This window comes from Salinifilum ghardaiensis (assembly GCF_054491345.1).
This window is the reverse complement of record NZ_CM137101.1, coordinates 3,258,633-3,372,683: the sequence shown is the minus strand read 5'-3', so window position 1 is coordinate 3,372,683 and position 114,051 is coordinate 3,258,633. Positions and strand designations below refer to the sequence as shown.

General features: G+C 69.4%; 99 protein-coding genes, 1 tRNA gene and 2 pseudogenes (2 of these 102 running past the window's edge). 54 read left to right on the top strand and 48 right to left on the bottom strand.

All coding sequences use genetic code 11. The features are described from left to right. On the top strand, positions 1-176 hold the 3' end of the coding sequence (locus ACVGV0_RS15300) for a tryptophan dimethylallyltransferase family protein (RefSeq protein WP_459156363.1). Its footprint begins 979 nt before the window's first position; only the last 176 of its 1,155 coding nucleotides appear in the window; the start codon falls outside the window, past its left edge; its stop codon occupies positions 174-176. Between the two features lie 52 nt (positions 177-228). Next, entirely contained in the window at positions 229-1,602 is a 1,374-nt protein-coding gene (locus tag ACVGV0_RS15295; RefSeq protein ID WP_459156362.1) for a tryptophanase, read from the top strand. Between the two features lie 108 nt (positions 1,603-1,710). Here ACVGV0_RS15295 and ACVGV0_RS15290 read toward each other — a convergent pair whose 3' ends face one another. Genes ACVGV0_RS15290 through ACVGV0_RS15275 form a run of 4 tightly spaced genes read right to left on the bottom strand, consistent with a single transcriptional unit; the run spans position 1,711 to position 5,549 of the window. Continuing rightward, entirely contained in the window at positions 1,711-2,313 is a 603-nt protein-coding gene (locus tag ACVGV0_RS15290; RefSeq protein ID WP_459156361.1) for a GTP-binding protein, read from the bottom strand. Then, positions 2,294-2,653, bottom strand: a complete 360-nt coding sequence (locus ACVGV0_RS15285; protein ID WP_459156360.1) for a DUF742 domain-containing protein — start codon at positions 2,651-2,653, stop codon at positions 2,294-2,296. The genes ACVGV0_RS15290 and ACVGV0_RS15285 overlap by 20 nt, the downstream gene beginning before the upstream one ends. A gap of 2 nt (positions 2,654-2,655) precedes the next feature. After that, positions 2,656-3,078, bottom strand: coding sequence for a roadblock/LC7 domain-containing protein (locus ACVGV0_RS15280; protein ID WP_459156359.1), 423 nt, complete (start codon positions 3,076-3,078; stop codon positions 2,656-2,658). Further along, complete coding sequence (locus tag ACVGV0_RS15275) at positions 3,075-5,549, bottom strand: sensor histidine kinase (RefSeq protein WP_459156358.1); 2,475 nt, start codon at positions 5,547-5,549, stop codon at positions 3,075-3,077. Before ACVGV0_RS15275 ends, ACVGV0_RS15280 begins: the two co-directional genes overlap by 4 nt. Before the next feature lie 570 nt (positions 5,550-6,119). Here ACVGV0_RS15275 and ACVGV0_RS15270 point away from each other — a divergent pair. Next, complete coding sequence (locus tag ACVGV0_RS15270) at positions 6,120-6,692, top strand: DnaJ family domain-containing protein (protein WP_459156357.1); 573 nt, start codon at positions 6,120-6,122, stop codon at positions 6,690-6,692. Positions 6,693-7,140: 448 nt separating this feature from the next. Here ACVGV0_RS15270 and ACVGV0_RS15265 read toward each other — a convergent pair whose 3' ends face one another. From ACVGV0_RS15265 to ACVGV0_RS15255, 3 genes are read right to left on the bottom strand one after another with little or no spacing between them, the layout of a single operon-like run. Continuing rightward, positions 7,141-7,875 carry an SDR family NAD(P)-dependent oxidoreductase gene (locus tag ACVGV0_RS15265; protein WP_459156356.1) on the bottom strand — a complete coding sequence of 245 codons (735 nt, stop codon included), beginning with the start codon at positions 7,873-7,875 and terminating at the stop codon, positions 7,141-7,143. After that, complete coding sequence (locus tag ACVGV0_RS15260) at positions 7,872-8,084, bottom strand: hypothetical protein (RefSeq protein WP_459156355.1); 213 nt, start codon at positions 8,082-8,084, stop codon at positions 7,872-7,874. Before ACVGV0_RS15260 ends, ACVGV0_RS15265 begins: the two co-directional genes overlap by 4 nt. Further along, on the bottom strand, positions 8,081-8,233 hold the full coding sequence (locus tag ACVGV0_RS15255) for a hypothetical protein (protein ID WP_459156354.1): 153 nt from the start codon (positions 8,231-8,233) through the stop codon (positions 8,081-8,083). Before ACVGV0_RS15255 ends, ACVGV0_RS15260 begins: the two co-directional genes overlap by 4 nt. Before the next feature lie 695 nt (positions 8,234-8,928). On the opposite strand from ACVGV0_RS15255, the gene ACVGV0_RS15250 reads away from it, so the two are divergent. Continuing rightward, positions 8,929-10,401 carry an MFS transporter gene (locus tag ACVGV0_RS15250; protein WP_459156353.1) on the top strand — a complete coding sequence of 491 codons (1,473 nt, stop codon included), beginning with the start codon at positions 8,929-8,931 and terminating at the stop codon, positions 10,399-10,401. 438 nt (positions 10,402-10,839) lie between these two features. On the opposite strand, the gene ACVGV0_RS15245 is transcribed toward ACVGV0_RS15250, so the two are convergent. Next, positions 10,840-11,178 (bottom strand): P-II family nitrogen regulator, encoded by a 339-nt coding sequence (locus tag ACVGV0_RS15245; RefSeq protein WP_459156352.1) that lies wholly within the window; start codon positions 11,176-11,178, stop codon positions 10,840-10,842. Then, positions 11,175-12,503: an ammonium transporter gene (locus ACVGV0_RS15240; RefSeq protein WP_459156351.1), complete on the bottom strand. Its 1,329-nt coding sequence runs from the start codon at positions 12,501-12,503 to the stop codon at positions 11,175-11,177. The genes ACVGV0_RS15245 and ACVGV0_RS15240 overlap by 4 nt, the downstream gene beginning before the upstream one ends. Positions 12,504-13,018: 515 nt before the next feature. Here ACVGV0_RS15240 and ACVGV0_RS15235 point away from each other — a divergent pair. From ACVGV0_RS15235 to ACVGV0_RS15205, 7 genes are read left to right on the top strand one after another with little or no spacing between them, the layout of a single operon-like run. Next, positions 13,019-14,416, top strand: coding sequence for an MFS transporter (locus ACVGV0_RS15235; protein ID WP_459156350.1), 1,398 nt, complete (start codon positions 13,019-13,021; stop codon positions 14,414-14,416). Continuing rightward, positions 14,409-16,514, top strand: a complete 2,106-nt coding sequence (locus tag ACVGV0_RS15230; protein WP_459156349.1) for a molybdopterin oxidoreductase family protein — start codon at positions 14,409-14,411, stop codon at positions 16,512-16,514. The genes ACVGV0_RS15235 and ACVGV0_RS15230 overlap by 8 nt, the downstream gene beginning before the upstream one ends. Further along, complete coding sequence (locus ACVGV0_RS15225; RefSeq protein ID WP_459156348.1) at positions 16,511-17,932, top strand: FAD-dependent oxidoreductase; 1,422 nt, start codon at positions 16,511-16,513, stop codon at positions 17,930-17,932. Before ACVGV0_RS15230 ends, ACVGV0_RS15225 begins: the two co-directional genes overlap by 4 nt. Continuing rightward, entirely contained in the window at positions 17,929-20,445 is a 2,517-nt protein-coding gene (gene nirB / locus ACVGV0_RS15220; protein WP_459156347.1) for a nitrite reductase large subunit NirB, read from the top strand. The genes ACVGV0_RS15225 and nirB overlap by 4 nt, the downstream gene beginning before the upstream one ends. After that, complete coding sequence (nirD, locus tag ACVGV0_RS15215) at positions 20,442-20,765, top strand: nitrite reductase small subunit NirD (protein WP_459156346.1); 324 nt, start codon at positions 20,442-20,444, stop codon at positions 20,763-20,765. Before nirB ends, nirD begins: the two co-directional genes overlap by 4 nt. Beyond that, positions 20,762-20,932 carry a hypothetical protein gene (locus tag ACVGV0_RS15210; RefSeq protein WP_459156345.1) on the top strand — a complete coding sequence of 57 codons (171 nt, stop codon included), beginning with the start codon at positions 20,762-20,764 and terminating at the stop codon, positions 20,930-20,932. Before nirD ends, ACVGV0_RS15210 begins: the two co-directional genes overlap by 4 nt. Beyond that, complete coding sequence (locus ACVGV0_RS15205; protein WP_459156344.1) at positions 20,929-21,594, top strand: sirohydrochlorin chelatase; 666 nt, start codon at positions 20,929-20,931, stop codon at positions 21,592-21,594. Before ACVGV0_RS15210 ends, ACVGV0_RS15205 begins: the two co-directional genes overlap by 4 nt. 174 nt (positions 21,595-21,768) lie before the next feature. Here the strand turns inward: ACVGV0_RS15205 and ACVGV0_RS15200 are convergent, their stop codons facing one another. Both ACVGV0_RS15200 and ACVGV0_RS15195 read right to left on the bottom strand, forming a co-directional pair. Further along, on the bottom strand, positions 21,769-23,226 hold the full coding sequence (locus ACVGV0_RS15200; RefSeq protein WP_459156343.1) for a sugar porter family MFS transporter: 1,458 nt from the start codon (positions 23,224-23,226) through the stop codon (positions 21,769-21,771). Next, positions 23,223-24,512: an AGE family epimerase/isomerase gene (locus tag ACVGV0_RS15195; protein WP_459156342.1), complete on the bottom strand. Its 1,290-nt coding sequence runs from the start codon at positions 24,510-24,512 to the stop codon at positions 23,223-23,225. The genes ACVGV0_RS15200 and ACVGV0_RS15195 overlap by 4 nt, the downstream gene beginning before the upstream one ends. Positions 24,513-24,797: 285 nt before the next feature. Between ACVGV0_RS15195 and ACVGV0_RS15190 the strand changes: the two genes are divergently transcribed. After that, on the top strand, positions 24,798-25,838 hold the full coding sequence (locus ACVGV0_RS15190; RefSeq protein ID WP_459156341.1) for a LacI family DNA-binding transcriptional regulator: 1,041 nt from the start codon (positions 24,798-24,800) through the stop codon (positions 25,836-25,838). Positions 25,839-26,004: 166 nt separating this feature from the next. On the opposite strand, the gene ACVGV0_RS15185 is transcribed toward ACVGV0_RS15190, so the two are convergent. After that, positions 26,005-26,877 (bottom strand): IS5 family transposase, encoded by an 873-nt coding sequence (locus ACVGV0_RS15185; RefSeq protein ID WP_459156340.1) that lies wholly within the window; start codon positions 26,875-26,877, stop codon positions 26,005-26,007. A gap of 346 nt (positions 26,878-27,223) precedes the next feature. On the opposite strand from ACVGV0_RS15185, the gene ACVGV0_RS15180 reads away from it, so the two are divergent. Further along, positions 27,224-28,078, top strand: coding sequence for a hypothetical protein (locus ACVGV0_RS15180; RefSeq protein WP_459156339.1), 855 nt, complete (start codon positions 27,224-27,226; stop codon positions 28,076-28,078). Positions 28,079-28,818: 740 nt separating this feature from the next. Further along, the gene (locus ACVGV0_RS15175) at positions 28,819-30,078 is read left to right on the top strand and encodes an IS701 family transposase (protein ID WP_459156338.1); all 1,260 of its coding nucleotides are present in this window, start codon (positions 28,819-28,821) and stop codon (positions 30,076-30,078) included. 188 nt (positions 30,079-30,266) lie between these two features. Here ACVGV0_RS15175 and ACVGV0_RS15170 read toward each other — a convergent pair whose 3' ends face one another. The 3 genes from ACVGV0_RS15170 to ACVGV0_RS15160 form a co-directional block, all read right to left on the bottom strand. After that, entirely contained in the window at positions 30,267-30,692 is a 426-nt protein-coding gene (locus ACVGV0_RS15170) for a diiron oxygenase (RefSeq protein ID WP_459156337.1), read from the bottom strand. Positions 30,693-30,938: 246 nt separating this feature from the next. After that, positions 30,939-31,346, bottom strand: coding sequence for a hypothetical protein (locus ACVGV0_RS15165; RefSeq protein WP_459156336.1), 408 nt, complete (start codon positions 31,344-31,346; stop codon positions 30,939-30,941). Between the two features lie 245 nt (positions 31,347-31,591). Continuing rightward, on the bottom strand, positions 31,592-31,816 hold the full coding sequence (locus tag ACVGV0_RS15160; RefSeq protein WP_459156335.1) for a hypothetical protein: 225 nt from the start codon (positions 31,814-31,816) through the stop codon (positions 31,592-31,594). Between the two features lie 1,110 nt (positions 31,817-32,926). On the opposite strand from ACVGV0_RS15160, the gene ACVGV0_RS15155 reads away from it, so the two are divergent. Continuing rightward, positions 32,927-33,169, top strand: coding sequence for an AAA family ATPase (locus tag ACVGV0_RS15155; RefSeq protein ID WP_459156334.1), 243 nt, complete (start codon positions 32,927-32,929; stop codon positions 33,167-33,169). Positions 33,170-33,187: 18 nt separating this feature from the next. Here the strand turns inward: ACVGV0_RS15155 and ACVGV0_RS15150 are convergent, their stop codons facing one another. The 4 genes from ACVGV0_RS15150 to ACVGV0_RS15135 all read right to left on the bottom strand — a co-directional run bounded on the left by ACVGV0_RS15150 (position 33,188) and on the right by ACVGV0_RS15135 (position 37,671). Further along, positions 33,188-34,792 (bottom strand): succinic semialdehyde dehydrogenase, encoded by a 1,605-nt coding sequence (locus ACVGV0_RS15150; protein WP_459156333.1) that lies wholly within the window; start codon positions 34,790-34,792, stop codon positions 33,188-33,190. Positions 34,793-34,914: 122 nt separating this feature from the next. Then, positions 34,915-35,883, bottom strand: a complete 969-nt coding sequence (locus tag ACVGV0_RS15145) for an alpha/beta hydrolase (protein WP_459156332.1) — start codon at positions 35,881-35,883, stop codon at positions 34,915-34,917. A 119-nt stretch (positions 35,884-36,002) separates the two neighbouring features. Beyond that, positions 36,003-36,710, bottom strand: a complete 708-nt coding sequence (locus tag ACVGV0_RS15140; protein WP_459156331.1) for a type 1 glutamine amidotransferase domain-containing protein — start codon at positions 36,708-36,710, stop codon at positions 36,003-36,005. Between the two features lie 43 nt (positions 36,711-36,753). After that, positions 36,754-37,671 (bottom strand): acetoacetate decarboxylase family protein, encoded by a 918-nt coding sequence (locus ACVGV0_RS15135; RefSeq protein WP_459156330.1) that lies wholly within the window; start codon positions 37,669-37,671, stop codon positions 36,754-36,756. 681 nt (positions 37,672-38,352) lie between these two features. Between ACVGV0_RS15135 and ACVGV0_RS15130 the strand changes: the two are divergent. Further along, positions 38,353-38,478, top strand: a pseudogene (locus ACVGV0_RS15130) (oxidoreductase); the annotation flags it as partial. A gap of 1 nt (position 38,479) precedes the next feature. Further along, positions 38,480-38,740, top strand: coding sequence for a DUF6510 family protein (locus ACVGV0_RS15125; protein ID WP_459156329.1), 261 nt, complete (start codon positions 38,480-38,482; stop codon positions 38,738-38,740). 246 nt (positions 38,741-38,986) lie between these two features. Here the strand turns inward: ACVGV0_RS15125 and ACVGV0_RS15120 are convergent, their stop codons facing one another. Continuing rightward, entirely contained in the window at positions 38,987-39,586 is a 600-nt protein-coding gene (locus ACVGV0_RS15120; protein WP_459156328.1) for a TetR/AcrR family transcriptional regulator, read from the bottom strand. Positions 39,587-39,646: 60 nt separating this feature from the next. On the opposite strand from ACVGV0_RS15120, the gene ACVGV0_RS15115 reads away from it, so the two are divergent. Then, on the top strand, positions 39,647-40,888 hold the full coding sequence (locus ACVGV0_RS15115; RefSeq protein WP_459156327.1) for an NADH:flavin oxidoreductase/NADH oxidase family protein: 1,242 nt from the start codon (positions 39,647-39,649) through the stop codon (positions 40,886-40,888). A gap of 28 nt (positions 40,889-40,916) precedes the next feature. Beyond that, positions 40,917-42,122: a saccharopine dehydrogenase family protein gene (locus tag ACVGV0_RS15110; protein WP_459156326.1), complete on the top strand. Its 1,206-nt coding sequence runs from the start codon at positions 40,917-40,919 to the stop codon at positions 42,120-42,122. Between the two features lie 439 nt (positions 42,123-42,561). On the opposite strand, the gene ACVGV0_RS15105 is transcribed toward ACVGV0_RS15110, so the two are convergent. The 4 genes from ACVGV0_RS15105 to ACVGV0_RS15090 form a co-directional block, all read right to left on the bottom strand. Next, positions 42,562-43,377, bottom strand: coding sequence for an NAD-dependent epimerase/dehydratase family protein (locus ACVGV0_RS15105; protein WP_459156325.1), 816 nt, complete (start codon positions 43,375-43,377; stop codon positions 42,562-42,564). A gap of 4 nt (positions 43,378-43,381) precedes the next feature. Continuing rightward, positions 43,382-44,269, bottom strand: coding sequence for an IS3 family transposase (locus ACVGV0_RS15100; protein ID WP_459156324.1), 888 nt, complete (start codon positions 44,267-44,269; stop codon positions 43,382-43,384). Then, entirely contained in the window at positions 44,266-44,781 is a 516-nt protein-coding gene (locus ACVGV0_RS15095; protein ID WP_459156323.1) for a transposase, read from the bottom strand. Before ACVGV0_RS15095 ends, ACVGV0_RS15100 begins: the two co-directional genes overlap by 4 nt. A 1,116-nt stretch (positions 44,782-45,897) precedes the next feature. Then, positions 45,898-46,776, bottom strand: a complete 879-nt coding sequence (locus ACVGV0_RS15090) for a MurR/RpiR family transcriptional regulator (RefSeq protein ID WP_459156322.1) — start codon at positions 46,774-46,776, stop codon at positions 45,898-45,900. A 152-nt stretch (positions 46,777-46,928) separates the two neighbouring features. Between ACVGV0_RS15090 and ACVGV0_RS15085 the strand changes: the two genes are divergently transcribed. Then, on the top strand, positions 46,929-48,161 hold the full coding sequence (locus ACVGV0_RS15085; RefSeq protein ID WP_459156321.1) for a metal-dependent hydrolase family protein: 1,233 nt from the start codon (positions 46,929-46,931) through the stop codon (positions 48,159-48,161). A 70-nt stretch (positions 48,162-48,231) separates the two neighbouring features. Beyond that, positions 48,232-49,659: a sodium:solute symporter family protein gene (locus ACVGV0_RS15080; RefSeq protein ID WP_459156320.1), complete on the top strand. Its 1,428-nt coding sequence runs from the start codon at positions 48,232-48,234 to the stop codon at positions 49,657-49,659. 1,022 nt (positions 49,660-50,681) lie between these two features. Here ACVGV0_RS15080 and ACVGV0_RS15075 read toward each other — a convergent pair. Further along, positions 50,682-50,768, bottom strand: a tRNA-Leu gene (locus tag ACVGV0_RS15075). 125 nt (positions 50,769-50,893) lie between these two features. Between ACVGV0_RS15075 and ACVGV0_RS15070 the strand changes: the two are divergent. Then, a pseudogene (locus tag ACVGV0_RS15070) lies at positions 50,894-51,859 on the top strand (pyridoxamine 5'-phosphate oxidase family protein); the annotation flags it as partial. Continuing rightward, a complete protein-coding gene (locus ACVGV0_RS15065) occupies positions 51,753-52,031 on the top strand; it encodes a pyridoxine 5'-phosphate oxidase C-terminal domain-containing protein (protein WP_459156319.1) in 279 nt (92 codons plus the stop codon). The pseudogene ACVGV0_RS15070 and the gene ACVGV0_RS15065, both read left to right, overlap by 107 nt. A gap of 249 nt (positions 52,032-52,280) precedes the next feature. Here the strand turns inward: ACVGV0_RS15065 and ACVGV0_RS15060 are convergent, their stop codons facing one another. Beyond that, positions 52,281-52,901 (bottom strand): TetR/AcrR family transcriptional regulator, encoded by a 621-nt coding sequence (locus ACVGV0_RS15060; RefSeq protein ID WP_459156318.1) that lies wholly within the window; start codon positions 52,899-52,901, stop codon positions 52,281-52,283. A 432-nt stretch (positions 52,902-53,333) separates the two neighbouring features. Beyond that, the gene (locus tag ACVGV0_RS15055) at positions 53,334-55,193 is read right to left on the bottom strand and encodes a helix-turn-helix domain-containing protein (protein ID WP_459156317.1); all 1,860 of its coding nucleotides are present in this window, start codon (positions 55,191-55,193) and stop codon (positions 53,334-53,336) included. 296 nt (positions 55,194-55,489) lie between these two features. Here ACVGV0_RS15055 and ACVGV0_RS15050 point away from each other — a divergent pair, with 296 nt between their 5' ends. The 7 genes from ACVGV0_RS15050 to ACVGV0_RS15020 all read left to right on the top strand — a co-directional run bounded on the left by ACVGV0_RS15050 (position 55,490) and on the right by ACVGV0_RS15020 (position 62,617). Beyond that, positions 55,490-56,875 carry a protoporphyrinogen/coproporphyrinogen oxidase gene (locus ACVGV0_RS15050; protein WP_459156316.1) on the top strand — a complete coding sequence of 462 codons (1,386 nt, stop codon included), beginning with the start codon at positions 55,490-55,492 and terminating at the stop codon, positions 56,873-56,875. 101 nt (positions 56,876-56,976) lie between these two features. Next, a complete protein-coding gene (gene dapA, locus ACVGV0_RS15045) occupies positions 56,977-57,858 on the top strand; it encodes a 4-hydroxy-tetrahydrodipicolinate synthase (RefSeq protein WP_459156315.1) in 882 nt (293 codons plus the stop codon). Positions 57,859-58,192: 334 nt separating this feature from the next. Further along, complete coding sequence (locus ACVGV0_RS15040; protein ID WP_459160020.1) at positions 58,193-59,605, top strand: aldehyde dehydrogenase family protein; 1,413 nt, start codon at positions 58,193-58,195, stop codon at positions 59,603-59,605. A gap of 190 nt (positions 59,606-59,795) precedes the next feature. Further along, on the top strand, positions 59,796-61,262 hold the full coding sequence (locus tag ACVGV0_RS15035) for an alanine/glycine:cation symporter family protein (protein ID WP_459156314.1): 1,467 nt from the start codon (positions 59,796-59,798) through the stop codon (positions 61,260-61,262). 89 nt (positions 61,263-61,351) lie between these two features. Then, a complete protein-coding gene (locus ACVGV0_RS15030; RefSeq protein WP_459156313.1) occupies positions 61,352-61,831 on the top strand; it encodes a hypothetical protein in 480 nt (159 codons plus the stop codon). 65 nt (positions 61,832-61,896) lie between these two features. Continuing rightward, entirely contained in the window at positions 61,897-62,040 is a 144-nt protein-coding gene (locus ACVGV0_RS15025; RefSeq protein WP_459156312.1) for a hypothetical protein, read from the top strand. A gap of 160 nt (positions 62,041-62,200) precedes the next feature. Further along, positions 62,201-62,617 (top strand): hypothetical protein, encoded by a 417-nt coding sequence (locus tag ACVGV0_RS15020; RefSeq protein WP_459156311.1) that lies wholly within the window; start codon positions 62,201-62,203, stop codon positions 62,615-62,617. 404 nt (positions 62,618-63,021) lie between these two features. Here the strand turns inward: ACVGV0_RS15020 and merA are convergent, their stop codons facing one another. Together merA and ACVGV0_RS15010 are read right to left on the bottom strand one after the other, a co-directional pair. After that, on the bottom strand, positions 63,022-64,443 hold the full coding sequence (gene merA, locus ACVGV0_RS15015) for a mercury(II) reductase (RefSeq protein WP_459156310.1): 1,422 nt from the start codon (positions 64,441-64,443) through the stop codon (positions 63,022-63,024). A gap of 80 nt (positions 64,444-64,523) precedes the next feature. Continuing rightward, on the bottom strand, positions 64,524-65,399 hold the full coding sequence (locus tag ACVGV0_RS15010; RefSeq protein ID WP_459156309.1) for an alpha/beta fold hydrolase: 876 nt from the start codon (positions 65,397-65,399) through the stop codon (positions 64,524-64,526). 79 nt (positions 65,400-65,478) lie between these two features. Between ACVGV0_RS15010 and ACVGV0_RS15005 the strand changes: the two genes are divergently transcribed. The 3 genes from ACVGV0_RS15005 to ACVGV0_RS14995 all read left to right on the top strand — a co-directional run bounded on the left by ACVGV0_RS15005 (position 65,479) and on the right by ACVGV0_RS14995 (position 68,454). Next, positions 65,479-66,042, top strand: coding sequence for a CGNR zinc finger domain-containing protein (locus ACVGV0_RS15005; protein WP_459156308.1), 564 nt, complete (start codon positions 65,479-65,481; stop codon positions 66,040-66,042). Between the two features lie 306 nt (positions 66,043-66,348). Next, a complete protein-coding gene (locus tag ACVGV0_RS15000) occupies positions 66,349-67,800 on the top strand; it encodes an MFS transporter (RefSeq protein ID WP_459156307.1) in 1,452 nt (483 codons plus the stop codon). Between the two features lie 324 nt (positions 67,801-68,124). After that, positions 68,125-68,454, top strand: coding sequence for an FCD domain-containing protein (locus ACVGV0_RS14995; protein ID WP_459156306.1), 330 nt, complete (start codon positions 68,125-68,127; stop codon positions 68,452-68,454). Between the two features lie 505 nt (positions 68,455-68,959). Here the strand turns inward: ACVGV0_RS14995 and ACVGV0_RS14990 are convergent. Continuing rightward, a complete protein-coding gene (locus ACVGV0_RS14990) occupies positions 68,960-69,544 on the bottom strand; it encodes a TetR/AcrR family transcriptional regulator (protein ID WP_459156305.1) in 585 nt (194 codons plus the stop codon). Between the two features lie 83 nt (positions 69,545-69,627). Here ACVGV0_RS14990 and ACVGV0_RS14985 point away from each other — a divergent pair, with 83 nt between their 5' ends. Together ACVGV0_RS14985 and ACVGV0_RS14980 are read left to right on the top strand one after the other, a co-directional pair. Next, positions 69,628-69,762, top strand: a complete 135-nt coding sequence (locus ACVGV0_RS14985; RefSeq protein WP_459156304.1) for a hypothetical protein — start codon at positions 69,628-69,630, stop codon at positions 69,760-69,762. A gap of 266 nt (positions 69,763-70,028) precedes the next feature. Beyond that, on the top strand, positions 70,029-71,414 hold the full coding sequence (locus tag ACVGV0_RS14980; protein ID WP_459156303.1) for a BCCT family transporter: 1,386 nt from the start codon (positions 70,029-70,031) through the stop codon (positions 71,412-71,414). Positions 71,415-71,442: 28 nt separating this feature from the next. Here the strand turns inward: ACVGV0_RS14980 and ACVGV0_RS14975 are convergent, their stop codons facing one another. The 6 genes from ACVGV0_RS14975 to ACVGV0_RS14950 all read right to left on the bottom strand — a co-directional run bounded on the left by ACVGV0_RS14975 (position 71,443) and on the right by ACVGV0_RS14950 (position 80,966). Beyond that, positions 71,443-72,339: an IS3 family transposase gene (locus ACVGV0_RS14975; RefSeq protein ID WP_459156302.1), complete on the bottom strand. Its 897-nt coding sequence runs from the start codon at positions 72,337-72,339 to the stop codon at positions 71,443-71,445. Then, positions 72,336-72,638, bottom strand: coding sequence for a transposase (locus ACVGV0_RS14970; protein WP_459156301.1), 303 nt, complete (start codon positions 72,636-72,638; stop codon positions 72,336-72,338). The genes ACVGV0_RS14975 and ACVGV0_RS14970 overlap by 4 nt, the downstream gene beginning before the upstream one ends. A gap of 198 nt (positions 72,639-72,836) precedes the next feature. Further along, complete coding sequence (locus ACVGV0_RS14965) at positions 72,837-74,102, bottom strand: TIGR02679 family protein (protein ID WP_459156300.1); 1,266 nt, start codon at positions 74,100-74,102, stop codon at positions 72,837-72,839. Continuing rightward, complete coding sequence (locus ACVGV0_RS14960; RefSeq protein ID WP_459156299.1) at positions 74,099-78,217, bottom strand: TIGR02680 family protein; 4,119 nt, start codon at positions 78,215-78,217, stop codon at positions 74,099-74,101. The genes ACVGV0_RS14965 and ACVGV0_RS14960 overlap by 4 nt, the downstream gene beginning before the upstream one ends. Then, a complete protein-coding gene (locus ACVGV0_RS14955; protein ID WP_459156298.1) occupies positions 78,214-79,422 on the bottom strand; it encodes a TIGR02678 family protein in 1,209 nt (402 codons plus the stop codon). The genes ACVGV0_RS14960 and ACVGV0_RS14955 overlap by 4 nt, the downstream gene beginning before the upstream one ends. Beyond that, positions 79,419-80,966 carry a TIGR02677 family protein gene (locus ACVGV0_RS14950; protein ID WP_459156297.1) on the bottom strand — a complete coding sequence of 516 codons (1,548 nt, stop codon included), beginning with the start codon at positions 80,964-80,966 and terminating at the stop codon, positions 79,419-79,421. The genes ACVGV0_RS14955 and ACVGV0_RS14950 overlap by 4 nt, the downstream gene beginning before the upstream one ends. A 247-nt stretch (positions 80,967-81,213) precedes the next feature. On the opposite strand from ACVGV0_RS14950, the gene ACVGV0_RS14945 reads away from it, so the two are divergent. Next, a complete protein-coding gene (locus ACVGV0_RS14945) occupies positions 81,214-81,339 on the top strand; it encodes a hypothetical protein (RefSeq protein ID WP_459156296.1) in 126 nt (41 codons plus the stop codon). Positions 81,340-81,682: 343 nt separating this feature from the next. Here ACVGV0_RS14945 and ACVGV0_RS14940 read toward each other — a convergent pair whose 3' ends face one another. Further along, positions 81,683-82,876, bottom strand: coding sequence for an ROK family protein (locus tag ACVGV0_RS14940; RefSeq protein ID WP_459156295.1), 1,194 nt, complete (start codon positions 82,874-82,876; stop codon positions 81,683-81,685). 204 nt (positions 82,877-83,080) lie between these two features. Here ACVGV0_RS14940 and ACVGV0_RS14935 point away from each other — a divergent pair, with 204 nt between their 5' ends. The 7 genes from ACVGV0_RS14935 (at position 83,081) to ACVGV0_RS14905 (ending at position 89,374) form a co-directional block, all read left to right on the top strand. Then, a complete protein-coding gene (locus tag ACVGV0_RS14935) occupies positions 83,081-84,319 on the top strand; it encodes an MFS transporter (protein WP_459156294.1) in 1,239 nt (412 codons plus the stop codon). Positions 84,320-84,373: 54 nt separating this feature from the next. Next, on the top strand, positions 84,374-86,800 hold the full coding sequence (locus ACVGV0_RS14930) for a glycoside hydrolase family 3 protein (protein ID WP_459156293.1): 2,427 nt from the start codon (positions 84,374-84,376) through the stop codon (positions 86,798-86,800). A gap of 40 nt (positions 86,801-86,840) precedes the next feature. Further along, entirely contained in the window at positions 86,841-87,251 is a 411-nt protein-coding gene (locus ACVGV0_RS14925; RefSeq protein ID WP_459156292.1) for a pyridoxamine 5'-phosphate oxidase family protein, read from the top strand. Beyond that, the gene (locus tag ACVGV0_RS14920; protein ID WP_459156291.1) at positions 87,202-87,609 is read left to right on the top strand and encodes an alpha/beta hydrolase; all 408 of its coding nucleotides are present in this window, start codon (positions 87,202-87,204) and stop codon (positions 87,607-87,609) included. Before ACVGV0_RS14925 ends, ACVGV0_RS14920 begins: the two co-directional genes overlap by 50 nt. 2 nt (positions 87,610-87,611) lie before the next feature. Beyond that, positions 87,612-87,941 carry a hypothetical protein gene (locus ACVGV0_RS14915; RefSeq protein ID WP_459156290.1) on the top strand — a complete coding sequence of 110 codons (330 nt, stop codon included), beginning with the start codon at positions 87,612-87,614 and terminating at the stop codon, positions 87,939-87,941. A 476-nt stretch (positions 87,942-88,417) separates the two neighbouring features. Further along, positions 88,418-88,981 carry a hypothetical protein gene (locus tag ACVGV0_RS14910; protein ID WP_459156289.1) on the top strand — a complete coding sequence of 188 codons (564 nt, stop codon included), beginning with the start codon at positions 88,418-88,420 and terminating at the stop codon, positions 88,979-88,981. A 15-nt stretch (positions 88,982-88,996) separates the two neighbouring features. Further along, a complete protein-coding gene (locus ACVGV0_RS14905) occupies positions 88,997-89,374 on the top strand; it encodes a hypothetical protein (protein WP_459156288.1) in 378 nt (125 codons plus the stop codon). A gap of 5 nt (positions 89,375-89,379) precedes the next feature. On the opposite strand, the gene ACVGV0_RS14900 is transcribed toward ACVGV0_RS14905, so the two are convergent. The 6 genes from ACVGV0_RS14900 to ACVGV0_RS14875 form a co-directional block, all read right to left on the bottom strand. Beyond that, a protein-coding gene (locus tag ACVGV0_RS14900) for an IS5 family transposase (protein WP_459156287.1) occupies positions 89,380-90,179 on the bottom strand; the annotation gives its coding sequence in 2 pieces (ribosomal slippage) (positions 89,380-89,834 and positions 89,834-90,179; 801 coding nt in all). 248 nt (positions 90,180-90,427) lie between these two features. Beyond that, a complete protein-coding gene (locus tag ACVGV0_RS14895) occupies positions 90,428-91,945 on the bottom strand; it encodes a sodium:solute symporter family protein (protein WP_459156286.1) in 1,518 nt (505 codons plus the stop codon). After that, the gene (locus ACVGV0_RS14890) at positions 91,912-92,130 is read right to left on the bottom strand and encodes a DUF3311 domain-containing protein (protein WP_459156285.1); all 219 of its coding nucleotides are present in this window, start codon (positions 92,128-92,130) and stop codon (positions 91,912-91,914) included. The genes ACVGV0_RS14895 and ACVGV0_RS14890 overlap by 34 nt, the downstream gene beginning before the upstream one ends. A gap of 72 nt (positions 92,131-92,202) precedes the next feature. Beyond that, positions 92,203-93,492: an ArgE/DapE family deacylase gene (locus ACVGV0_RS14885; RefSeq protein ID WP_459156284.1), complete on the bottom strand. Its 1,290-nt coding sequence runs from the start codon at positions 93,490-93,492 to the stop codon at positions 92,203-92,205. A 54-nt stretch (positions 93,493-93,546) separates the two neighbouring features. Continuing rightward, a complete protein-coding gene (locus ACVGV0_RS14880) occupies positions 93,547-94,305 on the bottom strand; it encodes a FadR/GntR family transcriptional regulator (protein ID WP_459156283.1) in 759 nt (252 codons plus the stop codon). 70 nt (positions 94,306-94,375) lie between these two features. After that, on the bottom strand, positions 94,376-95,149 hold the full coding sequence (locus ACVGV0_RS14875) for an SDR family NAD(P)-dependent oxidoreductase (RefSeq protein ID WP_459156282.1): 774 nt from the start codon (positions 95,147-95,149) through the stop codon (positions 94,376-94,378). Between the two features lie 301 nt (positions 95,150-95,450). On the opposite strand from ACVGV0_RS14875, the gene ACVGV0_RS14870 reads away from it, so the two are divergent. Together ACVGV0_RS14870 and ACVGV0_RS14865 are read left to right on the top strand one after the other, a co-directional pair. Continuing rightward, on the top strand, positions 95,451-96,038 hold the full coding sequence (locus ACVGV0_RS14870; protein WP_459156281.1) for an O-methyltransferase: 588 nt from the start codon (positions 95,451-95,453) through the stop codon (positions 96,036-96,038). Beyond that, a complete protein-coding gene (locus ACVGV0_RS14865) occupies positions 96,039-96,395 on the top strand; it encodes a hypothetical protein (protein ID WP_459156280.1) in 357 nt (118 codons plus the stop codon). A 117-nt stretch (positions 96,396-96,512) separates the two neighbouring features. Here the strand turns inward: ACVGV0_RS14865 and ACVGV0_RS14860 are convergent, their stop codons facing one another. After that, the gene (locus ACVGV0_RS14860) at positions 96,513-98,123 is read right to left on the bottom strand and encodes an SLC13 family permease (protein WP_459156279.1); all 1,611 of its coding nucleotides are present in this window, start codon (positions 98,121-98,123) and stop codon (positions 96,513-96,515) included. A 187-nt stretch (positions 98,124-98,310) separates the two neighbouring features. On the opposite strand from ACVGV0_RS14860, the gene ACVGV0_RS14855 reads away from it, so the two are divergent. Beyond that, the gene (locus ACVGV0_RS14855) at positions 98,311-99,453 is read left to right on the top strand and encodes a CaiB/BaiF CoA transferase family protein (RefSeq protein WP_459156278.1); all 1,143 of its coding nucleotides are present in this window, start codon (positions 98,311-98,313) and stop codon (positions 99,451-99,453) included. Between the two features lie 83 nt (positions 99,454-99,536). Further along, positions 99,537-101,183 (top strand): fumarate hydratase, encoded by a 1,647-nt coding sequence (locus ACVGV0_RS14850; RefSeq protein ID WP_459156277.1) that lies wholly within the window; start codon positions 99,537-99,539, stop codon positions 101,181-101,183. A 49-nt stretch (positions 101,184-101,232) separates the two neighbouring features. Here the strand turns inward: ACVGV0_RS14850 and ACVGV0_RS14845 are convergent, their stop codons facing one another. From ACVGV0_RS14845 to ACVGV0_RS14830, 4 genes are all read right to left on the bottom strand, one after another. Beyond that, positions 101,233-101,913, bottom strand: a complete 681-nt coding sequence (locus ACVGV0_RS14845) for a GntR family transcriptional regulator (protein ID WP_459156276.1) — start codon at positions 101,911-101,913, stop codon at positions 101,233-101,235. Positions 101,914-101,968: 55 nt separating this feature from the next. Further along, complete coding sequence (locus ACVGV0_RS14840) at positions 101,969-102,727, bottom strand: GntR family transcriptional regulator (RefSeq protein WP_459156275.1); 759 nt, start codon at positions 102,725-102,727, stop codon at positions 101,969-101,971. A 77-nt stretch (positions 102,728-102,804) separates the two neighbouring features. Next, complete coding sequence (locus ACVGV0_RS14835; protein WP_459156274.1) at positions 102,805-103,971, bottom strand: acyl-CoA dehydrogenase family protein; 1,167 nt, start codon at positions 103,969-103,971, stop codon at positions 102,805-102,807. Positions 103,972-104,034: 63 nt separating this feature from the next. Then, entirely contained in the window at positions 104,035-105,246 is a 1,212-nt protein-coding gene (locus ACVGV0_RS14830; protein WP_459156273.1) for an MmgE/PrpD family protein, read from the bottom strand. 283 nt (positions 105,247-105,529) lie between these two features. Between ACVGV0_RS14830 and ACVGV0_RS14825 the strand changes: the two genes are divergently transcribed. The 7 genes from ACVGV0_RS14825 to ACVGV0_RS14795 form a co-directional block, all read left to right on the top strand. Continuing rightward, on the top strand, positions 105,530-106,384 hold the full coding sequence (locus ACVGV0_RS14825; protein WP_459156272.1) for an HTD2 family dehydratase: 855 nt from the start codon (positions 105,530-105,532) through the stop codon (positions 106,382-106,384). Between the two features lie 108 nt (positions 106,385-106,492). Further along, positions 106,493-107,383 carry a LysR substrate-binding domain-containing protein gene (locus ACVGV0_RS14820; RefSeq protein WP_459156271.1) on the top strand — a complete coding sequence of 297 codons (891 nt, stop codon included), beginning with the start codon at positions 106,493-106,495 and terminating at the stop codon, positions 107,381-107,383. Between the two features lie 311 nt (positions 107,384-107,694). Next, positions 107,695-109,023 carry an MFS transporter gene (locus tag ACVGV0_RS14815; protein ID WP_459156270.1) on the top strand — a complete coding sequence of 443 codons (1,329 nt, stop codon included), beginning with the start codon at positions 107,695-107,697 and terminating at the stop codon, positions 109,021-109,023. 88 nt (positions 109,024-109,111) lie between these two features. Next, positions 109,112-111,274: an acetate--CoA ligase family protein gene (locus ACVGV0_RS14810; RefSeq protein WP_459156269.1), complete on the top strand. Its 2,163-nt coding sequence runs from the start codon at positions 109,112-109,114 to the stop codon at positions 111,272-111,274. Next, positions 111,271-111,657, top strand: a complete 387-nt coding sequence (locus ACVGV0_RS14805) for a Zn-ribbon domain-containing OB-fold protein (protein WP_459156268.1) — start codon at positions 111,271-111,273, stop codon at positions 111,655-111,657. The genes ACVGV0_RS14810 and ACVGV0_RS14805 overlap by 4 nt, the downstream gene beginning before the upstream one ends. Before the next feature lie 594 nt (positions 111,658-112,251). Continuing rightward, positions 112,252-112,809, top strand: coding sequence for a thiolase C-terminal domain-containing protein (locus ACVGV0_RS14800; RefSeq protein WP_459156267.1), 558 nt, complete (start codon positions 112,252-112,254; stop codon positions 112,807-112,809). Positions 112,810-113,443: 634 nt separating this feature from the next. Next, positions 113,444-114,051 carry the start of a phytoene desaturase family protein gene (locus ACVGV0_RS14795; protein WP_459156266.1) on the top strand. It continues 1,066 nt past the right edge of the window, so 608 of the gene's 1,674 nt are visible here — the first part of the coding sequence; its start codon is at positions 113,444-113,446; its stop codon lies beyond the right edge, outside the window.

Here is a 114,051-nt window from a genome sequence, read left to right as displayed (position 1 = left end):
CCCTGCGCCCGCACGGCGTGGACGCCGCCGAGATCGACGACATCATCGGCGCCGTCACGACCCGGCCGCTGACCGACAACCGCGGGCTGCTCGCCCACGTCTCGCTGCGGATGAGCCCCGAGGACACCGGCACCACGCTCTACGTCTCCTCCGAGGCGTACGGCGGAACCCCGTGACCTCCTCCCCCGGAAAATACCCCGAACCCGACACAGCACCGAGGAGGCGGACGTGCCCCACCTGCGTCCCTACGTCTCCGCCGTGGTCCGGCCCATCCCGGTGACCACCCGGCAGGAGCGCATCGCCGAACTCGACCGCGCCGGGCACAACCCGTTCAACCTGCCCGCCGACAAGGTCAGCATCGACCTGCTGTCCGACTCCGGCACCGGCGCCATCTCCACCGAACAGCACGCCGCCTCCGCCCGCGCCGACGAGCGCTACGCGGGCGCCGAGTCGTACTACCGCTTCCTGGAGGCCGTCCGCGAGATCGTCCCGTACCCGCACGTCTTCCCCGTGCACCAGGGACGCGCCGCCGAGCGCGTCCTGTTCGGCGCGCTGCTGCGGCCGGGCTCGGTGAGCATCAGCAACACGCACTTCGACACCACCCGGGCCAACGTCGAGCTGCTCGGCGCCGAAGCCCGGGACCTGCCGTGCGCCGCGTCCGCGGACCTCGACAGCGACACCCCGTTCAAGGGCGACATCGACATCCCGCGGCTGCGCGCGGCCCTCGAAGGGCCGGACGCGCACCGCATCGGCCAGATCCTCGTCACCATCACCAACAACGGCGGCGGGGGGCAGCCGGTCTCGATGGCGAACCTGGAGCAGACCGCCGCGCTCGCGGCCGAGCACGGGGTCCCGTTCATCCTCGACGCGGCCCGGTTCGCCGAGAACGCCTGGCTGGTCACCCGGCGCGACCCCGCTTACGCCGGGCACGCGCCCGTCGACGTGGCGCGCCGCGCGTTCGAACTGGCCGACGGGTGCGTGGCCAGCCTGAAGAAGGACGGACTCGCCCCCGAGGGCGCCGTCATCGGGCTGCGCGACGAGGCCGCGGCCGACCGGTGCGAAGTGGACATCATCGCCACCGAGGGCTTCCGCACCTACGGCGGTCTCACCGGGCACACGCTCGAGATCCTCGCGCAGGGGCTGCGCGAGGTCGTCGAGCCCGACTACCTCGCCGACCGCGAGCGCGAGGCCGCCTTCCTCGCCGAGCAGGCCCAACTGGCCGGTGTGGACACCGTGCGGCCCGCCGGGCTGCACGGCATCTACCTCAACGCCGGGCGGTTGCTGCCGCACCTGCCGCCGCACCGCTTCCCCGGGCACGCCCTGGCCTGCCACCTCTACCGGGAAGGCGGAGTGCGCTGCGCCGAACTCGGATCGCTCTACCTCGGCGAGCTCGACGGGAACGCGGAACTGGCCGCACCGGCGCCGTTCGAGTTGGTGCGGCTGGCCCTGCCGCGGCGGGTCTACGACCACAGCCACCTCGAGTACGTGGCCGAGCTGCTCGCCGACGTCGCCAAGGACCCCGAGCAGGTGCCCGGCTACCGCTTCACGCACGCGCCGTCGACGCTGCGGCACTTCCGCTGCCGCACCGCGCCGCTCGCCTGACGGACCGGTGCGGCCGAGCAAGCATCCACCGATGTGAACGACCGCGGACGTGCGGAGAGGGGTCCGGCAGCTGGCCGAGCCCCTCCCCGTGCGTCCCCGCCGGTCCGCTCAGCCCGGGGCGGTGCTGGGCAGGCGGTTGATCGCGTGCTGGACCAGCGTCGTCAACGCGTCCTTGCACGAGCTCCGCTGCCGCGCGTCGCCCAGCAGCACCGGGGTCTCCGGCGACAGCGCCGCCGCCTCGCGGATCTCCTCGGGCTCGTAGTGGTGGCCGTCGTCGAAGCAGTTCACCAGCACGACGAACGGGACCCTGCGGCGCTCGAAGAAGTCGACCGAGGCGAAGCCGTCGTCGAGCTTGCGCGTGTCCATCAGCACCACGCCGCCGACGGCGCCGAGCACGAGGTCGTTCCACAGCGGCCAGAACCGGTTCTGCCCCGGGGCGCCGAACAGGTACAGCACCAGTTCGTCCGAGATCGTGATGCGCCCGAAGTCGAGCGCGACCGTGGTGGTGTCCTTGCGCTCCACCCCGGTGAGGTCGTCCACGCCGGTGCTGGCGACCGTCATCTCCTCCTCGGTGCTCAGCGGGGCGATCTCGCTGACAGCACCGACGAAGGTCGTCTTGCCCACGCCGAACCCGCCCGCGACGACGAACTTCAGCGGCAGCGGGGCCGCCGCGGTCGCGTCGGACTTCGGTTTAGAGCCTGCAAAGCCCATGGTAAACCTGCTCCAGGATCTGTCGGCTGACTTGGGTCCGAGGCGAGCGCACGGAAACGGCCCCGTGCTCGAGCAGATCGCCGCACAGCACGCGCACCACGCCCAGCGGACGGCCCATCATCGCCGCGACCTCGGCGACCGCGGCCGGCTTGCGGCACGACTCCAGGATCGCGCGGTGCTCCGGGGTCAGCTCCAGCCGCGGGGTCTGCGGAAACGGCTGCACCGTGACCACCTGGCTCGCGCGGTCCACCTGCGCCGTCTCGCCGGGGGTGCGCCCCCGCGTGATCAGGTACGGCCGGACGATCGGTCCGGCCTCCTCGTCGAACCACGCCTCGCCCATGGTCAGGTCCTCTCCGCGGCCGCGCCGGCCGCATCGCGCGGGGCCGCCGTGAGGAACGAGCCGACCTGCGTGATCAGGCGCCCCATCTGGTAGGCCACCTCCTCCACGTTCGGTTCCGCCGAGGTCAGCACCGCCAGGGAGGCGCCGTTGCCCGCAGCGGAGACGAACAGCAGGCCGTGCTCCATCTCGACGTGGTTCTGCCGCACCGTGCCCAGGTCGAAGTCCCGGCTCACGCCCTTGGCGATGCTGCGCAGGCTGGAAGCGGCAGCGGCGAGCTTGTCCGAGGTGTCCCGGTCCAAACCGGTGGACCGGGCGATGACGAGCCCGTCGTTCGACAGCACCACGGCGTTGTGCACGTCGTGCACCTCGGAGACGAAACCGTCCAGCAGCCAACTCAGCTTCGTCTCACCGTTGGTCTCGGTCATGCGTTCTCACCCTCGTCGTTCTGGTCGCGGGAACTGTGCTGGCTGGAAACGCCGCTGCGGAACGCGCGTCCGAACGACGCCAGCCGGCTCGGTTTGGCGATGGCGTCCTCGCTGCTCTCCTCCGGCTCGTCCCGCAGCCCCTCCACCAGGTGGCTCTGCGGCACGCGCCGCGGCAGCGGCGGCCGGTCATCGCCGGTCGCCCCGGTGCGCGCGGAGCTCCCGCGGTCCGAGGCCTCCGAGCTCGACGGAGGGGCAGCGGCGTCGCTCTCCGGGACCGGCAGCGAACCGCGGGTGGAGAACGACGTGCTCGGCACCGCGGGCCACTGCTCCGCGCCGGCGCCGTCGCCACCGCGCACCGCCTCGTCGGCCTGCGCGGCGCTCGGCCAGGCGTGCTCACCGGTACCCGGCTCCTGCTCGACCGGGTCCTGCTCGACCGGCTCCGCACCCGTCGGCGCCGCACCGGCCGGGGCGCGCCGCGGCAACGCCCCCACGTCGGGCAGGGCGGTCCGCTCGGTGTCCGCCTCGGGGCCCTCCGGCGCGGCCTCCTCGGCGGTCTGCGTCGGCACGGTCACCGCGGCGGTGGGCACGTCCTCGGAGTTGCGGGACTCGAGCAGGTGCTGGCCCAGCAGCACCGTCGCCCGCGTCCCGCCGTAGGCGGACACGCCGAACTCCACCGAGATCGACCGCCGCTCGGCCAACCGGGCCGCGGTGAACAGGCCCAGCTGCTCGGCGCGGTTGTTGTCCAGCACGAGCTGGTCGAACCGCGGTGCGCTGACCATCATCTCGTTGGCCCAGTTCCGCGAGCGCTCGTCCATGCCCAGGCCCTGGTCGGCCACGTCGATGGCCACGCCGCGGGCGACCAGCGAAGCGCTCAGGTGCACCTGGGTCTCCGGCGGGGAGAACGACGCCGCGTTGTCCACCAGCTCGGAGACCAGGTGGATCGTGTCGCCCACCGCGGAACCCGTGACCGAGGTGTCCGGCACGTGCCCGATCGTCACCCGGGTGTACTGGTCGATCTCCGAGACCGCGGCGCGCAGCACGTCGAGCAGGTTCACCGGCTTGGTCCAGCGCCGGCCCGGCTGCTGGTCACCGAGCACGAGCAGGTTCTCCACCTTCCGCCGCGCGCGGGTGGTGGAGTTGTCCAACTCGTACAGCCGGGCGAGCTGGCCGGAGTTCTCCTCGTAGCGCTCCAGGTCGTCGATCGTGCCGTGCATCGTGCGCAGCAGCTGCTGCACCCGGTAGGACATGCCGACGAACACGGCCCGCGCGCCGCGGCGCGCCTTCGTCTCGCGCACGGCGGCGGTGACCGCCTCCTCGTGGAACACCTGGATCGCCTCGGCGACCTGGCCGACCTCGTCGTCGCCGTACTGGCGCAGCCGGGTCAGCTCGGCGTTCGGATCGATCTGCTGCCCGTCCCGGATGCGGCGGACCAGGTCGGGCAGCCGCTTGGCCAGTTCCAGCGACTCGGTGCGCAGGTCCTGCAGGCGGGTCAGCAGCGCTTCGTCGACGACCGCGCGGTAGACGCGACGGGCGACGAGGAACGACGCCACGGCCACCGCGAGCGCGATGGTGCTGCCGATCGCCACGGCGCGCAGCGCTTCGTTGCCCTTCTCCACGGCCTGCTGGGAGACGCCGTCGGCCTGCACCCGCACCATGTCCGACAGCGCGCCCAGCACGGGGCCGGTCGCTTCGTCCCAGGCCTGCGCCTCGACCGGGGCGTCCGCGCCGCTGAACGCGCCGCCCTCGACGATGCTGTTCTCCATCTCGTGCAGCCGCTGCCACGCCGGATCGGCCCGCAGCTCGTCGAAGCGCTGGCGCGTCTCCGGTCGCATGTTCTCCACGGCGCTCTGCAGCTCGGCGCGGCTGGTGTTGATGTAGGAGACCAGCTGGCGGTACTGCTCCGCCGAGAGGTCGCCGGAGCGCAGCGCCAGGGAGACGGTCGAGGCCTCGCGCGCGGCGAGGTCGGAGGCGCGGAACAGCGCCGCCGCGGACTGCGCGCCCCGCAGCGTGTCCGTGTCCGGCACGATGCGCGCCTGGGTGTGGAACAGCTGCGAAGCGGTGTCGAACACGCCGTTGTAGTAGTCGTTGATCTCCTGCACCGAGGTGCTGCGGCTGGTGATGCCGGAGCGGACCCCGGGCAACCGGCCCAGGTCGTCGGTCAGCTGCTGCAGCGGTTCCCGCACCTGCTGCGGCGCCGATTCCAGCAGCGAGTCCGCCTCGCGCTGCATCCGCGCGGCGGCGGCGTCGGTGCGCTGCCGCGCCGCGTCCAGCTGCGCGGGGTCGGCGTTCGGCCGGCTGGCGAACTGCAAGCTCGCCTGCCGCTCCTGCTGCAACGCCTCCAACGTCGACACCGCGGGCAGGGACAGCTGCCGCACGCCCGCCCCGATCCGCTGGGTGTACAGCGCGTCGTAGGTGAACAGCGAGCACCCGATGGCCCAGAGCACGCCCACCACGATCCACGGGATGATCATCGTCCAGGTCAGACGTGACTTGATCGACCTGTCGCGCTGGTTCGACCGCTTCGAACGGCGCGAGGGGAGTGGGGAAGACTCGTCTTGGGTTGCCACTTCTCCGTACTTCCTTCGTTGCGTCCAGCGCCGCACAGGCGGGGACGTTCCGTACGCACACGTGCCGGCGCGACGCCGCTCCCGCGGCCAGCGCGGATCAGCGTCGACAGCGGGAGCGTCGCGCTGCGTGTCGCGTGCGCGGCGGTGCGCGTTACTCCCGGCCGGTGCGAGCCGGCCGGCGCCGCGCGGGAGCGGGCGCGTCATGTCCGAGTACTGCTGGAGGCCTCTCCTTTCCGCACTCGACCGGTTCCGTCTCGCACTCCCCGTCGTCCGCGGCGAACCCCGCCCGTGGACCCCACGATGCGTGGACTGTATCGGACCTGATCTTGCTCCGGGCACGCGCGTCGGGAACGGACACGAGTGGAGCAGCGGCACCGCCCCGCCGGGGGACGCACCGGGCGGCAGGTGGGCGCGCGGGCGCGGCAGGGCCCGCCGCAGCTGTACGCGAAGCCCGTGACCTGGAACCATGGCGGCATGACCGAGCGCAAGCCGCCGAACCTCGACTTCGAGTCGTGGATCGACCGCCAGATCCGGGAAGCGGCCGAACGCGGCGAGCTCGACGACCTCCCCGGCACCGGGCAGCCCCTGCGCGGGTTGCACAAGAACGGCGAGGCGTGGTGGATCAAGGAGCGCGTCCAGCGCGAGGGGATCTCCGCCGAGGAGCTGCTGCCGGCTCCGCTGCGGCTGCGCAAGGAGGTCGAGCGGCTGCCGGAGGCGGTCCGCGACCTGCCCGACGAGCAGGCCGTGCGCGAGGAGGTCGCCGCGCTCAACCGGCGCATCGCGGCGGAGCTCAGCGCGCCCACCGGGCCGCGGGTGCGGCTGGCCCCCGTCGACGCGGACGAGCTCGTGCGGCAGTGGCGCGAGCAGCACGCCCGCCCGGCGCGGTCCCGCCCGGAGGAACTCCGGGTCGAGGAGCCCCGGGCTGCGGAGCCCCGGCTGGAGGAGTCCAGTCCTGCGGAGCGCGCGGCCGCGGAGGACCGCGCGCCCTGGTGGCGGCGGGCGCTGCGGCTCGGCCCGCGCAGGACGGCGCCGCGCACCGGCCGCTGAACCGGCCGCGGGCGTTCCTGCCCTCCGATCGCGCCGTGCGGGTCACCGGGGCGGTGTGGGACGCCGACGGCGTCGTGGCCGGCCGGAACTGACCACACCGCTGACCGCGCGGACGCGAGCGCTCCGGCCGCCAGCAACGCGGAAGCCGTGCGGGCAGCGGAAGGCGACACCTCGCCGCGGCAGCCTCAGCCCAGGTCGACGGCAGCTACCTGCGGCCGGGGAGGGCCGCCCGTCGAGCTGCTGCTCGGCGGGCCAGATCCCAACCCGGATCCACCCGCCACCAGGCGGTCCTCACTCCGGAAGATCGCGAAATCCTGGAGGGAGTCAACCGATTTCGCATACCAGCCGGCACGGGTGCTGATACCGGTGTTGTTGGTACCGGCAGCGGCTACCCGGATCAGGGTCTCGCCGGGCCGGGGCACGGTGACGTCCGTGCGGGACTCGTGCTTCAGGGCAGGCTCAACTTGGCCGTGCGACCTCCGTCGACCGTGTAGACCTGCCCGGTGATGAAGCCGGCCTCGTCGGCGGCGAGGAAGGCCACGAGAGCGGCGACTTCCTCCGGCTTCCCCGTGCCGGCCACCGGGTGGATGCGGCCGATGTCGCGTCGGAAGGCGTCGGGGTCTGGCGTGCTGTCGATGAATTCCAGGTTCAGATCCGTGTCGATCCAACCGGGCGCGACTGCGTTGCAGCGGATGCCTTCGTGCCCGTGATCGACCGCCACGGCGCGAGTGAGCCCGTGAAGGCCGGCCTTCGCTGCGGAGTACGCCGCGTGGCCCGGGTTGGCGCCGATTCCCTCGATCGAACCGGTATTGACGATGCTGCCTCCGGTGGCGCGCAGATGCGGCAGCGAGGCGCGGATGAGCAGGAAGGGGGCCGTCAGGTTCACGGTGAGGTTGCGCTGCCAGTCCTCCGGGGACATGGCTTCGACCGCGGATTCCTGCATCATGCCCGCGTTGTTCACCAACACGTCCAGCTTCCCGGCGCGATCGATCACCTCCGCGATGATCCTGTCAGGACAGGTGGGGTCGGAGAAATCAGCCGAGATGCCGTCGAACTCCTCGTCGGGGCCGCGTTGCACCGTGTAGACGGTCGCCCCTTCCTGCCGCAGCCGTCGAGCGATGGCCTTCCCGATGCCCGACCGTCCACCCGTGACCACCGCTACCTCGTCCTCGAAGCGCCTCATGACACCGACTTCCCTCCGTTGATCTCGACGAGCGTGCCGCACGTGCAGCGCGCGGCGTCCGAAGCGAGGAACAGCACGACGTCTCCGATGCCTTCGGCGGACAGCGCGGCACGGGCAGCGCGCAGTGCGGCCTCCGCACCGCTTTCGGGTCCTCCGGCGAGCCAGTCGGAATAGGCCCGGTACCGGTGCTCCAGCGCGCCGACGATCACCTCCCCTCGCGGCTGGAGGAGTACTCGTAGAGCGTCCGCAGGGAGACATCGGCCTCCGCGCGCAGGTCTCCGACGCCCTGCTCGGCAAAACCGCGCTCGGCGAAGCTCCGCTCCAGGTCGCTCGCGATTCGCTCTCTCGTATCCGTCATCGCGGCGTGGGAGCAGAGCGATCGTTCTACCTCGGCAAGGCGTCGGCGGGATCGAGGGGCGGCGGCCCCGGCGGACGCGCCAGGGGCCCGTTGCGGCGCATCGTGATGTTCGCCCCGAGCCGCCAGCTCCGCCGGCGCCCGCGACGTTGCGGGTCGGGCGGGAGCCGGCGTTCCCGCGCTGCCCCGGGCGGGGTGGGCCGTCCCGGGCGGGGCGGGGCGGTGGAAGCAGCCCGTGGCGCCGGTGCGCGGCTGGGTGACCAGCTCGCGGAGCACGCGGAGGGTCTTGATCGGCACATCTGCGCGCTCGGGCTCGTCGCTCATTCCCGCATCGTCTCCTACCAGCGGAACACTTGCGTTTGTAATTTGAACGCATTGTTCGCAAAATCTTGGCGCAACGAGGGCGTCCCGTCAACATCCGCTTCAACGGGTCGAGAGTCTTGACTTGACCGCGCGGGCTCTGCCAAGGTTTCTGGTCATCACGTTCGAAATATGAACACATGCGGATGTTCGGTCTCCGCGACGACGTGCTCATCGCCGCGTGGCGGCAGCTCCCGAACCGTTCGGCCCGCGGTCGGTGCCGCAGTGCTCCACCCCGACGTGTCCGAGACCGTTTCCACCTCCGCGCCACGTTGATTCGCGTCCACCGTCAGAAACGAGGAACGATGTCCGATCCGAGCAGAAGTGACCGCCCCGGCGTGCCCCAGGGCAGACGCAGGCTCCGCGAAGAGGACTGCATCGTCCTCGACAAACCGAAGCTCATCCGGGCGCAGGTCGGTGCCGGGGTCGGCAACTTCATGGAGTGGTACGACGTCGGAGTCTACGGTTACCTCACCGTCACCATGGCCCAGGTGTTCACCGCGGGCATGGACGAGACGCTCGGCCTGCTCGTGACGCTGTTCGGGTTCGCCGTGTCGTTCCTGGTCCGCCCGCTCGGTGGCGTCATCCTGGGCCCGCTGGGCGACAAGATCGGTCGCCGCAAGGTCATGTTCTTCACCATTGCGCTCATGGCCGCCGCGACCACGTTGATCGGTCTCCTGCCGGGGTCGGGCGCGATCGGGGCTTGGGCCGTCGTGCTCCTCTACCTGCTGCGCATGGTGCAGGGCTTCTCCACCGGCGGTGAGTACTCCGGCGCGTCGACCTACATCGCGGAGTTCGCCCCGGACAAGAACCGCGGGTTCTGGACCTCGCTGCTCAACAGCGGATCGCAGCTCGGTTTCGCGGCAGGTGCCGGTGTGGTCGCGGCGACCAGCGGCATCGCCAGCCACTTCTGGGGCCCGGACGCCATGGTCAACGGCGGCTGGCGCGTTCCGTTCCTCGTCGCGTTCGTCCTCGGCATCATCGCGATCGCGCTGCGCAGCAGGGTCTCGGAGTCCCCGACCTTCGAAGCGGCCCAGGAGAAGACCGCGGAGCAGGCGGCCGACCCGATGTTCGTCCGCCACAAGCTGCCCGGAGTTCTCAAGCACTACTGGCCGCAGGTGTTGATCGGCATCGCCCTCATCGGTGCCGACGGCGCGTCGTCGTACACCCTGACCAGCTACATGCCCACGTACCTGGAAACCCAGGTCGGGATCGCCACGTTCCACACGGCGCTCGCCACCGTCGTCATCCTCGTGCTGCAGGCCTTGCTGCTGCCGGTGTTCGGGCGGATGTCGGACAAGCTCGGGCGCAGGCCGGTCTACCTCATGGCGGCCGTCGGCAACCTGCTCCTGCTGCTCCCCGCGTTCGCGCTGATGAACCTGGGGGCCACGTGGTCGCTCTACGTCGCGCTGGCGCTCGTGATGGTTCCGGGAGCGCTGTTCCTGTGCATGAACGCCGCCATCATGGCCGAGCTGTACCCGACCGCGTCGCGGTACTGCGCCGTCGGATTCGTGCAGAACATCGCGGTCTCGCTGTTCGGCGGCACCGTGCCGGCGGTCTCCCAGCTGCTCGTGCAGGTGACCGGCAACAGCTACGCGCCCGCCTTCTACGTCATGTTCTTCTCCCTCATCGCAGTGGTCGCCGCCCTGTTCATGCGGGAGTCCGCCGCGCGCCCGCTGCGCGGATCGGTCCCGGTGGTCGCCAGCGGCGAAGAAGCCCGGGAACTCGTCGACGGCCAGGACGCGGACGAACGCCTGGACACGTCGACCATGCTCCTGGCACCCCTGCCCACGGCGGACAACCGCTCCTGATCCCTCCGGCGCCGTGGCGAACACGCCCGACCCAGTTTCCCACCGCCGCCTTCGCGTGGAAGGGAGAGCGCATGAAGCTCTCCGAGCCTGCCGTCTACTCGCACCAGACCTACTGCGCGCTGAGCGTCGGGAACCGGACGAGGTCGCCGAGCAGGTCCAGGGGTGGTGCAACCCGGACTCGGGGGGTGGCGGCGAGTTCGGGAGTAGGTGCTGTCGTGCAGCAGTTGGCGCGTTCCGGCGTCGACGACGGGAAAGCCGATGCGTGGGTGGTTTCCGCTGCTGCAGCTCCGCCGGTTCCTCGCGTGATCGCGCCCTCGAACATCGCGGCGATCTCGGAAGCGGTGCACGAGGGGCGGGGCGCCGGACGGGACCTCGTCGACCGTCACCGGCCGGGGCATTCCGCGCTCCCGTCGTGGACGCGGAGTGCCCGGACCCTGATCAGACCGCGTCTTCGCCGGTCTCACCGGTGCGCACGCGCACGACGTGCTCCACGGGCGTGACCCAGATCTTGCCGTCGCCGACGTTGCCGGTGCGCACCGCCTCGGTGATCCTGTCCAGCGTGGTGTCCACCGCGTCGTCCGGGACGAGCACCTCGACCCGGAGCTTCGGCAGGAAGTCCACGGAGTGCTCGGTGCCGCGGTAGACCTCGCGGTGGCCCTTCTGCCGCCCGTAGCCGTTGGCCTGGCTGACCGTCATGCCGAGCACTCCGGTCCGCGCCAGCGCTTTCTCGAGTTCGTCCAGTGCGGACGGCTGCACGACGGCGGTGATCATCTTCATGCGGGGGCTCCTTCCCGTGCTCGGTCGCGCCGCCCGAGGGTCGAACGGCCGATGCGCTCCTCGGCGAAGTGGTACGCGGATTCCGCGTGTTCGGACTCGTCGATGCCGACGGCTTCCCGCTCCGGCGCGATGCGGAACCCGAGAACGGCCTCGACCGCCCACGCCAGGACGAGGCTGGCGGCGAACGAGTAGGCCAGCACCGCGGCGGCCCCGACGGCCTGGCGCCACAGCTGGTCGACGCCACCGCCGTAGAACAGTCCCGCGATGCCTTCGGGTGCGTTCGGCGAGGCGAAGAGCCCCACCAGCACGGTGCCGAGGAGGCCGCCCACCAGGTGGATGCCGACGACGTCGAGCGAGTCGTCGAGGCCGAGGCGGAACTTCCACGTGACCGCCCAGGCGCAAAGGACCCCGGTGAGCGCGCCGATCGCGATCGCCCCGAGCGGGGTCACGGAGTTCGCCGCGGGGGTGATGGCCACGAGCCCCGCCACGATGCCGGAGGCGGCGCCGAGCGTGGTGGCGTGGCCGTCCCGCAGGCGTTCCACCAGAAGCCAGCCGAGGATGGCCGCGCTGGTGGCGACGAGCGTGTTCACCACCGCGACCGCGGCCTCGGTGTTGGCCGCCAGCGCCGAGCCGGCGTTGAACCCGAACCAGCCGAACCAGAGCAGGGCAGCGCCGAGCACCACCAGCGGCAGGTTGTGCGGCTTGCCCGGATTCTCGGGCCAGCCGCGCCGCTTGCCGAGCACGAGGGCCAGCGCCAGCGCCGCCGCACCGGAGTTGATGTGCACGGCGGTCCCGCCGGCGAAGTCGATCGCGCCCAGCCGGTTCGCGATCCAGCCGCCGGGGGCGAGCACGTTGCCCGCCGCGTCGGTCACGTCGAACGCGAAGACCCAGTGCGCGACCGGGAAGTACACCACCGCGGCCCACAGTGCGGCGAACAGCAGCCACGGGCCGAACCGGGCCCGGTCCGCGATCGCCCCGGAGATGAGGGCCACGGTCAGGATCGCGAACATCGCCTGGAAGCCGGCGAAGGCGATCGTCGGCACCGTGCCTTCCAGCTCCCCGTCCTCGAGAAGCGCGCCGAGGCCAAAGAACTCGTCCGGGGCACCGAGCAGCCCGAGGCCGCCCACGTCCGGGCCGAAGGCCAGCGAATAGCCGAAGAGCACCCACAGCACGCCGATCACCGCGATGCTGCCGAAGCTCATCATGAGCATGTTCAGCACGCCGCGCGAGCGCACCATGCCGCCGTAGAAGAACGCGAGTCCGGGTGTCATCAGCAGCACCAGGGCCGCACTGATCAAAACCCACGCAGTGTCACCAGTGTCCACGGAACACCTCCCTGAAGTTGCTGTCGCACCGCAGTCTCGGAGGCCGGTGTTTCCGGGATGTGTCCGTTCGCAACACTTCTGCGTAAACGAACGCTCGTGTCTGTGACGAGTTCGTTTCCCCGGGAAAGACCTGGGGTTCGGCGCGATCAGCGGTCTCGTGAAGCCTCTGGCGCGACGCGCGCTCGCGAAGCGGCACGTGCCGTCGGCTCAGCAGTTTCGCGATCAACGCTTGGCTCGGTGCCCAGGACAGCTCCGCTCGGCGCGGTGCCGTTCCACCGCGTACCGCCCGTCCGGGGGCAATCGACTGTGCACAGCGTCTACCGCGCATCGGTGCGGGACGCGGGAGCGCATGCGCGCACCCGGACGGCCACGCGGCGACCCCGCCTGCGGGCGGAGCGCTCACCGCAGCGCCGGTCATGCCGTGAGCGATGTTTTTCGCCGCGTAACACGTAAGCAACGCCGCTGGAAACATCCCGTTCCTAGCGTCGTCGGCACGCCGAGGAAAGGAGACGCCGGTGGCGACTGACGCTGTGCGCGCGATCGGGCGCTGGCGCGAGGGCTGGGACCCCGAAGACCGCGCCTTCTGGGAGCGCACGGGACGCCGGGTGGCGCGGCGGAACCTCGTGCTGTCGATCTTCGCCGAGCACGTCGGCTTCTCGGTGTGGAACTTCTGGTCGGTGCTGGTGCTGTTCCTGTCACCGGACATCGGTTTCGACTTCACCGCCGGGGAGAAGTTCCTGCTCGGGGTGCTGCCGACGCTCGTGGGTGCGGTACTGCGGCTGCCCTACAGCGCGGCAGTGACGCGCTTCGGCGGTCGCACCTGGACGATCATCGCCTCGGCGCTGCTGCTGGTACCGACCCTCGCGGCGGCCGTGCTCGTGCACCACCCGGGCGCGCCGCTGTGGGTGTTCGTGCTCGTCGGTGCGACCAGCGGTGTCGGCGGGGCCACCTTCGCCTCCTCGATGACGAACATCGCCGCGTTCTACCCCCGGAGCGAGCAGGGTTGGGCGCTGGGGCTCAACGCGGGCGGCGGCAACATCGGCGTGGCGACGATGCAGCTGATCGGGCTGCTGATCATCGCCACCGCAGGGGATGCGCATCCGGCGTACGTGTGCGTGGTGTACCTGCCGCTGATCGTGCTGGCGGCGTTGGGTGCCGCACTGGGCATGGACGACATCGACGCCGTCCGAGCCCGGCCGGGTGCGCAGGTCGAAGCGGTGCGCGAGCGGCACACCTGGCTGCTGTCGCTGCTGTACGTCGGCACGTTCGGTTCGTTCATCGGATACAGCTTCGCCTTCGGGCTCGTGCTGCAGACCGAGTTCGGTTTCGGTGCGCTGCAGGCGGCCTCGTACACGTTCCTGGGCCCCCTGCTGGGATCGCTGTCGCGCCCGGTGGGCGGCCGGCTGGCCGACGTCATCGGCGGGGCGCGGCTGACGCTGGCGAACTTCCTCGGCATGGCGGCGGGCACGGCGGTGCTGCTGCACGCCTCCGCGGTGGCCTCGTTCCCGCTGTACCTGGCGGCGTTCATCGCGCTGTTCGTGCTCACCGGTGTGGGCAACGGGGCGGTGACCACGATGATCCCGGCGGTGTTCGCCGAGCAGGCTGCCTCCGCGGTGGCCGCGGGAGCGGATCCGGGCACGGCGCGGGAGCGCTCGCGCCGGGTTTCCGGCGCGGTCATCAGCATCACCGGTGCGCTCGGCGCGTTGGGCGGGGTGTTCATCAACCTGGCCTTCCGCGCCTCCTACGGCGGTCCGGCCGGTGACGGCGATACCGCGCTGCTGGTGTTTCTGGCCTTCTACGTCTGCTGCGCCCTGCTGATCTGGGCGGTGTACCTGCGGCGCTCGCGGGGGTTGTCGGACGCGTCGTGCACCGGAACGCCCGCGAACGCCACCTCGGAGGTGGAACATGTCTGAGCAGTCGTCGCTCGCTGCGGTCATGTCGGACGCGCCGACCGGTGAGGTGCACACGCACTGCCCGTACTGCGCGCTGCAATGCGGCACCTACCTGCACCGCGCGGCGGAGGGCGTCGCGGTGCGCCCATCGGAGTTCCCGGTCAACCAGGGTGGCCTGTGCCAGAAGGGGTGGACCGCTCCCGAACTGCTGGACACCGCCGACCGCCTGGAGCAGCCGCTGCTGCGCCGCGAGGGGCAGCTCGTGCCGGTGGACTGGGACACGGCGCTGGAGGTGATCGCCGAGCGGGTGACCGCACTGCGGGCCGCGCGCGGCGCAGACGCGGTGGCCGTGTTCGGCGGCGGCGGGTTGACCAATGAGAAGGCCTATCAGCTGGGCAAGTTCGCCCGTGTGGCGCTGGGTACTGCGCAGATCGACTACAACGGCCGGTTCTGCATGTCCTCGGCCGCGGCGGCCGGCACGGCGGCGTTCGGCGTGGACCGCGGGTTGCCGTTCCCCGTGACCGATTTCGACGGAGCCGACGTGGTGCTGCTGGCGGGGGCGAATCCGGGCGAGACGATGCCGCCGCTGATGCGCCACCTGACCGGCTCCCAGCTGGTGGTCATCGACCCGCGGCGCACGGCCACGGCCGAGCAGGCCGCGCTGCACCTGCAGCCAGCACCCGGCAGCGATCTGGCCCTGGCGATGGGGCTGCTGCACCTGGCGATCATCGACGGCCACGTGGATCGGGACTACGTGGCCGACCGCACCCGCGGTTTCGAGGAGGCCAGGCCGCAGGTGATGCACTGGTGGCCGCAGCGGGTGGAGCGCGTCACCGGCGTGCCGGTGGCGGACCAGCGCGCGGCGGTGCGGATGCTCGCCGAGGCGGGCAACGCTTACCTGCTCACCGGCCGTGGGGTGGAGCAGCACAGCACCGGCACCGACACCACGGCCGCGTTCATCAACCTGGCCCTGGTGCTGGGGTTGCCCGGCCGCGTGGGCAGCGGGTACGGCTGCCTGACCGGGCAGGGCAACGGCCAGGGTGGGCGGGAGCACGGGCAGAAGGCCGACCAGCTGCCCGGCTACCGGATGATCACCGATCCGGCCGCGCGGGAGCACCTGGCCGCCGTGTGGGGCGTGCCGACCGCGTCGCTGCCCGGGCCGGGCCGGTCCGGCTACGAGCTGTTCGACGCGCTCGGCCGCGACGACGGGCCGTCCGGGTTGTTCGTGTTCGGTTCCAACCCTGTGGTGTCGGCGCCGCGCTCGGCCCACGTGACCGAGCGGTTGGCCGCGTTGGACCTGCTGGTGGTGGCCGACTTCGTCCCTTCGGAGACGGCGCGCGTGGCCGACGTCGTGCTGCCGGTGTGCCAGTGGGCCGAGGAAGAAGGCACGATGACCAACCTCGAAGGGCGGGTGCTGCGGCGGCGCGCGCTGCACGCACCGCCGGGGGCGGTGCGCAGCGACCTGGCGGTGTTGCGGGAGTTGGCGGTGCGGCTGGGCCAGCCGGCCGAGCGGTTCCCGGACGAGCCGCGGGAGGTGTTCGCCGAGCTGCGGCGCGCTTCGGCGGGCGGCGCGGCCGACTACTCCGGCATCAGCTACGAGCGGATCGACGCGGGTGAGGCGCTGCACTGGCCCTGCCCGGGCGGGGAGCACCCGGGAACGCCGCGGATGTTCCTCGACGGGTTCGCGCACGCCGACGGGCGGGCCCGGTTCGCGGCGGTGGAGTACCGCGAACCGGCGGAGATCCCGGACGAGGAGTTCCCGCTGGCGGCGACGACCGGGCGGCTGCTGGCGCAGTACCAGTCGGGGGCGCAGACGCGGCGGGTGCCGGAGCTCAACGCGGCCGACGCCGCGGCGTCCGTGCAGGTGCACCCGGACACGGCGGCGCGATCCGGCGTGTCCGAGGGCGCGTGGGCGCGGGTGTCCTCGCGGCGCGGCAGCGCGGTGGTGCGCGTGCGGGTGGTGGCGAGCATGCGGCCGGACACGGTGTTCGTGCCGTTCCACTTCGCCGCCGAGGGGCGGGCGAACCTGCTGACCGGGGACGCGCTGGACCCGCGCAGCCGCATGCCCGAGTTCAAGATCAGCGCGGTGCGCCTGGAACCGGTGGAGGGCGCGGCATGAGCGGAATCGTGATCGTGGGCAACGGGCCGTGCGCGCACCAGCTGGTCACGCGGCTGCGCGAGCACGGTTACAGCGGTGGGGTCGTGGTGCTCGGCGCGGAGGACGCGCCGGCGTACAACCGGGTGCTGCTGCCGTCGGTGCTGGCCGGGTCGCTGCGTGCGCAGGACGCGGTGCTGCCCGACGTGGGCGCGCAGGTGCACCGCGGGGTGCGCGTGGCCGCGGTCGACACCGTGGGCAAGACCGTGTCCACCACCGACGGGCGGTGTTTCGACTACGACGCGCTGGTGCTGGCCACCGGGTCGGTCTCGCGGGAGGGCGCTCCCGGCGCCGCGGAGGGTCCCGGGGCTGTCGCGACGGCCGGCGCGGAGGCGACCGCGGAACCGCCGGTGTGGTCACCGCGCACGCTGGGCGACTGCGCGCGGCTGGACGGCGGCAACGGCCCGGTCGCGGTGCTCGGTGGCGGGGTGCTCGGCGTGGAGGTGGCCTGCGCGCTGCGGACCCGGGGGCGCGCGGTGACGTTGGTGCACCGCCGGGCCTGGCCGATGAACCGGCAGCTGGATGGTTCCTCCGGCGGGATGCTCGCCGCGCAGCTGCGCGAGCTCGGCGTGGACCTGCGGCTGGAGCGCACGGCGGTGGCCCGCCGCGCCGGCGGGGTGGAGCTGGACGACGGTGCGCACGTCGCGGCCGCGCACGTGCTGACCTGCGTCGGTGCGCGGCCGGCCGTGGAGCTGGCGGCGCGGGCGGGCCTGGCGGTGCGTGACGGCGTGGTCGTCAACGCCGCGGGGAGCACCTCGGATCCGCACGTCTTCGCGATCGGCGACTGCGCCGAACATCCGCAGTTGCCGGCCGGGCAGCTCAGCTCCGGCTGGGACCAGGCGGAGGCGGTGGCGCGGGCGTTGACTGGTGGCGAGCCGCACCGGCCGACGGCGGCGCGGGTGATGCGGCCGCGCACGCGGGACGTGGACGTGGCCGTGCTCGGCGATCCGGACGCGGCGCCGCAGGTGAGCACGGTGACGTTGTCTGACCCGGCGCGGTGGCGCTATGCCCGGTTGGCGCTGCGCGGCGACCGGTTGCTCGGGGCGGTGCTGTTCGGTCTGCCCGCGGCGATCGCCGCGCTGACCCAGCTGTACGAGCGAGGTGCTCCGGTGCCGCGCAGTCGGCTGTCGCTGCTGCTGGGACTGCCGGAACGCACCGGAACCGGCGGTGGGGAGCTGCCGGACGACGCCGTGGTGTGCCACTGCAACAACGTCACGAAGGAGTCCGTGCTCGCAGCCCGCGACGACGGGGCGCGGACGGTGCCGGAGTTCGCCCGGGCCACCCGGGCCACCACCGGCTGCGGGGGCTGCCTGCCGGTGATCGAACGCCTGTGCCGCACCGCGGACGACCGCACCGATCGAATCCAGGAGGACGCCACATGACCAGCACGCTGATCATCATCGGCCACGGCATGGTGGGCCACCGGCTCGTCGAGGAGATGCGGGCGCGCGACAACGCCGACGCGTGGCGCGTGCTCGTGTTCGCCGAAGAGGAGCGGCCAGCCTACGACCGAGTGGCACTGTCGTCGTACATCCAGGGCACGACCGCGGAAGAGCTGAGCCTCGGCAGCGGGGAGCTGTTCGCCGACCCGATGGTACAGCTGCACCTCGGCAACCCGGTGACCGGCATCGACCGCGATGCGCAGCAGGTGACCACCCGCGAGGGCGCGGTGTTCGCCTACGACGCGCTCGTGCTCGCCACGGGTTCGCGCCCGTTCGTGCCGCCGGTGCCGGGGCGGGAACTGGACGGCTGCTTCGTCTACCGCACCATCGAGGACCTCGACGCGATCCGGCAGGCGGCCGTGGCGGGGCGCCCCGGTGTGGTCGTCGGGGGTGGTCTGCTCGGGTTGGAGGCGGCGAACGCGCTGCGGCTGCTCGGCATGGACACGCACGTGGTGGAAATGGCGCCGCGGCTGATGCCGCTGCAGGTCGACGAGGGCGGCGGCCAGGTGCTCGACGGGCTGGTCACCGACCTGGGGTTGAGCACGCACTGCGGCGCGGCCACGCAGTCCATCGACGGCGGGTACGGCCGGGTCACCGCGGTGACGCTCGGCGACGGCACCGTGCTGGCCACCGACGTCGTGGTCTTCTCCGCCGGGGTGCGTCCGTGCGATGACCTGGCCGAGCCGACCGGGTTGGAACGCGGCGAGCGCGGGGGTTTCCTCGTCGACGAGCAGTGCCGCACCGCCGACGAGCGCATCTGGGCCGTCGGCGAGTGCGCCGCCGTGGCGGGTCAGTGCTACGGCCTGGTCGCGCCGGGTTACAGCATGGCCGAGGGTGTGGCCGAGCAGCTCGTCGCCGGTGGTGCAGGCACCTTCCCGGGCGCGGACCTGTCGACGAAGCTGAAGTTGCTGGGCGTGGACGTGGCCAGTTTCGGCGACGCGCACGGCCGGTCCGCGGGCGCGTTGGAGGTCGTCTACACCAACAACGCTGCCGGCACCTACGCCAAGCTCGTGCTCAGCGATGACGCGCAGACGCTGCTGGGCGGGGTGCTCGTCGGCGATGCCGCCGCCTACGGCACGCTGCGGCCGCTGGTGGGTCGCGAGCTGCCGGCACCGCCGGAGCAGCTGCTGCTGCCCGCCGGGGCCGAGGTCGGCGCCGGCGGGCTGCCCGGGGACGCCACGGTGTGCTCGTGCAACAACGTCTGCAAGGACGCCGTCGTCGGTGCGGTCCAGGAGGGCGCGACCGATGTGGGGGGCCTCAAGGCGCGGACGAAGGCGGGCACGAGCTGCGGTTCGTGCGTGCCGATGTTGACCAAGCTGCTCGGCGAGTGCGGCGTGGTCACCTCGAAGGCGCTGTGCGAGCACTTCGCCCAGTCGCGCGCGGAGCTGTTCGAGATCGTCCGCGCCACGACGATCACCTCGTTCTCCGAGCTCATCTCTCGCTACGGCAGCGGCAGCGGCTGCGCGATCTGCAAGCCGGCGGTGGCGTCGATCCTGGCCAGCCTCGGCACGGGGCACGTCCTCGACGGCGAGCAGGCCGCGCTGCAGGACACCAACGACCGGTTCCTGGCGAACATGCAGCGCAACGGAACGTACTCGGTGGTTCCGCGCGTGCCGGGCGGGGAGATCACCCCGGACAAGCTCATCGTGCTCGGCGAGGTCGCCCGGGACTTCGGGCTGTACACCAAGATCACCGGTGGGCAGCGGGTGGACCTGTTCGGCGCGCGGGTGGAGCAGCTGCCGCAGATCTGGCAGCGGCTGGTCGACGCGGGCTTCGAGTCCGGCCACGCCTACGGCAAGGCGCTGCGCACGGTGAAGTCCTGCGTCGGCAACGACTGGTGCCGCTACGGCGTGCAGGACTCGGTGAGCATGGCGATCCGCCTGGAGCTGCGCTACCGGGGGTTGCGCTCGCCGCACAAGATCAAGGCGGCGGTGTCCGGCTGCGCCCGCGAGTGCGCTGAGGCCAACAGCAAGGACTTCGGAGTGATCGCCACTGAGAACGGGTGGAACCTCTACGTCGGCGGCAACGGTGGGTTCGCCCCGCGGCACGCGCAGCTGCTGGCCGGTGATCTCGGCGACGACGAGTTGATCCGGCTCGTCGACCGGTTCCTCGTGTTCTACATCCGCTCGGCCGACCGGTTGCAGCGCACGTCGGCGTGGCTGGAGGAGCTGGACGGCGGCCTGGAGCACCTGCGGTCGGTGGTCGTGGACGACGCGCTGGGCATCTGCGCGGACCTGGAGGAGGCGATGCACCAGCACGTCGTCGATTACACCGACGAGTGGGCGGCGGTGCTGCGCGACCCGGACAAGCTGGCGCGGTTCGTGTCGTTCGTCAACGCACCGGAGACGCCCGATCCGACGATCAGTTTCACCGAGGAGCGGGGGCAGATCCGGCCGAATCCGGTGACGCTGCCGCAGCCGGCGGTCCGCGACCGCGAGGAGGTCCAGGCATGAGTTGGTTGCCCGTCTGCGACGTGACGCGCCTGCAGCCGGAGTGCGGCATGCCGGTGCTGGTCGGTGACCACCCGGTGGCGGTGTTCCGCACGCGCGAGGAGGAGTTGTTCGCCGTGAGCAACGTGGACCCGTTCTTCGGGGCGGGGGTGATCAGCCGCGGCATCGTCGGGGACCGCGAGGGCGAGCCGACGGTGGCCTCACCCCTGCTCAAACAGGTCTTCGCCCTGCGCACCGGGCAGTGCCTGGACGAGCCTGAGATGACGCTGCCGGTGTACCCGGTGCGGAACCGGCAGAACGTGGTGGAGATCGCCGTTCCATGACCGAACCGCTGGCGGGTTTCACGGTGGCCGTCGCGGCGGCGCGGGGCGGGTCGAGGATCTCGCCGCGCCGCGGGCGGCGCAGCGGCGCGGAGGTCGTGCGCGGTCCGGCGCTGCGGATCCTGCCGCTGAAACCGGAGACGGACGGGGCGCGAGGGGACGACGCGTGAGTTCGAGGGTACTGCTGGCCGCACACGGCACACGCGAGCCGGCCGGGCCGCGCGTCATCAACGCCATCGCTGCACGAGTCTCGGCGCGACTGGACGTGCCGGTGCACACCGCCTACGTCGACGTCATCGGTCCCACGATCGCCGACGTGCTGCGGGCCGATCCGGGACCGTTCGTGGTGGTGCCGGCGTTCTTGTCGTCCGGATACCACGTGCGCAGCGACGTTCCCGCAGGTATGGCCTCCTCGGCGAGGAACGACGTGCTGGTCAGCCCGGCACTGGGGCCGGCACCGGAGCTGGCGGTGGCGATGCGGGACCGTCTGCGCGAAGCGGGCTGGCGCCCCGGCGCAGAGGTGATGTTCTCCGCGGCCGGCTCGACCGACCCCAGGGCGTTGCAGGAGACTTGCGGAGCCGCCGGGATGCTCGGCCGCGCGTGCGGGCAAACCTTGTCAGCCACCTACGTCACCGCGGCCGAGCCGCGCACGGCCGCAGTGTGCCACCGCCCGGCGTTCATCGCGCCCTACCTGCTCGCTCCCGGGCTGTTCCACCGCGAACTGGCAAAGCTGCCGGTACGCGGAGTCGCCGCACCGATCGGAGCGCACCCGCGCGTCATCGACCTGGTAGTGCGGCGATACGAGGAAAGCTTCGCGTTGTCAGCCTCCTGACGCGGCTCAACGACCGCTGATGCGAACGGACGACCCGGGACCCACCACCGCTCGGACCGCTCCGTCGATGTGCGCGATCCTCGCTGGAGCCGCGGGGCAGTGGATCGAGGTTCGGGCAACCACACGATCGCTCCGATGTTTCTGCAGCCCCCGAAAACGCCGTTCGCGGTTCGGTCAGTCGTGGGAGGAGGGTTCACCCCCGGACTGACCGGAGTTCGGGTGGACGCCCGGGTGTTCCTGCACTCCGAGGACGCCCTTCAGCTTCTCCAACGGCACGCCCTTGGTTTCCGGCATCAGCACCAGCACCCAGATGAGCTGGACGACCATGCACGCGAAGAAGAAGGCGAAGGCCATCCCTCCACCGACCACCTCGGCCAGCAACGGGAAGATCCAGGAGATGGCGGCCGCGAACCCCCAGTGGGTCAGTGACCCGAACGCCTGCCCCCGGGCGCGGATCGAGGTCGGGAAGATCTCGGAGATGAAGACCCAGATGACCGCGCCCTGGCCGAAGGCGTGCGCGGCGACGAACAACATCACCATGACCACGACGAGCGTGCTGGCCGCGCCGGAGAACGCCTCGCCCTGGCTGAGGAAGGTCGCCGCGAGGACGCCGAGGGTGACCAGGTAACCGAACGACCCGACGAGCATCAACTTGCGCCGTCCGATCCGGTCGATCACGAGGAGCGCGAGCATCGTCGAGATCAGGTTGATCAGCCCGACACCGCCGCTGCTGAGGAACGAAGCGCTCTCGCCCATCCCGGCCGACGCGAAAATCGACGGGGCGTAGTAGAGCACCGCGTTGATCCCGGAGAGCTGGTTGAACGCCGCGATCGCGAACGCGAGCAGGATGATCTTGCGGTGCGGGCGGGCGAAGAACGTGGCACGCCGCTCCGCGTCGTCGCTCCCGAGCGCCTCGGTGATCTCCTCGCGAGCCAGCCGCGCCTCGTCCGGCTCCGAGGTGAGGGCGACGATCACGCGTTCGGCCTCTTCCGCGCGTCCCACCTTCATCAGCCAACGGGGGCTCTCCGGCACCAGGACGAGCAACAGCGCGAACGCGAGCGCGGGCAACGCCTCAACGCCGAACATCCACCGCCAGCCCGTCGCTTCGGGCGCCAGCTGAAGCACGACGTAGTTCGAGAGGTAGGCCAGCAGGATGCCGAGCACGATGTTGAACTGGAACAGTCCCACCATGCGGCCGCGGAGCTTGGGCGGCGCGATCTCGGCGTTGTAGATCGGGGCGACCGCGGCGGCCGCGCCCACCCCGATACCGCCGACGAAGCGCAGCACCATGAAGGACACCCAGTCGGGAGCGAGGGCGGAGCCGAGGGCCGACACCAGGTAGAGGATCCCGATCACGTAGAGGACCCGTTTGCGTCCGATCAGGTCGGCCGGCTTCCAGATCGCGGTCGCGGCGGCACCGGCGATGGTGCCGATCAGGGCCGTCGCGACGGTGAAGCCGAGCCCGGCCGCACTGAGGGAGAACACCCGCGTCAGCGCGTCGGTGGTGCCGGAGATCACGGCGGTGTCGAAGCCGAACAGCAGGCCGCCGAGAGCGGCGATGACGGCGCTGCGCAGCGCGAGCTGTCTCCCGGCAGGATTGCGTGCCGGGGTCGGTGCGGTGCGGTCCTTCATGCCGGGGAACCTTCCTCGGTCCGAGGCCGGGCAGTGGGTGCGGTCGTGGTTCGGCCTCGACTGCCGTCGGCCAGCGCCGCGGCGAACGAGGGGGCGATCGGGAGCTCGGGCAGGAGCGCTGCCTGGTAGGCGTGGTAGACATCGGGCTTGCCGGGCCACACCTCGGCGCTGGGGAGGTTGTCGGGGTCGAGCTCGTGCCGCCAGGAGCCGTGCTCGTGGTCGACCAGGTAGCGGTCGACGTAGTCCCACCAGCGGTCGGCGAGGTCGGCGTACCTCTCCTCGCCGGTGACCCGGCGCAGGGTCTCGGCCGTGTTGATCGCCTCGGCGAGAATCCAGTGCATGCGTTCCCGGACGATCGGGCGGCCCTGCCAGTCGGTGGTGTACACGAACCCGTCGGCACCGTCGGCCGCCCAGCCGTCGGCGACGGCGCGGTCAGTCAGCGCGATCGCGGCCTCGAGCAGACCGTTCGGTGCCGCCTGGCCGAGACTCGCGTTGACCGCGACGAGCAGCCTGGCCCATTCCAGCCCGTGGCCGACCGTGGCGCCGTACGGGCGGAAGGGGTCCGCCGGATGTTCGCGGTTGTGGTCGAGCATCGGTGTCCAGGAGGAGTCGAAGTGCTCGGGGATGCGCCAGTCGTTGGCCCGCGCCCAGTCGACGACGCGGGCGGCGATCCGGCCGGCGCGGCGGTGCCACACCGGATCGCCGAGGACGTCCCCGACGGCGAGGTAGGCCTCGACGGTGTGCATGTTGGCGTTGATGCCGCGGTAGTCGTCGAGCGTCGTCCAGGTGCGATCCCACTTCTCGACCGCCAGTCCCGCCTCGTCGTCCCAGAAGTGGCGCTCGTGCACGGCGGCGGCATCGCGGAGCAGGGCGTCGGCGCCGGGGATCCCCGCCGCTGCCGCGGAACTGGCGGCCAGGCACACGAACGCGTGGGGGTAGGCCTCCTTGGCGTCCTCGACCGGACCGTGCGGCCCCACCGCGGCGAACCAGCCGCCGTGCTCGTCGTCGGCCAGGGTGGTCGTGAGCGCACGCACGCCGTGGGCCGCCAACGCGGTGAGGGTGGTCCGGTCGGGTCCTCCGGGGGCCGGGGGTTCGTCGGCGAGCGCCCCGAGGCTCATCACGTGAGTCATCCGGCAGGTGATCCACAGTTCGACGGGGCGCTCCGCGAGGAGCTGACCGGCGTCGTCGAGCCAGCCGAAACCGAGCTCGTGACGGGCGCCCCGGGCGAACCGCAGGAGATCGGCGCGCTGCGCGGCGAGGTAGGCGCGGTCGCCGGGACTGGACATCTGTTCGCTCCTTCGTGGTGACCTGCCGGGGGCCTGTTTCGTCGTGGTTGACCCCGCGGTTGGCACGTCAACCTAGCAGCGATGTCATCGATGTCAATGGAACGTCTCGCATGCTTGCGGCGCTCGCCGCGTCGAAACCCGCTGGTAATCACCCCACGGGCCACCGGTGTGATCACGGTCGCGCGGGGAACCGGACGGCGTGTGTGACATCGATGGACATGGAGCGGGCGATGCGGGGTGCCCCGTCGTCCGGGGCTAGAGTCACGGCTGAGGAAGGAGGCGGACATGACAGCTGACCTCCCCCAACGGCAGGGGCACACCACGCTGCAGGATGTCGCCCGCCTGGCCGGGGTGAGCGCCAAGACGGTGGCGCGGGCGATCAACGCCGAGAACAACGTGCGCGCGGACACCCGTGAGCGCGTCTTCGCAGCGGCCGCAGCGTTGAACTTCCGGCCGAACCGGCTGGCGCGCGAGCTGCGTCAGGGCGCGCGCACCGGCGCCGTGGGACTGGTCATCGGCAACCTCGACAACCCCTTCTACTCCCAGCTCGCCGCAGGCGTCGATCACGCCCTCCGCGAGCACGACCTCGAGCTCATCATCGCCTCGACCGACGACGAACCGGAGCGGGAGAAGGTCGTTGTGCAGGCGATGCTCGAGCGCCGCGTCACCGCCCTGATGCTGGTTCCCTCGTCGACCGACCACAGCTACCTCGAGGGGGAACGACACCGCGGGCTGCCGATCATCTTCCTGGACCGACCACCGGTCACGGTGGTCGCCGACAGCGTGCTCTGGGACAACCGCACCGACGTCCGGAAGGCGGTGCACGAACTGACCGCACGTGGTCATAGGCGCATCGCTGCACTGGCGGACAGCCCCGAGCTCTTCACTGCCGCGGAGAGGACCTCCGCGTTCCGCGGTGCGCTGACCGAGGCCGGTATCGAGCCGGACGAAACGCTCGTCCTGGCGAACATCCACGACGTGGCTTCCGCCGCCTCCGCGACTGCCGACCTGCTCGCCCGCGACGACCCGCCGAGCGCCATCGTCGCCCTCAACAACCGGATCAGCGTCGGAGCGGTCAGCACGCTGCTGCGCGACGATCCGGCGTGCGCTTTCATCGGCTTCGACGACTTCGACCTCGGCGAGTCACTGGGCATCAGCGTGATCGCCAACGATCCCCGGGAGATGGGCTACCACGCCGGCCGGATCGCGCTGCGGCGGCTCGAGGACGGCACCGGTGCGCCCGAACGGGTCTCGTTGCCGACCCGGTTGATCCAACGCGGCTCGGGGGAACGTCCGGCGCCATCACCGACCCCCTCCACCAGCTGACCCAGTTCCGCTCCTGGTCCACCCGGCAGCAACCGAACGGACGAACGCGGCTATGCAGATCCATATCTATCCAATGGGACTTACCCCTCTTGATACCTACGAAACCATTCCAGTGCTGATGAACTTCCTTAAAATACATCGCAAGATCTAAGAAGCTGTTCCTGAACTAGCGAGCGAGGCGTTTGCTGAGGGTGTGGCTCGCCGTCCAGCGGACCATGGCTTCGTGGTGTTCAGGCCGGTGTTCGTAGTCACGCACGCAACGGCGATGCTGGTTGATCCAGGCCAGACTACGTTCCACGACCCACCGGCGGTGCAGTACGACGAACCCGACTTGACCTGCGAGTTTGGCGACGATGTCGATGGTGATTCCGAACAACGAGCGGGCCCTGTCGATGAGGGTTCCGGTGTAGCCGGAGTCGGCCCACAGGCGCCGCACGCTCGGGCAGAGGTAGCGCAGCCTGGCCAGAAGGTTGCGGGCGGCGGTGCGATCTTGGAGGTCGGCTCCGGTGACCAACACGCAGATCAGCAGACCGACGGTGTCGACGGCGATATGCCGTTTGCGGCCGTTGATCTTCTTGCCCGCGTCGAAGCCGCGGCTGCCGGATCCGACGGTCTCCGCAGCTTTGACCGAGGCAGAATCGATGATCCCGGCACTCGGCGCGGCCTGGCGGCCTTCGGTTAACCGGGCTCGGTCGCGCAGGGCGTCGAGGAGGTGTTGCGTCGCACCGTACTGTTCCCACGCCGCGAAGTGGTTGTACACAGTGGACCAGGGTGGAAAATCCGCTGGCAGGGCACGCCACTTGATGCCGTTGTCTACCACAGAGAAGATCGCGTCGACGATCTCACGGCGACAGTGTTTCGCGCGACGACCATCCTTGCCGGCCAGCCAACCCGGCGTCGGCAGCACAGGTTCGATCACATCCCACTGGGCGTCGGTCAATCCGACGGGTAACGCCGCGACCTGCACGAAGGGCGGTGCGTGGTGGCCAGCAGGCAGCACTGTCGACCCCGCGCGTGCGTGATCGACGGACTCGGGCACGATGACACCCGGGACTCCTCGGTAGGACGGCTGACTCAACACCACCCGACCTACCAGGAGTCCCTTCTCATCTCCGCAGCAGCCCCCACCGACCAAGATCAGTTCAGGAACAGCCTCTAAACCAGGAGAGGGTTGTCGGTCGTTAGGTCGGTCGGAACTTCGTTCCTCCCTCCCTCCCTCCAACCCTCTATGGGGGTCACATCGCCAAACTCCGCCCCCCTGAAGCTTCAAAAGTGACCAAGACCACTTTTCAGTCTCGTCTGTGTCCGCCTGAAGCTCCAACTTCTCATATGTCACGTGGTGACGTGTTTGATCGAAGTCTTCCGGTTTGTTACGTTAACCATCTGTGATCAAGAAACCGAGTACGACAAAGTCGAAGCTGTTGGCTCCGGTGTTGGCGGCTGTGACCGCCTCTGGGGGGTTGGTGGCAACTGGTGCGGCGTCTGCTGATACCACAGCGAGCGCGCCGGAAGATAACCCGGTTGTTCAGTATGCAAAGAACCATCCTCTCGACTACGTTGGGATGAGTCGCATCGCTCGCGAGATAGCCGGCGAACCGATGCAGTTCAGCGTGAACGGAATCGATCAACCAGTAAGTGCCCAGAAGGCAGAAGAGATTACGGAGCGACGTCACCAGAAACGTCTCCAGCTTAAGAAGTCCGCACGTGACGGTGCACAGGTGATGGATGTTCCGATTAATGCGTTCACCGTCACTAGCTCCCTGGCCCCTGCTGGGCACCCGCGGGATATCTTCCCTATTGGAACCTGGGATTTTCGCGACAACTATGTCAACGGGTCGGCTCCTGACGATATTGCGAGCTTGCAGGTGCCTCTAGGGAGCTGCCTGAATCTTCATCATGCAACGATCACGACGAAAGACTACCAAGGAACCGAGTACCCCCATGCCGCCTACATCCGTGATGCTGGAATCGACGGAAACGCTGTCGCTGGTATCCGGGACAATCCCACTCCGGACGGATTCGCGTTAAACAACGACAACGGGGTAATGGCGGCGACTGTAACCAAGAACGCCAACTGTGGTCCTACACGGGTGGACACCCAGTTCATCTATGAGCACAACCAGGATGGCGGAAACGTGGTAAGCGTCAACGTCGGCTGGGGGTTCCTGGGAATCAACTATGGTGGCGGGCCTAGTGCATTGCAGAAGAGTGCACGGGCGCCGCATGCCGTCATCCCGTGACGGACTGCGTCACAATCCTTACGGGGGGTGCTTCCGCTGGTCCGAGTAGTATAGGGTAGAACGTATGCTTAAGAGCGTACCAATCCTGCTGTGGATCGCCGGAGCCTTCATTGACATGCTGTCATGGTCCGACATTGGAGCGGGACAGAGATCCATTCATATGGCCGCGATCTTTATGGTCGGGGCTATTGTGACGGCGATCATGAGCGTCGGCAGTAAGGCGCCGAACTCGGAACGGGAATCATCCTCCTCCGCTGAGTGAGGGTGGCAGGCGTTGAGCAACGCTTGCCACCCCAGAGGCCGGCTCTATTGGAGCCGTCGGATGTCCCAGCTGCCTTGCGTAAGCGCGGTCGTGATCGACGGACTCGGGCACGATGACATCCGGGACTCCTCGGTAGGACGGCTGACTCAACACCACCCGACCTACCAGGAGTCCCTTCTCATCTCCGCAGCGGCCCCCACCGACCAAGATCAGTTCAGGAACAGCCTCTAAGTTGACAAGTTCCGTTCACGATGAAAACACAGATTCTGTGGCGTCGCATGGAGCGGTTGCCGCGCTCGCTGCAGGCACTTCTTGAAGTGGCACGCAGAACGACCTCCGAAGATGCGTTCACCGGTTGACGACAGTCCGGCGCGACACCTCCGCCACCCCCGGCCTCACCCCAGCGTCAACAACCTCCCGACCCGCAACACCTAGTAGGGCTTTGTTAAGTGTTGATCTTGTATGTGATGATCTTGGTGTGACTCCGGAGGAGATGCAGACGGTGGCCCCGCGTGTGGAGGCCTTCGCGGCCCAGATGCTCGCGGGAGTGCCGCGGCGAGATCAGCGGGTCAAGGGCGAGTTGTATCTGCGCGGGCTGCTGCTGGACGGGCAGCGCAAGTCGATGCAGCCCATGGCCGAGCGGCTCGGAGTGGATCACCAGAGGTTGCAGCAGTTCATCTCCTCGTCGACCTGGGACGACGGGCAGGTGCGGCGGCGGCTGGCCGGCTGGGCCGAGCAGTTCCTCGGCCCGCGCGCGTTCGTGGTCGATGACACCGGGTTCGTCAAGGACGGGCACGACTCTCCTGGCGTGACCCGGCAGTACTCGGGCACGCTGGGCAAGACGGCCAACTGCCAGATCGGGGTCAGCCTGCACGCCGCCACGGATTGGGCCTCGGCGGCGGTGAACTGGCGGCTGTTCCTGCCGGCCAGTTGGGACGATGCGGCTGCCGAGGATGCCGCCACGGCTGCAGCGATCCGCGGTCGGCGTAAGCGGGCCGGCATTGGCGAGCAGGTGCGGCATCGGGAGAAGTGGCGGCTGGCGCTGGACATGCTCGACGAAGCCACCGACACGTGGCAGTTGTCCGCGCATCCGGTGATTGCCGATAGCGGTTACGGCGATGCCACCGCCTTCCGGCTTGGGCTGGCCCAGCGGCGCCTGAACTATGTCGTCGCGGTCAAGGCCACCACCAGTGCCCAGCCGCATGACGCGGTGCCGGTGACACCGGAGTGGTCCGGTGCCGGGCGCCCGCCGCAGCCGGGCTATCCGAGCAAGCCGACGACTCTGCGCGAGCTCGCCGTGGCCGCCGGACGGGCCAGCCTGCATCACGTGACCTGGCGCCACGGCACGAAGAAAACCGCCAGCAACCGCACCGGCGCGATGCGCTCGCGGTTCCTGGCACTACGGGTGCGCCCGGCGAACCGCCAGATCCCCCGCGGTGCCGACGGCAGCCTGCCCGCCTGCTGGCTCATCGCTGAATGGCCCCCACACGAGCCCGAGCCCACCGACTACTGGCTGTCCAACCTGCCCACCGACACGCCTCTGCGTGAGCTGGTGCAACTCGCCAAGCTGCGCTGGCGTGTCGAACACGACTACCGCGAACTCAAAACCGGCCTCGGCCTCGACCACTTCGAAGGCCGCAACCTGCAAGGCTGGTATCGCCACGTCACCCTGGTCAGCCTCGCCCAAGCGATCTGCACCCAGCTGCGCTACGACCCACAAGCCCCTGCGCCGGCCTGACCCTGTACGCCGTCGTCCGCGAACTCCAGACCCTGCTGGCCGTCTGGACCGGCGCCTGCCCCACCTGCCACCAACCCCCTCCAGACAACTGGCAACCCCTTCACCAGCAACGAAGAAGAACTTAACAAAGCCCTACTAGAGCGTCGACATCGTTCGCCTCGGATGCCGCTATGTAGCGGTCTCTCGCGTCATTCACACGCCGAACATGCCCAACGGGCATGCGGCCGTCCACGTGCGACCCGGGAGCTCAGAGCATGTCGACACGCCGGTGCAGCGCCGGTTGGCCGCATGAGGAACCCCGCCTCGGCGAGGAACTCCACCAGGCCCCGCAGGAAGTGCGCAACGCCGACTTGCGGTGCTCGTTGCTCGCCACCGCCGCACGCGCGCTCGGGGGCCAACCCGGCGACCCGGTAGACGCCCGGGTTGACCGGGTTGCGCACGACGAGAGTGGCGATAGCTGCGATGACCGACGCTCTCGCGGCGCGCTTGACCCCGCCCGCGCCGTCCATGTGTTCGCGGATCTCCTGCCTGGCGAACCGCATGTGCCGGGATTCCTCGACGACGTGGACCTGCGACCTGGCGCGCACGATCTCGAGCACGTTCTCGCCGCGCACCACCCGGCGTCGAGTCCAGCACCAGACTCGGACGCTACCGCTGGTGCATCGAACGCCGCTTCTTCTCGCTGTTCACCCACCGCCGCCTGGCCGTGCGCTGGGAACGCAAAGCCAACAATTTCGCCACCCTCCCCACCGAGCAGCGACTCCACGGCCGGGCCCTCTACCGGTGCCGCTTCCCGAGCGAATACGCATTGGCGAACAAGATCGACCCCGCCCTCCGGGGCGTCGGTGGGCGCGCGACGTTCAGCGTTGCGCGTCGTCCTCGGCGGCGAGCAGGGGGCGCAGGTGCTCGGGCAGCGGTTCCCCGAGGTGGAGCTCCTGCTCGAGCCACCGGCACAGCTCGGTCAGGTCCGCGTCCTCGTGCAGCGGTCCGGCCAGGTGCGCGGGTCCGTTCGGTCGACGCGTCGCGTCGCACGGCTGCACGAGGACGAACGCCCCCGCAGCGGCGGTCTCGCGCTGGCAGCTCCCGGCCAGGGGGCAGCCGGCCCGCTCGCGCAGCAGTTCGAGCAGGCATCCGCTGCGCACGAGGACACCGTGCTGGGTACTGCGCACCGCCCTGCGCAGTGCGGTGCCGATGTCCGGTCCGCCCCGCGACGGCGGACAGTTCTCCTCGCCGCAGTAGGCCACCGTGAAACCGCTGGAGTCGTCCACACCTCGAGTGTAACGATAATGAGTATCGTTTTCATCAGTTGAGCGAGGCCAGCAGGTATGCGCGGTGGCCCGGTTCGATGCTCCAGCGCAAAAAGGCGAATCTGCATGCCGCATGGATGTTCCGCCGCCACCTAGCTGCGACGCCCTGTTCGAGAGAGCCGCTGAAGTATCCGCGAGCACGTGCGGTCCCGAGCAGTCCCACATGGACGCGAGCGAGCGCATGCTGCTTCGCCGACGCGGCACGCTCAGTCCTGCTTGACCGCGCTCAGCCCGAACAGCAGGGGAACCCGCGGGGTGTCCGGGGGTAGTCGCCACCAGCCGTCCTCGGCGCGCCGCATGGCGCTCCACCGCGGCCACGGCAGGGTCCCGGTCTCGCGCAGCGCCTCGACGCGCAGTCCGCTGCGCACGACCGCGTTGACCACTTCGGCGACCCCGTGCCGCCATTCGTACGCCGTGGTCGCGCCGCCCACGAGCACACCACCTCGTGGGTATGAGCACCCGCATGTTCGGTGGGGTCATCATGGCGCCCGGTGATGGCCGGGGTTTGGTCCTGCCGCCGCGCTCGTCCCCGTACCAGATCGTTGTCGTCCCGATCGAGGGGAACAGCTCGAACGGTGCCTGTCGGCGGCGCAAGACCTCAGCAGGTGGTTGCGGGAGTCCGGGGTGCGCGTGCACGTCGACGGCCGCCCCGGCTCTTGCCGAGGTGCAGGTTCAACCAGTGGGAGCTGCAGGGGTGCCCATGCGGCTCGAGCTCGGTCCCGTGACCTGGACACCGGTGTGGCGATGCCGGCCCGCCATCTGGACGGCGCCAAGGAGCAGCTCCCGCTGGAGTCCGTTCCGCAGACGCTACCCGGACTGCTGGACAACTACCACGAGTTCCTGCTCAAACTCGCCACCGAGTTCCAGGAGTCCCACATCGCGCCCGCCGGCTCGTCGGACGCTTTCGCCGCCACGGTTGCCGAGGGGTGGGCGGCTGCTCTCCACTGCGGTACACCCAGCTGCGAAGGCGCGATCAAGGAAGAAGCGGCGGCGACTCCGCGCTGCACCCGCAGGAGACGGAATCCTGCGTCCACTGCGGGGGTGTCTGAACCAGCTGACAGTCCCCGTGGACTCACTGTTCGTGTCGGAGGGGGAGTTGCGCGCTGACCACACGGCTCGAGCTGCCTGAGGCGAGCTGATCTCGTTTGCGGCGGGTGTCCCGAGCTGTCCTGGCGCGCGTGTTGGGACAGTGCGGCGGGTCGCGGGTTGAAGGCTAGTGGCCAGCAGCTATGTGGGTTTCGTGGCCGGTGGGACGGATGTTTTTGGTTGTCCCGTCCTGTCCCGATCTGGTCACTGGAGCTGGTTGAGGGCTGCCGATCGTCTGGGACGCGCTGGCCTGTCCCGGACGATCGGCTATTGGTCGGACGCGCCGTCTCGTGCGGCCTGGTGGGGTTGAGTCGCGAGGCGTCGTCGGCGCCGGTTCTTCCTGCGTGCCGAGACCGCGTTCGGCCTGATGAACACGGTCAGCGGTATGCACGGGTACTGGGAAGAAGCACCGCGACGATGTCGCACGCGAGGGCTTCCTGACGGTGTTCGCCTCGATGTTCCAAGACCGCGGGTTCTACGTCCTCGACGAGCCGGAAGCCGCTCTGTCGTTCGCGTCTTGCCTGCAACTGGTCGGCCTGATGCACGAGCTCGGCGAGCGCAGAGCGCAGGTGGTGTGCGCGACGCACTCGCCGATCCTGGCCGCGGCTCCCATGGGACTCGCCGCGGGAAGTGGGACGAGCTCGAGCTCGTTGACCACTGGGGGCGGCGCTACCTCAACAACCCGAACAGCTACCTGAGGCACATCAGCCGTTGTCTCAGCGAGAACCGATGCCCTTCAAGATCTTCATCGCGCTGGTCAGGACGGTGGACCAGGTTTCGTGGGCGACGCCGGAAGGCGGGGTGAAGCCTTGGAGGCGTTGGTGGGCGATGGTTTGGGGTTCGGTGTATTTGAGGAGGCCGTCGGCGCCGTGGCGGCGGCCGAGGCCGGAGTCGCCCATGCCGCCCATCGGGGCGTCGATGCTTCCCCACGCGGCGGCGAAGGCTTCGTTGATGTTGACGGTTCCGGCATGCAGGCGCGCTGCGACCGCACGTCCGCGGGCGCCGTTTTGGGTCCAGACGCTGGCGTTGAGCCCGTAGGGGGTGGCGTTGGCCTGCGCGGCGGCGTCGTCGGTGTCGCGGTAGGGGTAGATCGACACTACGGGCCCGAAGGTCTCGTGGTCGTAGAGCGTCATGTCGGGAGTGACACCGGTGAGGATCGTCGGCTCGTAGAACAGCGGCCCCAGGTCCGGCCGCGCTTTTCCGCCGGCTCGCACGGTGGCGCCCTTGGCTCTCGCGTCGTCGACGTGCGCGGTGACCGTGTCGAGCTGGGAGGGGTTGGTGAGGGATCCGACGTCGATGCTGTAGTCGTAGGCGGCACCGAGTCGGAGTGCGTTGGTGCGGGCGACGAATGCGGCGACGAAGTCGTCGTGCATGGTTTCGGGCACGTACAGGCGTTCGACGGAGACGCAGAGCTGGCCGGCCGAGGGGAAGCAGGCGATGATAGCGCCGTCGGCGGCGCGGGCGATGTCGGCGTCGTCGAGCACGACCATGGCGTTCTTGCCGCCGAGTTCCAGCGAGGAGCCGATCAGTCGTTCGCCCGCGTCGCGTGCGATCTGTCGTCCGCTGGCGGTGGACCCGGTGAACATCACGTAGTCGGTACCTGCCATGAGCGCCCCGCCGATGGAGCTGCCCCGGCCGACGACCATCTGCCACACGTCGACGGGCAGCCCGGCTTCGTGCATCAGGTCGAGCGCCCACAGTGCGGTGAGCGCGGTTTGGGTGTCGGGTTTCTGCACCACGGCGTTTCCTGCCATGAGTGCGGGGATGGTATCTCCGGCGGCCATGCTCAACGGGTAGTTCCACGGGGAAATGACGGAAACCACGCCCTTGGGGTGGCGCAGTTCCGTGGTGTGGGTCAACAGCGGGATGGCACCGCGGCGGCGCTTGGGCGACAGGTACCGTTCGGCGCTGCGCGCGTAGTAGCGCGCCGTGATCGCGATGTCGATGACCTCGAGGAACGCGTCGCGGCGCGTCTTGCCGCTCTCGGCCTGCATCAGGTCCAGGGCTTCGTCCTGCCGTTCGAGGACGAGGTCGTGGAAACGCAGCAGGATCTTCTTGCGCTCGCTGATGGGCGTGGCGGCCCATACCGCCTGCGCGCGGCGGGCCCGCGCGGACGCGGTCTCGACGTCCTGCGGTGTGGAGACGGGCAGGTCGGCCAGCGGGTCCCCGGTATAGGGGGCCCGGGTGGTGACCGTCTTGGCGTCTCCCGCGGCCGTGACCCGCGCGGCCAGGCGCTGCAGCGTCGGCGGTGTAATCGACGGAGGCAGCGACCCTGTCGAGGTGGAGGCGATGCCGGGGGTGCTAGTCGGTGCGGCATTCATGGTCAGGCTCCGTGCGCGGGGGCAATGGGGAATGGTGCACTGGTCGGGCCAGGGCTGGGATGGTGCGGTTCGGCGGTGCCCGCCAGTTCGGTGCGGGCACCGCCGGACCGGTTACCGGGTCCTTACTGCAGCGCTGTCTTCAGGGCGTCGATCGCCAGGTGGCGGGCGACGTTGGCGGCGCGGGTGTCGCGCAGGCTGTCCAGGAGCAGGAAGTCGTGGACCATCCCGGCGACCCGGACCGAGGTGACGTCCACACCGGCCTCGCGCATCCTGTTGGCGTACTGCTCTCCCTCGTCACGCAGAACATCGGCCTCATCGGTGATGACGAGCGTGGTGGGCAGACCCTTGAGATCGTCCAAGGACGCCTGCAGTGGTGAAGCGTGCTTCTCCGCGCGCTGGGCGGGGTCGGTGGTGTACTGGTCCCAGAACCACTTCATGCCGTCGCGCGTGAGGTAGTAGCCCTCGGCGAACTGGATGTAGGAGGGGGTGTCGAAGTCGGCGTTGGTGACCGGGTACAGCAAAACTTGGGCCTTGAGGTCGATACCACCGCGCTCCTTGTTCATCAGCGCGAACACCGCCGACATGCAGCCACCGACGGACTCACCGGTAACCGCGATGCGTGAGGTGTCCAGGCCGTGCTCGGCACCGTGCTGCAGCACCCACTGGCCCACTGCGTAGTTCTGCTCGACCTGGGTGGGATAGCCCTTTTCCGGCGCCCGGTCGTAGACCGGGAAAACACCCGCGGCACCGGCGCCGACCGCGAGCTCGCGGAAGAGCCGGTCATGGGTCTTGTCGTCGCCGAAGACCCAGCCGGCGCCGTGGATGTAGAACACCACGGGCAGCGGGCCCGACGCGCCCTTGGGGCGGATGATGCGGGTGGGAACGGTGCCCCAGTCCCCGGCGTCGACCTCGACCCAGGTCTCGTCGACCTCCGGGCGGGGCACCCCTTCGCCGCTTTGAAGGTCGAGCAGGATCTGCCGGCCCTGATCCGGGGGCAGCTCGTAGATGCGAGGGTGCGGATCGGTCGCCTTGGCCAGTTCCGTGGCTTCTGGTTCAAGGACTGGAGTGATGGGAGGCGGGATCTCGGGCATTGCTCTCTCCAACTCTGTGATGGCGTTCGGTGTCCGACCAGACAGGTCCGGTCCACGGCGACGCACGTGCCTCTTCGGGTGGGCGCGGGTCCTGCGCACACGGACCGTTTGGTGCTGGGCTACTCCTTTCCTGAGACGTCGGCGATGATGCGGTGTGCGAGGGCGGCTGAGGAGCCGGGGTTCTGTCCGGTGTAGACGTTGCGGTCGACCACGACCTTGGACTTCAGGGGAAGCCCAGCGGTGTAGTGCGCACCCGCCTGCTTGAGGCGGTCTTCGAGCAGCCACTTGGCTTTCCACGCGAACGGGTTGATCCGCTCTTCGGCGTTGGACAGTCCGGTCATGGTGTAGCCAGCGAACGGCCAGCTGCCATCGGGGTTCTCGGCGGCCAGGGAGGCGGCCGGGGCGTGGCAGAGCAGCGCGAGCGGACGGCCCGAGCGCAGCCGCTTGGTCAGCAGTGCACCGGAGACCTCGTCGACGGCGAGGTCCTCCATCGGACCGTGCCCGCCGGAGTAGAACACGACGTCGAAATCGTCGGAGTCCATATCGGACAGGTCGGTCGGGCTCTGCAGCACGGCAGCGAGCTGATCGAGTTCGGCACGCAGCCTTTTCGCTCTAGGTGGCAGGACGCCGCCTCTGACGCCGAGGCTGAGTTCATCGACGACTGGCTGCTTGCCGCTGGGCGTGGCCACGGTGACCTCCCAACCTGCCTCGGTGAACAGCCTGTGCGGCACGACGAACTCCTCCGCCCAGAACCCGGTCGGGTGCTCGGTGCCGTCCTTGAGAGTCCACACGCGGGCGGCGGAGAGAACCTGCAGAACTCTGGTCATCGGACGACTCCTCAGCGGGTGTGCGCGGATGCGGTCAGGGCGGTTAGGACTTGGTAGGCACCGAGTACGGCACGGGCATGTGCAGCGCGAGCTGGCCCTCGGTGATTACGTCGAGGCGGAGCGTCCGGATGGGTTTGAGCGAACGCAGGTCGTCTGTCATGCGGCCCCGGCCGAGCTGCAAGTCGATGTCGCGGGGAAAGGCGGTGCTGCCGGCCGACAGCGCGTTGGCCTGGCTCAACGTCGAGTGCCACGCCCCGTTGATCGATGTGTACGAGGTCAGGCTCGAAACACGCTCGCCGCTGGAATACCTGGTCTGGGACGGGGTGGGCGCGGAGAACGCCACATCGGTCTCGCCGGCATCGTTGGCCACGCGCGCGGTGGTGCGGCGGTTGTCGATGTCGACGTCGAGCTCGGTGACCCACTTGGGAAAGCCATACCCGTCGTGGCCGCGCACCTGGGCGATGTCGGTGTTGACCGGCAAGGACAGCACGTAGGAATCGAGCTGGTCGTTCTTCAACGCCGCGACCAGATCCACTAACCCGAGCTTGCCGTGACGTGCCGGCCGCACGGCGACCCCGACGGCGGCTTCGGTGTAGAAGTCGATGTCGCACACGTCGTAGCGGAAGAAGATCACCGACATCAGGCCGAGTCCGGGCGCGACTTCCAGCGGCGCCAACTCCCGGGGTAGGCGGGAGCGGATCGCGCGGGAGCGGGCGAGCATCGTGATCCGGGTCGAGGACATGCGGTAGTAGAAGTTCGGCGTGAAGGTCGGGCCGATCGGCGACTCGACCTTCGTCTTGGGCAGTTCCCGGAAGAAGTCCACGCCACTGACACGGGGATCGCGAGCGACCTCGTCCAGATCGGTGTTCATCCGGTACCGGTCGAACAGGCCGTCCTGGGGAACCCTAACCGTGCGGCCGGCTAGGTCGACTTCGACCATGGCCTGGTGTGTCGTGGACATTGGGAGCAACTCCCTCGCTGGCGATGTTAACGGTGCTTACGCAGGCTAGGCGAGAATGTAAGCACTGTCAACACTAGTGTCGCCGCACCTGCTCTCGCGTGCAATGTGGCGACGTCGCGACGTGGTCTTGCGGGGGGTGGTTGTGCCAGAGAGGGGTGCGATCGCATCGAACGGGTGGTCGCGCACCTGTCGAATGCGGTGCCCCGCTCGGCTTGGCCGTAACGGTAAGCCAAGGTGCGCTCGCTTGCGAGGCGGCTGGATGCCGCAACTCGTCGAATCCCGTGTGCCGGGTTGAGTCAGACCGATTCGCTCATGTAGTGATCACGGCTTCTCGGTGCCACAATCCGATGGACCAGCACAGTGTTGGGGAGTCATGGCACAGAGCGTCGGCGGCCGAGAGAAATGGGCATCGTCACCCCTGGGTTCCACGGGCGCCCTTCCGGCGGCGATGCGCGGGTGCCGCCTGGCCAGTACCGCACCGACGACTTCCCAGTGCTCTCGGCCGGCCCAACACCGCGCGTTTCCCTAGATGAGTGGCAACTATCGATCACCAGCGAGACGGGAGCGGCGCATCGGTGGTCGTGGCCGGAATTTGTGGGCCTTCCAGCGAGACACTGACTGTGGATATTCACTGCGTCACCAAGTGGTCGAAGCTGGACACCAGATGGCGCGGTGTGTCCATTCGAACCGACCTGTTTCGTGTGCGGCCCCACCGGTTTCGTGGAGACGGTCGCCGACATCCTGCTCGCGCTCGGACACGATCCGCACCGGATCCGCACCGAACGCTTCGGTCCGAGTGGAGGCTGACATGACCGATCAGTACGAGGACGGCAACGCCATGGCCGGCCTGCTCCGGGAGATCTTCGCAGTCGATCTCCCCGCGACCCTCGGCCGATGCGTCCATTGTGGCCTCAGCAATCCGGTGGCCGCCTTGCGTGTCTACTCCCGATCCCCTGGCCTGGTTGCCCGCTGTCCCGGCTGCGGCGCGGTCGTGCTCCGGCTGGTGCGCACACCGGATTCGGTGTGGCTCGACCTCAAGGGGACGGTTTCTCTGCAGATACCGACATGAACGCCAGACGCCGCAGGTCACTCCCGGTCTCATCCACCCCCTGAAGGTCTCGGCGCCTCTCGCTGACTTGTCAACGGTATCGCTGCTGACGTTCGGAATGGAAGGTCATATCGGCGCGGTGTCACGGTGTCGCTGCCGAAGTGGGGTGCGGATGAGAGGGGGCCTGGCCCAGAACGTGTGAGGCACTGCGGTACGTCTATGTCAGTGGCACCAACAATTGTGCCGGTGGGCCGTGCATGGCTCAGCTCAGGTGCGGCGTGGTTTCTTGGGTTTGCCCTGGACCGTGGTGATGGCCAGGAATGCCGAGCGCACTCGATCAGCGATTTCCTCGGGGGAGTCAGCCGAGAGTTTGCCGTCGAGGTGCAGGAAGGCGAGGCCGTGGGCCAGGCTCCAGCCGGCGCAGGCAAGCGCGGTGGTGTCCGACTCGGGCGCGACGTTGGCGAGGGCCTGCCCGAGGAGTTCGTGCAGCGCGTCGGCGGCCTGCACTCGCTCGTCGTCGGAATCGTCGCACGGATTTCCGAACATCAGCCGGAACAGCGCCGGCCGACGCATGGCGAAGTCGACGTAGGTGACGCCGAATTCCGCGAGATCGCTGAGCGAGGTGGGCAGGTCGCGACCGTCGGTCAGGTCGTGCTTCAAGTCACTGAAGCCCTGGACCGCCAGGGCGGCCTCCAGGGCGTCGCGGTCCGGAAAGTGGCGGTAGGGGGCGGTGGGGGAGACGCCGGCGTTGCGGGCGATGGCGCGCAGCGAGAAGGTCTCGCCGTTCTCGAGCATGCGCATGGCCGTGGTCAGCAGCGCCGCGCGCAGGTCACCGTGGTGGTAGCTGCCCTTCTCCGATGTTGACACTGCTTACTTTCCTCTCTAGGCTCGCGTGAACACTGTAAACATACCGCATTATCCGGAGGAATGATGTCGTCCACCCTCTTCACGTCCATGACGCTGCCGGGTGGGGCGGTCATCCCGAACCGGTTGGCCAAGGCCTCGATGGAGGAGAACATGGCCGTCGCGGGGCAACTGCCCGGCGAGGAGCTCATCCGGCTCTACCAGCGGTGGAGTCAGTGCGGTGCGGGGCTGCTGATCACCGGCAACGTGATGGTCCACGCCCAGGCGCTGACCGGGCCGGGCGGTGTCGTCCTCGATGAGTCCTCGCCGTTGGAGCCGTTCGAGCGTTGGGCCGGGGCTGCCCGGAGTGGCGGTGCGAAGGTGTGGATGCAGATCAACCATCCCGGGCGCCAGGTCATGGCGAACATGCCTGGTGTTGCGTGGGGTCCGTCGGCGATCCGGGTGGACATCGGCAGGAACAGCAAGCGGCTGGCGCAGCCGGCGGCGATGTCGTCGGTGCAGATCGAGGAGACGGTCGCGCGGTTCGCCACGACCGCGCGGCGGGCCGAAGCCGCCGGTTTCGACGGGGTGGAGGTCCATGCGGCGCATGGCTACTTGTTGTCGCAGTTCCTCTCGCCGCTGTCTAATCAGCGCACCGATGAGTGGGGCGGCAGCCTGGAGAATCGCGCCCGGTTCCTGCTCGAGTGCGTCCGCGCGATCAACGCAGAGGTGTCCGAAGGGTTCGCGGTCGCGGTCAAGCTCAACTCGGCCGACTTCCAGCGGGGCGGTTTCGATGCCGACGACGCGAAGAAGGTCATCGAGCTGCTCGCCCCGCTCGGCGTCGACCTGGTCGAGCTGTCCGGAGGCAGCTACGAGAGCCCGGCCATGACCGGGCAGGCCGCTGACGAGCGCACCCGCGCGCGGGAGGCCTACTTCCTCACACTCGCGGAGGAGCTCGCGCAGAGCAGTCCGCTGCCGCTGATGCTCACCGGCGGCGTCGTCCGGCAGTCCGTCGCCGAGGAGGTCCTCGCCGGCGGTATCGACCTGGTCGGGATGGGCACCGCGCTGGCCGTCGACCCGGACCTGGCGAACACGTGGCGCACCGATGGCGAAGCCAGCGTCGAGCTCCCGCCGGTCCGGTTGAAGAACAAGGCCGTCGCCTCGGCTGCCAGCCTGGCGCGGGTGCGCTACCAGCTCCGCCGACTCGGGCAAGGCCGCACCACCCGGCCGGGTATCAACCCGATCCTCGCCTATCTTCGCGAGGCACCGCTCCGGCGTGCCGCCCTGCGCCGCTACCGCACCTGGCTGCAGACCCGACTCACCTGATCCGCCGCCCCGACCACAGGAGAAGATCATGTCCGACGAAACAGCCGACCGCTCCTTCGATCTCGTTCTCTTCGGCGCCACCGGATTCGCCGGCGGTCTCACCGTCGACTACCTGGCGCGTCACCTCCCACCCGGGGCGCGTTGGGCGCTGGCCGGTCGCAACGCGGCCAAGCTCCGAGCAGCGCGGGACCGGCTTGCCGAAGCGCATCCCGCCGGCGCGCACGCCGAGATCCTCGTGGCCGACGCGACGGACGGGGACACGCTCCGCGAAGTCGCTGCGTCAACCCGCGTGGTGGTGACGACGGTCGGGCCCTACCTGGAGCACGGCGAATCACTCGTGGCCGCGTGCGCAGCCGCCGGCACCGACTACCTCGACCTCACCGGAGAACCCGAGTTCGTCGACCGGATGTACCTGGCCCACCACCCCACGGCCGCGCGCACCGGTGCCCGCATCGTCCACGCCTGCGGCTTCGACTCCGTCCCCCACGACCTGGGCGCCCTGTTCACCCGCAAGCAACTGCCCGACGACGTCCCGGTGACCATCCGCGGCGTGGTCCGCAGCAACGCCATGATCTCCGGCGGCACCTTCCACTCCGCACTCGAACAGTTCGCGCGGGCCAGGCAGATGCGCCAGGCGATGAAGCAGCGCAACAACATCGAGCCGCGACCCGAAGGCCGCCGCGCACGGGCGAAGTCGGGCAAGCCCCACCGCGACCGGAACCTCGGTCTCTGGCTGCTGCCCCTGCCGACCATCGACCCGTTCATCGTCCAGCGATCCGCCGCGGCGCGCGCCGACTACGGCCCGGACTTCACCTACACCCACTACGCGGGCGTCAAGAACCCGGCCACAATAATCGGGGCTTTGGTGGGGGCCACCGTGCTGATCGCAGCAGCACAGGTGGCGCCGCTGCGTCGACTCATCGCCTCCCGCCTGCCGCGAGGAGAGGGTCCGTCGCAGCAGCGACGTGCACGCTCGTGGTTCACCGTCGACTTCATCGGAGAGGTCGGTGGTCGCACGGTGCGCACCCAGGTTCGCGGCGGCGACCCCGGCTACACCGAGACCGCGAAAATGCTCGCCGAAGCAGCCATGAGCCTGGCCTACGACACCAACCCGCGCACCGCCGGTCAGGTCACCACCGCCACCGCCATGGGCGAAAACCTCACCCAACGACTCATCAACGCCGGAATCTCGTTCGCCGTCCTCGATCCGGCCACGACACCAGAGCCGAAGTAAGAGACCCACGTCGGGTTCCACCGGAACGTCCCAGCACCGAATCACCTCGACATCGACAAGAGCGTCGTGGGCAACCGCACGGCACGCGGGGACTGCCAGCACTCCCGAAACCGCCGTACCGCCGAGCACGTGCCCGGCGGTACGGCGTGATCCTCCGGTGCTCCTTCGAAACCTCGGTTCAGCGGAGGCGGGCGCATTGGAGGTTGCAAAGGCACGTGACCGCTCGGCGAGCCAGCTCAACTTGAGGCAGTCTCGGTGTTTTCGCGTCAGCTCCGACTCACGCTCCCGTACCGTCTGGGCTGTTGGTGCGGGCCTGCGGACCACAACCAAGGATCGGCCTCCGCAGAACGCAGGTGGAGGACTCGGACTTCTCATCGCCGCACATCTCGGCGTGAGCGAGGCGGGAGTGGTCATCGATCACGGTATGCGCAAGGGCTCGTTAGCCCTGCTCGGCGCGCTCGTCGTCAGCCTCCGCGCGGATGATCCCGAGTCCGGCTCGATAGGTGGTCACGTTGAAGTCCGGGAAGGCCGCCTTGAACTTCGTGGAGTCGAAGCGGCTGTCTTGCTCGTAGCGCGGCAGCAGCTCCTTGATCTCCCGAACCTGTTCGGAGAAGAGTCCGGCAGCGCTCAGCGCCCACCTTGGAATAACGCTGTACCCGTCGTCGCGGTCGAAGACCTCTGCCACCATATCGACGAACTCCCGGTAGGTCGGTCGGTTGTCGTCGACGGGGAGGTGCCAGGTCTGCCCGTACGCGTTCGGCGCGTTGCCCAATGCCGCCAGTGCGCGGCTCGCGTCAGGTGTCCAGATGAGCGTGCGCAGTCGGTCGTCGCGAACCGGGACACGGGGTTTCTTGCCGTTCTTGATGTTCTCGATGATGAGGGTGTTGGTGAAGCTCTGCGTGCGCCCGGGACCGTAGAACTCTGGGGCGCGGCCGATGAGCACCTGGATGTCGCCCCGTGTCATCTCGTCGAGGACCATCGAGACCATCGTCGCGCGGACCCTGCCCTTGCGTCCGACCGGAGCGAAGGGGGTCTCCTCGGTCTGGACGCGATCGTCTTGCGGGTACATGTACGTGTTGTCGAAGTAAGCGAACTTCGCGCCTACGGCCCGGCTCGCGTCCAGGGCGTTTCGGAGCATCGCGGGGAACTGCTCCTCCCAGAGCTTGGTTTTCGGGGGTAGTCCGGCTGTGAAGTAGACGATCTCGCTGCCCTCGACTGCGGTCCTCGTCTGAAGTGTTCCCGCTTGAGCGGACACTTGATTATGCCGCAGTCAGCGTGAGCTTGGCAAATTCGTCTTCCTGTTCCTCGGGTGTGCGGTAGTTATTGGTGGAATGCGGCCGGTGGCGGTTGTAGTAGCCCTCGATGAACTGGAACACCGCGACGCGCAGGTCGCTGACGCTGGCCCAGTGATGCCCGTGGATGAGTTCCTTTTTCAGGGGCGCGAAAAAGGACTCGGCGACGCTGTTGTCGAAACAGACACCGGTGGCTCCTACGGACGGGCGGATACCGTTGGAACGACAGAAGCCCCGAAAGAAGCGGCTCGTGTATTGGCACCCGCGGTCCGAGTGAAAAATAGTGTCATCGGGGTTGCGTCGTGCTATCGCGTCGCCGAGTGCGTCGGTGACCAGTTCGGCCCGCAGATGGGTGTCCAGACGCCAACCGACAATTTTGCGAGAGTAGCAGTCCAGCACCGTAGCCAGATACGCCCACCCCTGGTCGGTATTCAGGTACGTGATGTCACCCATCCATTTTTCATCGGGGGCGGTGGCGGTGAAGTCGCGCTGGACAAGATCGGTCAACGCGGACTGCTCTTCCTGCTGCGAGGACCGTACCCGGCGACGGCGTGAGTGCCGACACTGCAGGCCAGCGGCCTGCATCAGCCTGTGCACCCGCTTGTGCGAGACCGTCTCGCCCAGCCTGGCAAGCTGGTCACGCACGCGTCGGATACCCAGTCGATGCCGATGGCGTTGCATGATGGAGCAGATCTTTTCCGTCAAGGTGTCATCGCGACGCTGCTGGGCCGTGGGCTCTTTATCGAGCCATTCGTAATAGCCTTGACGACGCACATTCAGCATGGCGCACATGAACGTCACCGTGTACTGCGGCGGATCTTTCTCGCGTTCGGCAGCGATGAATGCGTACTTCACTTCGGGTGACTCGCGAAGTACTCCGCCGCACGCCGTAAAAAATCGCGCTCCATGCGCACCGTGTGGTAGTCGTTGCGGAGTTGCTCCAATTCGGCGCGTTCCGATGTCGTCAACGGTTTGTCGTCGTCGGCCGCACTCTGACGGGCCTTGTTGGTCCAGTTCGCCAACGTTCCCTCGTTGATTCCGAGATCGCGTGCTACTTCCGCAATCGGCTTGCCCGATTCACGGACCAACGCTACCGCATGGTTGCGATACTCGGCGGTGTACCTCCGGCGTGACGCCGCCATCATCCACCTCTTTACAGACAGTCGATCACTACTCTCGGCTGTCCGCCAAAGCGGGAACGGTCCAGTCTGCTCAGCGTCGAGTAGGTCGGCGGGGACCAGGTTGTCCGTGACGTTGACTTTGCGCGGACTGCGACTCACGAGCCTCAGGTCCTTCGCGTGCTGGCGGTTCAGCTCCCGAGTCAACTCGACCGCGATTTGGCCGTTCGCTCCCAGAATGGTCTGCATGGTCCCTCGTCTTCCGAGCGTTCCTGTCAGTCACGAGCATGGTGGACAGGGCTTCCTTCAGCAGAAGATGTTTACAGTAATTACATCACGGTAGTAGGGGAAGTGAGCGGTGTCAACATTGACGAGGGAAACTGACGCGGGGACAAGAGGCCTGCTTCAGCACGCGGGCGACCCGTCCCCTTGGCATCGCCGCCGTCGAGTTCCACTGGCGCACCGGGTGCTCGGCGTGCTGAATAATGTCTGTGCTGGTCAGGTGGTGTTTGTCTAGCGTGCGAAGCCGTGTTGCGGTACTGCTTCGCACGCCGGGCTCACACGTACTTGGCACTGGATTCGGGGCATGACTTCGACAGCAAGATCGTGGTGAAGGTGAACGCGCCTGCGCTGCTGCGCACGGAGTTGGCGCGTCCTTGCTGGGTCGGTGAGCCGATCGCGAGAGGTGCCAACACCGATCCCTATCCGCGTGCGGAGGGGCGCTAGTGGCCTTCCGGTGTCGCCGGAGATGAGGTGGGCTGATCTTCCGGGTAGTCCACTACGGACCCGGCCCCACCCTTGAACGCGCGGCGGAGCAATGCGTGGCGACCGCACGCGCGGCGCAGGGACTTGCCGCCGAACAGGGCTATGGTCCCACGGTGGCGTGAATTTCCCCTCATGCCAGGGAAGGCGGTCGAGGGGTGGGGCGTTGCGACCTTCGCGAATCGCGTTTCCCCGTGGCGCTCGCTGAGCTCGATGCGCACCGTGTTAGCAGCTCGGGATGAGTCCCGGCCGGTCCACATCTGTGGGGCGGCGGGTCTCGAGTATTGGTCCTGGTGCACACCATGGTCGCGGTCGACTACCTCGAAGAAGCTGCACACGCCTTTGCTCGCTGCGGCGAGACCGTTTTCGGCGGCCTGGGCGGGAGTGCGACGGTGGTCGTCACCTGCATCGGTCGGACGAAGGGACGACCCGGCAGGTTGTTTCCCTGCTGGCGCCAGTCGCGGGTGTGGATCAGGCGGCGATGGCCTCGTGCGATGCGCTGACGAGGCTTGCGTTGGTGCCGGGCAGGGGAGCGGTGATCGGGTTATCTGTCCGGCGGTTCCCACTCGTCGAAGATCGCGGCTCTGCCGCAGGACCAGTTCATCATTCTTGTCGTTCTGGGCGGCTTCGGATGGGTTGGTCCTCCATGAGGTCGAGGCGGTGCCAGGCTTCCTCGCACTCGGCCAGGGCGGCACGGACCCCCTCGGTATCCGCGGCGGCGATCTCGGCGGCGATGGCGTGGGCGGTGGTCAGTGCCGCTGCCATCGACGGGAAGAGCGAGGCCCCTTCGCTGGGGACGATCACGACGTGGTCGCCGGCCGACGCCAGCGGCGTGGAGCGCTGGTCGGTGATGACGCAGATCGTGACGCCGCGGTCTTTCGCGAGCTGCGTGGCGGCCAGGATCTCGCGCGGGAGACGCCAGACGTTCACGACCAGGAGGCAATCTCCTGGCTGGAGCTTGAGGATCTGATTCACGCGGATCGTTCCACCGGTGCCGTCGCAGGTGATGTCGATTCCCATGAAACTGGCCATGTGGGCGAGAACGATTCCGGGCGCGAGGAAACTGCCGGAAGCGATGATCAAGGTTCGTCCCGATCGGCGAATCGTGTCGGCAACCGTGCGGATGGTGTCGACGTCGACCGTCCGGGCAGCGAGGGCGATGTTGTCGGCGTCTTGCTGGAAGGCCGACTGCACCGGGTCACCCGCGGAATCCGCGTGCTCGGTGAGCACTTCGCTCGCACCGAGGCTCCCGAGGTAGCGGTTGCGGAGCTCGAGCTGGAGATGCGACCAACCGCTGAATCCCAGCCCCTGAGCGGTTCGCGTGACCGTCGAGATGTTCACGCCTGCCCGGTCGGCGAGGTCGCGCGCGGTGGCGTACGACGCGAACCGGGGCTGTGAGTTGAGCACCTGGACCACCCGCGACGCCTGTGCCCCCAGCGGGTTCTGGCGAACGAACTCATCGATCCAGGTCTCAACGGACATCTGTGGTTCTCCCGTGCGGTTCCGAGCGTGAAAGACCCAGCATGACGCAACCGATCTGCGTGCAACAAGTATTGCGTATGCATCATTGTGCACCTTACTGTTGCGTCGATCGTGTGGTGCCCACCACACGTGCTCGACAGCGGGAGTGGTAGATGACCAGGTTGTTGCTCACCGATGCGCATGTCCTCGACCCCGATACGGGGAGGCTTTCCGACCTCTCATGGATCGAGGTGACCGACGGTCGGATCGCGGAGGTCGGCACCGGACGGCCCCCTTCGGCACCGGACGACGTGCCCGTCCTGCCGCTCGCCGGGGCCACGGTCTTGCCCGGGCTGATCGATGCGCACGTGCACGCCATGTTGACCTCGGCCGATGCGCACGCGGTGGCCGGATGGCACGCCTCATACAGGACCGCGCGTGCCACCTCTGCCCTGGCCGCGATGCTCGAGCGCGGGTTCACCACCGTGCGCGACACCGGCGGCGCCGACCACGGTCTGGCGCAGGCGGTGGAGGAGGGGGTGATCACCGGCCCCCGGATCGTGTACGGCGGCAGCGCGATCAGCCAGACCGGTGGGCACGGCGACTTTCGAACCCGCGATGAGGACTCCGTCCCCTGCTGCCAGTCCAAGGTCGGCGGCCGAATCGCCGACGGCGTCAGCGAGGTGCGGCGCGCTGCTCGCGACGAGCTGCGCAAGGGCGCGAGCCACATCAAGATCATGCTCTCGGGCGGGGTGGCCTCTCCCACCGACGAGGTGAGCGCCGTGCAGTACTCCGAGGAGGAGATCCGGGCCTTCGTGGAGGAAGCGACGAACACCAACCGATACGTCACCGGGCACGCCTACCACGCACGGGCGATCGAACGGGGCTTGAGGAACGGCGTGCGGTGTATCGAGCACGGCAACCTGCTGGAGGACTCCAGCATCGAACTGTTCCTGGAGCACGATGCGTGGCTGGTGCCGACCCTGATCACCTACGACCGACTCGCCGCTGACGGACCGAAGTACGGCCTGCCGGCGAACTCCCATCGCAAGGTGTACGAGGTGCTCGATGCCGGGCTCGCTGCGCTGGAGAAGGCACATCGAGCCGGGGTCAACCTGGCCTACGGCACCGATCTGCTCGGCGGGATGGGCGTCTACCAACTCCATGAGTTCCGGGTGCGCGGTCAGGTGCAGCCCGCCGCCGACGTGATCCGCGCGGCGACCGTCAACGCAGCCCGTCTGCTCGGCCTTGAGGGCGACATCGGCGTGGTCGCCCCGGGCGCCCGTGCGGACCTGCTCGTCGTCGACGGTAACCCTCTGGAGGACCTGGAAGTGCTCGTCAACGCGGAGGAACGTCACCGCTGCGTCGTCCAGGGCGGTCGGATCGTCGCGGACCGACGCCACTGATCTCGAACCGGATCCACGCTCAGCGACATCGATTCCTCGGGTCCGTTCGACCCGAGCACTTGGAGGGGCAGTGCAGACCGTTCACCTGGTCGTTCTCGTCGTCTACCTCGCCGTGATGCTCCTGATCGGCGCCTACTTCTCGCGATCGAGCCGGGTCAGCACCGGCGACGACTTCATCTTCGCCGGACGCGCGCTCCCGCGGCCGGTGCTCGTCGGGACGCTGCTGGCCACCTGGGTCGGATCCGGGACGATCGTCGGCGGGGCAAACTTCGCCTACAACTACGGGCCGCTCGCGTCGATGCTGTTCTCGGCCGGTACCCCCGTCGGCATCGTGGTTCTCTACTTCGCCGCCGCGAAGATCCGCGCACTGTCGAAGTACACAGTGCCGGAACTGCTGGAAGCCCGGTACGGGATCGGTGTGCGGATGCTGGGTGCGTTGGTCATTCTGCTCGCCTACGTCGGCATCACGGCCTACCAGTTCATCGGTGGTGGGCACATCATCAGCCTGCTCACGCCACTGTCGCAGGCGCAGGCCACCCTGCTGGTGGCAGGCGTCGTCACCTTCCTCGCCGTTGGTGGTGGACTCCTCAGCGTGGCGTGGACCGACGCGGCTTCGGCGCTTCTGATCGTGGTGTCCTTGCTGGTCAGCGTTCCCATCGTGATCTCCCAGATCGGCTCTCCGGTCGACTACTGGAACCAGCTCTCGGCGCCGTCGCAATCGCTGACCGGCGGTCTTTCCACGATGCAACTGCTCGGGTACTTCCTGCCGCTGCTGCTGCTGATCCTGGCAGACCAGAACCTCTACCAGCGGTTAACCGCGGCCCGCGACCAGGGCACGGCGCGGAGCTCGACGGCAGGCTTCTTCATCGGTGCGTTCGTCGTCATGATCCCTGTCGGGATCCTGGCCTCGGCCGCCTCGATCCTGCTGCCGGACCTGGAATCGGGGGACACCGCGGTTCTGTCCCTCGCCTCCGAGGGTTTCATCCCGACGGTGATCGGCGGGATGGTTCTGGCCGGTGCCCTGGCGTTCATCATCACCACCGGCACGTCCTTCATGCTCTCCGTCGCCGGCAATGTGGTCTACGACTTCTACGTCCGGCACGTATCCCGAGAGGTCTCGGAGAAGGCGCGGCTGAAGCTCCACCGACTGGCCGTTGTCGGCATTGCAGTGCTGGCCTACTTGCTGGGGAAGTTCTTCCCGAGCGTGTTGGAACTGCAGATGCACTCGTACACGATCTACGGTGTTGCCATCACACCGGCGGTCTTGGCCGTGCTCTTCTGGCAGCGGGTGACCAAGGTCGGGGCGTTGGCGAGCATGGTCGTCGGGACGAGCGCAGTGCTGATCTGGGAGTTCGTGCTGGACAAGCCGAACGACTGGAACTCGGTGCTCATCGCGCTCCCGCTGTCGGTGCTCGCGCTCGTGCTCGGGAGCCTCGCGAGCAAGCCGCTCGAGACCGAGCAGCGGCGGATCGACGAAGCGGAGAACACTGAACCGTAGAGCACGACATGCGACTGCGCCTTCGAGAGCGGCATCGTCGATCGGCGCCGCGTTGACCCGGTTGAGGAGGAATGTGGGTTCGTCGAAGAGGCCGAAGGGCAGTGGCGCGGGGGCTGGCCTGTCGTGCGGTGTCATCGGCGGGAGGGCGAACTTCCGGTGCGGTGGTGGCGGTGAGGAAGAGCCGTTGCCGACGGTGATCCGCTCGGTGTTGAACGCCGGTGCGTCGGAAGCGTTCGACCGCGCGCCGGTCAGGTTGAGTTGTCCTGAGATGTACGCGCTGACCAGGTTCAGACGATTGCCGCGGATGCTGCGGAGCTGCAGGTCGTGCTCGCACTGGGTAGTCGGCGGTTTCGAGCGCGGGAACGTGCTGTTCGACAGGTCGAGGTGGGGCAGGTGGGCTCGGGTGAGGATGATCGGTTCGTCGCTCGTGCAATCGCGGAGCGCTAACGGCCTCTCCGCGTGCACGTCACCCCCAAGTCCAGTTCGCCGACGATGTGAGCTTCGCGCAGCCGCACGCCTCGCGGGGCTGATGCGCTGTTGCGGGGTCCGAGGATCGCGGTGTTCGCTGCTTCTGGCACTCGTGTCCGGTGCACGGTTCGGTGCCGAAGAGCAATCGAGGGTGGTGGCGGCGGAAGTTGGAGGGCGTGGTGCGGCGGGATCGGGATACCGACGCGGCGTTGATGGCAGCTGGTTGGTCGGTGGTCAGGGTGTGGGAGCATGAGGACGCCGAGGCCGCGGCGGACCGGTTCGAGCGGATGGCGCGTGAGCGGGAGCGGCCGCGTTGAGGTGGGCGCCGGCCGAGGCCGTCTCCAGCCGGGGCTCCGAAACGACGGGACGCTTTCGATCGGCGTCGAGAGCACATGTTCTGCGTTGTGGCCACGAACGTGTGGTTAGTGCGCAAGTCGCCTCGCGATTTGAACCCCCACAGCGAGAACCGCAGCTCAGCTAGTGGAGGGGAGAACCGCCGATCAGCGCTCAATGAAGAAATCCTAGGTCAAAAGCTTGACCTAGGATTTTCGCTGTGTCGGAGGGGGGACTTGAACCCCCACGCCCTGTCAATAGGGCACTAGCACCTCAAGCTAGCGCGTCTGCCTTTCCGCCACTCCGACGCCTCGGGGCTTTGCCGCCCGCCCCGCTGTGTTGTGCATACAGATTAACCCATGGTCGGCTGGGGCGTGCACACCCCCCTCCCTTCCTCGGCTCGCCAGTCGCAGCGATGCTGTGACCTGCGCAAATGCAGCGCTTCGCTGCGGCCGGGAGGTGCGCTCGGGGGCGGATCCTCAGCTCGGGGCTTGAGGTGGCCCAGTTCCCGCTCCGCCCTCGCGGTGATCGGGCGCCTGAACCTCCGCGGGCCGGCCCGCCACTTCCGGACACGGAGAGTGGTCGGGAGCGCCGGCCGGCGAGGATCCGCTGCACCGAACCCGCAGCCCGGCGTCTCCGCCGCCGTGGCCGGGGGAGGGGTCCTTCGAACTCCCGAATCCGTCCCCGGCGTCGGGGGATGCCGGTACCGTTGATCAACGCGGGCGGCGCACGGGCGGCGGCACCGACCGGCGCGGGGTGGTGCGAGCAGGGCCGGGCGTTGCTCCGCCGGGCTGGGCCGGGCGATCGGGGCCTGCGCAGCTCCTCGGAACCGCCGGCTCGCTGCCGGATCCGGACCCCGGTCCCGACCGGGCGATCAACTGAACCACATGGCTGGAACATCCACGCGCGATCGGGAGGGACGGCAGGCATGACGGCGCAGGAGCAGACCCTCGGCGGTGACACCGCTCTGGTGCTGCCCGAGTTCGACACCCCACCGCAGGACCCGCACCCGCTGATGCGCGACTGGCTGGACTCCGCAGTCACCCACGAGGTGCGCGAGCCGTACGCGGCGGTGCTGGCCACCGCTGACAGCTCGGGCAGGGCGTCGAGCCGCGTGCTGCTGGTGAAGGAGCTCGACGAACGGGGACTGCTCTTCACCGGCTCCCGGGGCAGCCGCAAGGGACGGGACCTGGCCGTGACGCCCTGGGCTTCGCTGACCTTCCACTGGCGTGAGACGCTCCAGCAGCTCACCGCGCAGGGGCCGGTGGAGGCCCTCACCGACGAGGAGTCCGATGAGCTGTTCGCCCGGCGACCGCTCGTCGCCCGGGCGACCACGGCGGCCTCCCGGCAGAGCCGTCCCCTCGACGACGCCACCGCGCTCAAAGCCCGGGCGGAGGGACTCGCCGGCACGGGCGGTCCGATCAGCCGCCCCGAGGAGTGGACCGGTTACCGGCTGCGTTCCGCAGGCCGTCGAGTTCTGGCACGGCAGCCCCGACCGGCTGCACCGGCGGTTGCGCTACGACCGCACCCCCGGCACCGCTGCCTGGACCCACCAGCGGCTCCAGCCGTGACGGTGTTCCGCTTCCTCCGCCGCGGGAGACCCTCCGCACGGGACGTGCGTCGGGACCGGGAAACGATCGCGGAGGAAGTGGGGCGCGTCGGTGGCCGGTGCGGCGGGCCGGGCACCGCGCGGTGCGGCCCTCGTCGCCACGGGCTCAGGGTTGCCGGCGGGGGCAGCGCGGCGGAGTTGCCGCGGTCGATCGCGCGGCGCAGCTCGCCGCCGAGCGGGGTGCGCTTCCGCGCGCTGGCCCCGAGCGCGGTCACCCGGCGAGGTGCGCGGCGGCGTCGAAGATCGCGCGCGCGTGGAGTTCGAAGAGCCGGACGAGGTCGACGGAGTCCCCGCCGACCTCCTTGGCGATGAACAGCCCGTCGACCGCGGCCACGGCGTAGGTGGTCAGCAGCTGGACGGCGTGCTCGTCCAGCGAGGGTTCGACTTCGCGCACGATGTCGGCGAAGTGCCGGTGCGCGGTGCCGCGGAGCTGGAGGAACACGGTGCGGGCGCTGGGGTCCTCGGGGTGCCGTTCCAGGGCCAGCATCAAGCCGAGCCGCAGGAAGTCGGGTGTTTCGAGCAGCGCCCCGGCGACGTCGCGAGCTAGCTCGACCACGCGGTCCTTCGACGTGTCGGCCACCTCGTCGGGCAGGGTGACGGTGGCCAGCCAGGTGTGGAAGCTGCGTTCGATGACGGCCGCGATCAGCTCGTCCTTGTCCTTGAAGTGCCGGTAGATCGAACTGACCGGGAGTCCGCACCTGGCGCTGACCGCGGCGATGCTGGTGCCCTCGTAGCCGCGTTCGCCGGCGACCGCGGCGGCGGCGTCGAGGACCTCGCGGCGGGATTCCTCGCCGTCGGCGCGGCGTTGGCGCGCGGCGCGCTGCTCGGTCATCACTTCACCTCCGTCACCTGCCCCATGCTGCATCGATCGCTGCGGCGCGTGCTCGTCGATGATGGTCCGGTCGACCGGCGCGCGCCCCGGTGCTGAGGCCCCGGTGCGACCTCGGTTCCCGGGTGTTCTCGTCGATGACGACGGGGTCCGGCCGAGCTCCACGCGAAACGGGAGGGGTTTGGACGCAGCGGGGCAGTGCGCGGTCGTTGGCGCGGTACCAGCAGGACGGCCGCGCGACGGGGGTGATCGGCCGGAACGTGGCCAAGCGGGCTCGGATCCGCCGCCAGGGCTCGTCGGACCCCCGGCCCGACGCGGCGCAGCGCTGACCCGAGGCGAGCACCCGCCCTCCGGTGCGGTGCCCGTTGCGCCGTCGCGGCGTCGAGGTGTGCGGCAGCGGCTCCGGAGGGCTGGTCCCCGAGGTGACCGGTGTGCTCAGTGGACGCCCCGCGGATCGTCGCGGCGGAGGGGAGGCTTGCCGGCGAGGGTGACCCAGAGGTTGGGGTCGAAGTGGTCTTGCGGCAGCTGGGCGACCATGTAGCGGACGCTGCGCTCGATCTTCACCCGCCAGCGCCGGGCGGCTTCGGCGCCGTCGGCGTTGTGCACCGCCTCGTAGATCCCCGCGTCCTCGCGCGCGATGAGGTCGACCACTTCGGCCCAGTCCAGCTGCAGCGCGGAGTTGAACATCCGGAGGCGCATCGTGAGCCGTTCGAAGATCGTGCCCGCCTGGGGCAGCCGGGTCGTCCGCGCCACCACGTCCTGGAACTTGAGGTCGGCTTCGCCGATCTGGGCGTGGTCCTCGTCCCGGGCGACGGACTGGACCTGCGCCAGGGCGGTGCGGACCGGACGCAGCTCGGAGCGGGGGCGCATGGCGATGCGGCGCATCAGCAAACTCCCCACCGAGGCGCGCAGCGCGTACAGGTCGATGATGTTCTCGGCGCTCACGTGGGGAGCGGCGGCTCCGCGGTTGGGGAGCAGTTCGAGCATGCCCTCCTCGGCGAGGACCCGCAGGGCCTCGCGCACCGGCCCGCGGGAGACGCCCAGCCTGGCCGCCAAGGGGGCTTCCTTGACGCGCTCACCCGGTTTGAACCTCCCGCCCGCGAGTTCCTCGCGGACGAGCGCGGCCACGCGGTCGGCGATCCGCGGGGGTGACGAGCCCGAGGCCGCGGATGGCTCGGCGGCTTCGCGGCCGTCCCGGTCGGAGTCACTGGTTTGCACAGCATTCAGCTGATCTGAGTCATAAATGAGGCCGTGGTAGTCCTGGTCGCCGCTCCAGAGGGAGCGCGGGCTCTTGGTCCACGTGAACGGCCGTGCCGGTGGGGTCGAGGTGCTGCACCAGGCTCGGAGGTCCTCCCGCAGCCCCGCCAGCGATGCGCTGAAGCCGAGTACGTGCTCATCGCTGGGCAGCGGGTTGCGCGCCAGGAGGGCGTCGACCTCGCCGAGCCAGGAGCCCTCCGGGGGCACGACGTGCTGGTGGAGTCGCGGGTGCTCCTGCAACCAGTCCGCCAGCGCGTCCTGATCTGCAGCAGTGAACCCGTCGACGAGCAGGTGGACCGCCATGCTGGCCGGCACGCTGCGTTGCAGGCGTTCGAGGAACGCCCGCAACGAGGTGAACCGCTGGGAACCGCCGGCCTCCGCGTCGCTGCCGACCTGCGCGAACGCGTTCGCCACCGCGAGGACCTCGCGGGCCTCCCCGGTGCGGCGCTGCATCGAGGCGGTCGACTCCGCCGTCCCGCCCTCCGGGGAGGGCGCTGCGTCCTCGTCGGCCGCGACGGCCAGGACCCGCGTCGGCGGGGCGAGGAACAGTCCGACCACATCGCGGATGCGGTTCGGCAGCGGGGCGCGGTCGGCCCCGCCCCCCGGGGAGGGGCGCGCCTGCTTCGCGCCGAGCCGGTAGGTGCGCCAGATGCGGCTCACCGTGGCCTGGCTGGCCCCGACCGCGGTGGCCATGGAGCGCGTCGACCACCGGCGCCCGGAGGGGGCCGGTTCGAGGAGGCGGACCAGCACCTCGTTGACGAGGGTCTCGTCGAAACGCGGCGGACGGCCGGGGCGGCGCCGCTCGGCGAGGCCCTCCAGGCCTTCGGCGAGGTACCGCGAGCGCCACCGGCGCACCGCGTCCAGGGACACGCCGAGCTGCTCGGACACGGCCTTGCTGGTGCCCTGCTGCTCGCAGGCCAGCACGATGCGGGCGCGCAGCGCCAGGGCCTGCGAGCACTTGCGACTGCGGGTCCAGCTCAGGAGCGCGGCACGTTCGTCCTCGCTGAGGACCACCGCGTCGGGCGGGCGTCCTGCCATGCCGAGCAAGAATACGACGACTTGTGACTCAGTGCCAGCCTGATGCCGGGACGGGATGCACGAGCGTTGTTGGCGAACGGCCTTCTTCCCATACTTCGTGGCAATCCGGCGGTCACCCCGTCGATGCCCGCACAACACCGTGAATTCGCACCCGACCAACCAGGCCCCGCCTGCCCGACAACGCAGCAGCAGTGCGTCCGCCATCGCGCGAGGTCCGCAGACCGTCGCGTCCGGTGATCGGTGCCTCGCCCTGGTGCGGCGGGGCGTTCGCAGGATTTCCAGGAAGGCTGTTTTCGATGAAAGACGTCGTCGTCGTAGGTGGCGGAATCGCCGGGCTGTCGGCCGCGTGGCGACTGCGGAACTGGAACTCGCTCCTGCTCGAATCAGAAGGGCGGGTCGGCGGACGCATCCGCTCGGAACGCCGTGGACCGTACTGGCTCAACTGGGGCGGGCACGTCTTCGCCGGCGGCGATTCGGCGACCGCCCGGCTGCTCGGCGAAACCGGTACCGATGCCGTGGAAGTGCCGGGGTCGCTGGCCGGGTTGGCGATGAACGGCAAACTGCTGCTGAACAGCCGGGTGGAGAGCTATCCGTTCCGGATCCCGATGACGTGGTCGGCCCGCCTCGGCGTGCTCAAGACGGGGATCAAAGTCGCTCTGGCCGTCGCCCGCTACTCGCGGGTGGTCCGGCCGCGGACCGGTGAGGACGCGGCGGCCCGGCAGCAGCGGATCTACGAATTCCTCAACGATCGCAGTTTCTCCGATTTCATCGGGGAACTGCCCGAAGACGCCGAGGCTCTGTTCAAACCGACCGTGACCCGCTCCTCCGCGGACATCGCCGAGATCTCCGCCGGAGCCGGGGTCGGTTACTTCAGCTTGGTGTGGAACATCGGCGGTGGCCTTTCGCAGAACATCCTCGGCGGGCCCGCCACGCTCACCGAAGGCATCGCCGCGGCCCTGTCCGACCGCGTCGAGTTGAACTCGGCCGTCGACGAGATCGTGCACAAGCAGGATTCGGTCGTCGTCCGCTACCGGCAGGACGGGGTCGACAAGGAAGTCGAGGCGAAGAGCGTCGTGCTGGCCACCCCCGCGACCGTCGGGCACCGGATCGCGGTCGACCTCGACCCCGACGTGCGCGAGGCGCTGTCGAAGGTGGTCTACGGGCCGTACGTGAGCGCGGCGTTCCTCACCGGCGAGACCGAACGCCAGGTCTGGGACGACGCGTACGGCATCGCCACGCCGAAGCGCTCGTTCAACATCGCGTTGAACATGTCCAACGTCGCGCGGGCGGGAGAGGTGGAACGACGGCCCGGCAGCAGCATCATGACCTTCTCACCGGGCAGTCTGGCGCGCGAGCTCCTCGAACGCGACGACGACGAGATCCTCAAGACCTACCTCGACGACCTCGACGAGGTGCTCCCCGGCTCCGCCGGCAAGGTCGTCGAGGCACAAGTGCAGCGCTGGCCCACCGGCGCGCCCTACTGCTTCCCCGGCCGCGGAAAGCTGCAACCGGCGTTGTCCCGGCGCAGCAGCCGCGTGTTCCTCGCCGGCGACTACCTCGGGACGTTCTACTCGGAAACAGCGGTCCAGACAGGGCTTTCCGCGGCCCGGGAGATCCAGAGCCTGCTGGCCACCGAACGGCAGGGCGGCCGCACCGAGCCCCCGCCCGTGCCCGCCGAGTAGTGCCCGTCGAGCAGTCCTCCGCCCGAATTCGAAACCCAGACACCACCGTCCGACACCGGTCGATCGGTTCGGACCGCACCGCATCCCGAGGGGAGATCCTGATGAATCCGGAATTGAGCGGTGTTCTCACCGCGCTGGCCACACCGTTCACGAACGATGAGCAGATCGACGTGGGCAACGTGCGGCGCCTGGTCGACCGCACCATCGACGGCGGCGTCGACGGTGTCGTCGCCTGCGGTTCCACCGGGGAGTTCGCCGCGATGAGCGGCGCGGAACGGCGCCTGGTCGTGGAGACGGTGGTCGAGCAGGCGGCCGGGCGCGTGCCGGTCGTCGCGCAGACGGGCGCAGTGAGCACGGCGGAGGCGATCGAGCTGTCGCGGCACGCGCAGGACGTCGGCACCTCGGTCCTGATGCTGGTCACGCCGTACTACGAACCGCTCACGCTCGACGAAACCCGCCGCTACCTGCGCACGGTGGCCGAGAGCGTCGACCTGCCGGTCATGCTCTACAACCTCCCCGGTGCGACCGGTGTCAACCTCACGCCCGAGGTGGTCGGGCAGCTCGCCCGCGAGGTCGACAACATCCGCTACATCAAGGACACCAGCGCCGACATGACGCAGGTGGGGCAGCTCATCCACCACCACGGCGACGTCATCTCGACCTTCGTCGGCTGGGACAGCTTCCTGCTCTCCGCGCTCACCGAGGGCGCGGCCGGCGTCATGGCCGGTACGGCGAACGCGATCCCGGCCGAGCTGGTCTCCATCCACCGGGCGGTTCGCGCCGGGGAATTCGACCGCGCCCGCGCCGAGTGGTCCCGGATCTACCCGTTGATGGACGCGATGATGTCCGCCCCGTTCATCCCCGCCGTCAAGACCGCGTTGAACGCAACCGGATTCCCCGCCGGAAAACCCCGCAGCCCGTTGCTCGAAACCGATCCCGCGCCGGCCGAGACCATCTCGTCGCTGATCGCGAAGTTGGACTGACCGTCCGCACGACCACCCGCACCGCGGAAAAACCGCGGCGCGAACGCCCGGGCGGATCCGCGCACCGATCCGGCCCGTACCCGGAAAGCGAACTGCGGGCGCAGCACCGGTGCAGCGCAGCCGCAACCGCGCAGCACCGGTGGTCCTGCGCCGGTGCATCCCGCCGAATCAACGCTTCCACCCGAACCGCACGGGCCTGCTCCTGAAATGACGCAACGATGGAGGAAGCATTCCCATGAGCACCTCAGCTGAATCCACGACCGCCGCTGTCCGCCGAGCCACCGATGCGCAATCGTGGTCGGCGAGCGCGGATCTTCCCCCGTCCCGGCTTTTCGTGGGCGGGGAGTTCGTGGAGGCCTCGTCGGACCGCGTGATCGAGGTGGTTGATCCGTGTTCGGAGGAGGTGTTGTGCGGTGTGCCTGCGGGCACGGCCTCCGATGTGGATCGGGCGGTGGCCGCGGCGGTGGCGGCCCAGCCGGCGTGGGCCGCGCGGGTGGCCAAGGACCGTTCGGACCTGCTGCACGCGATCGCCGACCGGGTGGGCGAGCACACCGACCTGCTCGTGCACCTCGAGGCCGCCAACACCGGCAAACCGCTGCAGGTCGCCCGCGATGACCTCGCCGGCACCCTCGACTCCTTCCGCTTCATGGCCGGCGCGGCGCGCGCGACCACGTCCATGGCCGGTGGGGACTACGTCGACGACCATATGTCGGTGATCCAGCGCGAACCGCTCGGCGTCGTCGGCGTGGTCACCCCGTGGAACTACCCGCTGATGATGGCCGCCTGGAAGATCGCCCCGATCCTCGCCGCCGGCAACACCTGCGTGGTCAAACCCTCCGAGCACACCCCGCTGACGACGCTGAAGTTCGCCGAACTCGTCGCCGACCTGCTCCCGGCCGGGGTGCTCAACGTCGTCACCGGCTACGGCGACGTGGTCGGCAACCGGCTGTCCGAACACCCACAGGTGGACATGATCGCGCTGACCGGCTCGATGGGCAGCGGTCGGGCGGTGGCCCGCAACGCCGCCGACGGGCTCAAGCGCGTGCACCTCGAACTCGGCGGCAAGGCCCCCGTGGTGGTCTGCGCCGACGCCGACCTCGCCGCCGCGGCCTCGACCATGCGCGCGGCCGGATACTGGAACTCCGGGCAGGAATGCGGCGCCGGCTGCCGCGTGCTCGTGCACGAATCCGTGGCCGAGTCGTTCACCGACCACCTCGTCCGCGAGGTCAGCACCCTGACCGTCGGCGAACCCCACGCCGGTACCGGGGTCGAACTCGGCCCCGTGGTCTCGCAGGAGCACTACCAGCGCGTGCTCGGCTACCTCGACCGCGCCCACCAGGACGGCGCCCGCCCGGTCATCGGCGGCGGCCCGCTCGACGGGCCGGGCTACTTCATCGCTCCGACGGTGCTGGTCGACGTCCCCGACGGCGCCGAGATCACCCGCGAGGAAGTCTTCGGCCCCGTCGTCACCATCGAAACCTTCCACACCGAAGACGAAGCCCTCCGCCGCGCCAACGACGTGCCCTACGGGCTGGCCGCCTCCGTCTGGACCAACGACGCCCGCCGCAGCCACGACCTCGCCGCCCGCATCGACGCCGGCACCGTCTGGGTCAACTCCCACCTGGCCCTGGCCAGCGAACTGCCCTGGGGCGGCTTCAAAAGCTCCGGCTACGGCCGCGACCTATCCATCTACGCCCTCGACGACTACTCCCGCACCAAACACATCATGCACAACCACACGCGCTGAGCCCAGACCGGTAGCGGCGAACGCCGCCCTCGTCGCGGGCTCGTACATCGCGAGCCGCTCGACGGATCGATGACCACCGACCAGCCGGCCCGGCACCGAGCTGCCGTCGACCTCCGCGGCACGAGCACCGACGCGCGTCGTCGAGCTGCCGCTGCACCGCCGCCCGCACCGCACCGCTGGAGATCTCGATATGGAAATGCTGTCCACCATCAGCGGGTGGATCTGGAACCCGATGGCATACTTCGCCCTGGGGATGGGCGTGTTCTTCACACTGCTCACCAAAGGGGTCCAGTTCCGCCGCCTTCCGGAGATGATCAAGCAGCTCCGGTCGAGCGAGTCCGGCGACGGAGGGCTGTCCTCGTTCCAGACCCTGGCGTTGACCATGTCGAGCCGGGTCGGCGTCGGCAGCATCGCGGGCGTTGCCACGGCCGTGGCCTCCGGCGGCCCCGGTGCCATCATGTGGATGGCGATCACCGCCCTGCTGGGATCCACCTGCGCCTACGGCGAGGCCGTGCTGGCCCAGGTCTACAAACGCCGGATCCGGGGCGAGATCCGCGGCGGCATGCCGTACTACATCAAGCACGGCCTGCGCGCACCCCGGCTGGCCGTGGTCATGGCGGTGACGACGCTGATCGGCTACGGGTTCGTCTTCCCCGGCATCCAGTCGAACAACATCGCCTCCAGCGCCCAGGAGGCCTTCGGCGTCGACGGGTGGATGACGGGACTCCTCGTCACCGGGACGCTCGCGCTCGTCATCGTGGGCGGCACCCGCCGGATCGTGCACGTGGCCCAGGCGATCGTCCCCTTCATGTCCCTGGGCTACATCCTCACCGCGGCCGTGATCATCGCCCTGAACCTGGAGAAGGTGCCGCAGGCGTTCATGCTCATCGTGTCCAGCGCGATGGGCACCAACCAACTGTTCGGCGGCATGGTCGGTTACGCGGTGGCCTGGGGCGTGCGCCGGGCGATGTTCGCCGCTGTGCCCGGCCTGGGCGAGGGGACCTTCGCCGCTGCCGCCGCGCGCGTCACGCACCCGGGCAAGCAGGGGCTCATCCAGGCGTGCAGCATCTACATCGACATCCTGATGATCTGCATGGCGACCGGCCTGACGATCGTCATCACCGGCGCGTACCACGTGAAGGACGCCGCTGACGGCTTCATCGTGAACAACGTCCCGGGCGCGGTCGCCGGTCCGAACTTCGTGCAGGCCGCGATCGACACCAGCCTACCGGGGTGGGGGTCGTTCTTCGTCGCCGTGGCGGTGCTGCTGTTCGCCTTCACGTCGCAGGTGTTCTTCTTCTACGTCGCCTCCACCAACCTGGTGTTCCTGCTCGGCGAGCGGCGCAACCAGCTGCTCGAGTCCGTGCTGAAGGCCGGCGCGCTGGCGATCTCCTTCATCGGCACCGTGATCAACGCCGACGCCATCTGGGATGCCGGGGACATCGGCTACGGCCTCATCGGCTGGATGAACATGATCAGCGTCCTCCTGCTGACCCCGGTGGTCCGCAAGGTGATCAAGGACTATGACCACCAGCGGCGGACCGGTCTCGACCCCGTGTTCGACCCGCACCGGCTCGGCATCCGCGGAGCGGACTACTGGGAGAGCGAGGGCGCCGAAGCGGCGAAGGCCTCCGGCTCCGGGAAACCGGAGGCGTGACACCGACTCCGCCGAACCCGGGACGCACCGCTCGATCACTACGCTCGACTGTCCGCTGCAGCGGGAGCGCTCCACCACCTAGTAGGAAGGTGGACATCACCACCACTGCGGAATCGACCATCTCCGATGAAGTCTGGAACGCCTTCGTCGAGTCCTACGAAGCGGACTTCAACGTGCTGCATGCCCTGCTGAACGACAAGGAGAGCTTTGCCGCGCTCAACACGGCCCGTCCCGACGAAGCTCCGGAACCGTTCGGTTCGCTGTCCAACGTCGACGACGATCTGGACTACGCGTTGACGAAGCTGCATGCAGCGACCGCGAAACCGCTGCCGCATCCCGAGCACCCGGGCGCGAAGCTCGCCAAGGATGCCGGCGCCAAGATCCACGGGACCGTGGTGCACATGGACAGTCAAGTCCAGAACGACGCGGACAAGATCAAGAGCTGCAAAAACCTCGACGAGGCCTCCGCCCAGTGGCTCAAGGACTGCAACGAGAAGGAAGAAGCGACAGACAAGGCGCTGGTGGCGTCCAACCACGCGTTCTGGGACCCCTCAAGGAACGCGGCCTGAAGCACCCGCACGAGAGGCGGGTCCTGCAGCAGATCGCCCAGGCCTACGTCGCTGTCGTCAATGAAGTGACGAACTTCCTGAAGACGGCAATCACGTGGCTGATCCAGAAGATCGAGTGGATCTGGGACAGGATCAAGGAAGCGGCCGGCTGGGTCTGGGACAAGCTCAAGGCCGCAGCGAAGGTCGTTGCCCACTTCTTCGGGTTGTGACCCCCGCGCGGAGATAGGTCAGAATTCGAAACCACTACGTGTGATCACCACCACTACGTGTGATCACCAGCCCTGCTGGTCAACGCGCATAGTAGGCATCACGTTTCCAGTGGCTCAGAGCGGCAACCCCGGGCCACCCATGTTTCGGAGGCCGGGGTTGATGCAGGGTTTGGTGACAGCTTCTTTCGTCGTCAGACCGGCAGCGGGGGTCGTGATTGTCTCGTACTCAACCGGGTTCAACCTGGGCAATGCTCGAAACCTGTGGATCGGCTGGGAAGGGGCGTACCTTCCCGATGATCGGATGAAGGTTCCAAGCAAGGCCGACGTTGCCGCGTCGGTCGGGAAGGTGCCACCCATGCTCGGCGTAGTCCCTGATCCGGCAGAAGGTGATGACCGTCCGGCGGGTGGTTCGTCGTTGCTCGATGAGATCGCCCGGGAGGGTGCTCGGCGGAGGCTGGCCGAGGCGCTGCAGGCCGAGGTCGATGCCTCTCCACAGCAGAGCACTCGGGCGAGCGTGATGAGCACGGGCATCACCTGGTGGTGCGCAACGGCTCGCACCAGCCGCGGGAGGTCATGACCAGCTCCGGCGCAGTTGAGGTCACGGCCCTGCGGGTCAACGACAAGCGCATCGACCCCGCTGCGGGCAGCGTCAGCGGTTCGCCTCGGCGATCCTGCCGCCGTGGCCCGCAAGTCCCCCAAGATCAGCGAGGTGCTGCTGCTGTATCTGCATGGATCGTCGTCGGGGGATGTCGTGCACGCTGGGGTGAGTTCCTCGGCTCGGCGAAGGGCCTGTCGTCGACGGTGGTCACGAAGCCGAAATCCGCTCCACCGGCGCGAAGAAGGCCCTGGCCGAGATCTACAACGCCGGGGACGAACGCCACGCTCGTGAGGCCGTGACCGCCTTCGAAACCGCCTGAAGATCTCGATCCACAGGTCTTGACAATAGCTCCACGCGCACGGGCGGTTGTCGTGCTTGCGCAGTCACTCTCGCGCAACCGTCTGCGCCTGCGCAGTGATCCGCAGCGACTCGGCCATCGTGAGGAACGGGGCCCACGTGCCGGCCAGTCCCTCGACGGTGAAGCCCGTCGAGAGCAGGTACGTAGCCGCGGTGATGACCTCCCCCGCTTCGGCGCCGACCATGTGCACGCCCAGGATCCGCCCCGCTTCGGGCTCGGACACCAACTTCAGCAGGCCACTGGTGCGCTGATTGACCATTGCGCGGGGCACGAAGGCCAGTGGCAACTCGCGCGTCTCGTACGGCTGGCCTGCGGCCTCCGCTTCGTGCGGCGTCAGGCCGACCGATGCGACGGCGGGCGAGGTGAAGGTCACGCGGGGTACAGCGGTGTAGTCCAGCGCCTGGGGGCTGTCACCGAAGATGTTGGACGCGGCCGCGAGGCCCTGGGCGCCGGCCACGTAGACGAACTGCCGCTGGCCGGTGACGTCTCCCGCTGCCCAGATCCGCGGATGGGCGGTGCGCAGGTGCTCGTCAACGGGGATCTCGCCCCGCGGGCCCACTTCCACGTCGACAGCTGTGAGGTTCAGTCCGTCGGTGACCGGGCGTCGTCCGGTAGCGATCAGGATCTTCTCCGCAGGAACCTTTGTCGCGCCGCCGTCGGCCGTCAGCCTCGCGAGGACCCCTGTCCCGGTCGGCTGCACGTCGGTCAGCGTCGTGCTGGTCAGGAACTCGATCCCTTCCTCGGCCAGCGCCTGCTGCAGGGCCGCGGAGATGGACGGGTCCTCGAACGGGGCGATGCGCGGGGCCAGTTCCACGACGGTGGTTCTGGCTCCCAGGCGGGCGAACAACTGGGCTTGCTCCAGACCGATCGCATTCCCGCCGATCACGAGCAGGGACTCGGGAACCCGGTCCAGTGACATGGCGCTTGCGGAGGTCAGGCAGTCGACGTCGCCGAGGCCGGGGATGTCCGGGATCAGCGGCTGGGCACCGGTGCCGATGAGGACGTGCTCGGCAGACAGCTCTGTCTGCTCACCGTCCTGTCCGGTGACGATCAGCGCGGGGCGTTCCTGCCCGGAGGGGGAGAACGACGCCGTGCCGCGCAGGAGCACGATCCCTGCCTGCTCGGTTCCTTTGACGTGATCCTCCTCGCGCCGTTCGCGGAGGAACTCGTCCTTGGCTTCGACCAGTAGCGACAGGTCCGCAGGTCCGGCTGACGTGGGGATACCGGGAAAGCCGCTGTTCCGGGCCGTTTCCCGCGCCTCAGCCGCGGCGAGCAGGCCCTTCGACGGGATGCATCCGACGTTGAGGCAGGTGCCTCCGGGATCGGCTCGCTCCACCATGACGACCGACTTGCCGCGCCGTCGCGCCTCCGTCGCTGCGGCTTTGGCCGCTGATCCGGCTCCGATGACCGCCAGGTCGTAGGTCTGGGTGTGACTGTTGCTGTGCATCACGGTCTCCGAGGAAGAGGTGGTGGTCAGGCCGGGCTGTCGGCCTGGTGAGGAGTGGTCCGCCGAGCGGCTGGACGCGACTACCGCCAGGTGCGCTCGAGGAAGTCGGCGATGAGCGGCGCGATCTGCCCCAGGTGGTCTTCGAGGGCGAAGTGGCCGGTGTCGAAGAGGTGGAGTTCGGCCTCGGGCAGGTCGCGCAGGTAGGCCCGGCCACCGGGTTCGGGGAAGAACGGGTCGTTGCTGCCCCAGGTGATGAGCGTGGGCGGGGCGTGCTTGCGCAGCCAGGCCTGCCAGCGGTCGTAGCGCTCGATGTTGGAGTGGTAGTCGAAGAGCAGCGCCAGCTGTGCTTGCTGGCGCTCCGGTTTGTCGAGGAAGTACTGGTCCAGGATCCAGCCGTCCGGGGCGATGCGTTCGGGCTCGGCTACGCCGGTCTCGTACTGGCCGCGGGTGGTGGCCAGGGTGAGCAGGTCCCGGAGGGTGTCCTCGGCACCGGGGGTGTCGGGGTGTTGGGTGAGCACGTCGCGGGCGAACTCGGAGAGCCCGTCCTCGTAGGCGTTGCCGTTCTGCACGACCAATCCCGTGATCCACTCGGGATGGCGTTCGGCGAGGCGAAAACCGGTGGGGGCGCCGTAGTCGAAGACGTACATGACGAACCGGTCCAGTCCGAGCCGCTGGACGAAGCCTTCGGTGACGTCGGCAAGCCGGTCGAAGGAGAAGGTGAAGTCGTCCGGGGTCTCGGTGTGGCCGAATCCGGGCAGGTCCGGGGCGATCATCCGGTAGCGACTGCCGAGGACGTCGATGAGGCGGCGGAACTGGTGCGAGGCCGACGGGAAGCCGTGCAGGAGCAGCAGCACGGGTGCCTCCGCCCTGTCGGGCAGTGACTCGCGGTAGAAGACGCGGACACCGCCGACGTCGACGTGCCGGTGAGCGGTGCGCGTGATCTGATCGAGCGTCATGCTAATCCCTTCTTCGGTATTTGATGCATTAGTACGTGACGCAGTGCTAATGCGTCAAGCGTTGAGGTAGCATTAGCCCATGAGTGATGGAGCCCCGCTCGTCGGCGAGCCGCTGGCGTTGGACCTGGTCAACACCCGTCCGGTCACGGGTGACCTGCTCACCACGCTCGACGAGCTGCGTGCCTGGCTCAGGCTTCAAGGTGATCGGTTCCCGGAGGTGCGCGAGGTGCTCGCGCAGCTCGCCGAGGAGGACGTGGCGGAGGTCCGAGCGATCCGCGAACACGCGGCCGACGCTCTCGCCCGCGTGCGCCGGGGCGAACGTCCTGCCGAGGCCGACCTCGCAGCGCTCAACCACGCTCAAGGCGCCGCGCCCCTCCTCAGCGAACTGAGCTGGAACGGGTCGACCACCACTGCCACGCGGCGGCGCATCGGTGCCCCCGGAACGCGCCTCGTGGGCTGGCTCGCCGAAGCCGCGGCCGATCTGCTGTCCGATCCAGCGGTTACCACGATCCGCGAGTGCGCGGCCGACGACTGCGTGCTGCTCTTTCTGCCAGCTCACTCGCGGCGGCGCTGGTGCTCAGCCGCCCGTTGCGGCAACCGGGCCCGCGTCGCCCGGCACTACCAGCGCCACAAGACCGGATAGCCGAAACCTCCGGGGGGTAGTCCGTTCCACCCGGGCGTGCGGGCGATCGACGACCTGTCGCTGCCGGCGGCACGCAGACGCGCGCCTCCCTCTGCCGCATGCTGCGGGGCTATCAGGATCTTCCGGCCAGGAGCCATCAAACACGGTGGCGGGTTTCCCGGTCGCTTCCTGTCCTGCGGCTGAGTGTCGCCGTCGCCAACCGTGCTCCTCGCCTCGCCGCATTGACGCGGACATCGTTTGCAGGTACCCCTACCCCCTAGGGGTATTATCCCAAATCAGACGTCCCGGAGAGACGAAGGAGACGGTGTGACAACGAGGACAACGCCGCGAGGCGGGCTGGTCCCGCTGCTGGTGATCGCCACCGCGCAGTTGATACTGGTGTTGGACGACTCGATCGTGAACATCGCGCTGCCGAGCATCCAGCAGGCGCTGGGCGTGGATGCGGTGCACCTGCCCTGGATCGTCAACGCCTACATCCTCGCCTTCGGCGCCCTGCTGCTGCTCGGTGGCCGAATCGGGGACCTGTGGGGACAGCGCCGCACCCTGCAGGTGGGCATCGCGATCTTCGTGCTCGCCTCCCTGGCCGGCGGTTTGGGCCAGAACACGATGATGCTCATCGCCGCCCGCGCGGTGCAGGGCCTGGGGGCGGCGCTGTCCTCGCCGAACGCCCTGGCGCTGATCGCCACGACCTTCGCCGAGCGCAAGGCCCGGGATACCGCGTTGTCGCTCTACGGAGCGATGTCCGGGCTCGGCATCGTGGTCGGTCTGCTGCTCGGCGGCATGCTGACCAGCACCCTCGGCTGGCGCTGGGTGTTCTTCATCAACGTCCCGATCGGGCTGCTCGTGCTGCTCGGCAGCCGCACCCTCATCGCCGCCGAGCGCAACCGGGGCCAACTCGGCATCGGCGGCGCGGTCCTCGGCACGGGCGGGATGATCGCCCTCATCTACGCCATCACGCGCTTCGGCGAGGACGGGTTCACCGACCCGCTCGCCCTCACGCTGGTCGGTGTGGCGGCCGCGCTCCTCGCCGTGTTCATCGCCACCCAAGCCCGCAGCCGCAGCCCGCTGATCCCGCTGAGCCTGTTCCGGAACCGCAACCGCACCGGCGCCTACGCCAGCGTGTTGCTGCTGGCCATCGGACCCATGGGCACGCTCTACATCATCACCCTCTACATGCAGAAGGTGCAGCAGTTCACCCCGATGCAGACCGGTGCGGCATGGTTGCCGTTCGCCGCCGGACTCGTGCTCGGCACCGCAAGCGCCCCGAAGCTGCTGCTGCGGATCGCCCCGCGCGTCGTCGCCGGAGCCGGCGCGCTGCTCAGCGCCCTGGCCGCATTCTGGTTCTCCTCCATCGCCGTCGACACGAGCTACTGGCCGCACCTGGCACCGGCCATGTTCCTGCTCGGGCTCGGATTCGGACTCGGCATCCTGGCGCTGATCCAAGCGGCGGTCTACCGCGTCGACGAGGACAAGGCCGGCATCGCCTCGGCCCTGTTCAACTCCGCCCAGCAGATCGGCGTCGCCCTCGGGCTGGCCGTGCTCGCCGGCATCGCCGCCACGATCACCGCCAGCCCCGGGAACACCGGCCTTCCCGTCGGGGCGGCCCTGGTCACCGGATACAGCACCGCGATGACCGTCGCCGCCGGCGTGCTCGTCGCGGCCGGGGTCCTGGCCCTGACCATGCTCAGCGCACAACCGAGCACCCAGCCCGAACCACACGACGCCGCCACGGACGAACCTGCCGAATCGAGAACCTGACCGAACACAACCCCCGCCAACGAACGGGGAGCCCGCACAGGCCGACGCGGGCTCCCCGTCCTGCGGCTCAGCGCAGCCACGGGAACCAACGTTCACCCGTCCGTGTCGCTCGGGCAGCCCTGTTGTCGCAGAAATGAACGTTCACGAGACACGCCCGCTCGTCCAGCGTTTCCGCAGTTCACTTCTGTCGCGCAATCCGTGTGCGCGCCGAGGTCGCACTGTCGGGGTTCGCGGTACGACCTCGCTCATGCGGATCGGCTGCGGACGGTTCCCCACCCGCGATCAACACCCCGAGGCCCAGTACGACGCGCTCGCCGCGGCGGGATGCGACGAGATCTTCGTCGACAAGCCCCCGGCACGCTGGCCCGGTGCCCCGAGCTCGTCACCGGGGCCGACAGCACCCGGCTCAGCGCCCGCTACCAGACGTTGATGAACCAGCTGGCCTACCACCGCCTGGTCTCGGCGTCGCTGACGCGTCCCGGGCGGCTCGGCGACTCGTTGTCCGAACACCGGCGCGTCCTCGAACTCGTCCGCGAGAAGGACGGTTTCGGCGCGGAATTCGCCATGCGCGACCACATTCGGTCCGGCGAACGGGCGACGATGTCCGCCGAGGACCCGATCACCGGTGGTGACCCACCCGGGGAGGAGTTGTAGCGATGCGGTTTTCCATCTTCCACGACGTCGGAGCACCACTTCGGGCACGAGGGTTTCGAGCTGGTCCCGAACCCGGTGCTGATGGGCACCGACATCGCGGCCCGCACGTCGCGGATCGGGCAGGCCGCGAACATCGTGACGTCGGTGGCGCCAACAGCGGCCGAGACCGGGCCAGCGACGGCGGTCCTGGCCGACCTGGGCATGACGAAGTCCGCATGGACGGCAAAGCCCGGGATTCGATGTCGCCGCGCGAGGTGTTCACGTGATCGCACAGTGGTGATCGACGTCGTCGACGTCGGTGCACCCTGCTGGATGCAGGTGGTTCCGGGAAGCGCTCCGTGGCACCGCGTCCGAAGCCCCTGCCTCCTCCGCTGATCGAGGCGAGCCCGTCCTCGGGCTGCGCGCAGCCTTCCAGCCGTTTCCGCGCGGCACGGTGCGGGGCCGGCCCAGGTGGTGCGTACCGGGCGGTCGTGGCACGCGGGACCGCGGAACACCGGCGCGCTTGTCAAGACGTTTGCAGGGACTGCGCGAGCAGGTCCCGGGCCGTCTCCCGCGCCTCGGTGAGCAGTTCCTCGCCGTGGATCCCGTGGTGCGCGAAAGCCCCTTCCAACAGCAGGAAGAGATGACGGGCGAGACGTTCCGGTTTGTGCACTGTTGGGCCGTCCTCGGCGATGAGCTCGCCGAGTCGGTCCTCGATGGACTGCTTGTGGTAGCGGATGATGGCGTGCGCCGGGTGTTCGACGGACAGCTCGGCTGCGGCGTTGAGGAACGCGCAGCCGCGCGTGATGGTGCGGGCGTCCTCGGCGTAGACGTCGAAGAAGGTCAGGGCGCGCGGTGCTTCGGCGACGGCGAGGCGCTCCTCCAGGCCGCGCCACCACCCCGAGTGGCGGTTCTGCAGGTACCTGGCCACGAGGGCGTCCTTGGAGCCGAAGTTGTTGTAGAGGGTGCGCTTGGTCACGCCTGACTCGGCGGCGATCGTGTCCACGCCCACCGCGTTGATGCCGCGGGCGTAGAACAGCTCGGAAGCGGCTTCGAGGATCCGCCGCGCCCCGGGGGTCAACTCGTGAATGTTCGCTGCCTCATACTCCACGCAGAACACCTTGACTTTCACAGGTCTGTGTAAATAGTCTACGCTCGTATTGCACAGATCGGTATAGGAGGTGGGTCGGGCACGTGCGCGGAACGCTTCGCGAGGTGGCGCTGGCAGCCGAGGTCGGCGAGCGGCACGTCGCGGCCTGCCGGTTCATGCACGTGTTCCGCGCTGCTGTGCTCACCACGAGCGGCTGGCGCTCCTCGAGTCTGATCTGAATACGAGCCAGGACGGCAGTCTACGTGTGCCGCCCCCTGCGCGATGAGGCGCTGGGAGGGCACGACCGCGCTGACGCGTGATCCGCGCGTTCCAGCCCGCCGGGCCGTGCCCCGCTCGGGGCGGGAACTGCTGGCCGGTGAGGAGGCTGCTGCCCCGTTCGCGGTGCGCGCAGCCGCACCGGCCTTCGCGCATTCCGCGGGAACCCACCGCGCCGAACGGTCGCGCACGACTGCCGCCGCACTGCACCCGGAGATTAGGAGTATTTGTGGCTTCTCGCGCAGAAGCAGAACCGAGGTCGAACTTCGCGGCGAGAACGTGGGGGAGCCTCGCCAAACCGGTGTTCGTACCGGCCGTGCTGATCATCGTCACCGCGCTGGCCTTCGCCACCTGGTACGGAGCCGCCTACGGCGACGATGCCGAGACCGCCTTCACGGACCTGCGCGACGCCATCGGCGAAACGGTCGGGTGGTGGTACATCCTCGTCGTCACGACGCTGCTGGTCTTCGCCTTCTGGGTGGCGCTGTCCAGAGCGGGCACCATCCGGCTCGGTCGGGATGACGAGAGGCCGGAGTTCTCGCTGTTCTCCTGGTTCGCCATGCTGTTCTCCGCCGGCATGGGCATCGGCATGGTCTTCTGGGGCGTGGCCGAGCCCCTGAACCACATGACGTCCCCGCCGGAGATCGCCGATGTCGAAGCCGGAACGGCGGAAGCCGGACGCGCCGCCATCGGACAAGCCCTGTTCCACTGGGGCCTGCACGCTTGGGGCATCTACGTCGTCGTCGGCCTCGGACTGGCCTACATGTCCTTCCGCCGCGGCCGCCCCCTGTCGGTCCGCTGGTTGCTCGAACCGATCTTCGGGCGCAGGCTCATCGAGTCCTGGGTCGGTCACGCCATCGACGTCTTCGCCATCGTCGGCACCATCTTCGGCGTCGCCACCTCGCTGGGGCAGGGAGTCCTGCAGATCCAGGCCGGCCTGGCCCACCTGGGGTGGTTCGAACCCTCCGGAACTCTCCTCGTGGGGTTGGTCGTGCTGATCACCGCGGCGGGAACCATCTCCGTGATCACCGGCCTGCACAAGGGGCTGCGCTGGCTCTCCAACGCCAACCTCGGGCTGGCGACCGTGCTGGCGATCTGCGTGCTGCTGATCGGCCCGACGGTCTTCCTGCTCCAGTCGGTGGTGCAGAACACCGGCGAGTACGTGCAGGCGATCCCGCAGCTCATGTTCGTCACCGGGGCGGGGGCCGACGACGGGTGGACGCTGAGCTGGACCCTGTTCAACCAGGGGTGGTTCCTCAGCTGGGCGCCGTTCGTGGGCATGTTCATCGCCCGTATCTCCCGCGGCCGCACCATCCGGGAGTTCATCCTGGGCGTCGTGCTGGCGCCGACGGTTGTCGCGATCCTGTGGTTCACCGTCTTCGGCAGCACCGGGATCCTCTACCAGCTGACCAGCGGATCCATGGTCGGTGCGGACGGTTCCATCGGCACCGACACCTCGCTGTTCGTGCTCTTCGAGAACCTCCCCGTGAGCGGGGGAGCAGTCACCGCGCTGTCCGTGGTCGCCATCCTGGTGATCACGCTGTTCTTCGTCACATCCGCCGACTCCTGCGCGCTGGTGGTCGACGTCCTCTCGCACGGGGGACGCACCGAGTGAGGTTCCCCCGGGAGGCCGGACAGGTTAGTTATGCGGCCATGGGTTGTGGGTGGTCATGGTGCCATTCCCAGCGCTCGGGGCTGGCATAGCCCAGAGCCGAGTGCAGTCTCTTGCGGTTGTACCAGGTCTGGATCCAGGTGAAGATCGCTCGGCGTGCCTGGGCGCGGGTGGTGAACCGGTGGTGGTGCACGAGTTCTCGTTTCAAGGCTCCGAAAAAGGACTCCATGACCGCGTTGTCCCAGCAGATGCCGGTGCGCCCCAACGAACGACGGATACCCAGCTTGGCGCAACGCTGGGCAAACCGGGTGCTGGTGTACTGACATCCCCTGTCACTGTGGAAGATCACCCCAGCCGCGTCACCGCCGCGGGTAGCGACTGCGGTGTCCAGGCAGTCGGTGACCAGTTCGGTGCGCAGGTGCTCAGCCATCGCATAGCCCAGCACCCGGCGGGATCCAACGTCGAGCACGGCGGCCAGGTAGAGCCATCCCTCGTCGGTGGGGATGTAGGTGATGTCGCCGGCCCAGCGCTGATCTGGCATCCCGGGTGTGAAGTCTCGCCTGAGCAGGTCCGGGGCGGGTTCCGGTTGGTCCGCGGGAACTGTGGTGCGCACCCGTTTGCGCGGGTTCAGGCCGACGATGTCGTGGGTGCGCATGAGTCGCTCGATGCGCTTGTGGTTGACCACCCGGCCTTGGTGACGCAGCTGGGCATGCACCCGGGGTGAGCCGTAGGTGCCGTCGGAGTCGGCGTGCACTGTTCGGATCTCGCCAACCAGGTCGGCCTCGGCCTGCTGGGCCGCCGTTGGCTCGCTGTTGTGGCGTCGCCGCCAATCGTAGTAGGCCGAGGTCGAGACCCCGGCGGCCTGGCAGGCCGCCGCTACTGGGAAGCCGTCGGCCTTCTGGGAGTCGACAAAGTGGTAGCGGGTCACTCGGTCGACTCCCTGACCCAGAAGGCCGTGGCTCGTTTGAGCAGGTCACGCTCCATGCGCAGCTTCGCGTTTTCCTGCTCCAGCTCCTTCAATCGAGCCCGTTCCTCGGTGCTCAAGCCCTCCTGCTGGCCGTGATCGATGCGGGCCTGCTTGACCCAGTTGCCTAGGGTCGAGTCGTAGATGCCCAGGTCCCGGGCCGCTTCGGCCACCGACTTGCCGCCGGTCAGCACCAGCTCCACCGCATCTCGCTTGAACTCCGCTGAGAACTTCCGGCGAGTTCGTCGTTGCCCTTCGGTCACACGGACACTCTCCAATCAACACGAGTGTCCGGTCCAGCGGGGAAACTTCAGTGCAGATCCGGTACGTCCGCGGCGCTGCGGACCCGGCTCATGACGGGAAGGCCAATCCAGGCATTGCTCATCAGCCCCGGGTGAAGGGTCGAGTTCCTCCGTATTGCGGAGATCGGCGGGCGAAGCTGCGGCGGAGCGCTGGGCCTCTCAGAGGCCTTCGGAGTGCCGGGCGGGAAGTGGCAGGTCGCCGATCAAATCATCGAGGACGTGTTCCTCTTCCACAGCCTGGCCGACCTGCTGCATCCGGGCGCTGAGCTCGTCGTCCCAGTCGGCCTTCGCGGGCTTGCCGGCGAGTTCGTGTGAGGAGTGCTCGGCCACGGCGGCCTCGTACGCCGCGGTGTCGAAGCGCCACGGGGTCACGGGCAACCGGTCGAACATGACGTTGCCGATGCGTAGGCCGCCCCAGTCGAAGTCGCCGTGGTAGCGCAATGGCGCTGCCGAGGAGGTGAGCTGACGCAGCAGGTGCATCACGGCGGCGCCGGGCTGCCCGCTGGTGCAGACCAGGGGAGCCGAGGCCGGGCCGAGGCGCTCGGCGGCGGCGGAGACCACGACGGGGTTCTCGCAGACCGAGATCTGCTGTCCCCCCACCGTCCACGGGGGAGCGTCGCGGACCAGTTGGCGCAGTGTCAGCACAGCTGGTTGGCCAGCTGCTCGCAATGCCGTCAGCGCCTGTCCGGTGGCAGTTGTGGCATCACCGGGTAGGCCGAGCGTCAGCACCGTCGTGGACAGCTCGTCGCGCAGGAGACCCACGGCCGCCCACACTTCGCGGCGCCACTGCGCCCCGGAACCGTCGGGGAGCTCGGCCATGGCGCGGGCTGCGCCGAGTGCGAGCGTGGAGAGCGGACGGTTGTCGTCGAGCGCGTGCGCGCTTCCGGTGATCCGGGCGGCGAAGTGCCCCAAGGGTTCGGCGGGGGTGGGGAGCGCGCTGATCACTGCGGCGAGGTCGGCGAGCAGGGGTGCGGCCTGCTCGAAGGTTCCGGTGAGCCTGCGGACGAGTCCGCTGGAGTGTAGGTGCTCGTGCCAGTCGGCGAGTTCCTCCCTGCCGTCCACGGCTTCCCGCAGCGGGGCGAAGGCGCGCTGCCATCCGCGTTCTTCGCGTTCGGCTGCTGCTGATCGCACGGTGACCGGCCCGGTCAGTGCGGTGACGGCGGCGTGCAGCCCGCCGGGGCAGGCACCGGACTGCCGGAGGACCTCGTCGACGGCCGCCAGCGGGACGGTGAGCGTGGTGCCCGGACGGGGGCGGCGGCCGAGCAGCCGTTGCACGGCCGCTCGTTGCGCGGAGCTCGCCCCGGTGAGGGTGACCGACGTGGTGAGGGGCTGGCCGCGCTCGATGCGCCGCCGCGCCCGCTGGACGAGCCACGCGAGGTCGCCCCCGCCGAGCAGACGGGTCAACCGTTCGTGGTCGACGCTCATGCCCACAGTCCTTCTTGCCCGGTGGGAGGCTGCTGGGCTTCCGGCGCGGGCCTGCTGGGGCGTTCGAGGCGGACGCGCTCGCTGCCGTTCCACTCCCAGTGGGTGACCAGCACGGCGTCGACCCCCTCGGTTCGGGACAGTTGGGCGATGGCCAGTCCGGGCACCTCGGGGTAGCAGCCCCATTCGCGTTCGCTGGTCATGACCACGTCGAGGTCGAAGGCGGCCAGCAGTCCGAGGTATTTGGCTCGCGCGTTGTCGTCGACCCCGGCGAACGCTTCGTCGAGGGTGACCAGTCGCGGCGCGTGCGGGTTGCCTGCCGAGGCGTAGTGCGAGGAGGCCGCGGCGAACAGCGGCACGCTGGCGGCCAGGGCCCGTTCGCCGCCGGAGGCGGGTCCGGTCGCCGACTTCCACTGCCCGTTCTGGTGGCGTTCGATGACGAAGTGGTGCCAGCGGCGGTAGTCGAGTGCCGTGGTGAGCTGTTCCAGCCAGGTGCCTGCCGCGTCCCGCGCGCGGACGTCGGCGATGCGTTCCTGCAGGAAGTTGCCGACGGTGGCTCTGTCGTCCTCGGACCACGCGTCGGGGTTCTGGCGCAGGAGCCGTTCGCGGGCCGCGTGCAGACCGGTGGGTCCGTCCGGGCGGGGGCGCCAGACGAGGCGCAACCGCATCCCGGTGCTGGTCGGGCGGGCGGCCAGCTCCTCGTTCATGCGCGCGACCTGGTCCTCGGCTGCGGAGATGAGCTCCTGCATCGTGCTGGCCACCTCGTTGACCAGGTGGTTTTCCAGGATCTCGCGCTCGCGCTCATCGAGCAGCCGCTCCCGGTCGGTGACCTCGGCCTCCAGGGCGTCGACGAGATCCGGCACGGAGGTGCGGCGCCCGTGGAACTCCACCTCGACGACGATGCCGTCGTCGAGCAGGTCGGCCGTGGCGCGGTTGCCCTGACGGGTCAGCGTCTCGGTGAGCGTCTTGTGCTCCTCGGTGACCTTGCGCTGCGCGCGGTCCCAGGTGTGGTCGTCCTCGGCGACGTCGGAGAGCTCGTCGTTGACCTTGCGCGCCAGCCGCACGGCCGGGTCCGGAGCCCAGGCGGTTGCGGGGTCCGGCACGTCGAGCCCGGGCAGCGCGACGGCCAGCAGCCCGGTGCGGGCGAACCGCCGAAACGACTCGGTGGCGGTGGTTCGCTGCTCGGTGGCCTCGGCGAGATCGGCGCGGAGCTGCTCGCGGCGGCCTTGGGCGTTGCCGCGCGCGTCGATGGCGTTTTCCACCGCGCGGTCGGCTTCGGCCCGCTGGTGGGTGTTGGCGCTCAGCGAGGATGTGACCTCGGCGAGTTGCCGTTCGAGCTCCTCGACGGCGGCGCCGACGGTGCTGCGCAGCGTCTGGTGGTGTTCGGTGGCGGCCGCGGCGGCCTGTTCCGCCTCGTTCGCGCGCTCGACCAGGTCGCTCTGATCCGCTTCGGCCTGGGCGAGTTCGGTCGCGGTTTCCTCGGACCGCCGGTCGGCGTCGCCGACCGCCTGCCACGCCGGCCACAGTCTCTCCAGGCAAGCGCGGTATTCCTGCAGCGCCGCCGCCACCTCGTCCAGGGCGGTGCGTTCGGCCGGTAGCGCGGCGTCGTGCGCACCGGTGGTGAGCGCGGACCGTGCGTTCTGGGCCTGCTCGTTCGCGGTGGCAAGGACGCGGGCGGCCTCGGACTGGCGGTGTGTGAGGCGCTCGCGTTCGGCGACCAGCGAGCTCACCCGCATGTGAGCGTCGCGCAGCGCCGCGTCGTCGGGCAGGTTCGCCACCTCGGCGGTGAGGGTCGAGGTTCGCTCGGCGAGCCGTGCGCGGGCGTCGGCCAGCTCGGCGAGCTGCGAGTCGAGCGTGGTCAGTTCGGTGCGGAGGTCGGCCAGCCGGGCGCGGCGAGCGACCTCGCGGGTGCTGCGCCCGATGTAAGTCGCGACCGGCTTACTCCAGCGGCCCTCCAGCGCGCCGACCCCGAACCGGCCGTGCCGGCTGATCCAGGTCGTCGACTCGACGTCGGGCTCGTTGTCGGCGAGGCCGATGGCGGCGAGCACCTCGGCGACGGTCTGCTCGGACACGGTGGCGGCACGGGGATCGTCGCGATCGACGGCCGGCCGCAGCACCGTGGCCAGCGACGTGCGCGCCGGTGTTCCGGGACGCACCACGACGTCCTCGGTGTCCGCGGCGAGGACCTCACCTCTCGGGGTGACCCAGGCGTCGAGGATCCCGGCGGCCTCCAGGGCGGCTTCGATATCGGCTCGATCGTCAGCAGTGGTCTCGTCGGCGAAGTCCACCAACCGCCACAGCGGTGCGCCGTCGCGGTCGGCCCGCGCGGTGTGGCCCCTGGTGTGGGGAGCCGGTGGGGTGGTGTCCTCGCCGCGCTCGAGCCGGTCGATCTCGTCGGTCAGCTCGGTGCGGTGCTGCTGGCAGGTGTGTTCCCGGGTCTGCAGCTCGGCGTCGGCCCGGGTGAGCTCGCCGGTCGCGGTGTGGCCGGCCGCGCTCACGGCGGCCGCGGCGGGGTTCGCGCCGTTGAGGGTTTCCACCCACAGCTCGAGCTCGGCGATCGTGCTCGCCGGGTCCGGCAGCCGCAGCTCGGCGGCGTCGTCGAGATGCGCGCGCACGGCGGTGACCAGGTCGACGCCGCGCTGCTGGACCGCGCTGTCGGCGGATTCCTCGCGCTCGTCGAGGTCACCTGCTTCCGCGTCGAGTTCGGAGGCCTTGCGCTGGGCGTCGTTGAGTGCTCGATCGGCGTTGTCGACGTCGGTGATCAGTCCGGTGACGTGCCGGATCGCGCGCTGCTGGCGGGCGCGGAGCTGTTCGGCCGCGTGGCGGACGGCGGCCAGCTCTGGTTGGCCGTCCAACGGTGTGTCGACGTGCTCGGCGTGGTCGTCCGCGACGCGGGCCGCCGAGGCGAGTTCGGTCGCGGATTGCCGGACGGTGGTCAGTTCCTCGTGCGCGTTCCCCAGCCGGGACTCGGCCGCGGCGTGCTGTTCCCGGCGGGTGGTCAGTCGATCCCTGCCCTTGTCGCGCTCGCCCGCCAGGCGCTGGGCCTCGTCGGTGCGCCGCCGGACTTCCTGGGATGCTCGCTCGAGTTCCTGAGCGCTGCGCATTTCCGGGCTGGCGCGCAGCGCCTCCTCCTTGGCCTGCAACTGGGTGCGCTCAGCGGTCAGCTCCTGCACGCGCGCCTTCGCCGCCTCCAGTTGCTCTTCCGCGGCGGTGTGGTCGGCTTCGGCGCTGCCGAGCTCGCGGTTGGTGCGTTCGTATGTGGCCTGCGCGTCCCTGGGGTGCCTGGCGCGTCGGCGCGCGGCGATGCGGGCGTAGCGGCGGTAGTGGGTGAGGAAGGAGGTCGCGGCCTCGCGCGCCTCGGTCATCGACCGCAGCGAGTCGCGGTCCTCCTCGAGGCTGCGGAACGCTTCGGCGACGTCGGCGATGACCGCCTGGTCGAGCGGGGGGAGGGCCTCGGTCAGCGCGTTGGACAGCGTCTTCTCGTCGGGACGTTTGGACAGGTGCGGCTGGCGCAGCTGGACCAGCAGGTCGACCAGGGCCCCGTAGCGCTGCGCGCCGAACCCGAACAGGGCCTCGTCGACGGCCCGCCGGTAGTCCCGTGCCCGGTCGTAGGTGGTGCCGCGATCGGCGAGGGCGTCGGTGAGCCGGTCCTTGCTCAGGGCCGTGCCGGTGGCGTCGACCAGGTCCAGCTCGTCGCCGACGCGCTGGTCGGTGACGAAGAACCAGTGGCGGCTGATGCCCCGCCCGGTGACGGCTTTCATCCCGCATCCCAGGGTGCGGATGTCGACGCGGCCGTGCTCGTCGAGGCGGCCGAACTCCAGCCAGCTGTAGCCGAGCCGTTCCGGGTGGGGGTGGGCGCCACCGAGCAGCAGGTTCCAGTCCATCCGCTTCTTGGGATCCGCGTCGGGTTCGACCCGATGCGGCGAGAGGTCGCCGTCGAGCAGGAACGGCAGGGTCAGCGCGAGCACCTTGGACTTGCCGGTTCCGTTGTTGCCGCGCAGCAGCAGGCGGCCGTCGTGGAACCAGAACTCCTCGGAGTCGTAGTAGAACAGGTCGATCAGTCCGGCGCGCAGCGGTTGCCACCGGGTCAGCTGGGGGTCCGGGAGTTCTCGGGTCACGGGCGTTCCTGTGGGGTGTGGACGGTCGGTTCAGCCAGCGCGTAGCGGGCCAGCGCGGGCAGGGCGGTCACGGAGTCGGGGCCGCGGGAGACCAGTCGCAGCGCTTCCAGGCGGTTCAGTGCGGCGGTGGTCAGCCCCACCTCGGCACCCGGCTCGGCGGTGTCGCGTCGCCAGTACGACCGGTGCGCGTCGGCCTGCTCGCGGATGTGCCGGTGCAGCTCTTCCAGCGGGACCGTCGACTCCGTGCTGCGGGCGAGGTGTTCGGCGAGCAGCAGCGTGGCGTGACCTTCGGTTCCGGTCTCGGGCATGCGCACGTCGGTGAGGTCGTCGAAGGGGTCGACCATCGCGATGCCCTCGGCGCGGGTCTCGGCGACCAGACCGGTCAGTTCGGTGATGCGCGTGGTGATCGCCGCGCGTTGACCGGCCAGGTACGCGCGTTGGGCCTCGTCGAGCTCGTCGTAGTACAGCACCGGTTCGTCGAGCAACCGGCGGGTCAGGTGGTGCCGGATCCGCTGGTTGCGCAGTTCGTCGGTGGTGGCCGGCATTTCGGCGGTCAGCGCCGTGATCCGGTCCTCGAAGGTCTCGGGCGCCTCGGCGACGGTCGAGGGCCCCCGAGGGGTGGACAGCAGCCCGGCGAGCACGCGCCGGTGCACGTCGTAGAGCACGTCGCCGGTGTCCTTGACGAACGCTTCCTCGTCCCCGGCGACGCGGTTGAGAACGCCGAGATCGAGCAGCAGCCGCACCACCGCGACCAGGTCGCTGCGTTCGTCACGTCCCTCGAGGGTGAAGGTCATCCCTGCCGCGACCAGGTCCGGATCGGTGGCCCCGAGGACGACCTGTTCGGCGAGGCGGCCGAGGGTGATCTGCGCCTCGGCGCGGTCCAGGGTCGCCAGGGCCAGGCAGGTCAGCACGTAGCGGCGTCGGGTGAAGGGAGTTTTCGACCGCACCTCCCGGGCGGGATAGGTCGGGTCTTCGGTGGTGGCGGAGTACTTGACCAGCCGAGCCAGGTCCGCCTCGACGATCAGTCGCCAGCCGGTGTTTCGGTCGAACCACTCGCGCAGCGTGGCCGCGTGCCGGCGGATCAGGACGAACGCCTCGGCCTCGGGGCCGCTGGCCCGTACCAGCGGCCGCCGCAGGAGAGCGCGCGCGGCGCGTCGCAGCTCGCCCGCGCGCGAGGAGGCGAGCACATCATCAACGGCACTCATGCGTTGCGCTCCTCTGGTTCGTCGGGCGCGGTCAGATCGGTGATCTCGACCAGCAGGTCCGGACCGCGGAACACGCCGTGCGGGGTGTGGACTTCGGCCTGTCCGGCCCCTTCCACTACGCTCAGCCGGATCGCCATGCTGCCGTCCGAGGTGCCGGTGCGCACCGTGTCGGCGCCCGGGGTGCGTGCGGCCAGCGCGTCACCGAGCAGCCCGAGGAACAGCTGGAACGCACCGGGTTCCAACGTTCCGATGTCGGACAGCCGGGTCGGGTGACGGGTGGCCAGGGCGGCGCGCGCGGCCGCGGTCTCGGCGGCTTCCTTGGCGGCGAGATCGGCCAGGTAGCGGCGTTGCTCGGACCGGTCGAGCACCCGGTTGGGCCTGCCACGTCGCTCGTAGCTGCCGGTCTTGCGCAGCCGTGGACTGATCGACAGCGGGGGAGCACTCGCCCACGGCGTGCTGGGAGCGACGGTGCCGTCCTGGTCCGGGTCGGCGGTGAGGTGCCGCGCGGACGAGAGCCCGAACGCCGAGCGCCACAGGCGGTGCAGCGACGGCTCCTCGGGGGCGTGGGCGAACCAGCGCGCCAGCGTCCGGAAGTCCGCCGTTCGGTCCGACCGCCCGGCGCGGCGCTCGTTGAGCGCGGCCACCACCTGCAACAACTGGGGGATCGCTGCGCGGGCCTGGGAGCGCAGCAGTTTCGCCTGGCTCGGGTGGTGTTGATCGCTGACGAACCACGCTCGGAAACCCTGCCACCGCTCCTGCCAGAGCACGCGACCGCGTTCGAAGGCTTCCCGACGCGGGTCGAACTCCTCGGTGCCGTCCGCGGCGGCGCCGGGGGCGGCGTCTTCGGCCTCGCGCCGCGCGGCGATCTCCAGCAGTCGACTCACACCGGCGCGTTCCAGGGAGTCGACGAGCTCGGCGATCTCCGCGCCCGTGCTGACGAGATCCTTGATGAACCGTTCGAGGTAATCGATCAGCCGGTCCTTGTAGGCGCGGAACGTGTCGGCGTCGGCGTCGTGCAGGTCGATCGTGCGCTGCAGCGATCCCATGAACGCCTGCGCGTTGTCGGCGAGGTCGCTGAACCGGCCGACGAGGCTGTCCAGCAGCAGGTGCACCTTCGCCGGGTCGGCGTCCACCTCGCCGGCGAGGGCGAGCAGTGCGCGCAGCTGGGTGGCGATGTCGGTCAGCGCCACCGCCTGCAGCGCTCCGCGTCGCCCGAGCGCCTCGTCGTAGGTCGTCAGCGCCTGCTCGGTGGCCTCGCCGTGCCGGGTGAGCTGGTACAGGAACCGCGCGCGGTGGAAGTCCTCAACGGTGGTGACCCGGCTGGTGTCCGGATCGGCGCGGAGGTTGCCCCACTCCACGAGTCGGGAGAGCGCGTCAGCGACCACGGACACCTCGGGACCGTCGTCGAGCTCCTCGTGAACGTCCTCGGGCCGCAGGTGCACGGTGAACCTGCGCTTGGCCTTCAGGAACGTCCCCATGATGCGCCGGTACAGCGCTGCGTTGGGTGAGGTGAGGTGGGCGAACGTCCCGAAATCCTGGTCCACCGTGGCCACCCCCTTTTCCGGTGAGGTCGCCGCCGAGGTTACGACACGCCACTGTCAGTCCCGTTGCTCAGGTTGGGTCGTGGCCGTCGTTTGACGTGTTCCTCGTCGTTCACAGCGGGGAGCACGTCAACCGTGCGCTCAGACCGCGCGTCCGCGGTGGATGAGGTGCAGGAGCGTCGACGACGATCAGTCGAGGGGTCATGAGGCGAACAAAGATCGGTTCGGTCGATTCCTTACTATGGGGGTGGTGGACGGTCCACGTTATCGGTTCGGCCGGGATCGGATTCCCAGCGCGTTGCAGGGCATGCAGAAGAGCGTCGAACGCATCGCTGCGCTGCTTTGGCATGTCGAGGACGGTTGTGCCTCCGCATGACGTGGAGGGCCGCTGCTTCGTGGAAGTCTGGCCGAACCACCCCGTGAACGTGCAGTCAGGGTCCCTGTTCAGGCGCCGCCTGCGCGTCATCGATCAGCGGGCCTTTTCCGCTCGGGGGAGCCCGCGGGGATGACGGTCCGGACGGCGTCGTCGACCCTGGTCGCGAGGCTGGGGCTGGTGCGGGGTCTGCGGCGGAACTTCCAGGTCTGAGCTGGGTGCCGTTCGCCCCGTCGCCGGGTCCGCGTAGTCGGGCGCGGGGATGTTGACGGCCTTCTGATTCGCCGATGGCCGCCGCCCGGTCAGCGACGTTGGCACCGCGTGAGGGGCGATGGGGCGAGGCGTGTCACCGGTCGGCGAGCAGTGCGCTCAGGCCGTCGCCGTTGAAGACCCGCTCGAGGGCGAGGGTGATTCCTCCGGCGAGTCCGGCGCGGTCGCCGAGAGCGCTGGTGGTGATGGTGAGCTTGCGGGTGAACAGGGCAGCGGCGCGGTCGTAGACGGCGGCTCGTACGCCGGAGAGGACCTCGTCGTGCAGCTGGGCGAGCTGACCGCCCAGCACGAGGGTGCGGGGGTTGTGGAACTGGACGAGCATGGCGGCGGCCTCGCCGACGTGGGTGGCTGCGCGGTGGATCCGGTGGAGCGCGGTGGGATCGCCGACCGCTGCGCGTTCGACGAGTTGGTGCGAGTCGTGCCGCAGGTCCTCGGACGCCGGGGGAGCGGTGTCGAGGTCGTTGAGCACGGCTCGGTAGGAGGCGACGGAGCCGAGGCAGCCGGTGTGGCCGCATGCGCACAGGGTGTCGCTGTCGTTGGTGATGCGGATGTGGTTGATGTCGCCGGCCGCGCCGTCCGCGCCGCGCAGCACAGCGCCGTCGGAGGTGACGATGCCGGCCCCGATGCCCGCGCCGATCTTGATGAACAGCAGCGGCGGCTGTGCTGTGTCGTGGGTGGCTTCGCCGAGCGCCATGAGGTTGACGTCGTTGTCCACCGTCGCGGGAACCGCCAGGGCTTCTTCGAGGTGGGTGGCGACGGGGGATCCGTCCCAGCCGGACATGGTCGCCGAACGGAGCGTGACCGGTGAGCGGACGGTGCATCCGTCGGGGGTGACGGGGGCGGGAAGGCCCACGACGACGTGCCGGAGCGGGCGGTCCGGGGCGCACCGGGCGTGCAGCGCCCGGATGTGCTCGGTGAGCTCGCCCAGCGCCCGCTGCGGGCCGGCTTCGACGTGCACGGGCGCTGCGTCGTGTGCGATGACGTGTCCGGTGAGGTCGACGACGGCCAGTTGGGCGCCCGTGCCGTCGACGTCGGCGACGGCGATCGTGCCCGCTCGCGGACTGATCCGCAGGACGCGCGGCGGGCGCCCGCGGACCGTTTCCCCGCCGACCTCCTCGGATACCAGGCCGCGGGCGACGAGGTGGTCGACCTGCTGACCCACGGTCGAGCGGGCCAAGCTGGTTCGCCGGGCGATCTCGGCCCGGCTGGTCGCTTCGCCGCTGCGCACCAGAGCGAGGACTTTGCGCAGCGCCACAGCATCTTTATGCACCCATTCAAACTAATTTCGGCATCTTGTGCCGGTCAATGGACTAATTCAGGCTTTCTCCCATCGCTCGCAGCGGAGGCAACGACCGCGCTGACCTCGGCCCGACCACCGGCGCGAGTCGCGAGAGCTGCGTCGATGGGTTGTCAGCTTCCGAGTTCGAGGGAGAACTCCGTGTCCAGAGATATCGCCGCGCCGCCAGCGAGGTCGATGATCCCTCCGCCCGCGCAGAAGGCCAGCGGTCTCGTGGTGGCCACGATGGCGCTGGCGCGATTGGGCTTGATGACCGGTCTGAGCGCGCCGTTGATCGCCGGTCTGGCGTTGAAGGCGCAGACCCTGGTCGCCCCGGACCAGGCGGTGGCCGTGGTCGGCATCGTGAGCACCTCCGGAGCGATCGGCGCGCTGATCTTCGACCCCGTCTTCGGGCGGATCAGCGACCGCACCACCGGCCGCTTCGGGCGCCGTCGTCCGTGGCTGGTGGCCGGCTCGATCGGACTGCTGCTGGGTCTGCTGGTGATCGCCGCGGCGCCGAACGTGTGGGTGCTGGCGCTCGGTTGGCTGTTCGGTCAGATCACGGGCAATGCCGCGGTCGCGGCGCACACGGCCTCCCTCGCCGACCAGCTGCCCACGAGCCAGCGCGGCAAGGTGGGCGGCTTGATCGGCATCGCCCAGCAGGCGGCTACCCTCGGTGCTGCCTACGCCGGGCAGTTCCTCGGCCAGGACATGCTCCTGCTGTTCCTCGTGCCGGGCGCCGTCAGCCTGGCCCTGGTCCTGCTGTTCGTCCTCGTGCTACCCGATCAGCCGCTGCTGGAGCGCCCGCGCTCCGCGGACAACCTGCGCGCTGTGCTGAAGACCTTCTGGGTGAGCCCGCGCCGCCACCCTGATTTCGCGTTCGCGTGGACGTCCCGGTTCCTGATCGTGCTGGCTGCATGGATGTTCCTCACGTTCCGGCTGCTGTACCTGCAGCACGAGATGGGCATGCCGGCCCAGGAAGCGGCGGGCGTGATGGCCACCGGTGTGCTGATCTACACCGCCGCGCTGATGACCAGCGGCCAGATCGCGGGGTGGATCTCGGACCGGATCTCGCGCCGGAAGGCGTTCATCGGTGCCTCCGCGCTGATCTTCGGGATCGGCACCTGGATGCTCACGCACGCCGATTCGGTGACGGGCTTCTACCTGGCCGAGGTCGTGCTGGGCGTGGGCTTCGGCGTCTACGTGGCGATCGATCTCGCGCTGGTGCTCGACGTGCTGCCGAACCCGGACGATGCGGGCAAGGACCTCGGCGTGTTCAACATCGCCATGTCCCTGCCGCAGACGCTCGCACCGGGGCTGGCCGCCGCGCTGATCAGCGCAGGAGCCGGCCAGAACTACGACCTGATGCTGACCGTCGCCGCCGTGATCGCGGTGCTCGGCGCGTTGGCCATCCTCCCCGTGCGCTCCGTCCGCTGAGTCGCGGGCGCGCGGGCGAGTTCCACCCCCTGAACACCCAACTGAAAGGACATCATGACCGGGTACGACGGTGAGGACCTGCCGAGCCTGATCGACGAGGCGATCGGTTCCTTGGGCCTCGGGCAGAAGGTGCGCCTGCTGACGGGAGCGGCGTTGTTCGCGCTGCCGGTCGAACCCGCCATCGGGCTGGCCGAGGTGCGGGTCTCGGACGGCCCCACCGGACTGCGCGGTGCGGAGTTCGCCGGCGGCCGCAAGTCCAGCTTGCTGCCCAACGCCACGCTGCTGGCCCAGCACTGGGACGTGCGCGTGGCCGAGCGCGCGGGGGAGCTGCTGGCCGAGGAGGCCAACGCGCACGGCGCGCACGTGGTGCTCGGGCCGACCATCAACCTGCACCGCAGCCCGCTCGGCGGGCGGCTTTTCGAGGCGTTCAGCGAAGACCCCCTGCTCAGCGGGGCTCTGGCCACCGGGTACGTGCGCGCGCTGCAGGAGCGGGGAATCGGCACCACGCCGAAGCACTTCCTGGCCAACGAGTCCGAAACCGAGCGGTTCACCGTCGACTGCGGGATCGATGAGCGCGCGCTGCGCGAACTGTACCTGCTGCCCTTCGAGATGGTCGTGGCCGACGCGCACCCGTGGTCGGTCATGGCCGCCTACAACCTCGTCAACGGCACCCCCGCGACCGAGCACGGCGAACTGGTCAACGAGGTGCTCAAGGGGGAGTGGGGCTACGACGGATTGGTGATGTCCGACTGGTTCGCCGCGAACTCCACGGTGGACAGCGCGAACGGCGGCTTGGACCTGGTGATGCCCGGTCCCGAGGGGCCGTGGGGCGAGGAACTCGTGTCAGCGGTGCAGGCCGGCGAGGTCGCCGAGGAGACCGTTGACGAACACCTCCGGCGGCTGCTGCGGTTCGCCGCGCGCGTCGGCTGCTTCCCGAGCGAGTCGGCGAGTTCGAGCGCCGGCGACGATCCGGGCAGCACCGCGCGCCGGGAGGAGCTGCGCCGGCTGGCGGCAGGAGGAATGGCGGTCCTGGTCAACCGCGAGAACACGCTCCCGCTGGCAGGATCAGGTGAGCGGGTAGCGGTCATCGGTCGCCACGCCGTCGACACCGTCGCCCAGGGCGGTGGTTCCGCGCAGGTCCGCCCACCGCACGTGGTCAGCATCGCCGACGGCCTGACCGGTGCTCTCGGCGCGGATCGGGTGTCCGTCGTGGAGGGAGTCGAGGTCCGCAACAAACCCGTCGCTGCCGATCCCGGCGCCTTGCGCGACCCGGAGACCGGTGAGAACGGCATCCGGGTCACGGCCCGCGATTCCTCCGGCGACGTGCTGGAGTCCCGGCACGTCGCCGGGACCGAGATCGGGGTGGTCGAAGGCGGTTGGCTCGATGCCGCCGCGAGCATCGAGCTGTCCGCGGACGTCGTGCTCCCCGCGCCCGCCCGCACGCAGGTCGGCGTGCTCGGACCCGGCGAGTGGGAGCTGGCAGCGCCCGGACTCGGTGAGCAGGTGCGGTTGGAGCGGGCGGCCGGTCCGGGAGGCGGGGTGCATCGTCCGCCGGCCCGGGCGTTCGAGACCGATCTGCGCCCGGGTGCGCGGATCACCGCCACCACCGAGGCGGACGCGGGAATGCGGATCATCGGACTCGTCGCGCACCCGGCACCGCGACCGTTGGCCGATGCCATCAGCGCGGCCCGCGACGCGGCCCGCGAGGCCGACGTGGCCGTGGTCGTCGTCGGTTTCACCCAGGAGCAGGAGACCGAGGGCGTGGACAAGACCACGCTGGCCCTGCCCGGCGAGCAGAACGCGCAGGTGGCAGCAGCGGCCGCGGTGGCGGAGCGGACCGTCGTCGTGGTCAACGCCGCGACCCCCGTGCTGATGCCCTGGCTCGAGGACGTCGATGCCGTGCTGTGGGCCGGGCTGCCCGGTCAGGAAGCCGGCGACGCTGTCGCCGCCGCGCTGCTGGGCGAGGTGGAACCGTCCGGTCGACTCGTCACCACGTTCCCCGCCGCCGACGGCGACGGACCCGCTTGGAACACCACACCCATCGACGGCGTGCTGACCTACGCCGAAGGAACCGCGCTCGGATACCGCGGCTGGGACTCCGCAGCAGGGCCGAGTCCGCTCTTCTGGTTCGGCCACGGTCTCGGCTACGGAACCTGGCGCTACGAGCGGGCCGAACCGGTGACCGAGCACAGCATCGTCCGCGGTGTGCGGGTGGACGTCACCAACACCGGTACCCGCGCCTCGCGCGAAGTCGTCCAGGTCTACGCGCGCCCCGCGGAATCGGGTGAACCGGTCCGCCTCATCGGCTGGGCCGGCGCCCAGGTACCACCCGGCAGAACCGCGAGCGTCGAAGTGCCCTGTGACGAGCGCGCCCAACGCCGCTGGGACGCCGGAACGCGGACGTGGCGTCCGCTCCCGAACGCCGAGGTGCTGATCGCCCGAGGTCTCGGCGACGTCCGGCTCACGTGCCCCGCCACGTGACCCTCGAACAGCCAGGCCGAGCCGAAACGGGAGGAGCGGAATGCTCACCGAACACCAGCGGGCCCTCGTCCGAGGGGCCAACCCCGCCGTCATCAGCACCATCACCCCGGAGGGCAGGTCGATGACCCTTCCCACCTGGCACCTGCTCGACGGCGATGACCTGCTGCTGAGCATCGACGCGGAGAACCCGCGAGGGGATCGCCTCGCACACCTGCGCAACGAACCCCGATTCACCCTCACCGTGATGGAACGAGCCGACTGGACGCGGTCGGTGACTCTTTTCGCTACCGCGATCGAGATGTTCGCCGATCACGACCTGCGACTGGTCGACAGCATGGCCCGCGTGCACGGCCACCCCCGGTTCCAGCGGCGCAGCCCGCGCACCGCCGTTCGCGCTCGCATTGACGACGTCCTCACCGCGAACATCGCACCGCCTGGAACGAGCTCCTGAGCCGGGATCGGGTCTGTCAGAAAAACCGACACTCCCCCACGCGGATAACATCGCATTCGTGGGCGGTCCTGGTGTCGGTGTTGACCATGCGAGTCAGCTCGACGTTCCCAACGAACATGTGTGGGTCGCGCGATCCGAAAGCGACATCATCGACTGGACCCCATCGGTTAAGCCATGGGAATGGGGCACCCGGATTCGGCGACTATGCCCGGTACGGCCTGGACCCGACCGATCCGAGGTTCGGGGCCGAGAACCTGGCCAGTCAGCCAGGCAGTCCCACACCGACTACTGGAAGGAGCCCGTCGCTCGCGACGGTATGGCGCACATCATGACGGGAACGACGCAACACGGAGGGTAACAATGACAACCGGCAACGACATCGGTCCCCCTGTCGCGCTCAAGCCGTTGCGCATCGTCGGCATCGTCGTAGGCGGAGTCATCATGGCGTACAGCCTCGGCGGCTGGTTCGCCTACCTCGGTGCGACCTTCCAGGGTTGGAAGCCCGTGAGGGCTGACCAAGGCATCGTCACAGCTCTCTTCTCGCTCTGGCTCCTGCCGTGGATGGTGGGCCTCATCATCGTTCTCGCCTCCACGATCGGATGGCTGCGGCGCACACGTCAGATTCTGATCGGTTTGACCCTGGCGATGGCCATCATGTCCGGAATCTCAGCCTTCGTCGGTGCCCAATAGCGAGGTGCCCGCCCGGGAAACCGGACGGGGCTGAATAATCGCCAGCGACGGAGATGCTCGCCGTCGGTTGACACGAGCAGCCTGCACCGAGGTAGCTCGGTAGACTGAACCACTACCGGGGAGAAGGACGGTCGACCGTGCACAACGTGCTCTACCTCCGCGACCAGGGTGACACCGAACCTCGCGTGTTCGTAACTGCCATCTCTGACCGCAGCACGGCCGAACACATCGCAGTCCAGCTCTTCGACGACGGATTCGTGGCGACCTCCTGGGTGGAGGAAACGGCCGGACGCCGGTGGACCACTCGTCAAACGGTCCACGACCATGGATGTCGAGCACTTTAGGCACGAGCCAGCCTTCTCGAGCCATCCTGGTGTGATCTACTCATCCACCTGTTCAGGGGAGTCTGATTGACGCACCTGCAAAGGCCCTGTAAAGTTCCTAGTTGATTAGTTCAACTATAAGCTGGGGGATAGATGTTTAAGAAATTCTCTAAGCGTGCATTTGTCTCGGTTCTCGCGGCATGTGGCGTTCTTTTCGCTTCGCCGGCTTATGCTGATACGTCGAACGAGCCGAAACAGCAGAGCGGATACACCGTTGAGGTGGCTGGGGTCGAGTACAGTCCAGTACAAGCAAGGAAGATCTGGGCTGCGTGCGGATCCAACGATCCGGCTTCCAAACCAGTGCGAAAGTTCGAACGTAACGGACCTCCCGGGATTCGGGGAACCTCGATCCTGAGGTGCGGCCACGGAGGTGGCGGGTTCCACCACATCTATAATCGGCACCATCAGGACTGGCAACGCCTCGGGGCACGCGTCGGTGACCCCCAGTGGCGCTCGATTGCCGATTTTGCGATCGCACAGGCATTGAAGGCCCCGGCGAAGGGTGCCCCGACGCACAACACGAGCAAGGGCACCTGGAAGTACTGGACTCCTTTGCACGTGAGGGACAGCAACGGCAACATCGTCGACACGTACCGACCGGCAGTCGTGATCTCGGGAGCCAACGAAAACGTGATCACAGCCTTCCCAGCACGCTGATGAGTTGAGAGATCAATGAACCTCGATCGGACCAATGACCAAGAGCTGTACGACGAGCTGCTCAACCGTCTCAGCAATGAGGCGGGCGGACACGCCCGCGCTTCCGAGGACGGCAGTCGTATAGAGCTGAGCGGCTGGTGGGAGCAAGAACCACTGGATGAGACGCTTCGGTTGCACGTCACTCCTCGCTCGCTGGGGGAGCATCTCCGGGAGATGGAAGACGGCATCGACCTGGTCTTCCCGGATGTGCAGCCGGTCGTCGGTGCGTTGCAGTTGTTCCTAGTGCACATCGATGAGGCGATCGCTACCCGGAAATCCGGGGAGACGGAGCTAGTCGTGCGCGCTGATGGCGTGTGGAGCATTCCGCCTGATCGTTCCCAAGGAACGCCGTAGAGCTCCTAACGCATTGGTTGTGGGAGTCGGCGCCAGCAGATGAGGCTGGTGGCCAGGGTGAGGAAGCCGTTGTGGATGTCGGTGCGGCGCTCCCAGCGGGTGGCCAGGCGTCGGAACTGGTGCAGTAGTGCGAGGGTTTGTTCGATCACCCAGCGCACGGGTTGGTTGTTGTCCCGGGTACCACGGCGGCTGATCAGCGGTCGGATTCCCCGCTGTCGCAACAGAATCCGGTGATGATCATAGTCGTAGCCACGGTCAGCGACCAGAACGTCGGGCTTGCGTCGCGGTCGGCCAGGTCGGCCGCGCACGGGCGGGATGGCTTCGACCAGTGGGAGGAGTTGGGTGATGTCGTTGCGGTTGCCGCCGGTGAGGATGGCCGCGAGCGGCAGCCCGCGGCCCTCGGTGATGAGGTGGTGCTTGGAGCCGGTCTTGCCGCGGTCTACCGGGCTGGGGCCGGTCGCTGACCCCCTTTTTTCGCCTGCACATGGGACGAATCCACGATCGCTCGTGACCAGTCGATCTGACCGGCTGCGTGTAGCTCGGCGAGCAGCACTTCGTGGAGTTCAGCGAAGACGCCCGCCTCGTGCCAGTCCCGTAACCGGCGCCAGCAGGTCATCCCCGAACCGAACCCCAGCTCCTGGGGAAGGTCTTCCCACCCAATGCCCGTGATGAGCACGAACAAGATGCCTTGGAGCACCTGCCGGTCCGGCAACGGCTTCGGACCGGTCTTACCGGCCGGGCGTACCGGCAGCAACGGCTCGATGCGCTCCCACAACGCGTCCGAGACGATCCATGGCGCAGTCACACCAAGATCATCTCACATCAAGATCATCAATGTGTTAGGGCCTCTGAGCGGACAATTCAGGAATCCATGAAACGGCCTGTTTGTCGCGATCATGATGTGGACCGGGTGATCCTACCCCCGACGCCGCCGGCAACCGAGGTGCTGGCGCCTCACTCCGGTCGAGCTTGAGAACCCGACACCGTCGCACACGCACCAGCTCCGCGCGTCCACCAAACTCCGGTGCAGTCCCCGATCCCCCGGGGCTCGCCTCACGTCCTGCTGCGGGCTGCGGGGGCGGTGGTGCGTTCGTCCACGGCGAGGCGATCGGCGGGTGTCGCGGCGGGTTTGGCCAGAGCGAGCAGGACGGTCACAGCGATGTTGATCGCCAATGCCAGCAGTCCCGCGTTGATCCCGTTCCAGGTTTCGTGACCGGTCGCGACGAATGCCACCACTGTCACGACCCCGGAGATCAGCCCGCACGCGGCTGCCGGGGCGGACATCCGCTTCCACAGCAGGGACAGCAGGACGGCTGGGAGCAACTGCGCTATGCCCTGGTACGACAGGACGGACAACTGCACGAGCGTGCTGGGCGCGATGAAGGTGAAGATCAAGGCGGACAAGCCGAGCAGGAACGTCACGAGCTGGGAGAGGCGCTTCTGGTGCGGGGCGGTCCTGGGATGCGCACCCAGGATCGAGCGCCCCCACATGGTCCCGATGACGAGCATGAACACCGCCATCGGCACGATGGCCGACAGCGCTCCGGCCACGCCGACCAGGCCGACCACCCACGCCGGCAGCGAATCGACGACGAGCTGGAACATCGCGAGGTTGGAGTTCCCCAAGCCGGGGACGACGAACAGGGCTGCCAAGCCGAGCAGGATCGGCACGAACAGCAGCACCTGGTAGAGCGGCATGATCATCGCGTTGCGGCGCAGCACTCCGGGGCTCCGAGCGGCGAGGTAACCGGCGACCGTGGTCGGGAAGATGGTGTACACGACCCCGTTGAGCAGCCCTGTGCTGGCGAACCACAGCATGCCCAGGGACTCCTCGCCCTGGCCGGGCAGCACCAGCCATTGCGGGCGCTCGGTGGCCAGGCGCTCCATCATGGGGCCGAAACCGCCGAAGTAGTGCACCGGCACGTAGAGGAACACGAAGAGCAGCGTGAGGACCACGAGAACGTCCTTGAGCACTGAAACCCAGGCGCTGCCCCGCAATCCGGAGGCGATGACGAAGGCTTCGCTGACGACGAACGCGATCACGTACCCGACCCCGAGGCCGATCGTGCCGTAACTGATCGTCGACACGACCACACCCATGCCGGTGATCTGCAGCTGGATGTAGGGCAGCAGGAAGAACGTGGTCAGCACGGCTACAGCGGCGCCGAGCCACGGGGAGTTGAAGCGGTGGGCGACGATGTCGGTGATGGTGTGCAGGTGGTGGCGGCGGGCGTAGTTCCACAGGATCGGACCGACGACGTACCCGGCCGCGAAGCCGATGGCCAGGTAGGCCACGAGGTAGAACACGGGCATTCCGTACTCGTAGGACCAGCCGGCCGCCCCGAGGTAGCTGAAGCTGGTGTAGGTCTCCCCCGCCATGAGCATGAAGATGAAGACCACGCCGAGACTGCGGCCCCCGACCGACCATTCCGCGAGGTCGCGCTTGTCCCGCCCTCGCAGTGACAGCAAGCCGAGCACGACGGCGCCGAGCACGAATGCGGCCAGGATCCCGACCGCCACGATCGCCTCGGTGTGCATCACGATCCGCTCCCGTCCTTGTCTGCGATCCACAGCGGATCCTTGCGGGCGGCCAGCCAGATGCAGACCGGTGTGAGCAGCGTGGCGAGCAGGATCCAGGCCATGAAGAACGGAAGTCCCAGGATCACGGGTTCGATCCGGTTGTACAGGGGCAGTGCCAGCGCGTACAGCACGACTGGGCCCAACAACCACCACAACGATTTGCGTCCCGCGAACACGTCCCACCTCCGCGTGTCATCCGAGTGCGCATTCTGGTCGGCCCGGCGAGGGGAGATCGCACCGGGGCGAGTTCACCGGAGCTGGTCCAGCAGGATCAGAGCCAGCCCCTTCGTTCCGGCGATGAGGTCGTCGATGTCGATGTACTCGTCGGTGGTGTGGGACAGGCCGGTCCGGCCGGGGCCGTAGACGATGCAGTTGGTGATCCCCGCGTCCCGCGCGATGAAGCGCTGGTCGTCGCTCCCGGCCGAGATGAGCGTCCGCGGGTGCAGGTCGAGCGCGCGGACCGCCTCCTTCGCGCTGGTCGCGATCGGTTGGTCCTCGCTGACCAGGACCGGCTCGGTGGAGTATTTCTCGTGGTAGTGCAGGTGCAGGTCGGGATCGTCCTCGCAGACCGAAGCGAAGTAGGCCAGCAGTTCTTCGCGCGCTTCGTGCAGGGACTCCCCCGGTACGAGCCTGCGGTTGAAGGTGACCGTGCAGCGGTCCGGCACGATGTTGGTCGCCTCGCCGCCGCGCACGGTGTCGAAGGACAGGGTCGCCGAAGTGGAGCCGGCCGGTGTGACGTCGTAGCTCGTGACGCGGTGGGCCAGTTTCGGTTGCAGGTGCTCCTCGACCCGGGCGAGGGCGCGCGCCGCGGCTTCCACCGCGTTCGCACCGAGCTGCGGGGAGCTCCCGTGCGCCGACTTGCCGGTGATGGTGATCTCGCCCCAGATCGCGCCCTTGTGCCCGATCCCGACGCCGTTGGGGGAGAAGGGTTCGGTGATGACGAGGGCGTCGGTGTTGGAGGTGGTGATGTGCCCGGTTTCGACGAGGTAACCAGTACCGGCGTTGTGGACACCGGTCGTCTCCTCGTCCGGTACTGCGCTGTGCGTGATCCGGCCGCGCCACGGGACCTCGGCTCCGCGGAGGGCCTCAACAGCGATCACGGCTGCCGCGAGGCCGCTCTTCTGATCCGCGGTACCGCGGCCGTAGATCCGGTTGTCCACCTGCTGCCCGGCGAAGGGGTCGTGCTCCCAGCCGCTGCTCACCCGGACCACGTCGTAGTGCCCGTTGAGGTGAATCCGCTTTCCCGGTCCTTCCGGGCCGTCGAGGTGACCGAGCACGCTCGGCCGGCCCGCTCCATCACCGAGGGGAGCGAGTTCGCCGAGCCGGGAATCCGGAACGCGCACCGTCTCGGTGTTGTAACCGAGCTCTGCCAGCAGGTTCTCGTAGTACTGGCAGAACTGCTCGTAGCACTCCCCGGGAGGGTTGATGGTGGGAATGCGCACCATCGCGCGCAGCGTGCCAACCAATTGGTCGCTGAGCTCGTCGACGGCGCGGAGGACGCCGTCCTGTTCGGCCGTGCGGCTGGTTTTCTGCACCATGGCTGCCCTTTCCACGTTGCCGGGTCTGCGGAGGACGAGCTCCCAGGTGGACGGTCATGCGGGGTAGCCCTCGTCCACGAGGGCGCGCAACCCGGGTTGGTCCTGCTCGTCGACGTAGTCGCAGTAATACGCGTAGAGGCGCTCGCGGGCGAGCCAAGCGGCCTTCGGACCGTCCTGCTCGCGGATCGCGCCGAGCACTTGCTCGTGGTGGTGGACGGAGTTCCGCATCTGGGAGCAGTGGTCGGTGGCATCGGCCAGCTTGCTCCGCATCAGCGCGAGCGCTGTTTCCCGCACGGCGTCGCCGCACACTTCGAGCAGCGGGTTCCCGCTTGCCCGTGCCACGGTCTGGTGGAACTCGAAGTCCGCCTCGCTGAACTGGTCGAAATCAGCGCCGAGGTGAGCACGCATCCGTGCGTTGACCTGCTCCATGGCGGAGAGGTGCTCATCCGTCCGGTACTGCGCCGCGAGCAGGTTCGCCGCGCCTTCCACGATCATGCGGAACTGGACGAGCGCGGCGAAGTTGCCGTGCTCGATCGCGGCGAACCGAGCCAGCGTCTTCCGCAGCGGGTGGGCGGAAACGGGCATCACCTGCGGACCGCGCGGATCACCGAGGCGCGACTTCACGAGATCGGCGCTTTCCAGCACTCGCAGCGCTTCCCGCACGCTTGAGCGTCCCACCTGGAACTGCTCGACCAGCTCACGTTCGCTGGGCAGGCGGTCTCCGGGCTCGTACTCACCGTTGACCACAGCTCGTTCGATCTGCTCGGCGATCTGCTGATACGCCCGTACCGGCTCGACCGGGTGAAAAGGCATGGGAACTCGGTCCTGTCGCTTCGGGGGACGTTCCGACCGGTGCTGCGCGGGCACCGACTACGGGGACCGATCATGTGTTGGGTGGTTCGTAACGTCCGTCCACGGCGGTCCAACCGCCGTCGACGTAGAGCACTGTGCCGGTGACGTAGCTGGCAGCGTCGGAGGCCAGGTAGACGACGGCGCCCGCGACTTCGTCCGGCGTTGACCAGCGTCCGAGGGCGTTCTTGGTGGCGTAGGCCTGGTACCACTCCGGGTCGTCCTTGATCTGCTGGGTGAGCGGGGTCTCGACCACACCGGGAGCGACGGCGTTGGCCCGCACGCCGGCGTGGCCGAACTCGGCGGCCGCAGTTCGAAGTAGCTGCACCACGGCCGCCTTGCTCGCTGCGTACGCGCCTTGTCCGGGCTCGATGACCAAATGCCGGATGGAGGACATCCCGATGATGCTCCCGCGTTCGCGCTGCACCATGTTCGCTCCGAAAGCCCGGATCAAGTCGAAGCTGGAGCGCATGTTCAGCGCCGCCACCCGTTCGTACTCCTCCGGCGTGTAATCCAGGAGTCGCTTGCGCACGTTCGTGGCGGCGGTGAACACGAGGGTCTCGACGTCGGGGAACTCCGCGGCTGCCGCCAGGACCGACTCGGTGTCGAGCACGTCGAGCTGATAGGGCTGGGCTGTGCCGGTGGTGTGCTCCGCGGTCTCGCCAGCCGCGTCGACATCGCGGTCGGCGCAGACCACGTGCGCGCCGTGCGCCGCCAACGCGAGCGCTGCTTCGCGACCGATGCCGCTTCCAGCCCCCAGGACGAAGGCTTGTCGCCCATCCATGCGAAAGAGCCGTGCGTAGTCCACTGTGGTGCCTCCCGTTGCGGCCGTGCGGTGGCCCGCTGATGGAGTACCGAGGCGATGAGGCTTACCCACCGATACCGGTTTGCTGGTCTGACCAGCAACGGCAGGATGCCCGCAGTGCGAACGTGAGGTCAACCACAAGTATCGCGACTCATGCGAATGCAGGTACATTCCCTCGTTCTCGGCACGGCGAACGCGAACTGGCTGCCGGGGACGCGCTTCCGCGGGCCTCTCGGTGCGCTGCGGTACCGAGTTTCCGAAAGATCGTTCCTGCGGCGCTGCGCCGTTGTGGTTCACTTGTTGGATGGACCAGCGGGTGCGGGCCGTGATCGACGAGGTGGTGGCCCGGTCCGAGGAGCACGACTCGGCGGAGGCGGACCGACTGCGGCGTTGGCGCGTGCTCGAGGAGCCCGCCGGCCGTTTCCTCGGGGTCCTGGTCCGCGCCGCGAACCTCCGCGAGGTAGTCGAGATCGGTACCTCTCGAGGAGTGTCGACGCTCTGGCTGGGCGAGGCCGTCCGCACGACCGGCGGCCGCGTGGTCAGCATCGACGTCGATGCCGATGCCCAGCAGCACGCGGGGCGAAGCCTGGCTCGGGCCGGTCTGTCCGCCCTGGTCGCGCTGGAGGAAGCCGACGGCGGCGAGTACTTGGCAGCGTTGCCCGACGCGAGCGTCGACCTCCTGTTCTTGGACGCGGAACGAACGGAGTACACGGGGTGGTGGCCGCACCAACTCCGGGTGCTCCGGCCGGGAGGGGTCCTGGTGGTCGACAACGCGACGTCCCATCCGGACGAGATCGCCCCGCTCGCCGCCGAGTTGGAACGCTCCTCCGAACTCACCACGACCACCCTGGGGATCGGCAAGGGGGAACTGGTCGCGGTGCGCCACCGGTAGGTGGCCGCGTTCGAGCCCGTGATGCTCCTCGTCGGTCAACGCGTCGCGCAGTGCGCATCGGGCACGAGCTCGACCAGCGGGACCCGCGTCGAACCAGCATCCTACACGCGTGCGTTCGGTGCCGCTGCGCTCGGCATCGGAACGGGGCTTTCGATCGCCCGCACGCGGCGCCGCTCGGCCGTGCTCGCCGGTGCGTTCTTCATCGCGGTGATGCCCGCCAAAGTGCGGCTGGCCGTTTCCTGGTGGCGCGACGGCACCAAGCGCCTGCCCGCCAGGACCACCGGCGTCGTCCAGTTGTTCTGGCAGGTGCCTCTGGTCACCGAGGCGTGGAGGGCCTGGCGCAACGCCCCGAATTGACGCGGGTGCGGAAGCCCACCAGGCACCCGCCCCCGCCCAGTCGATCAGCGAACCACCGGGCAGGTCCGCCGAGACGGCGCTCCCCTTCGGACGGATCCGCCGGATCGCCGCACCCGTTCACGAGGCGCCGAGGACGAGGGCGATCATCGCGGGCAGCAGCAGGGCCACGAGCGCCACGGCGGCGAAGTCGAGCGAAACGCCGGAGCGCATCATCTTGGTGATCGGGACGGCCCCCGATCCGTAGACGATGGCGTTGGGCGGTGTGGACACGGGCAGGACGAAGCCGAAGGAGGCGGCGAACGTGGCGCACAGCGCCGGGACCACGGGGTTCACGCCGGCGGCTGCGGCCAGCGGGAGGACGATGGGGACGACGACCGACGCCGATGCCGTGTTGGACGTGGTCTCCGAGATCATCACGGAGAGCGCGATCGCGAACAGGCTCAACCCGACCAGGCTGGAGAGGCCGAGCGCTCCTGCGGAGGAGGTCGCCACGGTTTCGGCGAGGCCGGTGTCGGCGAGCTGCGCTCCGAAGATCATCCCGGAACCGAAGAGCAGGATGGTCCCCCAGTCGATCTTGGCCGCCTCTCCCCAGGTGAGGGTGAACTCGCGCCCGGCCCAGTTCGTGGGCAGCGCGAACAGCAACGAGGCTCCCAGCACCGCCACGATGCCTTCGTCGAGGTGGTCGTCGACGGCGTTGAAGGAGGGCGAGTTCTCCCCGGCGACGAGGGCCACGACCGAGGGGAGGATCCACAGGCCGACGGTGAGGCCGAAGGCGATCAACGTGTTCTTCTCGGGCCGGGTGAGTCGCCCGAGGCGGGCCCGTTCGGCTGCGACGTGGGCCTCGACTCCGCGCAGGTGCTTGATCTCCGGCCGGTTCAGCAGGAGCAGGAGCGCGGACGTGATCACGAGCATGGCGCCGACGATCGGTGCGGCCATCGCGGTCCAGTCCAGGAAGGTGACGGTGCGTCCGGTCGCCCGCTCGAGGTAGGCGCGGCCGATGAGGTTGGGCGGCGTGCCGATCGGGGTGAGCAACCCGCCGATGACCGCCGAGTAGGACAGCATCAGCATCAGGGCGGTCCCCAGGCGCAGCCGCAGCGGGTCGACCTTCTTGCCCGCGGGGTCGGTCGGCACCAGGCCGCTGATCACCGACAGCAGGCCCAGCGCCGTGGGCAGCAGCATCGCCACCGTGGCGGTGCTGGACACGAAGGCCGACAGCAGCGCCGTGACCACGCCGAAGGCCACGATGACGCGCGTGGAGGTCCTGCCCACTCCGGGCAGGGAGAGGATGCGGAAGGCGAAGCGGTGCGCGAGGCCGTGGCGCAGCATGGCTTGGCTGAGGATGAAGGCCCCGATGAAGGTGAACAGCGTCGAAGAGCCGAACGGCGCCATGACCTCGTCGGGAGGGGCCACGCCGAGCAGCACGATCGCGGCGACGCCCATCAGCCCCGCCACGGGGATGGGAACCGATTCGCACAGCCAGAGGACGACGACGCCGAGCAGGACCGCGGCGAGGCGGTGCTGGCTCGGCTCCAGTCCCAGTGGCAGGAGCAGGACGACGAGGCTCGCCAGGGGTGCCAGGAACATCCCGGTGGTGCGCCGCGCGCGTTCGAACCGCTCCTCGGCGGGGCTGAGGACTTGCTCGGAAAGACCTCGGTAGGTCGCTCCGGTCAGCAGGGCGGTGCCACCGGGGGTGGTGGAGTCGTCGGTGCCGTCGTCGCGCGAGGTCATGGCGGTCCTTTCGCCTCAGGGGCGCTCCGCGCAGCTGGTGCGGCCGAGGGCGCGGCCGGCTTCTCCGCCGACACGAGTGGGAACCGTAATCCAGGCCACACCTCGTGACAACATGTCATTGATAATTTATAAAACTAGCTGGAATGCTTCGGGTGCCGACGTGCTCGCCCCTGCTGAGGAGGTTGCGATGTTGCCGTTGGAGGGAGTCGTCGTGGTGGCGCTGGAGCAGGCGGTCGCCGCGCCGTTCGCGACCCGCCAGTTGTCCGACCTCGGTGCTCGGGTGATCAAGGTCGAGCGCGCCGCGGGGGACTTCGCACGCGCCTACGACACGACCGTCAAGGGCATGGCCAGCCATTTCGTCTGGCTCAACCGCAACAAGGAAAGCGTGGTCCTCGACCTCAAGGACCCCTCGGACCGCGCGGTGATGGAGTCGCTGCTCGCCGGTGCCGACGTGTTCGTGCAGAACCTGGCGCCGGAGGCGTCGAACCGGCTCGGCCTCGGCGGTGCGGAGCTCACCGCGCGCTACCCGCGCCTCGTCGTCTGCGACATCAGCGGTTACGGAAGTTCCGGGCCGTACCGGGACAAGAAGGCCTACGACCTGCTGGTGCAGTGCGAGGCGGGGCTGGTGTCGGTCACCGGCAGCGCTGACGAGCCGGCGAAGGCGGGGATCTCGGTCGCGGACATCGCCGCGGGCATGTACGCCTACTCCGGGGTGCTCGCAGCGCTCTACGAACGGGAGCGCACGGGGCGGGGCGGTGCCTTCGAAGTGTCCCTGATGGACGCGTTGGGGGAGTGGATGGGGTACCCGTACTACTACGCGACCTACGGTGACGCGGCCCCGCCGCGGACCGGTGCGCGGCACGCCGCCATCGCGCCGTACGGGCCGTTCACCGCCGGTGACGGTGCGCAGGTCTTCCTGGCGGTGCAGAACGACCGCGAGTGGCGGAAGCTGTGCGAGGAGGTCCTGCGCGATGCGCGACTGTCCACCGAGGAGCGCTTCGCCACCAACCCGGCACGGGTGCAGCACCAGGGGGAGCTCGCGGACGTGATCGAGCGCGCCCTCGCGTCCTGCACGGCCGACGAGGCGGTGGATCAGCTGGAAGCGGCGGGGATCGCCAACGCGCGGATGCGCACTCTCGCGGAATTCGCGCAGCACCCCCAGCTGGCGGCGCGGGACCGCTGGCGCGAGGTGGACTCGCCGGCCGGACCGTTGCACGCGCTGCTGCCGCCGGTGACCATGGCAGGACGTGAGCCGCGGATGGGGGCTGTCCCCGCGCTCGGTGAGCACACCGAGGAAGTTCGGGCCGAGTTCGACGGCCGAGCGGGCTGAACCGACCGATCCGCCGAGCCTCCGCGAGCGGGCGGGCGCCGCTTCCGGAGTGCCGGCGAGCCGAGGAAGGACGGAGGACGACGATGGCGGACCCCGCTGGCACCGAGCTCCTCCCGCTGGGACCGGACGAAACCGAGTACCGGATGCTCACCGGTGAAGGGGTGGGCGTCGAGAACGCCGCGGGACGGAGCTTCCTGGCGGTGGATCCCGCGGTCCTGCGGATGCTGGCCGCCACGGCCTTCGCCGACATCGCGCACCTGCTGCGCCCCGCGCACCTGCGCCAGCTCGCCGGCATCCTCGCCGATCCGGCGGCCTCGCCGAACGACCGGTTCGTGGCCAAGGACCTGCTGCGCAACGCCAACATCTCGGCCGGGGGAGTGCTGCCGATGTGCCAGGACACCGGCACGGCGATCGTGCTGGGCGAGCGCGGGCAGCGGGTGTTGACCGATGAGCGCGACCAGCGGCACCTCGCGCGGGGGATCCAGGAGACCTACGAGCGGTTGAACCTGCGGTACTCGCAGATGGCGCCGCTGTCGATGTGGGAGGAGGTCAACACCGGCACCAACCTGCCCGCCCAGATCGACCTGGAGGCCACCGCCGGTGCCGAGTACGAGTTCCTGTTCATGGCCAAGGGCGGAGGATCGGCGAACAAGTCGTTCCTGTTCCAGGAGAGCAAGGCGCTGCTGCGGCCGGAGCGGATGCGGGCGTTCCTCGAGGAGAAGCTGCGGTCGCTGGGAACTGCTGCCTGCCCGCCGTACCACCTGGCGCTGGTGGTCGGAGGCACGAGTGCCGAGCACGCGCTCAAGACCGCGAAGCTCGCCTCGGCGCACCACCTCGACGCGCTGCCGGAGCACGGCTCACCGCTGGGGCACGGGTTCCGTGATCGCGAGTGGGAGCAGGAGGTCTGGGAGATCACGCGGGAGCTGGGGATCGGCGCCCAGTTCGGCGGGAGCTACTTCTGCCACGACGTGCGGGTCGTGCGGTTGCCCCGGCACGGCGGGTCGCTGCCGGTCGCGCTGGCGGTGTCGTGCTCGGCGGACCGGCAGGCCAAGGGCAGGATCACCGAGGAGGGGGTCTTCCTGGAGCGGCTGGAGCAGGACCCCGCCGCGTACTTCCCGGACACCACCGAGGAGGATCTCGGCACGGGGGAGGCGGTGCACATCGACCTCGATCGGCCGATGGCCGAGATCCGCGAGCGGCTGTCCCGGCTGCCGGTGGCCACCCGCCTGGCGCTGTCGGGTCCGCTGGTGGTGGCCCGCGACATCGCCCACGCCAGGATCGCCGAGCGGTTGGACGCGGGCGAGCCGATGCCCGACTACCTGCGGGACCACCCGGTCTACTACGCGGGACCGGCGAAGACGCCGGAGGGCTGCCCCTCCGGCTCGTTCGGGCCGACGACGGCGGGCCGGATGGACTCCTACGTCGAGCGGTTCCAGGCCGCGGGCGGTTCGCTGGTCATGTTGGCCAAGGGGAACCGCTCCGCCGCCGTCACCGAGTCCTGCAGGCGGCACGGCGGTTTCTACCTGGGGTCCATCGGTGGTCCGGCGGCCCGGTTGGCCCGGGACTGCATCCGCGGGGTCGAAGTCCTGGAGTACCCGGACCTGGGCATGGAGGCCGTCCGGCGGATCGAGGTCGAGGACTTCCCGGCGTTCGTCGTGGTCGACGACAAGGGCGGCGACTTCTTCAGCGATCCGGCGGGGCCGCCGCTCACCATCGGCTCACGGCGGTGAGCAGCCGTCAGCGCCCCTCTGCGGCCTGGCGCGGGGTCGAGCGGGAGCGTCAACGCCCGCCGGCGGGGGTACCTTCGCCGCCGGCGGTCTCGAACTGGCGGAACGTCTCCTCGGCGGCCTCGGAGATGTGCTCGTGCATCAGCCGGGACGCCTCGGCGGGGTCGCCGCGGACGACGGCGCGCACGATCGCGTGGTGCTGCTCGCCGGAGCGCTGCTGCCGGTCGGCCAGGCTGATCGCCTGGAACGGGACGCCGTTCCAGAGCTTGTCGATGAACTCCAGCAGGTACGGCGAGCGCGCCGCGGCGTAGATGCGGTTGTGGAGCACGGCGTTGAGGGCGGGCACCTCGGCGTCACGTCCCGCGGAGACGGCCCGGTCGAGGTCCTCCAGCGCCGCTGCGATCTCGCGGTGGTCGTCCTCGGTGGCGTGCGTGGCGGACAGCTCCGCGGCCAGCGGCTCCAGCACCCGGCGCAGCCGGTAGATCTCGCGGGCCCGCTCCAGGGTGTACTCGGCGATGACCGTCCCCCGGTTCGGCTGCTGCTCGACCAGGCCCTGGCTGGCCAGGTGCCGCAGCGCTTCGCGTACCGGGGTCAGGCTCATCTCGAGGCTCCCGGCGAGCTCGTTGAGCGTGACGCGCTGCCCGGGCCGCAGCTCGCCGTTGCGGATCGCGCTGCGCAGCGCGTGGTAGGCGGCCTCACTCTTGGTGGGCGTGTGCACGGGCCTCAGGTCCACAGCTGACCAGTGTATTGAACGGGGGTTTCCCGGACCGCGAGCCGGCTGCCGGCCGTTACCGGACGTTGCGGCGGAGCCTGACGCGGTAGGAGTAGTGCTCGGGCAGGAAGTAGCTGACGGCGAGCTCCACGGCCTGCCCCGCGGTGCTGCGGTACATGCGGTCGATGCGCAGCAGCGGCCGGTGGGGTTCGCAGCCGAGGTGCCGGGCGGTGCCGGCGTCGGCCGCGGCCACGGTGATGCTCTGCTCGGCCTCGGCGATCGGGTCGGAGAGCCGGTCGTCGAGCAGCCCGATGATGGTGGCCCGGCTGCGGGCGCCGACCTCGTTCAGCTCGGGGACCTCCTCGACCAGGCCGCCCACGGCGGGCGGCAGGTGGACGGTGGTCAGGCAGAACGGGACGTCCTCGTGCAGCCGCAGGAAGGCGAGCTTGTGCACCCGGTCGGACTGCAGGTGCAGCCTGCCCGCGGCGTCGAGGTCGATCTGGCGCCGCAGCGGCGCGACGAGCTCGAGGGTGGTGTCCAGTGACAGGCCCATGAGGTCGTCGACGGATCCGAACTGGCGCAGGTATTGCTCTTCGCGGGGTGCGGCGAACGTGCCGCGGCCCGGCACCCGGTAGACCATCCCCTCGCTGACCAGGTCCTGGAAAGCACGTCGGACGGTCTGCCTGCTGACCCGGTGCGACCGGGCCAGCTCGGCCTCGGTGGGCAGGCGGACGCCGTCGGGGTACTCGTGCTGCAGGATGGCGGTGCGCAGCTGCCGCGCGAGCCTGGTGTAGGCCGTTTCCCGCCCGTTGTCGTCGCCGGTCGTCGCGGACATGTCCGCCTCACCCCCTCCTCGTCCACGACCGTGGTCGATGGCGCGGCTCGCGCGGTGCCGCACCGCCACCGCGGGGATCACGCATCGAGCCCGCCCCGCGCGACCAGCTGGGAGGCGATGACGTTGCGCTGGATCTCGTTGGTGCCCTCGCCAACGATCATCAGGGGCGCGTCGCGGAAGTAGCGCTCGACGTCGAACTCGGTGGAGTAGCCGTGCCCGCCGTGGATGCGCACCGCGTTGAGGGCGATCTCCATGGCTGTCTCGGAGGCGTGCAGCTTGGCCATGCCCGCTTCCATGTCCACCCGCCTGCCCGCGTCGGCCTCGCGGGCGGCGTGCAGGGTCAGCTGCCTGGCAGCGGTGAGCTTGGTGGCCATGTCGGCGAGGTAGTTGCCGACCGACTGGTGCTTCCAGATGGGTTTGCCGAAGCTCTCGCGCTGCTGGGAGTAGCGCAACGCGTCCTCCAGCGCGGCCCGGCCGACGCCCAGCGCTCGGCAGGCGACTTGGATGCGCCCGGTTTCCAGCCCCTTCATCATCTGGGCGAAGCCCGCTCCCTCGGTGCCGCCGAGCACGGCTTCGACCGGTGCCCGGTAGTCGGCGAACGACAGCTCGCAGCTCTCCACGCCCTTGTAGCCGAGCTTGTCCAGGTCCCGCGAGACGGTCAGCCCGGGGCCGTGCTCGACCAGCAGGACGGAGATGCCCTCGTGCGCGGGCGTCGCCTCGGGATCGGTCTTGCACAGCAGGGCGATCAGCTGCGAGCGACGCGAGTTGGTGATCCACGTCTTGGTGCCGTTGACGACGTACTCCCCGCCGTCGCGGCGCGCCCGGGTGGTGATGGCTTGCAGGTCGGAGCCGCCGCCGGGTTCGGTCAGCGCCATCGTCGCGCGGACCTCGCCGGTGGCCATCCGCGGCAGGTACTGGTCCTTCTGCTGCTCGGTGCCGAAGTGCAGCAGCAGCTTCGCCACGACGGTGTGCCCGCCCATGGCTCCGGCGAGGCTCATCCAGCCGCGGGCGAGCTCCTCGGTGATCAGTACGTAGCAGGGCGTCGACACCGGCGTGCCGCCGTGCTCCTCGGGGATCGCCAGCCCGAAGACGCCCAGCTGCTTCATCTTCTCGATGAGGGCTTCGGGGTAGGTGTTGGCGTGCTCGAGTTCGGCGGCGACCGGCTTGACGTCCTTGTCGACGAAGTCGCGCACGGTCTCGACGACGAGTCGCTCGTGCTCTTCGAGGATGTCCGCGGTGCTCATGGGCGTGTTCCCGTCCTCAGGTGCGGTCGTGTGCTCGGAGCCGGCCCGCCGGCTGCGGTGCCGTCACGGGCTCCGCTCCCGGGATCCGGGGAAGGTGCTGCGCAGCAGCTCGCCGACGGACTCCCAGGTGGCCCCGGCGAGGAGGTCGGCGACATCGGGCCCGCAGCTCGTGAGCTTGTGGTCGAACTCGGTCTCCGACGGTGGGCAGGACGGCGCGCCGGGAGGGCGGGCGAGCCGGGTGCGCAGTCGCGCGCCGCCGGTCGTCCGGACCTCGATGTCGACCTCCCCGGTGAGCAGGTCGTCGCCGCCCTCGTCGTGGAGCTGCTGCTCGACGCGGTCGAGCAGCCCGCGGACCGCGGTGCGGTTGACCGCCGCATCGGTGAAGGCGGTGAAGTCGGGGTAGGGGTCGAGCAGGGCGGTCGCGATCGCGTACGGCAGGCTGAACTTGCCTTCGAGGCCGGTTCGGGGCCGGTCGTGGATCAGCGGTAGCACCGACGCCTTCGGCGTGCGCACCAGGACCTGCTGCACCGGTTCCTCGCCGAGCTCGTGGCGGATCGCGCGCAGCGCGGCGACGGGGCGCTGCATCGCGTAGCAGCACGGGAAGACCTTGATGGCCAGACCGCCGGGGACGGCTGGCCCCGACGTGTCGATGGCCGCGGTGCTGCCGCCCACGAGGTCCAGCCACGCGTCCAGCGCGCTCGGATCGGCCGTGGCACCGGCCCGGGCCAGCTGCGCGGCTCGGAGCCCGGCCTGCGCGGCGAACCCGACCTGCAGCGACTTGGCGTGCGTGCCGAAGGCGTTCTGCACGCCGCCCGCGCCCGGCACCGCCAGGGCCATGGCGGTGGCCAACTGGTGCGCGGGCAGCCCCATCGCCACGCCGGCGGCCGCGGCCGCTGCCGGGGCACCGGCCGTGCAGGTGGCGTGCCAGCCCGCCGCGTAGTGCGACCACCCCAGCGCAGCGCCCAACCGGGCCATGACGCCGGCCCCGGCCAGGTAGGCCCGCGCACCACCCCCGGTGGCCAGCACCGCCGGTGCGATGACCGCGCTGATGTGCGTCGTCGAGTCGATGTGCAGGTCGTCGAAATCCAGCACGTGCCCGATGGACGCCCAGCGGGCCGCGTCCGGCAGTTCGGCAGCGATCTGCACCAGCGGGTGTTCCCGCGCGGCCAGGGTGACCGCCGCCGTGTCGACGAGGGACCGCTGCGCCAGCGCGAGGTCGTCCTCGTCCGGGGTGAGCCCTGCTGCCCACCGGGCGAGGGAGTCGGTGCTCGACATGGTTCCTTCCGGTGCTCCGGGGATCGGGAGTCGTCGAGCCGGGCGTGCACGCGTTCGGCGACCTTCCGTGATGTATTTGTACGGCCAAATCAGTTCCGCGTCAACGCGTGCTCGTGGAGCGGGATCGTCGATGCGGTGCAGGGATTCCGTTGCGCGGGCGGGGCGGATGTTGACACGCGCAGGCCGTGCCTGTGTAGTTGCGGTGCGCGAATTGTACGGCCAAATGTGCCCGCACGGTGGAGCGCGGAGCGCGCCTCGCCGGTACGAACGGGGAAGGGGAGCGATGCCTGGTCTCGACGCGTACCTGGAGGGGTGGGAGCCCGGGACTGCGAGCAGCAGCGATGCGCTGCCGCCCGAGCAGGGCCGCGCGCTGGCCGCGGTCCTGGAGGTGCCGCAGCACCTCGTCGCCGGCGCGGAACTGCCCCCGCTGTGGCACTGGGTGTACTTCCTGGACTGGCCGGTGCACAGCGAGCTCGGCGCGGACGGGCACCCGGTGCACGGGCACTTCCTGCCGCCGATCCCGAACAGGAGGCGCATGTTCGCGGGCGGGCGGCTGGCGATCACCCGGCCGCTCCAGGTGGGTGCTCCCGCCGAGCGCACCTCGTCGCTGTCGCAGGTGGCCGTCAAGCACGGCCGGTCCGGGGAGATGGTCTTCGTGACGGTCCGCAGCGAGTTCCGGCAGGGAGGCGACCTGCGGCTGGTCGAGGAGCAGGACTACGTCTACCGCTCGGGCGAAAGCACGACCAAGAGCCCGCAGGCGGAGGCGCCGCAGCAGCGGCCGGAGTCCGCAGCTTCCTGGCAGCAGCCCTTCACCGGGGACCCGGTGCGGCTGTTCCGGTTCAGCGCCCTGACCGCCAACGCGCACCGCATCCACTACGACGAGCCGTACGCGCGCGAGGTCGAGTCCTACCCCGGCCTGGTGGTGCACGGGCCGATCTTGGTGATGCTGATGACCGAACTGGCGCGGCGCGAACGCACCGGTGCGCGCATCTCCGCGGTGGACTACCGGCTGCGTCGCCCCCTCTTCGCCGGCAGCCCCGCCCTGATCACCGGTGCCCCCGGGGAAGGATCCGCCGAGATGGCCGTTCTGACCGCTCCGGAGGAGGTCGTGGCGGAGGCGGCGGTGCGGTTCGCGTGATGGTCCTGGCGACCGCGGACGACGTGCTCTGCGCAGGGACGTGCTGCACGCCGGGTGGCACAATCCTCCGTTGCCGGGAGCACGAGGCCGCACAACCGGGAGGTGCGCGTGGAACTGCGCCACCTTGAGACGTTCGTCGTCGTGGCGGAGGAGCTGAACTTCCGCAGGGCGGCCCAGCGGTTGCACATGTCGCAGCCGCCCCTGTCGCAGCAGATCAAGCGCTTGGAGAACGAAGTCGGGGTCTCCCTGCTGCGGCGCACGACCCGCTCCGTCACGTTGACCGCGGCGGGAGAGGCCTTCCTGGCCGAGGTCCGCAAGATGCTGACCGCCGCGCACGCCGCCCCGCTGGCGGCTCGCAGGGCCGCGGCCGGGCAGACCGGTTCGCTGCGGCTCGGCTTCAGCGGCCCCACCTCCTACGAGGTGCTGCTGCTGATCGTGCGCAAGTTCCGCGAACGCCATCCGCACGTGCGCTTCGACATCATCAGCCCCCTCTACGGGGGCGAGCTCGTCGACCGGCTCAACCGGCGGGAGGTGGACGCGGGTTTGCTGCGGTTGCCGATTCCCGCGGAAGAGGGCCTGAACGTTCGGGAGCTGCACCGGCATCCCCTGGTGGTCGCGCTGCCGACCGGACACCCCCTGTCCGGTAGCGGCCAGGTCGACCTGCACGACCTCAAGGACGAACCCATCATCAGCTACCCCGTGGGGCGGGGTTCGGTGGTCAACCAGGTCGTGCAGGCCGCCTGCCTCCAGTGCGGTTTCAGCCCCCACTTCGCGCAGGAAGCACCGGACACGCACACGATCCTGTCGCTGGTCGGCGCCGGTTCCGGAGTCGGCCTGGTGCCGGTGAGCGCCGGGCACCTCGAATTGCCGGGAGTCCTCCTGGTTCCGCTGCGCGATGCGCCGGCGATACCGCTGGCACTCGCGTGGCGGGAGGACGACCCCAACCCGGCTCTGCACGCCCTCGTCGACCTGCTCGACGAAGTCGTCGAAGAAGTCTAGTCGCTCCGCGGCAGCACAGCGCTGCAGCCGCGGGGCGGGAGATCCCGCGCAGGCCCGACCCCGCTCATCCGGGGCGGTGCAGCGGGCGCGCCCGGATCCCGTTTTGCCTGGCCGCGCGGCGCAATCACGCGTGCACGACATCCGTGTTGGACGGGGACGCCTTCGGATCTCTAACTTCGGATCAACCAGGAATTCGGCCCGATGCCGACCGTTGTCCCCGATCCGAACCACGCGGACCCGCCGGTGAGCGGGACCAGTGCACCGCCCCTGTGGGCCGATGGCGCGCGCAGGAGATGCGAGGGGGATTGGCCATGCGGGGAAGTGCTCTTCCACCGGACGAGAAGATGGCCCGCAAAGCGGGTGTGGCCTCGTTCGTGGGGACCACCGTCGAGTGGTACGACTTCTACCTCTACGGCACGGCGTCGGCCCTGGTGTTCGCGCCGCTGTACTTCTCCGCGGTGCCGCCGTCGATCGGCCTCGTCCTCTCCTTCGCCACCTTTTGGGCCGGTTTCCTGTCCCGCCCGCTGGGCGGGATCGTCTTCGGGCACCTCGGCGATCGGATCGGGCGCAGGGCGACTCTCATCACGACGCTGCTGCTGATGGGAGTGAGCGCGACAGGTGTCGGGCTGCTGCCGACCTACGCCCAGATCGGTGCGGCCGCACCGGTGCTGCTGACGCTGTTCCGGTTCGTGCAGGGGCTGGCCGTCGGCGGCGAGTGGGGCGGCGCGGTGCTGATCGCCACCGAGCACGCGAAGAAGGAGCGCGGTTTCCTCTTCGGGGCGTTCGCCCAGCAGGGCTCTCCCGCGGGCAAGCTCCTGGCGTGGGCGGTGTTCGTGCTCGTCTCCCAGGCGTTGCCGGAGGAGGCGTTCATGAGCTGGGGGTGGCGCGTGCCGTTCCTGGCCTCCGCCGTTCTCGTGATGGTGGGGCTCGTGGTCCGGTTGAGCGTCGAGGAATCCCCCGCCATGGCGGCGTTGGCGGCGGAGGAGAGGACGGAGCGCGTTCCGCTGGTCGCGCTGTTCCGGTCGCACGCGCGGACCGTCCTCCTCGGCATGTGCGCGGCCATCGTCATCTTCACGGTGGCCTACGGCAAGAACGCGTTCGCGCTGTCCTGGGCCACCGGGGAGCTCGGATTCGCCAAGAGCACCTTCCTCGCCGTCCTCCTCGTCAGCGCAGCGGTGCAGTTCCTCGTCCAACCGTTCGGGGCGTTGCTGGCGAGCCGCTGGAACCCGCGGAAGACCGTCACCCTGCTGCTGGTCCTCGAGCTCCCCGCGCTGCCGCTGATGTTCGCGATGATCAGCACGGGCGACCTCGCCGCGGCCGCGACCGGCGTCATCCTGGCCACGCTTCCCGACGTCATGTACTACGCGATCTTCGCGGGCATGCTCGCCCAGGCGTTCCCGGTGGCCGTTCGCTACACCGGGGTGTCGATGACCTACCAGCTGACCGGGCTGGTCGGTGGTCTGACACCGCTGATCATGCAGTCCCTGCTCGCCGCGTTCACGTCGGTCGTGCCGGTGATGGTCTACGCGCTGATCACGGTGCTGATGTCGCTGCTCGGCGCCCGGGCGCTGCTGACCTCCTCGGAGCGCGCGGAGACCGCGGAAACCCGCGAGGAACCCGCCACCACCCGCCCGCACTGACCCGAGAAGCCGTCCTCGACGAGGCATCGCCGAGCAGCTCCTGCGCCGGGCCTCCCCGCGACGCAGCGAACGAGGGAAGGGGAACGCCGTGAGCACTCCCGACGTCGTGACCGGTGTCGACGGGCGCGAGCAGGCCGTCGAGAAACTTCTGCACCCCCGTTCGATCGCGATACTCGGCGCGTCGGACGACCCGATCAAGCTGTCCGGGCGACCGGTGGACCACTTGAAGCGGTTCGGTTTCGGCGGGCGGATCCTGCCGGTCAACGCTTTCCGCGGCGACGTCCAAGGACTGCCCGCCTACAGCAGGCTCGAGGACATCGACGGCGACATCGACCTCGCGTTCATCATGCTGCCGGCCGAACGAGCGGCCGCGGGGGTGCGGTCCTACGCCGAGTGCGGAGTTCCGGTCGCGATCGTGGGGGCCGCCGGGTTCGCCGAGGTCGGAGCTCGCGGCGCGGCGCTGCAGGAGGAGCTGCGAGCAGCGATCGACGAGACCGGTGTTCGGGTGCTCGGCCCGAATTGCCTGGGCATGATGAGCGTGCGGGACCGAGCGGTGGCGACGTTCACCTCGGCGCTGGACGAGGACGTCGACCTGCACGAGGGCCCGGTGTCCTTCGTCAGCCAGAGCGGGGCGTTCGGATCGTTCGTCTTCAGCGAGGCGCAGCAGTCGGGCATCGGGATCTCGCACTACGTCAACACCGGCAACGAGGCCGATCTCTCGGTGGCGGAAGTCCTGGGAGGGCTGGTGGAATCCGAGCGGACGCAGGTCCTGCTGGCCTACCTGGAAGGTGCTGGCCGCGGGCGGCAGCTGCTGGACGTGGCGCGCCGGGCGCACGAGCTGGACAAGCCGATCCTCACCGTGAAGGTCGGCCGCTCCGCGGCCGGTGCGCGCGCGGCGCAGTCGCACACCGCGTCCCTGGCCGGGGAGGACGCCGTGTTCGAGGGCGCGGTGCGGCAGTCCGGCATGGTCCGCGTCGACGGCACGGAACCGCTGCTCGATGCGGCGCAGGTGCTGGCCACCGGGCGACGGGCCCGGGGGCGTCGCCTGACGACCCTGTCCTTGTCCGGTGGGGCCGGTGTCCTCATGTCGGACGTGGCCGGCAGCCACGGCATCGAGGTCCGAGCGTGGGACGAGGAGTGGCAGCAGCGCATGGCGTCGGTCCTGCCCGCCTTCGGTTCGCCGCGCAACCCGATCGACCTGACCGCGGCGCTGATCAGCGAGCCGGACTTGCTGCGGCGCGGGCTCGAAGTCGCCGTGGAGCACCCGGACACCGACATGATCGCAGTCCTGCTCGGGAACGCGGACGCGGGCTCCGCGCAGCTCATCGACGCGATCGAACGCGCGCACCGCTCCACCGACCGCCCCCTGGTCGTGGTGTGGACCGGCGGCAGCGGCCGTCCGCGCCAACGGCTGCGAGAACTCGGGATCCCCTGCTACACCGACGCGGGCCGTGCGGCAGCGGCCCTGGGAGTGCTGGTCGACTTCAGCCTGCGCCCGGCCCTGCCCGATCCGCAGCGCCCCGCCGACATCGACGACACCGCCGCGCGCACCGTGGTCGCGCGAGCGCGGGCCGCGGGCCGGACCCAGCTCAGCGAGCACGAATCCAGCCGGGTGGTCGCGGCCTACGGCGTCCCGTGCGCGGGAGCTCTCCCCGCCAGCACTCCGGAGGCGGCGGCTTCCGCCGCTGCGGAACTGGGCGGGGACGTCGCCGTCAAGCTCTCGTCGGACCGCATCGGGCACAAGAGCGACATCGGCGGGGTGCGGCTCGGCCTGTCCGGTACCGACTCGGTGCGAAGTGCGGCCGAGGACCTGCTGCGGACCGCGCGCGAGGCCGGCGACCGCGGCGCGCGCCTGCTGGTGCAGCGGATGGTGCGGGCCGGCACCGAGCTCATCGTCGGCCTCAAGCACGATCCGTCGTTCGGGCCGGTCGTGGTCGTCGGGTTCGGCGGCGTCCTGGTGGACGTCCTCGCGGACAGCCGGATCGGCGTGGCCCCGCTCGATGCCGCCGCGGCCAGGCGCCTGCTGCTGTCGCTGCGCGGCAGCCGCGTGCTCGGTGCGGTACGAGGACGACCGCCCCGCGACCTCGATGCCGCCGCGGACGTCGTGGCACGCCTGTCCTGGCTGGCGCACGACCTCGCCGAGGACGTCGTCGAGTTGGACGTCAACCCGCTGCTGCTCGGCGAGCGCGGCTGCGGCGCCGTCGCCGTGGATTGCCTGGCGGTGCTGGCGGAGGAGGGGGAAGAACGATGAGCGGTGGGGCGCACTCCCCCGGGGCGGCTCCGGAGGCGGTGTTCCGCGACGGCCTCGCCCGGGGCGAACTGCGCTTCCAGCGGTGTCGCGGGTGTTCGGCGGCGGTGTTCCGCCCTCGTGTGCTGTGCCCGCGCTGCGGCAGCGGTGAGCTGGACTGGCACCGCAGCAACGGCACCGGAACCGTCTACTCGACGACCGCGGTGCGCTCTCGCCGCGGAACGCACAACGTGGTGCTGGTCGACCTCGACGAGGGGTTCCGGATGATGTCGCGGATCGAGGACGTCGAGCCGGACCGGGTTGCCATCGGGTCCCGGGTCGTGTTCGCCGTCGCCGACGACGGGGGCGCGCCGGTGGCGGTGTTCCGGAGGGGAGGTCGGTCGTGAGTTTGCGGGGAACCACTGCCGTGGTCGGGGTGGCCGAGTCCGACCTCGGCGAGGTCGAGCCCGGTCTGACGCCGCTGGACCTGGTCGGGCAGGCGGCGGTGCGCGCTCTCGCCGAGGCGGGCATCACGAAGTCCGATGTGGACGGATTGTTCGCGGCCTCGTCCTACTACCCCATGGCCGCCATGGACACCGCCGAATACCTGGGCATCCGGCCGGCCTACCTCGACGGGTCCAACATCGGCGGCAGCTCCTCCGCCTCCCACCTGCTGCACGCGGCCGCGGCGATCAACGCGGGGCTGTGCAGCACGGCTCTGATCGCCTACGGCAGCACGCAGCGCTCCGACGGCGGCCGGCTGGTGTCGCCGTCCAAACCGGACCCGCACGAGGCTCCCTACCAACCGCGGTACCCGATCAGCATGTACGCGTTGGCCGCGGCGCGGCACATGCACGAGTACGGCACCACCCGGGAGCACCTCGCCGATGTCGCCGTGTCCGCGCGCCAGTGGGCCGGCCTCAACCCCGCCGCGTTCCTGCGCGATCCGCTGACCCGCGAGGACGTGCGCGGCACGCACGATCAGCGACCCGCTGACCACGATGGACTGCTGCCTGGTCACCGACGGCGGCGGCGCCGTGGTGCTCACCAGCGCCGAACGCGCCCGCGACCTCGGCACCGCACCGGTGTACCTGCTCGGCGCGGGGGAGGCGAACTGGCACCGCAACATCTCCGCCATGCCGGACCTGACGGTCACGGCGGCGACCGAATCCGGTCGCCGCGCGTTCGACATGGCCGGGCTGGGCCCGCAGGACGTGGACGTCGTCGAGCTCTACGACGCCTTCACCATCAACCCGATCCTCTTCCTGGAGGACCTCGGTTTCTGCGCGAAGGGGGAGGGTGGTGCGGTCGTCTCCGACGGCCTGATCGCCCCGGGCGGCGAACTCCCCGTCAACACCAACGGAGGCGGGCTGTCCTACTGCCACCCGGGGATGTACGGGATCTTCACCGTCATCGAATCCGTCCGCCAGCTGCGGGGCGGCTGCGGGCCGCGCCAGGTCTGCGGCGCCGAAGTCGCGCTCGCCCACGGCAACGGCGGAGTGCTCTCCAGCGAGGTCACCGCCCTCCTCGGCGCCGAGAGCACGCTTGCGGAGCTCTGATCGGGTGGAGCACCAGCGGTGGCGGCGGCGGAGCCGGAACTGGTTGCGGGGACGGGGCCGCGAGGCGGCGGGCCGTTTCCCGTCGGGGAGGTGAGCAACGCGGCGGAGCGGTGGCCGGCCCCGCCGGGGACGTGGCCGGGTCCGGCCACCGCCAGTCCCCGTTCGGACGGCGCGGCGTCCTCCGCGGAGCTCATGGTTTCGCTCGCGCTCGTCCGTGGTGATCACGGTCGTGGAATCGCGGGTGCGAACCGGTGGATCCCCGGCGGTTCCCGCCCGTTGACAGCGGGCGCGCCGCGGTTCAACCTCGGAGATGTTCGCAGGACTGTGAAGCTGCGGCAGGACGCCGATGATGTCGGCTCAACGAATTGATCTCTCGGTTGCGCAGTGCACCCGTCGCGGCCGCCGGAGGGCATCCGGGCGCGCCGCGAGGACCGTGGTCCGCCGCTCCGCGCTGCGAGCGCGCGGAGCCGAGGACCACGTGTTCGCGTCCGGGGTGCCAGTGGTCGCACCAACGTCTCCCTCCGCGTTCGTGCGCGGGCTGGCGTTCGCCCGGCCCGCCGCGCGGGCGGACCGCGCGTCCACCACCCCGTCAGAAGCATGACCCGCGAGCATGATCCCGTGGGGAGGCCAACCAATGTTCGATGTGATCGTGGTGGGCGGGGGAGTGTCCGGCGGTCTGCCGACTGCCGCCTACCTGCAGAAGGCCGGTCTCGACGTCGCCGTCGTGGAGGCGAAGCCGGAGCTGGGGAACTTCTGCCCGACGACGGAACCGTGGCCGCGAGTTCTGGACAGCCCGCACGCCTCCATCAACTTCTCCGGGAGTTCCCCGGCGGTCGAAGACCTCGACCTGGAACGCTACGGATATCGTCTGCGCACCAGCCCGGTCGTGCTCGGCACCACGCACCGCGACGGGACGAACTGCCTGATCTGCTACGACCCCGAGCGCACCGCCCGGAATTTCGCGAAGCACTCCCAGCACGACGGCGAGAAGATCTTCGAGCTGCAGAACCGGGTGCTGGACAAGATGATCGACATGAACGAACTCGCGTTCTTCAGTCCGCATCCCGACCCGGCCAAGTTCGAAGAGATCCTCCGCCTGTGCAGCGAGATCGCGGGCGTTCCGCTCGATGAGATGTCGTCCATGACCGGGCCGGAACTGATCGAGCACCTCTTCGAGTCCGACCGCGTGCGCCAGACGATCCTGTGCCCCCTGGCACTGCACTTGCAGGGGGCCCCGCTCGC

What these genes read in the sequence shown, in the direction of transcription:
- nirB (WP_459156347.1), top strand. Translation starts at nt 17,929, where the DNA reads ATGACCAGCACGCTGATCATCATCGGCCACGGCATGGTGGGCCACCGG.
- ACVGV0_RS15095 (WP_459156323.1), bottom strand. Translation starts at nt 44,781, where the DNA reads ATGCAGACCATTCTGGGAGCGAACGGCCAAATCGCGGTCGAGTTGACT.
- ACVGV0_RS15060 (WP_459156318.1), bottom strand. Translation starts at nt 52,901, where the DNA reads ATGACCGAGCAGCGCGCCGCGCGCCAACGCCGCGCCGACGGCGAGGAA.
- ACVGV0_RS14860 (WP_459156279.1), bottom strand. Translation starts at nt 98,123, where the DNA reads ATGACCTCGCGCGACGACGGCACCGACGACTCCACCACCCCCGGTGGC.
- ACVGV0_RS15055 (WP_459156317.1), bottom strand. Translation starts at nt 55,193, where the DNA reads ATGGCAGGACGCCCGCCCGACGCGGTGGTCCTCAGCGAGGACGAACGT.
- ACVGV0_RS15265 (WP_459156356.1), bottom strand. Translation starts at nt 7,875, where the DNA reads ATGAGGCGCTTCGAGGACGAGGTAGCGGTGGTCACGGGTGGACGGTCG.
- ACVGV0_RS15290 (WP_459156361.1), bottom strand. Translation starts at nt 2,313, where the DNA reads ATGGGCTTTGCAGGCTCTAAACCGAAGTCCGACGCGACCGCGGCGGCC.
- ACVGV0_RS15050 (WP_459156316.1), top strand. Translation starts at nt 55,490, where the DNA reads ATGAAAGACGTCGTCGTCGTAGGTGGCGGAATCGCCGGGCTGTCGGCC.
- ACVGV0_RS14870 (WP_459156281.1), top strand. Translation starts at nt 95,451, where the DNA reads ATGGACCAGCGGGTGCGGGCCGTGATCGACGAGGTGGTGGCCCGGTCC.
- ACVGV0_RS14840 (WP_459156275.1), bottom strand. Translation starts at nt 102,727, where the DNA reads ATGTCCGCGACGACCGGCGACGACAACGGGCGGGAAACGGCCTACACC.
- ACVGV0_RS15245 (WP_459156352.1), bottom strand. Translation starts at nt 11,178, where the DNA reads ATGAAGATGATCACCGCCGTCGTGCAGCCGTCCGCACTGGACGAACTC.
- ACVGV0_RS15150 (WP_459156333.1), bottom strand. Translation starts at nt 34,792, where the DNA reads ATGAATGCCGCACCGACTAGCACCCCCGGCATCGCCTCCACCTCGACA.
- ACVGV0_RS14805 (WP_459156268.1), top strand. Translation starts at nt 111,271, where the DNA reads ATGAGCGGTGGGGCGCACTCCCCCGGGGCGGCTCCGGAGGCGGTGTTC.
- ACVGV0_RS14825 (WP_459156272.1), top strand. Translation starts at nt 105,530, where the DNA reads ATGCCTGGTCTCGACGCGTACCTGGAGGGGTGGGAGCCCGGGACTGCG.
- ACVGV0_RS14915 (WP_459156290.1), top strand. Translation starts at nt 87,612, where the DNA reads ATGACAACCGGCAACGACATCGGTCCCCCTGTCGCGCTCAAGCCGTTG.
- ACVGV0_RS15210 (WP_459156345.1), top strand. Translation starts at nt 20,762, where the DNA reads ATGACCGAACCGCTGGCGGGTTTCACGGTGGCCGTCGCGGCGGCGCGG.
- ACVGV0_RS15140 (WP_459156331.1), bottom strand. Translation starts at nt 36,710, where the DNA reads ATGACCAGAGTTCTGCAGGTTCTCTCCGCCGCCCGCGTGTGGACTCTC.
- ACVGV0_RS14850 (WP_459156277.1), top strand. Translation starts at nt 99,537, where the DNA reads ATGGCGGACCCCGCTGGCACCGAGCTCCTCCCGCTGGGACCGGACGAA.
- ACVGV0_RS14905 (WP_459156288.1), top strand. Translation starts at nt 88,997, where the DNA reads ATGAACCTCGATCGGACCAATGACCAAGAGCTGTACGACGAGCTGCTC.
- ACVGV0_RS15065 (WP_459156319.1), top strand. Translation starts at nt 51,753, where the DNA reads ATGAGCTGTTCGCCCGGCGACCGCTCGTCGCCCGGGCGACCACGGCGG.
- ACVGV0_RS15280 (WP_459156359.1), bottom strand. Translation starts at nt 3,078, where the DNA reads ATGACCGAGACCAACGGTGAGACGAAGCTGAGTTGGCTGCTGGACGGT.
- ACVGV0_RS14880 (WP_459156283.1), bottom strand. Translation starts at nt 94,305, where the DNA reads ATGCCTTTTCACCCGGTCGAGCCGGTACGGGCGTATCAGCAGATCGCC.
- nirD (WP_459156346.1), top strand. Translation starts at nt 20,442, where the DNA reads ATGAGTTGGTTGCCCGTCTGCGACGTGACGCGCCTGCAGCCGGAGTGC.
- ACVGV0_RS14995 (WP_459156306.1), top strand. Translation starts at nt 68,125, where the DNA reads ATGCGACGAGATCTTCGTCGACAAGCCCCCGGCACGCTGGCCCGGTGC.
- ACVGV0_RS15200 (WP_459156343.1), bottom strand. Translation starts at nt 23,226, where the DNA reads ATGAAGGACCGCACCGCACCGACCCCGGCACGCAATCCTGCCGGGAGA.
- ACVGV0_RS15090 (WP_459156322.1), bottom strand. Translation starts at nt 46,776, where the DNA reads ATGTCCGTTGAGACCTGGATCGATGAGTTCGTTCGCCAGAACCCGCTG.
- ACVGV0_RS15110 (WP_459156326.1), top strand. Translation starts at nt 40,917, where the DNA reads ATGTCCGACGAAACAGCCGACCGCTCCTTCGATCTCGTTCTCTTCGGC.
- ACVGV0_RS14855 (WP_459156278.1), top strand. Translation starts at nt 98,311, where the DNA reads ATGTTGCCGTTGGAGGGAGTCGTCGTGGTGGCGCTGGAGCAGGCGGTC.
- ACVGV0_RS14935 (WP_459156294.1), top strand. Translation starts at nt 83,081, where the DNA reads ATGATCCCTCCGCCCGCGCAGAAGGCCAGCGGTCTCGTGGTGGCCACG.
- ACVGV0_RS14930 (WP_459156293.1), top strand. Translation starts at nt 84,374, where the DNA reads ATGACCGGGTACGACGGTGAGGACCTGCCGAGCCTGATCGACGAGGCG.
- ACVGV0_RS15275 (WP_459156358.1), bottom strand. Translation starts at nt 5,549, where the DNA reads ATGATCATCCCGTGGATCGTGGTGGGCGTGCTCTGGGCCATCGGGTGC.
- ACVGV0_RS14885 (WP_459156284.1), bottom strand. Translation starts at nt 93,492, where the DNA reads ATGGTGCAGAAAACCAGCCGCACGGCCGAACAGGACGGCGTCCTCCGC.
- ACVGV0_RS15010 (WP_459156309.1), bottom strand. Translation starts at nt 65,399, where the DNA reads ATGACGCTCGATCAGATCACGCGCACCGCTCACCGGCACGTCGACGTC.
- ACVGV0_RS15190 (WP_459156341.1), top strand. Translation starts at nt 24,798, where the DNA reads ATGACAGCTGACCTCCCCCAACGGCAGGGGCACACCACGCTGCAGGAT.
- ACVGV0_RS14815 (WP_459156270.1), top strand. Translation starts at nt 107,695, where the DNA reads ATGCGGGGAAGTGCTCTTCCACCGGACGAGAAGATGGCCCGCAAAGCG.
- ACVGV0_RS15155 (WP_459156334.1), top strand. Translation starts at nt 32,927, where the DNA reads ATGTTCCAAGACCGCGGGTTCTACGTCCTCGACGAGCCGGAAGCCGCT.
- ACVGV0_RS15035 (WP_459156314.1), top strand. Translation starts at nt 59,796, where the DNA reads ATGGAAATGCTGTCCACCATCAGCGGGTGGATCTGGAACCCGATGGCA.
- ACVGV0_RS15135 (WP_459156330.1), bottom strand. Translation starts at nt 37,671, where the DNA reads ATGTCCACGACACACCAGGCCATGGTCGAAGTCGACCTAGCCGGCCGC.
- ACVGV0_RS15195 (WP_459156342.1), bottom strand. Translation starts at nt 24,512, where the DNA reads ATGTCCAGTCCCGGCGACCGCGCCTACCTCGCCGCGCAGCGCGCCGAT.
- ACVGV0_RS15255 (WP_459156354.1), bottom strand. Translation starts at nt 8,233, where the DNA reads ATGACGGATACGAGAGAGCGAATCGCGAGCGACCTGGAGCGGAGCTTC.
- ACVGV0_RS15125 (WP_459156329.1), top strand. Translation starts at nt 38,480, where the DNA reads ATGACCGATCAGTACGAGGACGGCAACGCCATGGCCGGCCTGCTCCGG.
- dapA (WP_459156315.1), top strand. Translation starts at nt 56,977, where the DNA reads ATGAATCCGGAATTGAGCGGTGTTCTCACCGCGCTGGCCACACCGTTC.
- ACVGV0_RS14835 (WP_459156274.1), bottom strand. Translation starts at nt 103,971, where the DNA reads ATGAGCACCGCGGACATCCTCGAAGAGCACGAGCGACTCGTCGTCGAG.
- ACVGV0_RS15225 (WP_459156348.1), top strand. Translation starts at nt 16,511, where the DNA reads ATGAGCGGAATCGTGATCGTGGGCAACGGGCCGTGCGCGCACCAGCTG.
- ACVGV0_RS14910 (WP_459156289.1), top strand. Translation starts at nt 88,418, where the DNA reads ATGTTTAAGAAATTCTCTAAGCGTGCATTTGTCTCGGTTCTCGCGGCA.
- ACVGV0_RS15285 (WP_459156360.1), bottom strand. Translation starts at nt 2,653, where the DNA reads ATGGGCGAGGCGTGGTTCGACGAGGAGGCCGGACCGATCGTCCGGCCG.
- ACVGV0_RS15085 (WP_459156321.1), top strand. Translation starts at nt 46,929, where the DNA reads ATGACCAGGTTGTTGCTCACCGATGCGCATGTCCTCGACCCCGATACG.
- ACVGV0_RS14925 (WP_459156292.1), top strand. Translation starts at nt 86,841, where the DNA reads ATGCTCACCGAACACCAGCGGGCCCTCGTCCGAGGGGCCAACCCCGCC.
- ACVGV0_RS15115 (WP_459156327.1), top strand. Translation starts at nt 39,647, where the DNA reads ATGATGTCGTCCACCCTCTTCACGTCCATGACGCTGCCGGGTGGGGCG.
- merA (WP_459156310.1), bottom strand. Translation starts at nt 64,443, where the DNA reads ATGCACAGCAACAGTCACACCCAGACCTACGACCTGGCGGTCATCGGA.
- ACVGV0_RS15020 (WP_459156311.1), top strand. Translation starts at nt 62,201, where the DNA reads ATGCAGGGTTTGGTGACAGCTTCTTTCGTCGTCAGACCGGCAGCGGGG.
- ACVGV0_RS15005 (WP_459156308.1), top strand. Translation starts at nt 65,479, where the DNA reads ATGAGTGATGGAGCCCCGCTCGTCGGCGAGCCGCTGGCGTTGGACCTG.
- ACVGV0_RS15270 (WP_459156357.1), top strand. Translation starts at nt 6,120, where the DNA reads ATGACCGAGCGCAAGCCGCCGAACCTCGACTTCGAGTCGTGGATCGAC.
- ACVGV0_RS15230 (WP_459156349.1), top strand. Translation starts at nt 14,409, where the DNA reads ATGTCTGAGCAGTCGTCGCTCGCTGCGGTCATGTCGGACGCGCCGACC.
- ACVGV0_RS14955 (WP_459156298.1), bottom strand. Translation starts at nt 79,422, where the DNA reads ATGAGTGCCGTTGATGATGTGCTCGCCTCCTCGCGCGCGGGCGAGCTG.
- ACVGV0_RS15145 (WP_459156332.1), bottom strand. Translation starts at nt 35,883, where the DNA reads ATGCCCGAGATCCCGCCTCCCATCACTCCAGTCCTTGAACCAGAAGCC.
- ACVGV0_RS14830 (WP_459156273.1), bottom strand. Translation starts at nt 105,246, where the DNA reads ATGTCGAGCACCGACTCCCTCGCCCGGTGGGCAGCAGGGCTCACCCCG.
- ACVGV0_RS14965 (WP_459156300.1), bottom strand. Translation starts at nt 74,102, where the DNA reads ATGAGCGTCGACCACGAACGGTTGACCCGTCTGCTCGGCGGGGGCGAC.
- ACVGV0_RS14800 (WP_459156267.1), top strand. Translation starts at nt 112,252, where the DNA reads ATGGACTGCTGCCTGGTCACCGACGGCGGCGGCGCCGTGGTGCTCACC.